Source organism: Pseudomonas sp. AC083, assembly GCF_979253165.1.
Genome location: NZ_CEEDDH010000025.1, coordinates 1 through 98,987 on the forward strand (window position 1 = coordinate 1; position 98,987 = coordinate 98,987).

99 protein-coding genes are annotated in these 98,987 nt (G+C 59.7%); 77 read left to right on the forward strand and 22 right to left on the reverse strand.

What is annotated here, in order from left to right:
* The first annotated feature begins 240 nt into the window (after positions 1-240).
* The gene (locus AC0IXA_RS25625) at positions 241-1,632 is read left to right on the forward strand and encodes a Fic family protein (protein WP_471814730.1); all 1,392 of its coding nucleotides are present in this window, start codon (positions 241-243) and stop codon (positions 1,630-1,632) included.
* On the opposite strand, the gene AC0IXA_RS25630 is transcribed toward AC0IXA_RS25625, so the two are convergent.
* The 3 genes from AC0IXA_RS25630 to plsB form a co-directional block, all read right to left on the reverse strand.
* Positions 1,629-2,318 carry a DUF4197 domain-containing protein gene (locus AC0IXA_RS25630; protein WP_016771492.1) on the reverse strand — a complete coding sequence of 230 codons (690 nt, stop codon included), beginning with the start codon at positions 2,316-2,318 and terminating at the stop codon, positions 1,629-1,631. The two genes, AC0IXA_RS25625 and AC0IXA_RS25630, sit on opposite strands and share 4 nt — an antisense overlap.
* 27 nt (positions 2,319-2,345) lie before the next feature.
* Entirely contained in the window at positions 2,346-2,744 is a 399-nt protein-coding gene (locus AC0IXA_RS25635) for a YbaY family lipoprotein (protein ID WP_471814731.1), read from the reverse strand.
* Positions 2,745-2,863: 119 nt separating this feature from the next.
* Complete coding sequence (gene plsB, locus AC0IXA_RS25640) at positions 2,864-5,365, reverse strand: glycerol-3-phosphate 1-O-acyltransferase PlsB (protein ID WP_471814732.1); 2,502 nt, start codon at positions 5,363-5,365, stop codon at positions 2,864-2,866.
* Between the two features lie 236 nt (positions 5,366-5,601).
* Between plsB and AC0IXA_RS25645 the strand changes: the two genes are divergently transcribed.
* Positions 5,602-5,811, forward strand: a complete 210-nt coding sequence (locus AC0IXA_RS25645) for a cold-shock protein (protein ID WP_016771489.1) — start codon at positions 5,602-5,604, stop codon at positions 5,809-5,811.
* Between the two features lie 69 nt (positions 5,812-5,880).
* Here the strand turns inward: AC0IXA_RS25645 and AC0IXA_RS25650 are convergent, their stop codons facing one another.
* The 4 genes from AC0IXA_RS25650 to AC0IXA_RS25665 all read right to left on the reverse strand — a co-directional run bounded on the left by AC0IXA_RS25650 (position 5,881) and on the right by AC0IXA_RS25665 (position 11,128).
* A complete protein-coding gene (locus AC0IXA_RS25650; protein WP_471814733.1) occupies positions 5,881-6,258 on the reverse strand; it encodes a hypothetical protein in 378 nt (125 codons plus the stop codon).
* A gap of 75 nt (positions 6,259-6,333) precedes the next feature.
* Positions 6,334-7,143 carry a putative RNA methyltransferase gene (locus tag AC0IXA_RS25655; protein WP_471814734.1) on the reverse strand — a complete coding sequence of 270 codons (810 nt, stop codon included), beginning with the start codon at positions 7,141-7,143 and terminating at the stop codon, positions 6,334-6,336.
* Positions 7,143-8,294: a succinyl-diaminopimelate desuccinylase gene (gene dapE, locus AC0IXA_RS25660; RefSeq protein WP_016771486.1), complete on the reverse strand. Its 1,152-nt coding sequence runs from the start codon at positions 8,292-8,294 to the stop codon at positions 7,143-7,145. The genes AC0IXA_RS25655 and dapE overlap by 1 nt, the downstream gene beginning before the upstream one ends.
* Before the next feature lie 242 nt (positions 8,295-8,536).
* On the reverse strand, positions 8,537-11,128 hold the full coding sequence (locus tag AC0IXA_RS25665) for a glycosyltransferase (protein WP_056783195.1): 2,592 nt from the start codon (positions 11,126-11,128) through the stop codon (positions 8,537-8,539).
* 214 nt (positions 11,129-11,342) lie between these two features.
* On the opposite strand from AC0IXA_RS25665, the gene tcdA reads away from it, so the two are divergent.
* The gene (gene tcdA, locus AC0IXA_RS25670; protein ID WP_102900544.1) at positions 11,343-12,161 is read left to right on the forward strand and encodes a tRNA cyclic N6-threonylcarbamoyladenosine(37) synthase TcdA; all 819 of its coding nucleotides are present in this window, start codon (positions 11,343-11,345) and stop codon (positions 12,159-12,161) included.
* Positions 12,162-12,286: 125 nt separating this feature from the next.
* Here tcdA and AC0IXA_RS25675 read toward each other — a convergent pair whose 3' ends face one another.
* The 4 genes from AC0IXA_RS25675 to AC0IXA_RS25690 all read right to left on the reverse strand — a co-directional run bounded on the left by AC0IXA_RS25675 (position 12,287) and on the right by AC0IXA_RS25690 (position 15,448).
* Positions 12,287-12,691 (reverse strand): SufE family protein, encoded by a 405-nt coding sequence (locus AC0IXA_RS25675; protein WP_471814735.1) that lies wholly within the window; start codon positions 12,689-12,691, stop codon positions 12,287-12,289.
* Positions 12,688-13,893, reverse strand: coding sequence for an aminotransferase class V-fold PLP-dependent enzyme (locus AC0IXA_RS25680; protein ID WP_471814736.1), 1,206 nt, complete (start codon positions 13,891-13,893; stop codon positions 12,688-12,690). The genes AC0IXA_RS25675 and AC0IXA_RS25680 overlap by 4 nt, the downstream gene beginning before the upstream one ends.
* A 126-nt stretch (positions 13,894-14,019) precedes the next feature.
* Positions 14,020-15,054: a 2,3,4,5-tetrahydropyridine-2,6-dicarboxylate N-succinyltransferase gene (gene dapD, locus AC0IXA_RS25685; protein WP_073476070.1), complete on the reverse strand. Its 1,035-nt coding sequence runs from the start codon at positions 15,052-15,054 to the stop codon at positions 14,020-14,022.
* A gap of 31 nt (positions 15,055-15,085) precedes the next feature.
* Positions 15,086-15,448: an ArsC family reductase gene (locus AC0IXA_RS25690; RefSeq protein WP_038860603.1), complete on the reverse strand. Its 363-nt coding sequence runs from the start codon at positions 15,446-15,448 to the stop codon at positions 15,086-15,088.
* 278 nt (positions 15,449-15,726) lie between these two features.
* Between AC0IXA_RS25690 and AC0IXA_RS25695 the strand changes: the two genes are divergently transcribed.
* Positions 15,727-17,361, forward strand: coding sequence for a Na+/H+ antiporter (locus AC0IXA_RS25695; protein WP_125925187.1), 1,635 nt, complete (start codon positions 15,727-15,729; stop codon positions 17,359-17,361).
* A gap of 24 nt (positions 17,362-17,385) precedes the next feature.
* Here the strand turns inward: AC0IXA_RS25695 and AC0IXA_RS25700 are convergent, their stop codons facing one another.
* The 4 genes from AC0IXA_RS25700 to map form a co-directional block, all read right to left on the reverse strand.
* Entirely contained in the window at positions 17,386-18,141 is a 756-nt protein-coding gene (locus AC0IXA_RS25700) for a M12 family metallopeptidase (RefSeq protein WP_341638565.1), read from the reverse strand.
* Positions 18,142-18,329: 188 nt separating this feature from the next.
* Positions 18,330-19,529 (reverse strand): succinyldiaminopimelate transaminase, encoded by a 1,200-nt coding sequence (dapC, locus tag AC0IXA_RS25705; RefSeq protein ID WP_125925188.1) that lies wholly within the window; start codon positions 19,527-19,529, stop codon positions 18,330-18,332.
* A gap of 222 nt (positions 19,530-19,751) precedes the next feature.
* A complete protein-coding gene (locus AC0IXA_RS25710; RefSeq protein ID WP_133334981.1) occupies positions 19,752-22,454 on the reverse strand; it encodes a [protein-PII] uridylyltransferase in 2,703 nt (900 codons plus the stop codon).
* A gap of 40 nt (positions 22,455-22,494) precedes the next feature.
* Entirely contained in the window at positions 22,495-23,277 is a 783-nt protein-coding gene (gene map / locus AC0IXA_RS25715) for a type I methionyl aminopeptidase (RefSeq protein ID WP_133334983.1), read from the reverse strand.
* Between the two features lie 373 nt (positions 23,278-23,650).
* Here map and rpsB point away from each other — a divergent pair, with 373 nt between their 5' ends.
* From rpsB to ispD, 23 genes are all read left to right on the forward strand, one after another.
* Positions 23,651-24,388 (forward strand): 30S ribosomal protein S2, encoded by a 738-nt coding sequence (gene rpsB, locus AC0IXA_RS25720; RefSeq protein WP_003222119.1) that lies wholly within the window; start codon positions 23,651-23,653, stop codon positions 24,386-24,388.
* A gap of 191 nt (positions 24,389-24,579) precedes the next feature.
* A complete protein-coding gene (tsf, locus tag AC0IXA_RS25725) occupies positions 24,580-25,443 on the forward strand; it encodes a translation elongation factor Ts (protein ID WP_016771476.1) in 864 nt (287 codons plus the stop codon).
* A 208-nt stretch (positions 25,444-25,651) separates the two neighbouring features.
* A complete protein-coding gene (pyrH, locus tag AC0IXA_RS25730) occupies positions 25,652-26,395 on the forward strand; it encodes a UMP kinase (protein WP_003222124.1) in 744 nt (247 codons plus the stop codon).
* On the forward strand, positions 26,392-26,949 hold the full coding sequence (gene frr / locus AC0IXA_RS25735; protein WP_007954771.1) for a ribosome recycling factor: 558 nt from the start codon (positions 26,392-26,394) through the stop codon (positions 26,947-26,949). The genes pyrH and frr overlap by 4 nt, the downstream gene beginning before the upstream one ends.
* 14 nt (positions 26,950-26,963) lie before the next feature.
* Complete coding sequence (gene uppS / locus AC0IXA_RS25740) at positions 26,964-27,719, forward strand: polyprenyl diphosphate synthase (RefSeq protein WP_016771475.1); 756 nt, start codon at positions 26,964-26,966, stop codon at positions 27,717-27,719.
* Positions 27,719-28,525, forward strand: a complete 807-nt coding sequence (locus AC0IXA_RS25745; RefSeq protein ID WP_341638566.1) for a phosphatidate cytidylyltransferase — start codon at positions 27,719-27,721, stop codon at positions 28,523-28,525. The genes uppS and AC0IXA_RS25745 overlap by 1 nt, the downstream gene beginning before the upstream one ends.
* Positions 28,522-29,712 carry a 1-deoxy-D-xylulose-5-phosphate reductoisomerase gene (gene ispC / locus AC0IXA_RS25750; RefSeq protein WP_341638567.1) on the forward strand — a complete coding sequence of 397 codons (1,191 nt, stop codon included), beginning with the start codon at positions 28,522-28,524 and terminating at the stop codon, positions 29,710-29,712. The genes AC0IXA_RS25745 and ispC overlap by 4 nt, the downstream gene beginning before the upstream one ends.
* Before the next feature lie 54 nt (positions 29,713-29,766).
* Entirely contained in the window at positions 29,767-31,119 is a 1,353-nt protein-coding gene (rseP, locus tag AC0IXA_RS25755) for a sigma E protease regulator RseP (RefSeq protein ID WP_341638568.1), read from the forward strand.
* Positions 31,120-31,193: 74 nt separating this feature from the next.
* A complete protein-coding gene (gene bamA / locus AC0IXA_RS25760) occupies positions 31,194-33,584 on the forward strand; it encodes an outer membrane protein assembly factor BamA (RefSeq protein ID WP_076566125.1) in 2,391 nt (796 codons plus the stop codon).
* Between the two features lie 45 nt (positions 33,585-33,629).
* The gene (locus AC0IXA_RS25765; RefSeq protein ID WP_003222140.1) at positions 33,630-34,133 is read left to right on the forward strand and encodes an OmpH/Skp family outer membrane protein; all 504 of its coding nucleotides are present in this window, start codon (positions 33,630-33,632) and stop codon (positions 34,131-34,133) included.
* 3 nt (positions 34,134-34,136) lie between these two features.
* Positions 34,137-35,192: a UDP-3-O-(3-hydroxymyristoyl)glucosamine N-acyltransferase gene (gene lpxD, locus AC0IXA_RS25770; protein ID WP_223629961.1), complete on the forward strand. Its 1,056-nt coding sequence runs from the start codon at positions 34,137-34,139 to the stop codon at positions 35,190-35,192.
* Between the two features lie 106 nt (positions 35,193-35,298).
* A complete protein-coding gene (gene fabZ / locus AC0IXA_RS25775; protein ID WP_016771469.1) occupies positions 35,299-35,739 on the forward strand; it encodes a 3-hydroxyacyl-ACP dehydratase FabZ in 441 nt (146 codons plus the stop codon).
* Positions 35,736-36,512 carry an acyl-ACP--UDP-N-acetylglucosamine O-acyltransferase gene (gene lpxA, locus AC0IXA_RS25780; RefSeq protein WP_073476048.1) on the forward strand — a complete coding sequence of 259 codons (777 nt, stop codon included), beginning with the start codon at positions 35,736-35,738 and terminating at the stop codon, positions 36,510-36,512. Before fabZ ends, lpxA begins: the two co-directional genes overlap by 4 nt.
* 2 nt (positions 36,513-36,514) lie before the next feature.
* On the forward strand, positions 36,515-37,645 hold the full coding sequence (gene lpxB, locus AC0IXA_RS25785; RefSeq protein WP_471814737.1) for a lipid-A-disaccharide synthase: 1,131 nt from the start codon (positions 36,515-36,517) through the stop codon (positions 37,643-37,645).
* An 11-nt stretch (positions 37,646-37,656) separates the two neighbouring features.
* Positions 37,657-38,283 carry a ribonuclease HII gene (rnhB, locus tag AC0IXA_RS25790; protein WP_471814755.1) on the forward strand — a complete coding sequence of 209 codons (627 nt, stop codon included), beginning with the start codon at positions 37,657-37,659 and terminating at the stop codon, positions 38,281-38,283.
* 76 nt (positions 38,284-38,359) lie between these two features.
* The gene (dnaE, locus tag AC0IXA_RS25795) at positions 38,360-41,881 is read left to right on the forward strand and encodes a DNA polymerase III subunit alpha (RefSeq protein ID WP_076566131.1); all 3,522 of its coding nucleotides are present in this window, start codon (positions 38,360-38,362) and stop codon (positions 41,879-41,881) included.
* 139 nt (positions 41,882-42,020) lie between these two features.
* Complete coding sequence (locus tag AC0IXA_RS25800) at positions 42,021-42,968, forward strand: acetyl-CoA carboxylase carboxyltransferase subunit alpha (RefSeq protein WP_130912752.1); 948 nt, start codon at positions 42,021-42,023, stop codon at positions 42,966-42,968.
* Between the two features lie 132 nt (positions 42,969-43,100).
* Entirely contained in the window at positions 43,101-44,429 is a 1,329-nt protein-coding gene (gene tilS, locus AC0IXA_RS25805; RefSeq protein ID WP_341638571.1) for a tRNA lysidine(34) synthetase TilS, read from the forward strand.
* 274 nt (positions 44,430-44,703) lie between these two features.
* The gene (locus AC0IXA_RS25810) at positions 44,704-46,335 is read left to right on the forward strand and encodes a CTP synthase (protein WP_016771462.1); all 1,632 of its coding nucleotides are present in this window, start codon (positions 44,704-44,706) and stop codon (positions 46,333-46,335) included.
* A gap of 4 nt (positions 46,336-46,339) precedes the next feature.
* Positions 46,340-47,185 carry a 3-deoxy-8-phosphooctulonate synthase gene (kdsA, locus tag AC0IXA_RS25815; RefSeq protein WP_016985082.1) on the forward strand — a complete coding sequence of 282 codons (846 nt, stop codon included), beginning with the start codon at positions 46,340-46,342 and terminating at the stop codon, positions 47,183-47,185.
* Between the two features lie 155 nt (positions 47,186-47,340).
* On the forward strand, positions 47,341-48,630 hold the full coding sequence (eno, locus tag AC0IXA_RS25820) for a phosphopyruvate hydratase (protein WP_016771461.1): 1,290 nt from the start codon (positions 47,341-47,343) through the stop codon (positions 48,628-48,630).
* Positions 48,631-48,799: 169 nt separating this feature from the next.
* Positions 48,800-49,078 carry a cell division protein FtsB gene (ftsB, locus tag AC0IXA_RS25825; RefSeq protein ID WP_016771460.1) on the forward strand — a complete coding sequence of 93 codons (279 nt, stop codon included), beginning with the start codon at positions 48,800-48,802 and terminating at the stop codon, positions 49,076-49,078.
* Positions 49,075-49,782: a 2-C-methyl-D-erythritol 4-phosphate cytidylyltransferase gene (gene ispD / locus AC0IXA_RS25830; protein WP_341638573.1), complete on the forward strand. Its 708-nt coding sequence runs from the start codon at positions 49,075-49,077 to the stop codon at positions 49,780-49,782. Before ftsB ends, ispD begins: the two co-directional genes overlap by 4 nt.
* A 132-nt stretch (positions 49,783-49,914) precedes the next feature.
* On the opposite strand, the gene AC0IXA_RS25835 is transcribed toward ispD, so the two are convergent.
* Positions 49,915-50,811, reverse strand: a complete 897-nt coding sequence (locus tag AC0IXA_RS25835; RefSeq protein WP_310214472.1) for a LysR substrate-binding domain-containing protein — start codon at positions 50,809-50,811, stop codon at positions 49,915-49,917.
* Between the two features lie 116 nt (positions 50,812-50,927).
* Here AC0IXA_RS25835 and AC0IXA_RS25840 point away from each other — a divergent pair, with 116 nt between their 5' ends.
* The 8 genes from AC0IXA_RS25840 to rpoS all read left to right on the forward strand — a co-directional run bounded on the left by AC0IXA_RS25840 (position 50,928) and on the right by rpoS (position 58,153).
* Positions 50,928-52,040, forward strand: a complete 1,113-nt coding sequence (locus AC0IXA_RS25840) for an S-(hydroxymethyl)glutathione dehydrogenase/class III alcohol dehydrogenase (protein WP_110600129.1) — start codon at positions 50,928-50,930, stop codon at positions 52,038-52,040.
* A gap of 88 nt (positions 52,041-52,128) precedes the next feature.
* On the forward strand, positions 52,129-52,974 hold the full coding sequence (fghA, locus tag AC0IXA_RS25845; RefSeq protein WP_341638574.1) for an S-formylglutathione hydrolase: 846 nt from the start codon (positions 52,129-52,131) through the stop codon (positions 52,972-52,974).
* Between the two features lie 43 nt (positions 52,975-53,017).
* Entirely contained in the window at positions 53,018-53,491 is a 474-nt protein-coding gene (ispF, locus tag AC0IXA_RS25850) for a 2-C-methyl-D-erythritol 2,4-cyclodiphosphate synthase (protein ID WP_341638575.1), read from the forward strand.
* A complete protein-coding gene (truD, locus tag AC0IXA_RS25855; protein ID WP_471814738.1) occupies positions 53,488-54,546 on the forward strand; it encodes a tRNA pseudouridine(13) synthase TruD in 1,059 nt (352 codons plus the stop codon). Before ispF ends, truD begins: the two co-directional genes overlap by 4 nt.
* A complete protein-coding gene (surE, locus tag AC0IXA_RS25860; RefSeq protein WP_024011837.1) occupies positions 54,534-55,283 on the forward strand; it encodes a 5'/3'-nucleotidase SurE in 750 nt (249 codons plus the stop codon). Before truD ends, surE begins: the two co-directional genes overlap by 13 nt.
* A 38-nt stretch (positions 55,284-55,321) precedes the next feature.
* Positions 55,322-55,957 (forward strand): protein-L-isoaspartate(D-aspartate) O-methyltransferase, encoded by a 636-nt coding sequence (locus AC0IXA_RS25865; protein WP_160768345.1) that lies wholly within the window; start codon positions 55,322-55,324, stop codon positions 55,955-55,957.
* 212 nt (positions 55,958-56,169) lie between these two features.
* The gene (locus AC0IXA_RS25870; RefSeq protein WP_471814739.1) at positions 56,170-57,039 is read left to right on the forward strand and encodes a peptidoglycan DD-metalloendopeptidase family protein; all 870 of its coding nucleotides are present in this window, start codon (positions 56,170-56,172) and stop codon (positions 57,037-57,039) included.
* A gap of 106 nt (positions 57,040-57,145) precedes the next feature.
* Positions 57,146-58,153 (forward strand): RNA polymerase sigma factor RpoS, encoded by a 1,008-nt coding sequence (gene rpoS, locus AC0IXA_RS25875; RefSeq protein ID WP_016771451.1) that lies wholly within the window; start codon positions 57,146-57,148, stop codon positions 58,151-58,153.
* Between the two features lie 531 nt (positions 58,154-58,684).
* Here rpoS and fdxA read toward each other — a convergent pair.
* Together fdxA and mutS are read right to left on the reverse strand one after the other, a co-directional pair.
* Positions 58,685-59,008, reverse strand: coding sequence for a ferredoxin FdxA (fdxA, locus tag AC0IXA_RS25880; RefSeq protein WP_016771449.1), 324 nt, complete (start codon positions 59,006-59,008; stop codon positions 58,685-58,687).
* Between the two features lie 163 nt (positions 59,009-59,171).
* The gene (gene mutS / locus AC0IXA_RS25885) at positions 59,172-61,754 is read right to left on the reverse strand and encodes a DNA mismatch repair protein MutS (protein WP_341638577.1); all 2,583 of its coding nucleotides are present in this window, start codon (positions 61,752-61,754) and stop codon (positions 59,172-59,174) included.
* Between the two features lie 202 nt (positions 61,755-61,956).
* On the opposite strand from mutS, the gene AC0IXA_RS25890 reads away from it, so the two are divergent.
* From AC0IXA_RS25890 to recX, 37 genes are all read left to right on the forward strand, one after another.
* Positions 61,957-62,700, forward strand: a complete 744-nt coding sequence (locus AC0IXA_RS25890; protein WP_073476015.1) for a LexA family transcriptional regulator — start codon at positions 61,957-61,959, stop codon at positions 62,698-62,700.
* Between the two features lie 513 nt (positions 62,701-63,213).
* Positions 63,214-63,630, forward strand: a complete 417-nt coding sequence (locus AC0IXA_RS25895; RefSeq protein WP_341638578.1) for a tail fiber assembly protein — start codon at positions 63,214-63,216, stop codon at positions 63,628-63,630.
* A 132-nt stretch (positions 63,631-63,762) separates the two neighbouring features.
* The gene (locus tag AC0IXA_RS25900; protein WP_341638579.1) at positions 63,763-64,167 is read left to right on the forward strand and encodes a tail fiber assembly protein; all 405 of its coding nucleotides are present in this window, start codon (positions 63,763-63,765) and stop codon (positions 64,165-64,167) included.
* 139 nt (positions 64,168-64,306) lie between these two features.
* Positions 64,307-64,645 carry a phage holin family protein gene (locus tag AC0IXA_RS25905; RefSeq protein ID WP_056783240.1) on the forward strand — a complete coding sequence of 113 codons (339 nt, stop codon included), beginning with the start codon at positions 64,307-64,309 and terminating at the stop codon, positions 64,643-64,645.
* Positions 64,646-64,716: 71 nt separating this feature from the next.
* Positions 64,717-65,238 (forward strand): hypothetical protein, encoded by a 522-nt coding sequence (locus AC0IXA_RS25910; RefSeq protein WP_341638580.1) that lies wholly within the window; start codon positions 64,717-64,719, stop codon positions 65,236-65,238.
* A gap of 3 nt (positions 65,239-65,241) precedes the next feature.
* Positions 65,242-65,850 carry a phage baseplate assembly protein V gene (locus AC0IXA_RS25915; RefSeq protein ID WP_341638581.1) on the forward strand — a complete coding sequence of 203 codons (609 nt, stop codon included), beginning with the start codon at positions 65,242-65,244 and terminating at the stop codon, positions 65,848-65,850.
* A 14-nt stretch (positions 65,851-65,864) separates the two neighbouring features.
* A complete protein-coding gene (locus AC0IXA_RS25920; RefSeq protein WP_016771443.1) occupies positions 65,865-66,197 on the forward strand; it encodes a phage baseplate protein in 333 nt (110 codons plus the stop codon).
* Positions 66,194-67,189 carry a baseplate J/gp47 family protein gene (locus AC0IXA_RS25925; RefSeq protein ID WP_341638582.1) on the forward strand — a complete coding sequence of 332 codons (996 nt, stop codon included), beginning with the start codon at positions 66,194-66,196 and terminating at the stop codon, positions 67,187-67,189. Before AC0IXA_RS25920 ends, AC0IXA_RS25925 begins: the two co-directional genes overlap by 4 nt.
* A complete protein-coding gene (locus tag AC0IXA_RS25930) occupies positions 67,186-67,821 on the forward strand; it encodes a phage tail protein I (protein WP_341638583.1) in 636 nt (211 codons plus the stop codon). Before AC0IXA_RS25925 ends, AC0IXA_RS25930 begins: the two co-directional genes overlap by 4 nt.
* The gene (locus AC0IXA_RS25935) at positions 67,822-70,245 is read left to right on the forward strand and encodes a phage tail-collar fiber domain-containing protein (protein WP_341638584.1); all 2,424 of its coding nucleotides are present in this window, start codon (positions 67,822-67,824) and stop codon (positions 70,243-70,245) included.
* 9 nt (positions 70,246-70,254) lie between these two features.
* Positions 70,255-70,800 (forward strand): DUF4376 domain-containing protein, encoded by a 546-nt coding sequence (locus tag AC0IXA_RS25940; protein ID WP_341638585.1) that lies wholly within the window; start codon positions 70,255-70,257, stop codon positions 70,798-70,800.
* A gap of 101 nt (positions 70,801-70,901) precedes the next feature.
* Positions 70,902-71,087, forward strand: coding sequence for a hypothetical protein (locus AC0IXA_RS25945; RefSeq protein WP_471814740.1), 186 nt, complete (start codon positions 70,902-70,904; stop codon positions 71,085-71,087).
* A 2-nt stretch (positions 71,088-71,089) separates the two neighbouring features.
* On the forward strand, positions 71,090-72,256 hold the full coding sequence (locus AC0IXA_RS25950; protein ID WP_471814741.1) for a phage tail sheath protein: 1,167 nt from the start codon (positions 71,090-71,092) through the stop codon (positions 72,254-72,256).
* Complete coding sequence (locus AC0IXA_RS25955; protein WP_471814742.1) at positions 72,256-72,762, forward strand: phage major tail tube protein; 507 nt, start codon at positions 72,256-72,258, stop codon at positions 72,760-72,762. Before AC0IXA_RS25950 ends, AC0IXA_RS25955 begins: the two co-directional genes overlap by 1 nt.
* A 158-nt stretch (positions 72,763-72,920) precedes the next feature.
* Positions 72,921-73,502, forward strand: coding sequence for a phage tail assembly protein (locus AC0IXA_RS25960; RefSeq protein WP_471814743.1), 582 nt, complete (start codon positions 72,921-72,923; stop codon positions 73,500-73,502).
* A 128-nt stretch (positions 73,503-73,630) separates the two neighbouring features.
* Positions 73,631-75,892, forward strand: coding sequence for a phage tail tape measure protein (locus AC0IXA_RS25965; protein WP_471814744.1), 2,262 nt, complete (start codon positions 73,631-73,633; stop codon positions 75,890-75,892).
* Positions 75,892-76,275: a phage tail protein gene (locus tag AC0IXA_RS25970; protein WP_341638590.1), complete on the forward strand. Its 384-nt coding sequence runs from the start codon at positions 75,892-75,894 to the stop codon at positions 76,273-76,275. Before AC0IXA_RS25965 ends, AC0IXA_RS25970 begins: the two co-directional genes overlap by 1 nt.
* Positions 76,268-76,480, forward strand: a complete 213-nt coding sequence (locus AC0IXA_RS25975) for a tail protein X (protein ID WP_471814745.1) — start codon at positions 76,268-76,270, stop codon at positions 76,478-76,480. Before AC0IXA_RS25970 ends, AC0IXA_RS25975 begins: the two co-directional genes overlap by 8 nt.
* Before the next feature lie 9 nt (positions 76,481-76,489).
* Positions 76,490-77,512, forward strand: a complete 1,023-nt coding sequence (locus tag AC0IXA_RS25980) for a phage late control D family protein (protein ID WP_471814746.1) — start codon at positions 76,490-76,492, stop codon at positions 77,510-77,512.
* A 157-nt stretch (positions 77,513-77,669) separates the two neighbouring features.
* A complete protein-coding gene (locus AC0IXA_RS25985) occupies positions 77,670-78,254 on the forward strand; it encodes a phage tail terminator protein (protein WP_341638593.1) in 585 nt (194 codons plus the stop codon).
* Positions 78,251-78,433 (forward strand): DUF2635 domain-containing protein, encoded by a 183-nt coding sequence (locus AC0IXA_RS25990; protein WP_016771429.1) that lies wholly within the window; start codon positions 78,251-78,253, stop codon positions 78,431-78,433. Before AC0IXA_RS25985 ends, AC0IXA_RS25990 begins: the two co-directional genes overlap by 4 nt.
* Positions 78,433-79,929: a phage tail sheath subtilisin-like domain-containing protein gene (locus AC0IXA_RS25995; RefSeq protein ID WP_341638594.1), complete on the forward strand. Its 1,497-nt coding sequence runs from the start codon at positions 78,433-78,435 to the stop codon at positions 79,927-79,929. Before AC0IXA_RS25990 ends, AC0IXA_RS25995 begins: the two co-directional genes overlap by 1 nt.
* Before the next feature lie 67 nt (positions 79,930-79,996).
* Positions 79,997-80,344, forward strand: a complete 348-nt coding sequence (locus AC0IXA_RS26000) for a phage tail tube protein (protein WP_007908779.1) — start codon at positions 79,997-79,999, stop codon at positions 80,342-80,344.
* Entirely contained in the window at positions 80,341-80,637 is a 297-nt protein-coding gene (locus AC0IXA_RS26005) for a phage tail assembly protein (protein ID WP_471814747.1), read from the forward strand. The genes AC0IXA_RS26000 and AC0IXA_RS26005 overlap by 4 nt, the downstream gene beginning before the upstream one ends.
* Before the next feature lie 130 nt (positions 80,638-80,767).
* Positions 80,768-82,318 (forward strand): phage tail protein, encoded by a 1,551-nt coding sequence (locus AC0IXA_RS26010; protein ID WP_471814748.1) that lies wholly within the window; start codon positions 80,768-80,770, stop codon positions 82,316-82,318.
* Positions 82,305-83,543, forward strand: coding sequence for a DNA circularization protein (locus tag AC0IXA_RS26015; protein WP_341638597.1), 1,239 nt, complete (start codon positions 82,305-82,307; stop codon positions 83,541-83,543). Before AC0IXA_RS26010 ends, AC0IXA_RS26015 begins: the two co-directional genes overlap by 14 nt.
* 3 nt (positions 83,544-83,546) lie before the next feature.
* The gene (locus AC0IXA_RS26020; RefSeq protein ID WP_471814749.1) at positions 83,547-84,590 is read left to right on the forward strand and encodes a phage baseplate assembly protein; all 1,044 of its coding nucleotides are present in this window, start codon (positions 83,547-83,549) and stop codon (positions 84,588-84,590) included.
* Positions 84,591-84,732: 142 nt separating this feature from the next.
* Positions 84,733-85,242: a phage baseplate assembly protein V gene (locus tag AC0IXA_RS26025; protein ID WP_341638599.1), complete on the forward strand. Its 510-nt coding sequence runs from the start codon at positions 84,733-84,735 to the stop codon at positions 85,240-85,242.
* Positions 85,242-85,640, forward strand: coding sequence for a phage GP46 family protein (locus AC0IXA_RS26030; RefSeq protein WP_016771422.1), 399 nt, complete (start codon positions 85,242-85,244; stop codon positions 85,638-85,640). Before AC0IXA_RS26025 ends, AC0IXA_RS26030 begins: the two co-directional genes overlap by 1 nt.
* Positions 85,630-86,673, forward strand: a complete 1,044-nt coding sequence (locus AC0IXA_RS26035; RefSeq protein ID WP_471814750.1) for a baseplate J/gp47 family protein — start codon at positions 85,630-85,632, stop codon at positions 86,671-86,673. Before AC0IXA_RS26030 ends, AC0IXA_RS26035 begins: the two co-directional genes overlap by 11 nt.
* Positions 86,661-87,260, forward strand: a complete 600-nt coding sequence (locus AC0IXA_RS26040) for a YmfQ family protein (protein WP_341638602.1) — start codon at positions 86,661-86,663, stop codon at positions 87,258-87,260. Before AC0IXA_RS26035 ends, AC0IXA_RS26040 begins: the two co-directional genes overlap by 13 nt.
* Positions 87,261-87,270: 10 nt before the next feature.
* Positions 87,271-88,419, forward strand: coding sequence for a phage tail protein (locus AC0IXA_RS26045; protein ID WP_471814751.1), 1,149 nt, complete (start codon positions 87,271-87,273; stop codon positions 88,417-88,419).
* Between the two features lie 69 nt (positions 88,420-88,488).
* Positions 88,489-89,055, forward strand: coding sequence for a glycoside hydrolase family 19 protein (locus AC0IXA_RS26050; protein ID WP_341638604.1), 567 nt, complete (start codon positions 88,489-88,491; stop codon positions 89,053-89,055).
* Positions 89,034-89,552 carry a lysis system i-spanin subunit Rz gene (locus AC0IXA_RS26055; protein WP_471814752.1) on the forward strand — a complete coding sequence of 173 codons (519 nt, stop codon included), beginning with the start codon at positions 89,034-89,036 and terminating at the stop codon, positions 89,550-89,552. Before AC0IXA_RS26050 ends, AC0IXA_RS26055 begins: the two co-directional genes overlap by 22 nt.
* A gap of 67 nt (positions 89,553-89,619) precedes the next feature.
* The gene (locus tag AC0IXA_RS26060; RefSeq protein WP_038861108.1) at positions 89,620-90,120 is read left to right on the forward strand and encodes a CinA family protein; all 501 of its coding nucleotides are present in this window, start codon (positions 89,620-89,622) and stop codon (positions 90,118-90,120) included.
* An 83-nt stretch (positions 90,121-90,203) separates the two neighbouring features.
* Entirely contained in the window at positions 90,204-91,262 is a 1,059-nt protein-coding gene (recA, locus tag AC0IXA_RS26065; RefSeq protein WP_024011876.1) for a recombinase RecA, read from the forward strand.
* Positions 91,263-91,270: 8 nt separating this feature from the next.
* Positions 91,271-91,741, forward strand: coding sequence for a recombination regulator RecX (gene recX / locus AC0IXA_RS26070; protein WP_471814753.1), 471 nt, complete (start codon positions 91,271-91,273; stop codon positions 91,739-91,741).
* 59 nt (positions 91,742-91,800) lie between these two features.
* Here the strand turns inward: recX and AC0IXA_RS26075 are convergent, their stop codons facing one another.
* Complete coding sequence (locus tag AC0IXA_RS26075) at positions 91,801-92,916, reverse strand: LOG family protein (RefSeq protein WP_341638607.1); 1,116 nt, start codon at positions 92,914-92,916, stop codon at positions 91,801-91,803.
* Positions 92,917-93,256: 340 nt separating this feature from the next.
* Between AC0IXA_RS26075 and AC0IXA_RS26080 the strand changes: the two genes are divergently transcribed.
* On the forward strand, positions 93,257-93,454 hold the full coding sequence (locus tag AC0IXA_RS26080; RefSeq protein ID WP_016770569.1) for a hypothetical protein: 198 nt from the start codon (positions 93,257-93,259) through the stop codon (positions 93,452-93,454).
* Here AC0IXA_RS26080 and AC0IXA_RS26085 read toward each other — a convergent pair whose 3' ends face one another.
* On the reverse strand, positions 93,455-93,880 hold the full coding sequence (locus AC0IXA_RS26085) for a PA3611 family quorum-sensing-regulated virulence factor (RefSeq protein ID WP_007908738.1): 426 nt from the start codon (positions 93,878-93,880) through the stop codon (positions 93,455-93,457).
* Between the two features lie 189 nt (positions 93,881-94,069).
* On the opposite strand from AC0IXA_RS26085, the gene AC0IXA_RS26090 reads away from it, so the two are divergent.
* From AC0IXA_RS26090 to AC0IXA_RS26100, 3 genes are all read left to right on the forward strand, one after another.
* Entirely contained in the window at positions 94,070-94,816 is a 747-nt protein-coding gene (locus tag AC0IXA_RS26090) for a tRNA-uridine aminocarboxypropyltransferase (protein WP_341638608.1), read from the forward strand.
* Between the two features lie 223 nt (positions 94,817-95,039).
* Positions 95,040-95,690 (forward strand): response regulator transcription factor ErdR, encoded by a 651-nt coding sequence (erdR, locus tag AC0IXA_RS26095; protein WP_016771412.1) that lies wholly within the window; start codon positions 95,040-95,042, stop codon positions 95,688-95,690.
* A gap of 74 nt (positions 95,691-95,764) precedes the next feature.
* Positions 95,765-96,127, forward strand: a complete 363-nt coding sequence (locus AC0IXA_RS26100; RefSeq protein ID WP_341638609.1) for a diacylglycerol kinase — start codon at positions 95,765-95,767, stop codon at positions 96,125-96,127.
* Here the strand turns inward: AC0IXA_RS26100 and AC0IXA_RS26105 are convergent.
* A complete protein-coding gene (locus tag AC0IXA_RS26105) occupies positions 96,124-97,050 on the reverse strand; it encodes a LysR family transcriptional regulator (RefSeq protein WP_024011881.1) in 927 nt (308 codons plus the stop codon). The genes AC0IXA_RS26100 and AC0IXA_RS26105 overlap by 4 nt on opposite strands.
* 132 nt (positions 97,051-97,182) lie before the next feature.
* Here AC0IXA_RS26105 and fpr point away from each other — a divergent pair, with 132 nt between their 5' ends.
* Positions 97,183-97,962, forward strand: a complete 780-nt coding sequence (gene fpr / locus AC0IXA_RS26110; RefSeq protein WP_007908723.1) for a ferredoxin-NADP reductase — start codon at positions 97,183-97,185, stop codon at positions 97,960-97,962.
* A 173-nt stretch (positions 97,963-98,135) separates the two neighbouring features.
* Here the strand turns inward: fpr and tsaA are convergent, their stop codons facing one another.
* Positions 98,136-98,834 carry a tRNA (N6-threonylcarbamoyladenosine(37)-N6)-methyltransferase TrmO gene (gene tsaA / locus AC0IXA_RS26115; protein ID WP_471814754.1) on the reverse strand — a complete coding sequence of 233 codons (699 nt, stop codon included), beginning with the start codon at positions 98,832-98,834 and terminating at the stop codon, positions 98,136-98,138.
* Positions 98,835-98,987 lie beyond the last annotated feature (153 nt).

Genomic DNA, 98,987 nt, shown 5'->3' on the forward strand with positions numbered 1-98,987 from the left:
GATCAAGAGCACTCGAGCTTGCGCTCATTGTTGAGTGGGGCGGCTTCGCCGCGGGCAGCTGCGCTGCTTTGCTTTTGTGGGAGCGAGCTTGCTCGCGAAGGCGGTCTGACAGCCAATTCATTTCGAATCGCCAATTCACGCTGCCTTCCTACAGCTTTTTCAGAATCCTCCGATCTTGAGGCGCTGGCCGTCGAATGCTGTACTCCGGGTTCTGCTTTTCCGAGTCCTTGAGTCTGTCTGATGAAGAAACCACCGACATTAGCCGGCAGAACGGATCCTGTTTTCGACCTGTTGGCCCGCTCGCCACACAAGCAACGACTTGCGGATTATCTGGCGCTGCTCAAGCCGCTCGATGATCAGGGGCGCTATCTGCCATTCGAGGCGTTGCGCTTTCGCTGGGCGGTAGGGTTGGACGCGAACCTTTGTTGGGCGTTGGTGAAGAAGGCGCGGGCGGCCCAGTACATTCATTTGTTGCCGTTGGGCGAGCCGGTGCAGTGGGGCAAATTCGTGCCAACGCCGTTGGCGCAGAAAACCTTGGCTGTGGTGGATCGTTACGCCAGTACGGCCGCGCTGGATTACATGACCAGTCAGATCGACGAGCGGGCGCATTTCTCCTGTCTGCTCAATGACCTGATCGAAGACGAAGCCATCGCCAGTAGCCAGTTGGAGGGCGCGGCGACTACCACGCGCGTAGCCAAGGACATGCTCAAGCATCAGCGCCAGCCGCGGACGCCAGATGAGCGCATGGTCATGGGTAATTATCGAATGATGAATTTCGCTTGGGAAAAGCGTTATGAACCTCTGAGCATTGAACTGATTGCAGAGATCCATCGAGTGGGTGTGGAGGGGATCGATGACGAGCAGTATTCCCCCGGGTTGTTCCGGACCAATGATGAGGTGGTTGTTCAGGATGGTTCGGGCAACACCGTGCACCGACCACCTCCTGCTGCAGGATTGGTTGCGCGGTTGGCGAGGTTGTCCGCCTGGATCAACCGGCCCGCTGCCTCGATTCTGGACAAAAATTATCTGCATCCACTGATCAAGGCCGTGACGCTGCATTTCGCCATGGGTTATGAACATCCATTTCGCGACGGTAACGGGCGGGTCGCGAGAGCCTTGTTTTACTGGTTCATGTTCAAACGTGAGTTCGCGGCGTTTCGCTACATTGCGATCAGTCTGCTGCTGCGCAATGCACCGGTGAAATACGGACGCTCCTACCTGCACACCGAGGCAGATGAGCTGGATCTGACTTATTTCATCGAGTTTCAATGCGCGGTGATTTTGCGAGCCGTGGTCGGTTTTATAACTGTGTACCGCAAGAGTCTGGCAGACATTCAGGACTTTGAGCGCTGGCTGACGAGCTCTGGCGTAATTGCTCAACTGACGGAACGGCAGCGCGCGGTTTATCAAGTGGCTAAAAGCGGGGAGGCGAAGGAGTTTACGGCGAGCAATGTCGCGGAAAATTTTTCCTGCTCGGGTAGCGAGGCGGCGTCGATTCTGGAAGAGCTGGACCAATTGCAGCTTTTTGAGAGAAGGAAGATGGGGCGGGAGTGGGTGTTTTTTTTACGTAGTTCTTTACGTGGAGGCAAGCATGGGAGCAAATTGAATCGCCCCCATGTTGTAACGACTTAAAGCGTACCAAACACCTTCTTCGCCAGACTCGTCGCCGCAGCGGCCGGGTTCTGGCGGATGGTTTCTTCCTGCTTGCCGATCATCTCGAACAAACCATTGAGTGCCTGTTCGGTGACGTAGCTTTCAACGTTGGCGCTCTTCGCGTCCACCACGCCAAACGCAGCGGCCTGGCCCGCGAAGGCGTTGTACTTCTGCGCGACGCCGACCTTGTCGGTGGCTTGCTTGACGATTGGCAGGAATTTCGCGCGGATCTGTTCGCGGCTGGATTTGTTCAGGTATTGGGTTGCCGAATCGTTGCCGCCGCTGAGGATGCCTTTGGCGTCGGCCACGCTCATTTTCTTCACTGCATCGACGAGGATTGGCTGGGCCTGGGTCACGGCGGATTCGGCGGCTTTGTTCATCGCGGTTTCCAGTTCTTCGACCTGGGCGCCCATGCCGAAGGCTTTCATCTTGCTCGCGGCTTTGCCGAGTTTGCCTGGCAGTTCGATTTTCACTTCGGGATTGTTGCTGAAGCCACCCGGGGTGCCGAGTTGTTTCACGGCGATCTGTGCGCCTTGGGTCAGGGCGTCCTTGAGGCCGCCGGTGGCGTCTTGTTGCGACAGGTCGTTGAGCGACAGGGCCAGGGCATTGGCGGAGATCAGCAGGCCGGCGCAGGCGGCGGCGAAGCGAAGGGTAGGGCGGCGCATGGCGGCTTCCTTGTGGCTAAAAGTGGATTAACGAACGGCGTCGACGCGGATTTTCAGCGGCTGCGGGTCGTTGCCGTCGAGTTGCACGGCGTGGTTTTCGGTGGTGATGAACATCAGCTCGCCGTTGACTTCAATGCGCGCGCTGACCGAGTAACGGTGGCCGGATTTGACCTGCGCCGGATCGTAGCTCAAATGGAATGGCAGCGGCACCTGGCCTTTGATCGAGCCTTTCTGTTCGGCGAGGACGACGGCCGGCGCATCGGCCAGCGACACGTCCTGCAGGCTGACGCTCAGGGTCGCGCTCGGGGGCAGGGCGATGCGTTGCAGGTAGAAGACTTCGCCGTCGAGGCTGGCCTTGCCGGCGGGTGTGGTTGATTGGCAGGCGCTAAGCAGGGTGGCGGCGGCGAGGGTTAGCAGTTTTTTCATGGGTGAATCTCCTTTCAATGTGGGAGCGAGCCTGCTCGCGAAAGCGCTGGATCAGTCAAAATAAATGGCGACTGACATTCCGTCTTCGCGAGCAGGCTCGCTCCCACAGGTCTAAGGCTTTAAGCCTCAGGCTGTGGCGTGATCTGATCCGCAGCATCTTCACTGCGGTGCAGCGCGACCTGGCGGATCGACAGGCGAATCTCCGCAGGCAGCACGCGCTTGGCCGCGCCTTCGGCCAGCTCGCCGAGCAGTTCGTGGTAGCTGAGCTTGCCGGCTTCGTCGCGGCGCAGGACGTCGAGGTCGAGCAGGGTCTGGATGAAGTGGCGGAACAAACTCTTGTCGAAGAATTCCGGCGCGTTCAGGCCATGGAGGATCGACAGACGCTGGGCCATCACTGTGCAGAGGTCTTCCAGCTCTTCGGCGCTGATGCTGTTCTGGCCGCTGTTGAGCAGCAGGGACACGGTCATGTAGAAGCGCTGCAGGGTCTGCGCGATGCTTTTCGACAGCAGCGTCAGCAGCACGAAATGCCGCGAACTCGGCGCCGGGCGCAGGTACAGGTCTTTCTCGAAACGTAGCAGGCCCTGCTCGACGAAGGCTTCCAGCCACTGGTCGATCACCGCATCAAGTTCGTCCAGGCTCCAGCGGATGAACAGCTCCGATTGCAGGTACGGATACAGCGCGCGGGTGTAGCGCAGGATCTGCTCGCGGCTCATGCGCGAGGTGCTCTGGAAGAAACTCGCCAGCAACGACGGCAGAGCGAAAATGTGCAGGACGTTGTTGCGGTAGTAAGTCATCAGGACCGCGTTCTGCTCGTCCAGATACAGAATCTTGCCCAGCGCATCGTTCTGCTCGGCGAGCAGATCCATGTCTTTCACATGCTCGATCAGCGCCCGGCCATCGCCTTCCGGCAAGGTGGTGTGTGGCGAATACGGGACCTTGCGCAGCAGCGCCAGATACAGATCCAGCACCCGCGCCATGGCCCGATCGTCCAGCGCCAGGCGCGTGGTCGACAGCAGGGCCAGCGCTACCAGATTCACCGGATTGATCGCCGCCGCTTCGTTGAGGTGGCGGGCGACTTTCTCGCCGAGGCGGTTGGTGGTTTCGTTGAGCCACGCCGGTTTGAACTGCGGGCCGAGCTCCTGCTGGCGCCAGTCCGGTTGCTCGGCGTCGAGAAATTCGGCCAGTTTGATCGGCTCACCGAAGTTGACCGCGACCTGACCGAAGCGCTGCTTGAGCGCGCCGATCACTTTGAAAATATCGAAGATCGATTCTTTTTTCTTGCTCGCCCCGCGCAGTTCGCCGAGGTAGGTGCGGCCTTCGAGCACGCGCTCGTATCCGATGTACACCGGCACGAACACGATCGGCATCCGCGACGAACGCAGGAAACTGCGCAGGGTGATCGCGAGCATGCCGGTTTTCGGTTGCAGCATGCGCCCGGTGCGCGAGCGCCCGCCCTCGACGAAATACTCGACCGGGAAACCTTTGGTGAACAGCGTGTGCAGGTATTCGTTGAACACCGAGGTATACAGCGGATTGCCCTTGAAGGTGCGGCGCATGAAGAACGCACCGCCGCGACGCAGCAGGCTGCCGATCACCGGCATGTTCAGGTTGATCCCGGCAGCGATGTGCGGTGGGGTCAGGCCGTTGCGGAACAGCAGATAGGAAAGCAGCAGGTAATCGATGTGGCTGCGATGGCACGGCACGTAGATCACTTCGTGACCCTGCGCGACGTTCTGCACGCCCTCGATGTGGTTGACCTTGATGCCGTCGTAGATCTTGTTCCAGAACCAGCTCAGCACCACTTCGAGAAAACGGATCGCGGTGTAGGTGTAGTCCGAGGCGATCTCGTTGCCGTAGCGCAGGGCCTGGGCCTTGGCTTTTTCCGGCGAGATTTTTTCGCGCTCGGCTTCGTCGAGGATCGCCTGTTTGACCAACGGCTGATTGAGCAGGCCTTTGACCAGATTGCGCCGGTGAGAAATGTCCGGGCCGATTACCGCAGCTTTGAGGTTGCGGAAGTGCACGCGCAGGATGCGCTGGGCCATGCGCACGGTGCGCTCGTGGCCCTTGTTGTGATCGATCAGTTCGCGCAGGTGGATCGGCGCGGAGAACTGCACGCGGGTTTTACGCCCGAGGACGATGATGCTCAGCAGCCGGCGCAGACGGCCGGTGACTGCCCAGCTGTCGGCGAACAACAGTTTCCACGGACTGTTTTCGCTGTCCGGCGACTGGCCCCAGAACACGCTGACCGGAATGATCTGCGCGTCTTCGGCAGCGTTCTGTGTCAGTGCGCTGACCAGACGGGTGAGAGTCGGCGGCGCGCCGCGTTTGTCCTGGCGACCGAGCCAGTCCGGGTCCGGCGTCAAATAGAAAAACGCCGCCGGCTCGATCAGCGCACCCACCGACACCGCCAGCACCGGGCGTGGCAGACCAGCCTTGGTGCACTCGGTGTCAACCACCGCCAGATCGGTCAGCGAGGGGTTTTGCAGGACGTAAAACACCGGACGACTGCGGTCGAGGTTGAGGGTGAACGACGACTGATTGATGGTCTCGGAGCGAACCCAGAGATACAACAGGCGGCGCAGGGTGCCAAACACAAGACGGCGGAACGGGGAACGGGTCATACGGCTTCTGCGTGAGTGAATAAAACCGAGCAGCCGCTCGGGGCGGACAGTTTGCCGTATTAGGCGAAAATCGGCAAAAAAGCGCCGAAGTAATCTCCTGTTGAGAGTTTCCGCACCTGTCATATACTCGGCGCTCTGTTGCCGGTGCCCTGTCATGGACGTCGGACGCAGGCTGACGTTCCTCGAAGGCTTTCCTGCGAAAAGCCTGTTCAATAATAAAAAAGGAGTATGAACAGATGGCAACACGCGAAACCGGCAACGTGAAGTGGTTCAACGACGCCAAAGGCTATGGCTTTATCCAGCGCGACGACGGCGTGGACGTGTTCGTGCACTACCGCGCGATACGCGGCGAAGGGCACCGCTCGCTGACCGAAGGTCAGCAGGTTGAGTACGCGGTGATCACCGGCGAGAAGGGATTGCAGGCTGAGGATGTTGTAGGTCTGTAAAAGCAGCTGCAAGCCTCAAGCCTCAAGCTGCAAGCAGTTCAGCTTGAAGCTTGAAGCTTGTAGCTGCCGCTAAGCGGTCTTCCAGGTGATCTCTTCTTCTCCGTCTTCGCTGATGCGAATCCAGCGATCGGCGGTTTCTTCACCTTCTTCTTCGACCCACGTCCCCGGTGCGCAGCGCACCTCGACGTTCAGTGCCGCGAAGGCTGCGCGGGCGCAGGCGATGTCGTCGTCCCAGGGGGTCTGGTCGCTTTCCAGGAACAGGCTGTTCCACTTGCCCACGGCTTTCGGCAGCCAGGTCACCGGTACGTTGCCGGCCTTGCACTTGTACGTCTGGCCTTTCTGCACCCAGTCGCTGCACGGGCCCAGCGCTGCGCCGAGCCAGGCGGAAATGGCCTTGTGGTCGACGTCGGCGTCTTTCAGGTAAATCTCGATGTCCGGTTGGCGCATGGATGTCCTCACTGCGGGTCTGAAAAATCCATTCGCGGATTTAGCCGGCCCCGGGCCTTTGCCCGAGACCAAAAGTTATTGAAGAACGAAATAATCGTAGCGCATCGACACGGTGGTCTCGAACGGCTCGGCCTGTTCGATCACTGCCGCACGACGCTCGGCACTGGCACGCCAGCCGTGAGGCGTCATCGCCAACAGGTTGGCGCGGTCCTCGGGCTTGTCCAGGGTCAGCTTGAATTCCAGGGTTTCGCTGTGCGCCAGCGCCATGCCTTCCGGCACCAGGGCCAGGTGCTTGTCGTCGGTGTACTCGCGCACTTCGTCGTACAGGCGTTCGCGCAATTCCATCAGATGGCCACGGGTCGGGCCGACTTTCATCAGCCCGCCGCCGACGCTGAGCAGACGCTTGGCTTCCTCCCAATCCAGCGGACTGAAGACGCTGGCGAGAAACTGGCAACTGCCTGAAGCCAATGGCACGCGGGCCATGCTGGCGATCAACCAAGTGATCGCCGGGTTGCGTTTGCAGGCGCGTTTGACCGCTTCGCGGGAGATGTCCAGCGCGTAGCCATCAGCGTTCGGCAAAGCTTCGGCGATTTGCGCGGTGTAGTAACCCTCGCCACAACCGATGTCGACCCAGCGCTCCGGCGCGTAACTCGCCGCCAATTCAGCCAGACGCTTGGCCACCGGCGCGTAATGCCCGGCGTTGAGGAAATCACGCCGCGCCTCGACCATCGCTTGATTGTCGCCCGGGTCGCGGCTGTTCTTGTGCTGCACCGGCAACAGGTTCAGATAACCCTGACGCGCACGGTCAAACCGATGCCCGGCGGGGCAGACCACGCCGTTCTCTACCGCATTGAGCGGCTCACTGCAGATCGGGCACGCGAGCATCAGGCGAGCAACTTGATCAGGGTCTGGTAATAGATTTCGGTCAGCACATCGAGATCCGCCGCCAGCACGCGCTCGTTGACCTGGTGGATGGTCGCGTTGACCGGGCCCAGTTCAACCACTTGCGTGCCCATGGTCGCGATGAAGCGGCCATCGGAGGTGCCGCCGCTGGTCGACGCCTTGGTCTCGCGACCGGTGATGTCCTTGATGCTCGACGACACCGCATCAAGCAGCGCGCCCGGTTCGGTGAGGAATGGCAGGCCGGACAGCGCCCAGTCGATGTGCCAGTCCAGACCATGCTTGTCGAGGATGTCGGCAACGCGTTTCTGCAGGCCTTCGACGGTCGATTCGGTGGAGAAACGGAAGTTGAACACCGCCACCAGATCACCGGGAATCACGTTGGTCGCGCCAGTGCCGGAATTGAGGTTGGAAATCTGGAAACTGGTCGGCGGGAAGAAATCGTTGCCGTGGTCCCAGTGCTCGGCGGCCAGCTCTGCCAGCGCCGGAGCGGCGAGGTGGATCGGGTTCTTCGCCAGATGCGGGTAGGCCACGTGACCCTGCACGCCTTTGACCGTGAGCTTGGCGCCGAGGGAGCCGCGACGGCCGTTTTTCACCACATCGCCGACCAGCGTGGTGCTCGACGGTTCGCCAACGATGCACCAGTCCAGGCGCTCGTTGCGCGCGACCAGACGTTCGACCACAGCCTTGGTACCGTGATGCGCCGGGCCTTCTTCATCGCTGGTGATCAGGAACGCGACCTTGCCTTTGTGGTTCGGGTAATCGGCGACAAAGCGTTCAGCGGCGACGGTCATCGACGCCAGGCTGCCTTTCATGTCTGCCGCGCCACGGCCGCAGAGCATGCCATGTTCGTCGATCACGGCATTGAACGGATCGATCTGCCATGCGGTAACCGGACCGGTCGGCACCACGTCGGTGTGACCGGCGAAGCACAGCACCGGGCCGTCGTTGTTGCCGTGAGTGGCCCAGAAGTTATCCACATCTTCGATGCGCATCGGCTCCAGGGTGAAACCGGCATCGCCCAGGCGCTGCATCATCTGCTTCTGGCAGTCGGCATCGACCGGGGTTACGGAGGGACGGCGGATCAGGTCGATGGCCAGTTGAAGGGTCGGCGATAGGTCGGCGTGGGCCGTCATGGAAAACTCCGGGATCATGGGGTGTGAGCTTGGGCTTCTAATGTGGGAGCGAGCCTGCTCGCGAAAGCGGTCTACCAGGCACCTTAAAGGTTGAATGTTACAACGCCTTCGCGAGCAGGCTCGCTCCCACAAGGGATAGGGGTGGTCAGTCAGACCGGTTATCACGCCAAGCCCCGCAAAATGGCGGTTATCTTAAAGCAAAACGGCGACCATTGGCCGCCGTTTAGTGCTGCGTTGCGGATTTAGACGACCGGTGCCGGCTCAGCCTTGGCCACAGGTTTGGGCAGCGACGACAGGAACGCCATGATCAGCGCCGCCAGATACGGCAGCGACTGCACCAGCAGCATGGTTACCCAGAAGCGCATGTCATTGCTCGGAATGCCCTGCACGAGGAAGATCCCCAGCGCCGCGCCCCACAGCAACAGCATGATGAACAGCTCCTCGCGAGCCTCGCTGATCGCCACCCAGAAACCGTGGTTGTCAGCGTTTTTCGGTGTGCGGAAGAACGGAATGCTGCTGGTGAAGAAACCGTACAGCACCGCTTTGGCGATGGTGTGCGACAACGCCAGCCCGGCCAGCGCCGCGCAGAACGCATCTTTCAGATTCACACCGACGGCGCGGCGATAAAGGAAGATGATCTTGCCGACCTTGAACACGAACAGCGCCAGTGGCGGGATTGCGAAAATCAGCAGCGGCGGATCGACCCGTTGCGGCACGATGATCATCGCCGCCGACCACAACAGCGCGCCAACGGTGAAGAAGATGTTCATGCCATCGGCGACCCACGGCAGCCAACCGGCGAGGAAGTGATAACGCTGACCGCGAGTCAGTTCGGTGTCCTTGCCGCGCAGCAGGCTGCGGGTGTGGCGCTTGATGATCTGGATCGCGCCATAGGCCCAGCGGAAACGCTGTTTCTTGAAGTCGATGAAGGTATCCGGCATCAGGCCCTTGCCGTAGCTGTCGTGGTAATACGCCGCCGACAGGCCCTTCTCGAACACGCGCAGGCCGAGTTCGGCGTCTTCACAGATGCACCAGTCAGCCCAGCCCAATTCTTCCAGCACGGAACGGCGGGTCATGGTCATGGTGCCGTGCTGAATGATCGCGTCACGGTCGTTGCGAGTGACCATGCCGATATGGAAGAAGCCCTTGTATTCGGCGTAGCAGAGCTTCTTGAAGGTGCTTTCGTTCTGGTCGCGATAATCCTGCGGCGACTGCACTACGGCGATTTTTGGGTCGGCGAAGTGCGGCACCATGTGCTTGAGCCAGTTCGGGTGCACGCAGTAATCGGAGTCGATCACCGCAATGACCTCGGCATCCTTGGCGGTGTGCGGAATCAGGTAATTCAGCGCGCCGCCCTTGAAACCGGCCAGCGGCGAAACGTGGAAGAACTTGAAGCGCGGGCCGAGGGTTGCGCAGTAATCGCGCACCGGTTCCCACACCGCCGGGTCCTTGGTGTTGTTGTCGATGATCAGGACTTCGAAGTCGGGATAATCGAGTGCGGCCAGTGCGTCGAGGGTCTGTTTGACCATCTCTGGCGGCTCGTTGTAGCACGGCACATGGATCGACACTTTCGGCCGGTAATCAGAATCGCCCAGCACCGGCAGGAATTCCCGACGCCGCTTGTGAATCCACACCGCTTCGGCCAGTTCATGGGCCTCGGTGAGCAGGACGATGAATACCCCGAGCGCACCGAGCGCCAAGAGGAATCCGACCGTGAGGCTGAACCACGTGCTGTATTGCTGGCTGTAGTCGTAACCGATGTACACCAGCACCGAACCGCAGAGGAACGCGATAAACGTCAGGAACGTGCGACCGCGCTGGCGCAGGGCTGAGCCGTCGATCATCAGCAGGGTCAGCGACAGGAGCGCTAGCACCACCGAGCCGATGGCCAGCACGCGCCATTGCGGAATCGCCACCACCGGGCCTTCGAAATTGAATTTCTGCTGGCGCGCGGCGTTGAACACGCCCCAGTAGGCGCCGACCGAACCTTCATCGCTGGCCTTCCACGGCTGATCGAACGCTTCGATCACGAAGTAGTTGAAGCCTTGGCGATTGAGCTTGTTGACCAGTGTGCGCAGATAAATTGCCTGATCTGCCGGCGAGGCATCGGCGCCACCGCGCATGCGACCGTTGCTCGGCCAGCCGACCTCGGAGAGCAGCAGCGGTTTTTTCGGAAACAGTTTTTTCAGATCGCGGGCGCGGTCGAAGACGAACTGGCCGGCCTTGTCCACCGGAATGAATTCCCAGTAGGGCAGGACGTGGGCGGCGATCAGGTCAACGTGCTTGGCCAGTTGCGGGTATTTCTCCCAGATGTGCCATTGCTCGGAGGTGGTCACCGGTACTTTGACCGCAGCGCGCACCCGATCCAGCAGAACGATCAGCGCTTCCGGGGTGATTTCCTCGCGAAACAGCGCCTCGTTGCCGACCACCACGCGCACGACGCTGCGCGAGGTGTTGGCCAGTTCGATGGCTTTGGTAATTTCCCGTTCGTTGCGTTCCTGGTCCGGGCTGATCCAGATGCCGAGGGTGACGCGCAGGCCGAATTCTTCAGCCAGTTTCGGGATGTCTCCCAGCGAGCCGTCGACCGAATAGATACGAATGTTGTCGGTCAGCTTGCTCATGATTTCCAGGTCACGGCGCATTTCGTCGTCAGACGGATACTGATCCTTCTGTGGGAATTGCCCCTGCTGGAATGGCGAATACGAGAAGCCGGAGATTTGCTGCGGCCAGTTCGGCGCCGTGACCGGGCGATTGACCAGCGCCCAGAAACCGGTGAACAAGGCAGCGATGGCCAGCACCACCACCAGGTTGAGTCCAAATTTACGCGATGACATATCTGTTTCGGGTTCCAAAGGCTGTGGAACGAAGGATCGGTCGGATAGACGCCCGAGGGGCGCGCATCCTACACCGGCGGTTAACCAGCCGTACAACTGACGGGAAAATGCCTGACATTGGGCAGCCGCCTCTGACTTAAGTTCTTACACTTGTCGCTTGCAGCTTAAAACTTGTCGCTGCGTAGCCCTATAATGCGCGCCGGTTTTTGGGGTAATGGTCATGAGTACAGAAGATCCGCGGTTTGCAGGCATCGCCCGTTTGTATGGCATCGAAGGCCTGGAACGCTTGCGCGCCGCCCATGTGGCGATCGTCGGCGTCGGTGGCGTCGGCTCCTGGGCGGCGGAAGCCATGGCCCGGTGCGGGGTCGGCGAGATCTCGCTGTTCGACCTCGACGACGTCTGCGTCAGCAATGCCAACCGCCAGCTGCATGCGCTGGACAGCACTGTCGGCAAACCCAAGGTCGAGGTGATGGCCGAGCGTCTGCGCGGGATCAATCCCGATTGCACGGTGCACGCCGTGGCCGATTTCGTTACCCGCGACACCATGGCCGAGTACATCACGCCGAACATCGACTGCGTGATCGACTGCATCGATGCGGTCAATGCCAAAGCGGCGCTGATCGCTTGGTGCAAACGTCGCAAGATCCAGATCATTACCACCGGCGGCGCGGGCGGTCAGATTGACCCGACGCTGATTCAGGTTTGCGACTTGAACCGCACCTTCAACGATCCGCTTGCCTCGAAAGTCCGTTCGACCTTGCGTCGTGACTACGGCTTCTCCCGCACCGTGACCCGCCACTACAGCGTGCCGTGCGTATTTTCCACCGAACAGCTGCGCTACCCGAAACCGGATGGCAGCATTTGTCTGCAGAAAAGTTTTGTCGGCGACGGCGTGAAGCTCGACTGCGCTGGCGGGTTTGGCGCGGTGATGATGGTTACCGCGACATTTGGCATGGTCGCGGCGACCAAGGCTGTGGACAAGATTGTCGCTGGTGTACGGCGCCCGGCAGACCGGGTCAAACCTCAGATTTGATGCTGCGGCTTTGATCGTTCCCACGCTCCGCGTGGTAATGCAGCCCGGGACGCTCCGCGTCCCATCCAGAGCCGAACGCGGAGCGTCCGTTGAGGCATTCCCACGCAGAGCGTGGGAACGATCAGTCAGCGAGCTAACTCATTCATCCGCTGGAGCACGGCATTCAAACCATTACTGCGCGAAGGCGACAACTGCCGCGACAACCCCAGCTGATTGAACCACTCCGGCAGATCCACCTGCTGCAACTCCACCGCCGACAAGCCGTTGACCCGCAACAGCAGCAACGCCACCAACCCGCGAATCATCCGCGCATCGCTGCTTGCCTTGAACTGCCAGTGCCCGTCGCGCAAATCTCCGACCAGCCACACCTGACTCTCACAGCCATGCACCCGGTTGGCCTCGCACTTTTGCGCGTCATCCAGCGCCGGCAGACGATCACCAAACTGCATCAGTAACCGCGCCCGCTGTTCCCAGCCCGCCGCAGTCTGAAACGTCTTCAGCGCTTCGGCCGCTTCCACCGGCAGGCTCATCGCAACATCTCCAGAGCCTGATCCAAAGCCTCGAAAAAGCGCTCCAGATCTTCCGAGTCGTTATACAGCGCCAGCGACACGCGAATCGCGCCGGCCAGTTCGAAGCTCTTCATCAATGGCATGGCGCAGTGATGTCCGGCGCGCACGGCAATGCCTTGTTCGGTCAGCAAGTGCGCAAGATCGGCGTTGTGCACGCCTTCGACGACAAAACTGGCCAGCGCCAATTGCGGCTTGCCGAGCAGGCGAATGCCATTGCGGGCGGCGAGGCCGCGCAGCAGATAGTCGTGCAGTGCCGCTTCATGGGCAGATACGGCGTCCTGATCCAAACCGGCCAAGTAGTCGAGGGTCGCTCCGAGGCCGATGACACTCGCGATCGGCGGTGTGCCTGCCTCGAACCCCAACGGCGCCGGGTGGAAGCGCGAATCCTGATAGTTGGCGTCGAGCACCATCTCGCCGCCGAACTGCCAATGCTGCAATTGCTCCATCGCAGCGTTGCGCCCGAACAGCACGCCGAGGCCATCGGGGCCGTAGAGTTTGTGGCTGGAAAATACATAGAAGTCGCAACCCAGCGCCTGTACATCATGCCGACCGTGCACCACACCTTGCGCACCATCGACCACGGTCAGCGCGTTCTGCGCCTTGGCCATGCCCAGCAAAGCGGTCAGTGGCTGCCAGGCGCCGAGCACATTGGACAACTGGCTGACCGCCAACAAACGCGTGCGCGGGCCGATCAGGTGTACGGCAGCGCCGAGGTCGATCAGGCCGTCGGCATCCAGCGGCAGGATCACCAGTTTCAGATTGCGACGTTGCGCCAGTTGCTGCCACGGCAGCAGGTTGGCGTGATGCTCCAGAGCGCTGATGACAATCTCATCGCCCGGCTGAAACAGAGGCTCCAGACCATAAGCCAGCAGATTCAGCGCGCTGGTGGCGCCGTGGGTGAAGATGATTTGCCCGCTGTCACCGGCATTCAGCCATTGGCCAACCTTGCGCCGACTGTCTTCGAACGCTTGCGTCGCGTGGGCACCGGGCAGGTGTTGCGCACGATGCACATTGGCCGCGCCGTTGGCGTAGTAATGCGTCAGTGCGCCGAGCAGGGCTTGTGGTTTTTGCGTGGTGGCGGCGCTGTCCAGATAGGTCTGGTCTTGCCGTTGCAGCGCGGCGATAGCCGGGAAATCGGCACGCCAGGGGGAGGGGATCATCATGAGTTCAGCCCTGTGAAATTGGGCGGGGTGTACGCCAAACCTTGTGGGATCGAGCCTGCACGCGAAAGCGTCCTTGAGGACGCCAAAAGCTTCGCGAGCAGACTCGCTCCCACAGGCCTACAGCGCTTAGTTGTGAGCGTGCAGCGCTTCGTTCAGTTCGATCGCCGATTTGTGGGTCTTGCATTCCACAGCACCGGTTTCCGAATTGCGACGGAACAGCAGATCAGTCTGACCAGCCAGCTCACGCGCCTTCACAACCTTGACCAGATTGTTGTGCTCGTCCAGCAGCGCAACCTTGGTACCGGCGGTCACGTACAGGCCCGATTCCACAGTGTTGCGGTCGCCCAGCGGAATACCGATACCGGCGTTGGCGCCGATCAGGCAGCCTTCGCCGACCTTGATCACGATGTTGCCGCCGCCCGACAGCGTGCCCATGGTCGAGCAACCGCCGCCCAGGTCCGAACCCTTGCCGACGAAGACGCCAGCGGAAACGCGGCCTTCGATCATGCCCGGGCCTTCGGTGCCGGCGTTGAAGTTGATGAAACCTTCATGCATGACAGTGGTGCCTTCGCCGACATAGGCGCCCAGACGCAGACGTGCAGCATCAGCGATACGCACGCCGGCCGGTACCACGTAGTCGGTCATCTTCGGGAACTTGTCCACGGAGAACACTTCCAGCAGTTCGCCGCGCAGACGCGCTTCGAGTTGCATTTCCGCCAGTTCGCTCAAATCGATCGCGCCCTGGCTGGTCCACGCCACGTTCGGCAGCAGCGGGAAGATACCGGCCAGGCTCACGCCGTGCGGCTTGACCAGACGGTGCGAGAGCAGATGCAGTTTGAGGTAGGCCTCAGGCGTGGAGGTCAGTTGCGCGTCTTCAGCCAGCAGCGTGGCGACCAGCGGCTTGTGGCTTTCGGCCAGGCGGGTCAGCAGCTTGCCTTGCACGGCGTCGATGCCTTTCACGGCTTCAGCCAGTTGCGCGGCCTGGGCGGTGGTAAAGGTGATGGCCTGGTTGCCTTCGCTGTAACCGAGGATCGGCGCAACAGCCGCGACCAGTTCGGCCGAAGGATTGAGCAGTGGCTGTGCGTAGAACACTTCCAGCCATGCGCCTTGACGGTTCTGGGTGCCGACACCAAAGGCAATGCTGAACAGGGAATTGGACATGTGAATACCTCTACAAAGAGTGACGGGCTGCTTACTTCAGAGCGGCCGCGTAGATATCTGGCTTGAAGCCAATCAGGGTTCGGTCACCGAGATCGAGCACCGGGCGCTTGATCATCGAGGGTTGTGCGAGCATCAGTTCGATGGCTTTCGCTTGGTCGAGATCGGCTTTGCGTTCGTCGTCGAGTTTGCGAAAGGTCGTGCCGGCGCGGTTCAACACGGTTTGCCAGCCGTGCTCGTCGCACCATTGGGTCAGGTGCTCACGGTCAATGCCGGCGGTCTTGTAATCGTGAAAGTCGTAGCTGACAGCGTGTTCATCGAGCCAGGTGCGCGCCTTTTTCATGGTGTCGCAGGCTTTGATGCCGAAAAGGTGCAACGTTTTACTTGAAACGGCCAAGGAATCGCCCCCTTTACAGGTGCTGGAAAAAAATGGTGACGGATTATGCCATGACCGGACGGTTTCGCGGTGCCTCAGGTCGATTTGGCAATGCAAAACCCCTGTAGGAGCTGACGAGTGAAACGAGGCTGCGATCTTTTGATCTTGAAGATCGAAAGATCGCGGCGTGCCGCAGCTCCTACAAAAGCGAGGGCTGCGACATAGGTGCAACGGTCAGCCACAGCCTAAGGCGCTAATATGGCAGTTCAACGCTGTCGATCGCCTGAGATTCTGGTTTTATGCAAACTGCTTACACCGTCCTCATCCTGCTGATGCTGGTCAGCGTCTCGCGCCTGGTCGGGCGGGTCATCCCGCTGCCGTTGCCGCTGGTGCAAATTGCTGCCGGTGCCTTGCTCGCCTGGCCGACCCTGGGGCTACACGTCGCCCTCGATCCCGAACTATTCCTGTTTCTGTTCCTGCCGCCGCTGCTGTTTTCCGATGGCTGGCGCATGCCCAAACGCGCCTTCTGGCAATTGCGCGGACCGATCCTGACCCTGGCCGTCGGCCTTGTTCTGTTCACCGTAGTTGGTGCCGGTTATTTCATTCATTGGCTGTTGCCGACGATTCCGCTGCCGGTAGCCTTCGCCCTTGCAGCGGTTTTGTCACCGACCGACGCCGTCGCAGTCTCAGCGATTTCGCAGAACCGACTCCCGACGCCGCTGATGCACATCCTCCAGGGCGAGGCGCTGATGAATGACGCCTCAGGCCTGGTGACCTTCAAATTCGCCCTCGCTGCAGCGGTCACGGGGGTGTTTTCGCTGACCAATGCCAGTCTGACCTTCGTCGCCGTGGCGCTCGGTGGCCTGGCGGTCGGAGTGGCGTTGAGCTGGTTGGTCGGACGCCTGCGCGCGTGGATGATCGCCCGGGGCTGGGACGATCCGGCCACTCACGTGGTGTTCATGTTGCTGCTGCCGTTCGCTGCTTATGTACTGGCCGAACGTTTGGGCGCTTCAGGGATTCTCTCGGCGGTGGCAGCGGGGATGATGCAGAGCTGGCTCGACCTGTTGCCACGCCAGACCAGCACGCGATTGCTTAACCGCAGCGTTTGGGCGCTACTCGAATTTGCGTTCAATGGCTTGATCTTCCTGCTGCTTGGCCTGCAATTGCCAGACATCATCAAGGCGGTGGTCAGCCATGAGCCGACGCTGTGGCCGACGCTGTTCTATCGCTGCCTCGATGTGTTGGCGATCTTCGTCGCGCTGGTGCTGCTGCGGTTCATCTGGGTGCAGAGCATCTGGCGCTTGTCGGTGTTGCTGCGCCGACTGCGCGGCAAGGGTGAGCTGACGCAAGTGCCAACGGCGCGTTCATGCTGGTTGCTGACGGTGGGCGGTGTGCGCGGGGCGGTGACGCTGGCGGGCGTGATGTCGGTGCCGATGCTGATCGGCGCCGAGGCTTTTCCTGAACGCGACTTGCTGATCTTCATTGCTGCCGGGGTGATTCTGCTGTCGCTGGTCTCGGCCTGTATCGCGCTGCCGTTGCTGCTGCGCGGCATCGACAAAAGTCCCGACGACAAGCGTCGTCAGGAAGTGCGCGACGCCTGGCGCAAGACAGCCGAAGCAGCGATTCACTCGCTGGAAAGCGAAGAAGTGGTCCCACAGGATGCCGCTCAAGCAGCGCTGGCGGCTGAGCTCAAGGCGCGGATCATGTCCGAATATCGCCATCAACTTGATGTGTTCAATGATTCCGCCGAAGCCCAAGCGCTGGCATTCCAGATGGATCTGCTTGAACGGCGTTTGCGCTTGAAAGCACTGCGCGCGCAACGTCTGGAACTCTACAGCCTCAGTCGTCAGCACCAGATCGGTGATGACGTGTTGCGAGAAGTGCTCGGGGAACTGGATTTGAGCGAGGCCAATCTGGGCCAGGTCAAGTCGTAGCACGAGATGATTCCTGATGGCGATTCAAGGGGATTCGCAAGAGCCGCCGTCAGGAATTTCGATCGGATAAAAATGTGCGCAGATGCGTTTGTCCTGCCAACTTATTTTCGTGTTCATCGGTATCTCAAACTTCCCATCGGTTAGTTCCTTCTCGACAGGATAATGCATGATTGAAGTCGGATCGTATGGGGTGACGGTGATCGCCTCGTCTATCGGTGTAAAAATGTTCAGGTCCACGCTTTGCTTATCCATTCCCCATTTTTCCGCATATTCCTGATAGACCTTCGGTCTATTCCAGGGAATGTTAGCATCAGGGTGCAGATGCTCATGATGAAAACCGAGCGCATGACCGAACTCGTGTATTACTACCGTGCGAAAATCCGCATCTCCCGGTCGCGCGTATATGAACATCGTGGGTTTTCCTGCCGCGACTGTTAGTGCGTCGGTGCCAATTTGCGAAGCGTTTTGAGTAGTGTCGGTTGTAATTCGGATTACGCCGTCTTTACTATCGATGAAGCTAAAGGTGAGGCTGACATAGTCCGCCCATTCCCATATATGGCTCTTTATCGCTTCTTTCAGCGAGGCGGGTGGGTTGTCCATAAACGAAATGGTCAGATGGCGGCTCGGGTGCCAACACTTTGCATTGAGTGCCATGGTCCGGGAGGTCAGGCCTGAGTTGTTGGTGTACGAAATATTTTTCGAGTTTTCATTGATGGCCGCTCGAAAGCTGGCAACTGGATCTTCTATTTCAAGATTCAGACAGGGTCTGGTTTTGTACATGGTCAATTCCTTTGAGGTTTTTATCCAGGGTTGACTGCAAGTTAGTGGTTAAAAACTTGTAGTTTGTAAGTTGGTTATTGCGGGAGGTAGGTTATTAGTTAGTGTATTGAGGAGTAAAGGAGGGGGTTGTAAGGTAGCGTTTCTTTTTTTTAGTCCGCATCAGGTGGCCTGATGCGGACTCTTGAAAGTTACTGTTGGCGAGTTACGAATGCGCGTATTCTTTCGGCGGCCTCGACACATTCAGCCAACGGCGCAACCAGCGCCATGCGCACGCGGCCCGCCCCCGGATTGACGCCATCGACATCGCGAGACAGGTACGAGCCCGGCACCACGGTCACATGCTCCTGCTCGAACAGATCACGGCAGAACGCCGCATCATCGCCCTGCACGTTCGGCCACAGATAGAAGCTGCCGTCCGGGCGCTGTACGTCCATGACCGGGCTGAGAATGTTCAGCACCGCATCGAACTTCTCGCGATACAGCGCACGGTTGGCGCGCACATGCACTTCGTCATTCCACGCGGCAACGCTGGCCAGTTGAGTCTGTACCGGCATCGCGCAGCCGTGGTAAGTGCGATAGAGCAGGAAACCCTTGAGGATGTCGGCATCGCCGGCAACGAAGCCTGAACGCAGGCCCGGCAGGTTGGAGCGCTTGGACAGACTGTGGAAGACCACGCAGCGCTTGAAGTCATTGCGGCCCAGTTCGACGCAGGCGCTGAGCAGGCCCGGCGGCGGAGTCTGTTCGTCGAAGTACAGTTCGCTGTAGCACTCGTCGGCGGCAATCACGAAGTCGTACTGATCAGCCAGGGCGATCAGCTTCTTCAGGGTCTCGACCGGAATCAGCGCGCCGGTCGGGTTGCCCGGCGAGCACAGGAACAGAATCTGGCAGCGCTGCCAGATCTCGGGCGCTACTGCGTCGAAGTCCGGGTTGAAGCCGTTTTCATCCAGGCATGGCAGGTAATGCGGCTTGGCCCCGGCGAGAAACGCCGCGCCTTCGTAGATCTGATAGAACGGGTTCGGGCTGACCACCAGCGCATCGTCGCCACGGTTGACCACGGTCTGGGTGAAGGCGAACAGCGCTTCACGGGTGCCGTTGACCGGTAGCACATTGCGCGCCGGATCGATCCAGCCGTTCGGCACGCCAAAACGACGCTCGCACCAGCCGGCGATGGCTTCGCGCAGGGCCGGGATACCGAGGGTGGTCGGGTACACCGCCATCTGATCCAGACTGTTCGCCAGCGCTTCGGCGACAAAGCTCGGCGAACGGTGTTTCGGCTCGCCGATCGACAGGGCGATCGGGCGTTTGTCCGGGTTCGGCGTGACGCTGCCGAGCAGGGCGCGGAGCTTTTCGAACGGGTACGGCTGGAGCTGGTTCAGAGCGTTGTTCATGGGGGCCTCTTTTAAATGCTCAAGAGCTTTCTGTGGCGAGGGGATTTATCCCCGTTGGGCTGCGCAGCGGCCGCAAAACCATTCACTGCGGTTCAACTGAATGTCCGCATACACAGGTTTTACGACTGCTTCGCAGCCGAACGGGGATAAATCCCCTCGCCACAGGGGATTGTATGTACCGGAGGAAAGCATGGGCTGCATTCACAGGGATAAACGGGTGATTCAGATACTGATCCGCGAAAGTTTGATATCCGGTTCCTGATTGACGCTCAGCTGTTCGACGATCGCATCCTGCAGACGGCTGCACAGCAGCGGATCAGACAGCGGCTGGTTGTGCGCGTCGGTGATGAAGAACACGTCTTCCACGCGCTCGCCCAGGGTCGCAATCTTGGCGTTCTGCAGCGACAGATCGAACTCGAGGAAAATCCCCCCGACCCGCGCCAGCAGGCCCGGCCGGTCGGGCGCGGTCAGCTCAAGCACGGTCACTGGACGCTGGGCGTCGTTGTGGATCGTTACTTGCGGGGCGAAGGCGAAGTGTTTGAGCTGGCGCGGCACACGGCGCTGGATGATCGTTGGGTAGTCGTCCGGGTTGCGCAGCGCTTCGGTCAGGCCTTCGCGGATCTGCTTGATCCGCGCCGGGTTGTCGCCGATCGATTCGCCTTCGTTGTCGAGCACGATGTAGGTGTCGAGGGTGAACTGGCTGCTCGAGGTGATGACCCGGGCGTCGTGAATGTTCAGGTTGAGCTGGTCCATCGCTGCCACGGTCACGGCGAAGAAGTCGTGCTGGTCCGGTGCATAAATGAAGATCTGCGTGCCGCCTTCAAACTCGCGCTGGGTGGTTTCCTTGATCAGCACCAGCGGCCCGCCATCCACCGGTTGCTGCAGGATCGCATCGCTGTGCCAGGCCACGTCGCCGGCGGTGTGGCGCAGGAAATAGTCATCGCCCAATTGCGCCCACAGCTGCTCGACGTCGTCCGGATCGGTGCCGCCGCGCACCAGAATGTCCAGCGCGGCGCTTTGCGTCTGACGGATCTGTTCTTCGCGATCCACCGGGTTTTCCAGACCCCGGCGCAGGGCGCGCTTGGTCTCGGTATAGAGCTGGCGCAGCAGGCTGGCGCGCCATGAGTTCCACAGCGTCGGGTTGGTCGCATTGATGTCGGCCACGGTCAGCACGTAGAGGTAGTCGAGGCGGGTTTCGTCGCCGACCGCCTGGGCGAAATCGTGGATCACCTGCGGGTCCGACAGATCCTTGCGCTGCGCAGTGGTGGACATCACCAAATGGTTCTGCACCAGCCAGACGATCAGGCGGCTGTCCCACACCGGCAACTGGTGGCGCTGGCAGAACGCTTCGGCATCGACCGCGCCGATCTCCGAGTGATCGCCATGCCGGCCCTTGCCGATATCGTGATACAGACCGGCCATGTAGATCAGCTCAGGTTTGGGCAGCTTGGCCATGAGCTTGGCGGCCAGCGGAAATTTCTCCGAAACCTGGGTGTACTGCAGTTTGCGCAGGTGTTTGATCAGATTCAGCGTGTGCGCATCGACCGTATAGATGTGGAACAGGTCGTGCTGCATCTGCCCGACGATAAAACCGAACTCCGGCAGATAGCGCCCGAGAATGCCGTAACGGTTCATCCGCCGCAGATTGCGATGGATACCGATCTTGCACTTGAACAGCTCGATGAACAGGCTGGTGTTGCGGATGTCGTTGCGGAAGTTGTCATCGATCAGATGACGATGTTCGCGCAGCAGGCGAATGGTGTCGGCGCGCACGCCTTTGATTTCCGGCTGTTGGGCCATCAGCACGAAAATTTCCAGCATGGCGAACGGCGTGCGGCGGAACACGTTGTCATTGCGCGCTTCGATGTAGCCGTCATGCAGCTGGAAGCGGGCGTTGATCGGCTGCGGGGGCGATTCGTCTTCCGGGGCGAGGATGACTTCTTCGAAGTGCTGAATGATCAAATCGCTGAGCTGGGCAATGCTCATCACCGTGCGGAAGTATTGCTGCATGAAAGCTTCGACCGCCTGTTTGGCATCATCACCTTCAAAACCGAGCAGGCCGGCGATGGTGCGCTGGTGATCGAACAGTAAGCGGTCTTCGGAGCGGCCGGCTAGCATGTGCAGGGCGTAGCGAACTTTCCAGAGAAATTCCTGGGAGGAGGCGAGCAGGGCGTTTTCGCTTTCTACCAGAAACCCTTCGCCGGCGAGGGCGCGCAGGTTCAGGGTGCCGTACTGACGCCGCGCCACCCAAAGGATGGTTTGAATATCGCGCAGGCCGCCGGGCGAACCTTTGACGTTCGGTTCGAGGTTGTACTCGGTGTCGTTGTATTTGTGGTGACGTGCTTTCTGTTCCGCACGCTTGGCCAGGAAGAACTCCTTGGCCGGCCACATGTGCGCGGTGCTGGTCACTTCGAGCATGCGCTGACGCAGACGCTCGGGGCCGCAGATGGTGCGGCTTTCCATCAGGTTGGTGACCACAGTCAGGTCGGCGCGGGCCTCTTCTGCGCATTCGTCGACCGAGCGCACGCTCTGGCCGACTTCCAGGCCTATGTCCCACAACAACGTCAGAAAACGCTCGATGGAGTCGCGGAAAACTTCGTGGTCGGCACTGTCGAGCAGGATCAGCAGATCGATATCGGAGTATGGATGCAGTTCGCCGCGACCGTAGCCGCCCACCGCCACCAGAGCGATGTCGGCGTCTTCGCTCCAGTTGAACTGCTCCCAGGCCTTTTGCAGGATGTTGTCGACAAACCAGGCGCGGTCCTCGATCAGCCGGCGGATGTCGCGGCCATTGCGAAAACGCGTGTCGAGGACCTCGCGAGCCTGGCGGATCGCCTTCTTGAACGCCGCGATGGGACTCGCTTTGAGGGCCAGTTCAGCCTGGAACTGGCCGCGGTCGAAGAGTTCGGGATCCACCTGCGGCATCGATTGGCTTTCCTTCTATAGGCTGGGAGCGTTCTGGGTGTCAGGCCGAGATGCGCGGGATGGTGTCATCGCTGCGCAAAGTGAAAATCTCGTAGCCGGTCTCGGTGACCAGCAGGGTGTGTTCCCACTGTGCCGAGAGCTTGCGGTCCTTGGTGATCGCGGTCCAGCCGTCGCCGAGAACCTTGGTGTCGGCCTTGCCCTGGTTGATCATCGGCTCGATGGTGAAGGTCATGCCGGCCTTCAGTTCCATACCGGTACCGGCGCGACCGTAGTGCAGGATCTGCGGTTCTTCGTGGAAGACCTTGCCGATGCCGTGACCGCAGAACTCGCGCACCACCGAGAAACCGTTCTTTTCCGCGTGCTTCTGGATTACTTCGCCGATGTCGCCGAGGCGGCAGCCGGGTTTGACGATCTCGATCGCCTTGTACATGCATTCCTGGGTGACCTGCGACAGGCGCTCGGCCCAGACCGGCACTTCGCCGACGTGGAACATGCGGCTGGTGTCGCCGTGGTAACCGTCCTTGATCACCGTGACGTCGATGTTCAGGGTATCGCCGTTTTTCAGCGGTTTGTCGTTCGGGATGCCGTGGCAGACCACATGGTTGATCGAGGTGCAGATCGACTTCGGGTAGCCCTTGTAGTTGAGCGGGGCAGGGATCGCTTGCTGCACATCGACGATGTAGTCGTGGCAGATCTGATTGAGCTGATCAGTGGTCACGCCCGGTTTGACATGTTCGGCAATCATTTCCAGCACATCGGCGGCCAGTTTGCCGGCGACACGCATGCCAGCGATGTCCTCGGGGGTTTTGAGGTTGACGGTCATACAGGCTCTCTCTGCGCTCGGCGGCGCTTACGGATACGAATTGGGTGGCAAGCGTACATTTTGCGACCCTGAAAAACGCGATTCTACCAGACGGGAGGCGCAAATCCGCGCCTGCATGTCCAGCTTCTATCTATACAATGGTGCCCATCGAGCCGATTCCAAGGGGGCTGCGCCCGAGTCCCTGGTGCGAATACAGATTCCGGGTTCCGTTTCTGCGCGCCCTGTGGTATAAAATGCGCCGCTTTCCGGGGATGCCCCGAAAAGCTTAAATCCACACACGTGTCGACACGATGACCTGGGTGCCTTGGGCTTTATGCCTCTGGTTGGTCATTGGGATACGTGGAGGCCAAACCCGACTTATCAAGGAACTATCATGTCCCAAGTCAACATGCGCGATATGCTGAAGGCCGGTGTGCACTTCGGTCACCAAACCCGTTACTGGAATCCGAAAATGGGCAAGTACATTTTCGGCGCGCGTAACAAGATTCACATCATCAACCTTGAAAAAACCCTGCCAATGTTCAACGAAGCTCTGACTTTCGTAGAGCGTCTGGCCCAGGGCAAAAACAAGATTCTGTTCGTCGGCACCAAGCGTTCCGCTGGCAAGATCGTTGCTGAAGAAGCAGCACGTTGCGGTTCGCCGTACGTCGATCACCGCTGGTTGGGCGGCATGCTGACCAACTTCAAGACCATTCGTGCTTCCATCAAGCGTCTGCGTGACCTTGAAGTTCAAGCCGAAGACGGTACTTTCGCCAAGCTGACCAAGAAAGAAGCGCTGATGCGCTCCCGTGACCTTGAGAAGCTGGATCGTTCGCTGGGCGGCATCAAGGACATGGGCGGTCTGCCAGACGCACTGTTCGTGATCGACGTTGACCACGAGCGCATCGCGATCACCGAAGCCAACAAGCTGGGCATCCCGGTCATCGGCGTTGTCGATACCAACAGCAGCCCGGAAGGCGTTGACTACATCATCCCAGGCAACGATGACGCCATCCGCGCTATCCAGCTGTACATGGGTTCGATGGCTGACGCAGTAATCCGTGGTCGCAACAATGTTGCTGGCGGTACTGTTGAATTCGCAGCTGAAGAAACTCAGGCTGCAGCTGAGTAATCGACGCCCCTGGCGTTGACTCAGTAAGCAAAAAGGGGGCTTGGCCCCCTTTTTGCCACCTCGAAAACCATTTGTCGGCGCCCACGTCTGTATTTGTCATGTGCGGCAGCCAACATGGGTGGTTCGGGAAGAATTGAACGCCCGTTCGATCGGGTGGAATGGTTGAAAACCTATCCAAGAGGAATTTGAAAATGGCAGCAATTACTGCAGCGTTGGTCAAAGAACTGCGCGAGCGTACCGGCGAAGGCATGATGGATTGCAAGAAAGCCCTGGAAAAGGCTGACGGCGACATCGAAAAAGCCATTGATGACATGCGTGCTTCGGGCGCCATCAAGGCTGCGAAAAAAGCTGGCAACGTTGCCGCTGAAGGCGCAATCGCCATCAAATCGAATGACAAGGCAGCCGTGCTGCTGGAAGTCAACTCGCAGACCGACTTCCTGGCCCTGCAAGACGACTTCAAGAACTTCGTTGCTGCCAGCGTAGAAAAAGCTTTCGACGAAAAACTGACCGACGCAGCTCCGCTGATCGCCGCTCAGGAATCGGCTCGTGAAGCGCTGGTTGCCAAAGTTGGCGAGAACGTCAACATTCGTCGTCTGGTTCGCGTAGAGGGTGACGTAGTCGGCACCTACCTGCACGGTAACAAGATCGGTGTTGCTGTTGTCCTGAAAGGCGGTGACGTCGAGCTGGCCAAAGACATCGCTATGCACGTTGCTGCAAGCAACCCTGAGTTCCTGCTGCCTTCGCAAGTCTCCGACGAAGCGATCGAGCGTGAGAAAGCTGTGTTCCTGCAGCTGAACGAAGAAAAGATCAAAGGCAAGCCAGAAAACATTGTTGAAAACATGGTCAAGGGCCGTATCAGCAAGTTCCTGGCAGAAGCGAGCCTGGTCGAGCAGGCGTTCGTCAAGAACCCTGAAGTCAAGGTTGGCGAGCTGGCCAAGAAAGCCGGTGCTGAAATCGTTTCTTTCACTTACTTCAAAGTAGGCGAAGGCATCGAGAAGCCGGTCGACAACTTCGCTGAAGAAGTTGCTGCCCAGCTGGCCGCCGCCAAGCAATAAGACGGTTTTTCAACTGTCGCCCGAAAGAGGCTGCCCGCTTACGCGCGCAGCCTCTTTTCAGATGGGGTACCAATTTTTATTTGGTTTCCACCCGGAACTGACTTACAAAGCCATGTTCCGATGGCGCTGCAGCAGCGCCAAGCTAGAGTGAACGCCAGCTGTAAACAGCTCGCAAAGAATTTTAAATACGCCGCAGGAGAGATTCGCAATGGCTCAGCAGGGCAGTGGTTATCAGGCTCGCTATAAACGCATTCTACTCAAGCTTAGCGGCGAGGCCCTGATGGGCTCGGAAGAGTTCGGGATCGATCCGAAGGTTCTGGATCGCATGGCGCTGGAAGTCGGCCAGCTGGTCGGCATCGGCGTGCAGGTCGGTCTGGTCATCGGCGGTGGCAACCTGTTCCGTGGCGAAGCCCTGAGCAAAGCCGGTATGGATCGGGTCACGGGCGACCACATGGGCATGCTGGCCACTGTGATGAACGCCCTGGCCATGCGCGATGCGCTGGAACGTGCCAATATCTCGGCCATCGTCATGTCGGCCATTTCCATGGTCGGTGTGACCGATCACTACGATCGCCGCAAAGCCATGCGCCACCTGAACTCCAAAGACGTCGTGATCTTCGCGGCCGGTACCGGCAATCCGTTCTTCACCACGGATTCGGCAGCCTGCCTGCGTGCAATCGAAATCGACGCCGACGTTGTGCTCAAGGCCACCAAGGTTGATGGCGTGTACACCGCAGACCCGTTCAAAGACCCGCATGCCGAGAAGTTCGATCATCTGACTTATGATGAAGTACTGGATCGCAAGCTGGGTGTAATGGATCTGACTGCCATCTGCCTGTGCCGCGATCACAAGATGCCGCTGCGCGTATTCAACATGAACAAGCCCGGCGCCCTGCTGAACATCGTGCACGGCGGCGCTGAAGGGACTTTGATCGAGGAAGGCCAACAATGATCAACGAAATCAAGAAAGACGCCCAAGCGCGTATGCAGAAATCCCTGGAATCTCTGAACCACGCGTTCGGCCAGATTCGTACCGGCAAGGCTCACCCGAGCATCCTCGGCAGCGTCATGGTGCCTTACTACGGCACTGACACTCCGCTGAGCGGCGTTGCCAACGTCACCGTGAAAGATTCGCGCACCCTGCAGGTCGTGGCCTTCGAGCGCAACATGCTCGCTGCCGTCGACAAGGCAATCCAGAGCGCCGGTCTGAACCTCAACCCGACCAACCTGGGCGAGTTGCTGTTGATCCCGATGCCTGCCCTTACCGAAGAAACGCGCAAAGGCTTCACCAAGCAGGCCCGCAGTGCAGCCGAAGACGCGCGCGTAGCTGTGCGCAACATCCGTCGCGATGCCTTGGGCGAGCTGAAAAAACTGGTCAAGGACAAGGAAATCAGCGAAGACGAAGAGCGTCGTGCCATCGCCGATATCGACAAGCTGACCAAAGAATCCGAGGCCCAGATCACCAAGGCCACGGACGAGAAAGAAAAAGACCTGATGGCCGTATAAGGGTCGAGCTTTAAATGGACAAGACCAAGCAGACTGCGCCGTCCGCGGTGCCGCGCCATGTCGCGATCATCATGGATGGCAATAATCGCTGGGCGAAAAAACGCTTTATGCCGGGTGTCGCCGGGCATAAAGCGGGCGTGGATGCTGTGCGGGCGGTGATCGAGGTGTGCGCTGAGGCCAAGGTCGAAGTCCTGACCCTGTTCGCTTTCTCCAGTGAAAACTGGCAGCGCCCGGCCGATGAAGTCAGCGCCTTGATGGATCTGTTCTTCAAGGCCTTGCGTCGTGAGGCCAAGCGTCTCAACGACAACAACATCAGCCTGCGCATCATTGGCGATCGCTCGCGCTTCCACCCTGAGCTTCAGGCGGCGATGCGCGAGGCCGAGGCCATGACGGTCGGTGCCAACCGCTTTGTCCTGCAGATCGCCGCCAACTATGGCGGCCAGTGGGATATCGCTCAGGCCGCGCAGCGTCTGGCGCGTGAAGTCCAGGCCGGGCACTTGCGCCCGGAGGACATCACCCCGGATCTGCTGCAGACCTGTCTGGCCACCGGTGATCTGCCGTTGCCTGACCTGTGCATCCGCACCGGTGGCGAGCATCGCATCAGCAACTTCCTGCTGTGGCAGCTGGCCTACGCCGAGCTGTACTTCTCCGACCTGTTCTGGCCGGACTTCAAACACGACGCCATGCGCACCGCGCTGGCCGATTTCGCTTCACGCCAGCGTCGCTTCGGTAAAACGAGCGAACAGGTCGAAGCTGGAGCCCGGGTTTAATGCTTAAACAACGAATCATCACTGCACTGATCCTGCTGCCGATTGCCTTGTGCGGGTTTTTCCTGCTCAAAGGTGCCGGCTTCGCGCTGTTCATCGGCCTGGTGGTGAGCCTCGGTGCCTGGGAATGGGCGCGTCTGGCCGGCTTCACCGCACAATCGTTCCGCGTCGGCTTTGCCGCCGTGGTCGCCTTGATGCTGTTTGTCATGTATGTGCTGCCGGGCCTTGCGCCTTGGGTGCTCGGTGCATCGGTGATCTGGTGGGCAATTGCGACTTATCTGGTGCTGACGTATCCACGCTCCAGCGCGCACTGGTCCACAGCGGCGACCAAGCTGCTGATTGGCCTGCTGATCCTGCTGCCTGCGTGGCAGGGGTTGGTGCAGATCAAGCAGTACCCGCTGGGTAACTGGTTGATCATGGCGGTGATGGTGCTGGTCTGGGGCGCGGACATCGGCGCTTACTTTTCCGGACGCCAGTTCGGCAAGCGCAAGCTGGCGCCGCAGGTCAGCCCGGGCAAGAGCTGGGAAGGCGTCTACGGTGGTCTGGCGCTGAGTCTGGTGATTACCGCGATTGTCGGGCTGGTGCGCGACTGGACCGTGGCCGAGCTGCTCAAAGGCCTGATCGGCGCGGCAGTGATCGTCTTCATTTCCGTTGTCGGCGATCTCACCGAGAGCATGTTCAAGCGCCAATCCGGCATCAAGGACAGCAGTAATCTGCTGCCCGGCCATGGTGGCGTGCTGGATCGCATCGACAGCCTGACCGCAGCCATTCCGGTGTTCGCCGTATTGCTCTGGATGGCCGCACCGTGAGTCGTCCCCAGCAGATTACCGTGTTGGGTGCGACCGGTTCGATCGGTCTGAGCACCCTGGATGTGATTGCCCGTCATCCTGAGCGTTATCAGATTTTTGCATTGAGTGGTTTTACCCGTCTTAGCGAATTGCTCGCGCTGTGCATTCGTCATGTACCGCAATTTGCCGTAGTGCCTGAAGGTGCTGCGGCGCGCGGCTTGCAGGATGACTTGCGTGCAGCCGGTTTGCCGACTCGTGTGCTGGTAGGTGAGGAGGGCCTGTGTCAGGTTGCCTCCGCGCCTGAAGTCGACGCGGTCATGGCGGCCATTGTCGGTGCGGCGGGTTTGCGTCCGACACTGGCGGCGGTCGAGGCGGGCAAGAAGATTCTGCTGGCCAACAAGGAAGCGCTGGTGATGTCCGGCGCGCTGTTCATGCAGGCCGTGCGCAAAAGTGGCTCGGTGCTGCTGCCGATCGACAGTGAGCACAACGCGATTTTTCAGTGCATGCCCGCGGATTTCGCGCGCGGCTTGAGCTCGGTGGGTGTGCGGCGGATCTTGCTGACCGCCTCTGGCGGTCCTTTCCGGCAGACGCCGATGTCCGAGCTGGCGCATGTTTCGCCGGAACAGGCTTGCGCGCATCCGAACTGGTCCATGGGGCGCAAGATCTCCGTGGATTCGGCAAGCATGATGAACAAGGGTCTGGAACTGATCGAAGCCTGCTGGTTGTTCGATGCCAAACCGACTCAGGTCGAAGTGGTGATTCATCCGCAAAGCGTGATCCATTCTCTGGTCGACTATGTGGATGGCTCGGTGCTGGCGCAATTGGGCAACCCCGACATGCGCACGCCGATCGCCAACGCCCTGGCCTGGCCTGAGCGTATCGATTCCGGCGTACCGCCACTGGATCTGTTCGCCATTGCGCGACTGGATTTTGAGGCGCCTGATGAAAGCCGTTTCCCCTGTCTGCGTTTGGCCTGTCAGGCGGCCGAAGCTGGCGACAGCGCGCCGGCGATGCTCAACGCGGCCAATGAAGTGGCCGTGGCAGCGTTTCTCGACGGACGGGTTCGCTACCTGGAAATCGCGAGTATCATCGAGGAAGTCTTGAATCTGGAGCCGGTGGTGGCGCTGCACGACCTCGACGCCGTGTTTACGGCGGACGCGAAAGCGCGAGTGCTGGCGGAGCAATGGTTGAGTCGGCACGGCCGATAGTTTTTGCACCAAAATGGCGACACGCGACACTGAACAGGATTGCGGAGAAAGTAGATGAGCGCGCTCTATATGATTGCCGGCACCCTGATCGCCCTGGGTGTGCTGGTCACCTTCCACGAATTCGGCCACTTCTGGGTCGCGCGTCGCTGTGGCGTCAAGGTTCTGCGGTTTTCCGTGGGCTTTGGCATGCCGTTGCTGCGCTGGCATGACAAGCAAGGCACTGAATTCGTGGTCGCCGCGATTCCCTTGGGCGGCTACGTCAAGATGCTCGACGAGCGCGAAGGCGAAGTGCCGGTCGATCAACTCGATCAGTCGTTCAATCGCAAATCGGTACGTCAGCGTATCGCCATTGTTGCCGCTGGCCCGATTGCCAACTTCCTTTTGGCGCTGGTGTTTTTCTGGGTGCTGGCGATGCTCGGCAGCGAGCAGGTGCGTCCGGTCATCGGCGCGGTCGAGTCTGGCAGCATTGCCGCCAGGGCTGGTCTGAACGCTGGTCAGGAGATTGTTTCGATCGATGGCGAGCCAACGTCGGGTTGGGCGGCAGTCAATCTGCAACTGGTGCGCCGTCTCGGTGAGAGCGGCGCCATTCAATTGCTGGTGCGCGAGCAGGGTTCGACGGCAGAATCGCCGCGCACGCTGGCACTGGATAACTGGCTAAAAGGCGCCGACGAGCCGGATCCGATCCGTTCGCTGGGCATTCGTCCATGGCGTCCGGCGTTGCCGCCGGTGCTTGCCGAACTGGACCCGAAAGGTCCGGCTCATGCAGCGGGGCTGAAAACCGGCGATCGTTTGCTGTCGCTTGATGGCCAGCCGCTCGATGACTGGCAGCAAGTGGTCGATACCGTTCGTACGCGTCCTGATACCAAAATCATGCTGCGCATCGAGCGCGACGGTGCTCAAATCGACGTCCCTGTGACCTTGGCGGCGCGCGGTGAAAGCAAAGCGCCAAGCGGTTATCTGGGCGCTGGCGTCAAAGCCATCGACTGGCCGCCGGAAATGATCCGCGAAGTCAGCTATGGCCCGCTGGCCGCGATTGGCGAGGGTGCCCGTCGCACTTGGACCATGAGCATTCTGACGCTGGATTCACTGAAGAAAATGCTGTTCGGCGAGCTCTCGGTAAAAAACTTGAGTGGACCGATAACCATTGCTAAAGTGGCGGGCGCTTCTGCCCAGTCGGGCGTCGCTGATTTCCTGAATTTCCTTGCTTATCTGAGTATTAGCCTGGGGGTTCTGAATTTGCTGCCCATTCCTGTACTGGATGGGGGGCATTTGTTGTTTTATCTGATCGAGTGGGTGCGTGGTCGCCCCTTGTCGGATCGGGTGCAAGGTTGGGGGATACAGATCGGTATCAGTTTGGTGGTCGGGGTGATGTTGCTTGCTCTGGTCAACGATCTGGGTCGACTGTAACGCTTCGCTGAATTGCGAATCTGCCGCATTTTGCGGCAGTTTGTTTATTGCCAGTTGGAATAAGAAAGGACTTCATGAAACGTCTGCTGCTAACTGCGGTTCTCACCGTATTGATGATCGCCGAAGTTCACGCCGAGTCCTTCACTATCTCTGATATTCGCGTCAATGGCCTCCAGCGGGTCTCCGCGGGTAGCGTCTTTGGTGCCTTGCCGTTGAACGTCGGCGAGCAGGCGGATGATCGTCGCCTGGTGGAATCCACTCGTGCGTTGTTCAAAACCGGTTTCTTTCAAGATATCCAGCTGGGCCGCGAAGGCAACGTTCTGGTCATCACCGTGGTCGAGCGTCCCTCGGTCGCCAGTATCGAAATCGAAGGCAACAAGGCGATTTCCACTGAAGACCTGATGAAAGGCCTCAAGCAATCCGGTCTGGCTGAAGGCGAGATCTTCCAGCGCGCCACCCTCGAGGGTGTGCGTAACGAACTGCAACGTCAGTACGTTGCCCAGGGTCGTTACTCCGCTACCGTCGACACCGAAGTGGTTTCGCAGCCGCGTAACCGCGTGGGTCTGAAGGTGAAGATCAACGAAGGTACCGTTGCCGCCATCCAGCACATCAACGTGGTAGGCAATACGGTTTTCCCCGAGGAAGACCTGACCGACCTGTTCGAACTGAAAACCACCAACTGGCTGTCGTTCTTCAAGAACGATGACAAATATGCCCGCGAAAAACTCTCCGGTGACCTGGAGCGTCTGCGTTCCTACTATCTGGATCGCGGCTATATCAACATGGACATCGCTTCGACCCAGGTATCGATTACCCCGGACAAGAAGCACGTCTACATCACCGTCAACGTCACCGAAGGCGAGAAGTACACCGTTCGTGACGTCAAGCTCAGTGGCGACCTGAAAGTCCCTGAAGACCAGGTAAAGTCGCTGTTGCTGGTGCAGAAGGGCCAGGTGTTCTCGCGCAAGCTGATGACCACCACCTCCGAGCTGATCACCCGTCGTCTGGGTAACGAGGGCTACACCTTCGCCAACGTCAACGGTATTCCTCAGCCGCATGATGACGACCACACCGTGGACGTCCTCTTCGCTGTCGATCCGGGCAAGCGCGCCTACGTCAATCGCATCAACTTCCGTGGCAACACCAAGTCCGAAGACGAAGTGCTGCGTCGTGAAATGCGTCAGATGGAAGGCGGCTGGGCTTCGACCTACCTGATCGACCAGTCCAAGACCCGTCTGGAACGTCTGGGCTTCTTCAAGGAAGTCAACGTTGAAACCCCGGCCGTGCCCGGTGTCGACGACCAGGTTGATGTGAACTACGCCGTCGAAGAACAGGCTTCCGGTTCGATCACCGCCAGCGTCGGTTTCGCCCAGAGCGCCGGTCTGATCCTCGGTGGCTCGATCACCCAGAACAACTTCCTCGGTACCGGTAATCGCGTCAGCATCGGTCTGACCCGCAGCGAATACCAGAGCCGCTACAACTTCGGCTACGTTGACCCGTACTGGACCGCCGATGGCGTGAGCCTGGGCTACAACGCGTTCTATCGCACTACTGACTACGACGAGCTCGACACCGACCTTTCGAGCTACGCGGTAGACAGCCTGGGCGCTGGTGTGAACATCGGCTACCCGATCAGCGAGACTTCGCGTCTGACCTTCGGTGCTTCCGTTCAGCAGGACGAAATCAGTACCGGTAGCTACACCGTCGACGAGATTTTCGACTTCGTTAACAAGGAAGGCGACAAATACCTGAACTTCAAGGCGTCTGCCGGCTGGTCCGAATCCACCTTGAACAAAGGCGTACTGCCTACCCGTGGCCGGTCCCAGAGCCTGACTCTGGAAACCACCATCCCGGGTAGCGACCTGTCCTTCTTCAAGCTTGATTACCGTGGTCAGCTGTTCCAGCCGATCACTGAAAACTACACCATGCGCCTGCACACCGAACTGGGTTATGGCGACGGTTACGGTTCGACCGACGGCTTGCCGTTCTATGAAAACTACTATGCGGGTGGCTTCAACTCCGTACGTGGCTTCAAGGACAGCACGCTGGGTCCACGCAGTACACCGAGCCGCGGTGCAGCTGTAACGGGTAACTCGGGTACGCTTGCCGATCCGGATCAGGATCCGCTGCCATTCGGTGGTAACGTGTTGATTCAAGGTGGCGTTGAAGTCTTGTTCCCGCTGCCTTTCGTGAAAGATCAGCGCTCTCTGCGGACCTCGGTGTTCTGGGACGTGGGTAACGTATTCGATTCCAAGTGCGACAAGACCACCAACGCTAGCGCGGGTTCGACGTCCAGCACTCAGTGCAACGACATCAGCCTGAGCAACATGGCCAGTTCCGTCGGTGTCGGCGTGACCTGGGTCACCGCACTGGGTCCTTTGAGCTTTGCGCTGGCGATGCCGGTCAAAAAACCGGATGACGCTGAAACTCAAGTGTTCCAATTCTCCCTCGGCCAGACGTTCTAAGCGTCTGACCCAAGATAACGACAATGGATTTTGTAGGAGTGCATCGTGCGTAAGTTGACTCAATTGGTTCTCCTGGCCTCCGTACTGGTGGCAGGCCCGGCGTTCGCCGACATGAAAATTGCCGTGCTGAACTATCAGATGGCACTGCTGGAATCCGACGCGGCGAAGAAGTACGCCGTGGATGCCGAGAAGAAGTTCGGTCCGCAACTGACCAAGCTGAAAACCCTGGAAAGCAGCGCCAAAGGCATTCAGGACCGTCTGATGGCCGGTGGCGACAAGATGCAGCAGGGCGAGCGTGAGCGTCTGGAGCTGGAATTCAAGCAAAAGGCCCGTGACTTCCAGTTCCAGTCCAAGGAACTGAACGAAGCCAAAGCCGTTGCCGACCGTGAAATGCTCAAGCAACTGAAGCCGAAACTGGACAGCGCTGTGGAAGAAGTCATCAAGAAGGGTGGTTTTGACCTGGTGTTCGAGCGTGGCGCCGTCATCGATGTCAAACCTCAGTACGACATCACGCGCCAGGTTATCGAGCGCATGAATCAGCTGAAGTAACCCATGACCGTGACTATCAGGCTCGGCCAGTTGGCCGAGCACCTCGGCGCCACCCTGCGTGGCGACCCCGAGAGGCAAATTACTGGGCTAGCCACTTTGCAAGAGGCTGGCCCAGCTCAGTTGAGCTTTCTGGCAAATCCCCAATACCGCAAATACCTGGCCGGTTCTCGAGCAGCTGCACTGCTGCTCAAGGAAGCCGACGCCGAAGGTTTCGCAGGTAATGCCTTGGTGGTGCCGGACCCTTACCTGGCCTATGCACGCATCTCGCATCTGTTCGATCCAAAGCCAAAAGCGGCTGGCGGGGTTCATCCGACAGCGGTGATCGCGGCGGACGCAGTGGTTGATCCAAGTGCCAGCATCGGTCCGTTCGTGGTGATCGAAGCCGGTGCACGCATCGCTGCACAGGTCACGTTGGGTGCGCATTGCGTAGTCGGCGCGCGCAGCGAAATCGGTGAAGGCGGCTGGCTCGCTCCGCGCGTTACGCTGTATCACGATGTGCGCATCGGCAAGCGTGTGGTTATTCAGTCCGGCGCAGTGATCGGCGGTGAGGGCTTCGGCTTCGCCAACGAAAAAGGCGTCTGGCAGAAAATCGCCCAGATCGGTGGCGTGACCATCGGCGACGATGTCGAGATCGGTGTGAACACTGCCATCGACCGCGGCGCTCTGGCCGATACCGTGATTGGCAATGGCGTGAAGCTCGACAACCAGATTCAGATCGCGCACAACGTCCAGGTCGGTGATCACACCGCCATGGCCGCGTGCGTCGGCATTTCCGGCAGCACCAAAATCGGCAAGCACTGCATGCTCGCCGGTGGTGTTGGTCTGGTCGGCCACATTGATATCTGCGACAACGTTTTCCTGACCGGGATGACCATGGTGACCCACTCGATTACCGAGCCGGGCGCCTATTCTTCCGGCACAGCCATGCAACCGGCGGCCGAATGGCGCAAAAGCGCGGCCCGCATCCGTCAGCTCGATGACATCGCACGACGGTTGAAACAGCTGGAAAAGCGCGTAGGGGAAGTGACCCCTGACGGCAATGCTTCATCTGATGGCTGATACCATTTCCATATCAAGTGTGCACAGCCTCTGGACTGCCTCCTTGATTTGCTAGAGGAGTGCGCGTCAGTCGCGCTCCCAATCTTTACATAGGCTTTCCCCTGAAATGATGGACATCAACGAGATTCGCGAATACCTGCCTCACCGTTACCCGTTCCTGCTGGTGGACCGGGTGGTGGAACTGGACACTGAAGGCAAGCGAATTCGCGCCTACAAGAATGTCAGCATCAATGAGCCGTTCTTCAATGGTCACTTCCCTGCGCATCCAATCATGCCGGGCGTTCTGATCATCGAAGCGATGGCTCAGGCTGCCGGGATCCTCGGTTTCAAGATGCTCGACGTCAAACCGGCCGACGGCACCCTGTATTACTTCGTCGGTTCCGACAAGCTGCGCTTCCGCCAGCCAGTCAAGCCGGGCGATCAGTTGATCCTTGAAGCGACTTTCATCAGCTGCAAGCGCAAGATCTGGAAGTTCGAATGCCAGGCTTCGGTGGACGGCAAGCCGGTCTGCTCGGCAGAAATCATCTGCGCGGAACAGAAAGTATGAGTTTGATTGACCCTCGCGCAATCATCGATCCGTCCGCCGTTCTGGCTGACGGCGTCGAGGTCGGCCCGTGGTCGATCATCGGCGCAGGTGTGGAAATCGGCGAGGGTACCGTGATCGGGCCGCACGTGATCCTCAAGGGGCCGACCCGCATTGGTAAGCACAATCGCATCTACCAGTTTTCTTCGGTAGGCGAAGACACCCCGGATCTGAAGTACAAAGGCGAGGAAACCCGCCTGGTGATCGGCGACCACAACGTCATTCGTGAAGGCGTGACCATTCACCGTGGCACCGTGCAGGACCGTTCGGAAACCACCCTGGGTGATCACAACCTGATCATGGCCTATGCCCACATCGGCCATGACAGCGTCATCGGCAACCACTGCATTCTGGTCAACAACACTGCGTTGGCCGGGCATGTACACGTTGACGACTGGGCGATCCTCTCCGGTTTCACCCTGGTGCATCAGTACTGCCACATCGGCGCCCACAGCTTTTCCGGCATGGGCACGGCGATCGGCAAGGATGTTCCGGCGTTCGTCACCGTATTCGGCAACCCTGCCGAAGCGCGCAGCATGAACTTCGAAGGCATGCGCCGTCGCGGTTTCAGCGAAGACGCAATTCATGCGCTGCGCCGCGCGTACAAGACTGTCTACCGCCAGGGCCTGACGGTCGAGCAGGCGTTGGCCGAACTGGCCGAGTCGTCTGCGCAGTTCCCTGAAGTCGCCGTGTTCCGCGATTCGATCCAGGCGTCGACTCGCGGCATCACCCGCTGATCATGGCCAGTCTGCGTATTGCGCTGGTGGCGGGTGAGGCTTCCGGTGACATTCTCGGCGCCGGCCTCATGCGTGCGCTCAAGGCTCAGCACCCGGCAGTCGAGTTCATCGGTGTCGGCGGTCCGCTGATGCAGGCCGAAGGCCTGACCTCGTACTTCCCCATGGAGCGCCTGTCGGTCATGGGCCTGGTCGAAGTCCTCGGTCGGCTGCGTGAATTGCTCAAGCGCCGCAAAGAGCTGATTGCCACACTGATTGCCGCAAAGCCAGACGTGTTCATCGGCATCGATGCGCCGGATTTCAACCTCAATATCGAACTCAAGCTGCGTCAGGCCGGGATCAAGACCGTGCATTACGTCAGCCCGTCGGTGTGGGCATGGCGGCAGAAACGGGTGCTGAAGATCCGCGAAGGCTGCGATCTGATGCTCACCCTGTTGCCGTTCGAAGCGAAATTCTACGAAGAGAAAGGCGTGCCGGTGCGTTTCGTCGGTCACACCTTGGCCGATACCATTCCGCTGCAAGCCGACCGCGCCGCTGCACGCGCCGAGCTGGGTTTGCCCGACGGTCCGCTGGTAGCGTTGATGCCGGGCAGCCGTGGCGGTGAAGTCAGTCGCCTCGGTGCGCTGTTCCTCGACACCGCCGAACGTCTGCGCGCCATGCGTCCGGGCGTGCGCTTTGTCATGCCTTGTGCAAACCCGGACCGCCGGGTGCAACTCGAGGCCTTGCTTGCTGGCCGGGATTTGCCGGTAACCTTGCTCGACGGTAAATCCCACTTGGCCCTCGCCGCGTGCAACGCCGTGTTGATCGCCTCCGGCACTGCTACCCTTGAAGCGCTGCTGTACAAGCGGCCGATGGTGGTGGCGTATCGGTTGGCGTCGCTGACGTTCTGGATTCTCAAGCGCATGGTCAAGAGCCCGTACGTGTCGCTGCCCAACTTGCTCGCCCAGCGCTTGCTGGTGCCGGAGTTGTTGCAGGATGATGCGACTGTCGAGGCCTTGGCGCAGACGCTGTCGCCATTGATCGATGGCGGTGATGAACAGACCCGCGGCTTCGACGAGATCCACCGCACGCTGCGGCGCGATGCTTCCAATCAGGCGGCGCAAGCCGTCCTTGACCTGATCGGCAAACCACAATGAGCAAGACAAGCATGCAATTGGGCCTGGATTTCACTCTGGTAGCCGAAGTCGAAGAACTGGTTGCCGGTGTTGATGAAGTCGGTCGTGGTCCGTTGTGCGGTGCGGTGGTAACGGCAGCAGTGATTCTCGATCCGAACCGGCCGATCCTCGGTCTCGACGATTCGAAAAAGCTCACCGAAGCCAAGCGCGAAAAGCTCTACGACGAGATCTGTGAAAAGGCCCTGAGCTGGTGCATCGCCCGTGCCGAAGTTGAAGAAATCGACGATCTGAATATCCTCCACGCGACCATGCTGGCCATGCAGCGCGCGGTTGCCGGTCTGCACATTCAGCCAAAGCTGGCGATGATCGACGGTAACCGCTGCCCGCATTTGCCGATGCGCGCCGAGGCGGTGATTCAGGGCGACGGCAAGGTGCCGGCGATCGCTGCGGCGTCGATTCTGGCCAAGGTCAGCCGTGATCGCGAAATGGCGGCGTTCGAATTGATCTACCCGGGCTACGGCATCGGCGGCCACAAAGGCTATCCGACGCCCGTTCATCTGGAAGCGCTGGCGCGGCTCGGCCCGACGCCGATTCACCGCCGCTCGTTCGCCCCGGTACGCCTGGCTTACGAGGCGCGGGAAAGCCTGACGCAGGTTTAGGCGCAAGGCTGATGTTTTATTCGAGGCCCGGTACAATCCGGGCCTCGTTGTCTCTATGTAACTGGACAGGATCACTATGCCGGCTTCATTCGTTCATCTACGCCTGCACACTGAATACTCCCTGGTCGACGGGCTGGTGCGGATCAAGCCGCTGGTCAAGGCGCTGACCGCCATGAACATGCCGGCGGTCGCGGTCACCGATCAGAACAATATGTGTTCCCTGGTCAAATTCTATAAAAACGCCATGGGCGCCGGCATCAAGCCGATCTGCGGCGCCGACCTGTGGCTGGCGAACAAGGACCCGGATGCACCGCTGAGCCGCCTCAGCCTGCTGGTGATGAACGCTCAGGGTTATCGCAATCTCACCGAATTGATCTCGCGCGGCTTTATCGAAGGCCAGCGCAACGGCATGGTCATCGTCGAGCGCGAGTGGGTGGCTGAGGCCAGCGAAGGCCTGATCATGCTGTCCGCCGCCAAAGAAGGCGAGATCGGCATGGCCATGATCGGCGGCAACCCGGCGGAAGCCGAGGCCTTGGCGCGCGAGTGGATGGCAGTGTTCCCGGATCGTTTCTATCTGGAAATCCAGCGCACCAACCGCCCCAACGATGAAGAACAGCTGCACGGCGCCGTGGCGCTGGCCGACAAGCTTGGCGCGCCGCTGGTGGCGACCAACGATGTGCGCTTCATCAAGCAGGAAGACTTCGCCGCCCACGAAACCCGTGTGTGCATCGGTGAAGGCCGCGCCCTCGATGACCCGCGTCGTTCGAAGAATTACAGCGATCAGCAATACCTGAAAAGCGCCGAGGAAATGCTCGAGCTGTTCAGCGATATCCCCGACGCCATCGAAAACACCGTCGAGATCGCCAAGCGCTGCAACATCGAAGTGAAGCTGGGCACGCACTTCCTGCCCAACTTCCCGATCCCCGATGGCATGACCATCGACGAATATTTCCGCAAGGTCTCCTTCGAAGGGCTCGAAGAACGCCTGGCGGTGTTGCTGCCCAAGGACACCACCGAAGACTACGAAGCCAAGCGCCAGGTCTACGTCGACCGCTTGAATTTCGAGCTGGATATCATCATCCAGATGGGCTTCCCCGGTTACTTCCTGATCGTGATGGACTTTATCCAGTGGGCCAAGAACAACGGCGTACCGGTAGGTCCGGGCCGTGGGTCGGGTGCCGGTTCGCTGGTGGCTTACGTACAGAAGATCACCGATCTCGACCCGTTGGAATATGACCTGCTGTTCGAACGTTTCCTCAACCCGGAACGGGTTTCCATGCCCGACTTCGACGTCGACTTCTGCATGGACGGTCGTGACCGGGTGATCGATTACGTGGCCGAGAAGTACGGCCGCAACGCGGTAAGCCAGATCATCACATTCGGTTCCATGGCCGCCAAGGCTGTGGTCCGTGACGTGGCGCGGGTGCAGGGCAAGTCCTATGGCCTGGCGGATCGTCTGTCGAAGATGATTCCGTTCGAAGTCGGCATGACCCTGGAAAAAGCCTACGAGCAGGAAGAGATCCTGCGCGACTTCATCAAGGTCGATGAAGAAGCGGCGGAAATCTGGGAGATGGCGCGCAAACTCGAGGGTGTGGTGCGTAACGTCGGCAAACACGCCGGTGGTGTGGTAATCGCGCCGACCAAGCTGACCGACTTCTCGCCGATCTATTGCGACGAGGCCGGCGACGGTCTGGTGACCCAGTTCGACAAGGACGACGTCGAGGCCGCCGGTCTGGTGAAGTTCGACTTCCTCGGCCTGCGGACCCTGACGATCATCGACTGGGCGCTGAAAACCATCAACCGCGACCGCGCCAAGGTCAACGAGCCGCCGCTGGATATCGCTTTTATCCCTCTGGACGACAAACCGACCTACCAGTTGCTGCAAAAAGCCGAAACCACGGCGGTGTTCCAGCTTGAATCGCGAGGCATGAAAGAGCTGATCAAAAAGCTCAAGCCCGACTGCCTGGAAGACTTGATCGCACTGGTGGCACTGTTCCGTCCGGGCCCGCTGCAATCGGGCATGGTGGACGACTTCATCAACCGTAAGCACGGTCGCGCCGAACTGGCGTATCCGCACTCGGACTACCAGTACGACGGGCTCAAGCCGGTATTGGCGCCGACTTACGGCATCATCCTGTATCAGGAACAGGTGATGCAGATTGCTCAGGTCATGGCCGGTTACACCCTCGGCGGTGCAGACATGCTGCGTCGGGCGATGGGTAAGAAAAAGCCTGAAGAAATGGCCAAGCAGCGCGGCGGTTTCATTGAGGGTTGCGCGACCAACGGCATCGACGCGGATCTTGCCGGTAACATTTTCGACCTGGTGGAAAAATTCGCCGGTTACGGCTTCAACAAGTCCCACTCCGCCGCTTACGGCCTGGTGTCGTACCAGACTGCCTGGCTGAAAGCCCATTACCCGGCGCCATTCATGGCCGCGGTACTCTCGGCGGATATGCACAACACCGACAAGGTCGTGACCTTGATCGAGGAAGTGCGGACGATGAAGCTGCGCCTCGACGCGCCGGACGTGAACACTTCGGAGTTCAAGTTCACGGTGAACGACGACGGCCGCATCGTTTACGGCCTCGGCGCGATCAAAGGCGTCGGTGAAGGTCCGGTGGAAGCGATCACCGAAGCGCGTCAGGCCGGTCCGTTCAAGGATCTGTTCGATTTCTGCGCGCGGGTCGACCTCAAGCGCATCAACAAACGAACTCTTGATGGCTTGATTCGCAGCGGCGCGCTGGATCGCCTCGGCCCGTACTTCCACGACGAACAAAAGGCCTATCAAGCCAACATCGACCGTAACCGCGCGGTACTGCTGGCGGCGATGGAAGAGGCGATCAAGGCGGCCGAGCAGACTGCGCGGACCCACGACTCTGGCCACGCCGACCTGTTTGGCGGCTTGTTCGTCGAAGAAGATGCCGACGTCTACGCGTCCCATCGCAAGGCCAAGGAGCTGACCCTCAAGGAACGCCTCAAGGGTGAAAAAGACACTCTGGGTCTGTACCTGACCGGTCACCCGATCGACGAATACGAAGGCGAGATCCGCCGTTTCGCCCGCCAGCGCATCATCGACCTGAAACCGGCGCGCGATACGCAAACCGTAGCGGGGATGATCATTGCCCTGCGGGTGATGAAGAACAAGAAGGGCGACAAGATGGGCTTCATCACCCTCGACGACCGCTCCGGGCGGATCGAGGCGTCGTTGTTTGCCGATGCGTTCCACTCCGCGCAGTCGTTGTTGCAGACCGACGCGATGGTGGTGGTTGAAGGCGAGGTCAGCAATGACGACTTCTCCGGCGGCCTGCGCCTGCGGGTCAAGCGGGTGATGAGCATGGAGGATGCGCGGACCAATCTGGCCGAAAGCCTGCGCTTGAAGCTGCACACCCAGGATCTCAAAGGCGATCAGCTACGCTGGTTGGGCGAACTGCTCAAGCGTCATCGCGGCGCGTGCCCGGTGACCATGGAGTACACCAGCCCGGATGCGAAGACCTTGCTGCAGTTCGGCGAGACCTGGCGGATCGACCCGGCGGATACCTTGATTCAAGCCCTGCGTGACCAGTTCGGGCGAGACAACGTCTTCCTCCAATACCGTTGACCGGCAAGTGCCATCATTGCGCTTGCCCGCAACCTGAATTTTTAATCTCGACCTCAGCGCGCCTCTCCCTTAAGGTAGGGCGCGAATAGACAACCGGCCGGCCCAAGCTCACTTGGGACACGACCCAAGACGGACGCCTATGAACCCGAATTTTCTAGATTTCGAACAGCCGATCGCCGACCTGCAAGCCAAGATCGAAGAGTTGCGCTTGGTCGGTAATGACAATTCGCTGAATATCGGCGATGAGATCTCCCGCCTGCAGGACAAGAGCAAGACGCTGACCGAAGACATCTTCGGCAAGCTGACCAGCTGGCAGATCGCACGCCTGGCGCGTCACCCGAAACGCCCGTATACCCTCGATTACATCGAGCACATTTTCACCGAGTTCGACGAACTGCACGGCGACCGTCATTTCTCCGACGACGCTGCCATTGTTGGCGGTATCGCCCGTCTGGAAGACCAGCCGGTGATGATCATCGGTCACCAGAAGGGCCGTGAAGTGCGTGAGAAAGTTCGCCGCAACTTCGGCATGCCGCGTCCGGAAGGCTACCGCAAGGCCTGCCGTCTGATGGAGATGGCCGAGCGCTTCAAGATGCCGATCCTGACGTTCATCGACACCCCGGGTGCCTACCCTGGCATCGACGCTGAAGAGCGCAACCAGAGCGAAGCGATTGCCTGGAACCTGCGTGTGATGGCGCGGTTGAAGACCCCGATCATCGCCACCGTAATTGGTGAGGGTGGTTCCGGCGGCGCACTGGCCATCGGCGTTTGCGATCAGTTGAACATGCTGCAATATTCGACCTACGCGGTGATCTCGCCGGAAGGTTGCGCGTCGATCCTGTGGAAAACCGCCGAGAAAGCACCGGATGCCGCTGAAGCAATGGGCATCACCGCAGAGCGTCTGAAAGGCCTGGGTATCGTCGACAAGGTGATCGGCGAGCCACTGGGCGGCGCCCATCGTGACCCGGCTGCGGCCGCCGCTTCGATCCGCGCCGAGCTGAGCTCGCAACTGGCGATGCTCAAGCAGTTCGATAACGAAGCGCTGCTCAAGCGCCGTTACGATCGCCTGATGAGCTACGGTCTCTAAAGCGAAGCGCGATACCCATGTGGGAGCGAGCCTGCTCGCGAAAGCGGTATAACACTCGACGAATGTGTTGAATGTTAAACCGTCTCCGCGAGCAGGCTCGCTCCCACATTTGTTTGGGGCAAAGAGAAAGCTATGAGTCAGTCCCCGATTGATTTGCCATCCCGTCTTCTGCTGAACCTTGAGCCCTGGCGCCACGCCGCCCACTGGCGTATCGCCTTCTCCGGTGGCCTCGATTCCACCGTCCTCCTGCATCTGCTCGCCACCCTGGCGAACACCGAATCCCTTCCTGCGTTAAGCGCCATCCACATCCACCACGGCCTCCAGGCTGCGGCCGATGCGTGGCCGCAACACTGCCGGGCCGTTTGCGATGCGCTGGACATTCCTTTACAAGTAGAGCGGGTCACCGTGAAGGGCGGGGCGAGCCTGGAGCGGGCGGCGCGGGATGCGCGTTATGCGGTGTTCAGTTCGCTGACGCAGAGCAATGACGTGCTGTTGACTGGCCAGCACCGCGACGACCAAGCGGAAACGCTGCTGTTTCGGCTGTTGCGCGGTGCCGGTGTCCGCGGGCTCGGCGCGATGCCGCTGCAGCGCCCAGTGGGGCAGGGCACGCTGGTTCGACCGTTGCTGGATGTCAGCCGCGCCGAGCTGGAAAGTTATGCACAGGCGCATCGGTTGCGCTGGATCGAAGACCCGTCGAATCAGGATCGGCAGTTTTCGCGCAACTACCTGCGGCATCGAGTCATGCCGGTACTGACCGAGCGTTGGCCGCAAGCGCAGGCGAGCATGGCGCGCACCGCTGCGCATCTGCGTGAGGCGCAGGGCTTGCTCGATGAGCTGGCGCAGATTGATCTCGCACAAGCCGAAACGCCCCATGAATTCGCCTGGCTGGGTGTGCCATCGCTGGAGCTGACACCATTGACGGCGTTGTCTGACGCGCGCCAGCGAAATGCCCTCAGCCACTGGCTCGAACCGTTGACCCGGCTGCCAGACGCTGACCATTGGTCGGGTTGGACAACGCTGTGCAATGCCGGCGCCGACGCTTCTCCGATCTGGCGTCTGGCCGACGGAGAGCTGCACCGCAGCGCCGGTCGCGTCTGGTGGCTGAGCGGCAATTGGTTGGGTACGCCAGTGATCGGTGCCGACTGGCAGACCCCGACTTCAGCGCTACGCTTGCCGGATAACGGACGCGTCATGCTCCACGGGCAAGCTCCATCCGGGCCTTTGCGTATTGCCTATCGGCAGGGCGGTGAGGTCATGCGAATGGCCGAGCGCGGCAGTCGTGATCTCAAGCGTCTGCTCAACGAGCGCGCGGTCCCGGCCTTCGTGCGTGGCAGATTGCCGCTGCTGTTTCGTGGCGAAGAATTGCTCGCCGTGGCGAACCTGCCGGGTCTTGCTGGTCAGATGGACGAAGGCTGGACATTGCACTGGCAGCCAACAGACGAAGATCAAGGTTTGAGCTGAAAGGAGCATTCCGGTAGACTACGCTCCCTTCTTGATACAACTTCTGTGGATTCGCCTGAATTGCAGGAGTTGCCGATTACCAAGCAGTCTTTGCTGGGCGATTCCAAAAAATGTGTAGCGAGCAACGTACCGGTGTTTCATCTGCCGGTCTGTCACAACGCGGCGGTTTTTTCGAAAGGTGCACTGTGATTAATGCAGGTGATCGGGGGCTTCGGCCTTCCTTCGCTTTCCCCGGCGGCTCGTTCCGCTTTAACGCAGACTTCTAGGGTTTTTCATGACGCGCTACATATTCGTCACGGGCGGTGTTGTTTCTTCATTGGGGAAAGGCATTGCCTCGGCTTCATTGGCGGCTATCCTGGAGGCGCGGGGGCTTAAGGTCACCATGCTGAAGCTGGATCCGTACATCAACGTCGATCCAGGCACCATGAGTCCGTTCCAGCACGGTGAAGTGTTCGTCACCCACGACGGCGCCGAGACCGACCTGGATCTGGGGCACTACGAGCGGTTCATCCGCACGACCATGACCCAGAACAATAACTTCACCACCGGCCGTGTCTACGAGCACGTGCTGCGCAAAGAGCGCCGTGGCGACTACCTGGGTGCAACCATCCAGGTAATCCCGCACATCACCGACGAAATCAAGCGCCGCATCATCAAGGGTGCCGGTGACGCAGACGTGGCGATGGTCGAGATTGGTGGCACCGTCGGTGACATCGAGTCGCAACCGTTCCTCGAAGCCATCCGCCAGTTGCGTTTCGAAGTCGGCGCCAAGCGCGCGATGCTGATGCATCTGACGCTGGTGCCGTACATCGCCACCGCTGGCGAAACCAAGACCAAACCGACCCAGCACTCCGTCAAGGAACTGCGTTCGATCGGTCTGCAGCCAGACGTGCTGGTGTGCCGCTCCGATCACCCGATCGACGTGTCCTCGCGTCGCAAGATCGCCCAGTTCACCAACGTTGAAGAACGTGCGGTCATTGCTCTGGAAGACGCCGATACCATCTACAAGATCCCGGGCATCCTGCATTCGCAGGGTCTGGACGATTTCGTCGTTGAGCGTTTCGGCTTGCAGTGCGGCAGCGCCGACCTGTCCGAGTGGGACGCAGTGGTCGATGCCAAGCTGAACCCGGAACACGAAGTGACCATCGCCATGGTCGGCAAGTACATGGAACTGCTCGACGCCTACAAGTCGCTGATCGAAGCGATGAGTCATGCCGGCATCAGCAACCGCACCAAGGTCAATCTGCGCTACATCGATTCCGAAGACATCGAGAACCAGGGCACTGCGCTGCTCGAAGGTGTCGACGCGATTCTGGTGCCGGGCGGCTTCGGTCTGCGTGGCGTGGAAGGCAAGATCACCGCTGTTCAGTACGCTCGCGAAAACAAGGTTCCGTACCTCGGTATCTGCCTGGGCATGCAGGTAGCGGTCATCGAATTCGCCCGTAACGTACTGGGCTGGAAAGACGCCAACTCCACCGAATTCGATCGTGCCAGCGGCCATCCGGTTGTCGGTCTGATCACCGAGTGGGAAGACGCCACCGGCGCTGTTGAAGTCCGTACCGAAGCGTCCGATCTGGGCGGCACCATGCGCCTCGGCGCGCAGGATTGCCTGCTCGAGCCGGGCTCGAAAGTGCACGACTGCTACGGCAAGGATGTGATCGTCGAGCGTCACCGTCACCGTTACGAAGTGAACAACAATCTGCTGCCGCAGATCATCGAAGCCGGCCTGAAGATTTCCGGTCGTTCCGCCGATGCTGCGCTGGTCGAAGTGGTTGAAGCGCCGGATCACCCATGGTTCGTCGCCTGCCAGTTCCACCCTGAGTTCACCTCGACCCCACGCGACGGCCACCCGCTGTTCAGCGGTTTCGTCAAAGCCGCGTTGGCTCAACACCAGAAGAAGGCGTAACCCGATGGCACAGAAGATTATCCGCGTCGGCGACATCGAGATTGCCAACGACAAACCCATGGTGCTGTTCGGCGGCATGAACGTGCTGGAAAGCCGTGACATGGCCATGCAGGTTTGCGAAGAGTACGTGAAGGTCACCGAGAAACTCGGTATCCCTTACGTATTCAAGGCCAGCTTCGACAAGGCCAACCGTTCTTCTGTGACCTCGTATCGCGGTCCTGGCCTGGAAGAGGGCATGCGCATCTTCCAGGACATCAAACAAGCCTTCGGCGTGCCGATCATCACCGACGTCCACGAGCCGGATCAGGCCGCGGTCGTCGCTGAGGTCTGCGACATCATCCAGTTGCCGGCCTTCCTGTCGCGCCAGACCGATCTGGTCGTGGCAATGGCCAAGACCAATGCCGTGATCAACATCAAGAAAGCCCAGTTCCTCGCGCCTCAGGAAATGAAACACATCCTGAACAAGTGCGTGGAAGCGGGTAACGATCAGTTGATCCTCTGCGAGCGCGGTTCGAGCTTCGGCTACAACAACCTCGTGGTCGACATGCTCGGCTTCGGCATCATGAAGCAGTTCGAGTATCCGGTATTCTTCGACGTGACCCACGCGCTGCAAATGCCTGGCGGTCGTGCCGACTCCGCCGGCGGTCGCCGTGCCCAGGTTCTGGATCTGGCCAAGGCCGGCATGAGCCAGTCGCTGGCGGGTCTGTTCCTCGAAGCGCATCCGGATCCGGACAACGCCAAATGCGACGGCCCTTGCGCCTTGCGTCTGGACAAACTGGAGCCATTCCTGGCCCAGCTCAAAGCTCTGGACGAACTGGTGAAGAGTTTTCCGACGGTAGAAACCGCGTAACGCTCGATTCTCCGGTAAAGTACCGCACGATTTGTCGCTCATGCCCTCGGGCGTGAGCGTTGTCGTCTGCAAGTCTGCCCGCTGTACTTCGCTTGCCGACGATAAAGATTTCCTCTAGCTGCGTCGTTTTCGTCAACTTTGGAGTGTTTACAACAATGGCAAAAATCGTCGACATCAAAGGTCGTGAAGTTCTCGACTCCCGTGGCAATCCCACCGTGGAAGCGGACGTGCTTCTCGACAACGGCATCATCGGCAGCGCCTGCGCGCCGTCCGGTGCATCCACTGGCTCGCGTGAAGCGCTCGAGCTGCGTGATGGCGACAAGAGCCGTTACCTGGGCAAGGGCGTGCTCAAGGCGGTAGCCAACATCAACGGTCCGATCCGCGATCTGCTGCTGGGCACCGACCCGAGCGACCAGAAAGCCCTCGACCACGCGATGATCAAGCTCGACGGTACCGAAAACAAGGCAACCCTGGGCGCCAACGCCATCCTCGCCGTGTCCCTGGCTGCGGCCAAGGCGGCTGCGCAGGATCAGGATCTGCCGCTGTACGCACACATCGCCAACCTCAACGGCACCCCGGGTGTGTACTCGATGCCGGTGCCGATGATGAACATCATCAACGGTGGCGAGCACGCCGATAACAACGTCGACATCCAGGAATTCATGGTGCAGCCGGTAGGCGCCAAGTCGTTCTCGGAAGGTCTGCGCATGGGCACCGAGATTTTCCATCACCTGAAAGCTGTGCTGAAGGCTCGTGGTCTGAGCACTGCCGTTGGCGACGAAGGCGGTTTCGCGCCGAATCTGGCGTCCAACGAAGATGCGTTGAAAGTGATCTCCGAAGCCGTGGCCAACGCCGGTTACAAGCTGGGCACCGACGTGACCCTGGCGCTGGACTGCGCCGCGAGCGAGTTCTACGAAGACGGCAAGTACAACCTGTCCGGTGAAGGCCAAGTGTTCACTGCTGAAGGTTTCGCCGACTACCTCAAAGGCCTGACCGAGCGTTACCCGATCATCTCCATCGAAGACGGTCTGGACGAGTCCGACTGGGCTGGCTGGAAAATCCTCACCGACAAGATCGGCGAGAAGACTCAGCTGGTGGGCGACGACCTGTTCGTGACCAACACCAAGATCCTCAAAGAAGGCATCGATAAAAAGATCGCCAACTCGATCCTGATCAAGTTCAACCAGATCGGCACCCTGACCGAAACCCTGGAAGCCATCCAGATGGCCAAGGCTGCCGGCTATACCGCAGTGATCTCGCACCGTTCCGGCGAAACCGAAGATTCGACCATTGCCGACCTGGCTGTGGGCACCTCGGCTGGCCAGATCAAGACCGGTTCGCTGTGCCGCTCCGACCGCGTTTCCAAGTACAACCAACTGCTGCGTATCGAAGAGCAGTTGAACGGCAAGGCCAAGTACAACGGCCGTGCCGAGTTCCGCGGTTAAGCGCAACCTGATCAAAGGACACCGGATTGTGTCGGAAAAGTCGTGACAGCGATGGATTTGCCACTAATCTGATGCCTTAAGCACAAGCCTGGATCTTTCCAGGCTTCGTGCTATCAGATGCTGCAACATTATGCGTGGCTGTCTTTTTTCACTGGATACCTGATATTCGATGCGCAGTCCTTACTGGTTGTTTCTTGTTTTGCTCTTGCTGCTGGCCGGTCTGCAGTACCGCCTGTGGGTGGGCAATGGCAGTCTGGCGCAGGTCGCCGAGCTGAAACAGCAGATCGCCGAGCAACATGCCGAGAACGAAGGCCTGCTGGAGCGCAACCGGGTGATGGACGCTGAAGTCAGCGAGCTGAAGAAAGGCATGGAGACCGTTGAAGAGCGGGCTCGTCACGAACTGGGCATGGTCAAGGATGGCGAAACCCTTTACCAGTTGGCCCAATGATCGATTCCCTGCCGGCCTTCTGGGCCGTGATTCCTGCCGCGGGCGTCGGTGCCCGAATGGCCGCGGACCGTCCCAAGCAATATCTGCAACTGGGCGGGCGCACAATTCTCGAACACAGCCTCGGCTGTTTCCTCGATCACCCGAGCCTCAAGGGCCTGGTGGTCAGTCTTGCTGTAGACGATCCTTACTGGCCGAATCTGGCATGCGTCAACGATCCGCGCATTCAGCGGGTTGAAGGCGGGGCGGAGCGTTCCGCGTCGGTGCTCAATGCCTTGCTGCATCTGCATGCGCAAGGTGCCGACGATGACGACTGGGTGCTGGTGCACGATGCGGCCCGGCCGAATCTGAGTCGCGATGATCTCGACAAGTTGCTTGCCGAACTCGCGGATGACCCGGTCGGCGGTCTGTTGGCGGTTCCTGCTCGCGACACGCTCAAACGCGTTGATAACAACGGACGTGTGGTTGAAACCGTGGATCGCAGCGTGATCTGGCAGGCGTATACACCGCAGATGTTCCGCCTCGGGGCGTTGCATCGGGCGTTGGCCGACAGCCTGGTTGCGGATGCCGTGATTACCGATGAAGCTTCTGCTATGGAATGGGCCGGTCTGGCACCACGTCTGATCGAAGGGCGGGCGGATAACCTCAAGGTGACCCGGCCGGAAGATCTGGAGTGGTTGCGCCAGCGGTGGGCGAATCGCCGCTGAGGTTTGGGGTCGCTGTGGCATTGCCTTCGCGAGCAGGCTAGCTCCCACAGAGGGAATGCATTCAGCTGTCGAACTCGGTCAATTGTGGGAGCGAGCCTGCTCGCGAAAGCGGTCGCACGGGCAATCAATAACTCAAAGTTTGTACTCCGGCCTTTCAGCCAGTCCCACCTTCAAATAATCCACCAACTTGCGCACCTTCGGCGACAGATGCCGCTGCTGCGGATACAGCGCCCACACCGCCGTATTCGGCGGCTGATGCGCCTCGAGTAAGGAAATCAGCGCGCCGCTGTGCAGGTGCTCGAGCACGTAATAGTCCGGCAACTGACACAACCCGACACCCTGAAGCGCCGCATCCAGCACCGCCTGCCCACTGTTGCAACGCCAGTTGCCCTGCACCCGCTGGGAAAATTCCCGCCCGTTCTGTTCCAGTTGCCAGATATCCGAACTGCCGATCAGGCAATTGTGTCGACTCAATTCCGACAAACTGTGTGGGCGCCCATACCGTTCCAGGTAGGAAGGCGACGCGCACAGGTACATTCTCCGTGGCGCCAGGCGTGTCGCGACCAAGCGCGAATCCTGTAGCCGACCCAGACGAATTGCCAGATCCAGCCCTTCATGCACCAGATCCAGCTGGCGATTGCTCAGCTCGATATCGATACGCAGCTGCGGGTAAAGCCCCATGAAGCGAGTCACCAGCGGCACGATAAAGCGTTCGCCATAGGCCACCGCGCAGGTCATGCGCAGCATGCCTTTCGGTTCGCTGGTCAGATCGCCTACCGCGCGCAAGGCTTCTTCGCGACCGTCCTGCAGGCGCTGACAATGTTGCAGGAAAGTCTGCCCGGCTTCGGTCAACGTAACTCGCCGGGTGCTGCGGTAGAGCAGGCGCGTCTGCAAACGCTCTTCGAGCCGTACGATTTGTCGACTGACGTGCGAGGAGGAAACCCCAAGACGCTCGGCAGCGGCGGTGAATTGATTGCATTCGGCGACGGCAACGAACTCATCGATGCCTTCCCAGCGGTTTTCCGACACTTGGATTATCCCTGTACAGCAATAATGTTTTGCTTTCGTCCGGATTATTCCTCAGGACGCGCTGAACTACACTGTCTGTCTGCTTTTTTATTTATTGGGTTCACTGGAGAGTCAGCATGATCAAGTCGCGCGCCGCCGTTGCCTTCGAGGCCAAGAAGCCGCTGGAAATCGTAGAAGTCGATGTCGCCATGCCGAAGGCTGGTGAAGTGTTGCTGCGCGTTGTCGCTTCCGGGGTGTGCCACACCGATGCCTACACCTTGTCCGGCGCAGACCCGGAAGGCATCTTCCCGTCGATCCTCGGCCACGAAGGTGGCGCCATCGTTGAAGCGATCGGCGAGGGCGTGACCTCGGTTGCCGTCGGCGACCACGTCATTCCGCTGTACACCCCGGAATGCGGCCAGTGCAAATTCTGCAAGTCGGGCAAGACCAACCTTTGTCAGGCGATTCGCGCCACCCAAGGCAAGGGCCTGATGCCGGACGGCACTTCGCGCTTTTCCTACAAGGGCGAAACGATTTTCCACTACATGGGCACATCGACGTTTTCGGAGTACACCGTACTGCCGGAAATTTCCGTAGCGAAGATCTCCAAAGACGCGCCGCTGGAAAAGGTTTGCCTGCTCGGTTGCGGCGTAACCACCGGTATCGGCGCCGTGCTCAACACCGCCAAGGTCAAACCGGGTGACACCGTGGCCATCTTCGGTCTCGGTGGTATTGGCTTGTCGGCCGTGATCGGCGCGGTGAAAGCCAAGGCTGCGCGCATCATCGCCATCGACATCAATCCGGCCAAGTTCGAAATCGCCAAACAACTCGGTGCCACCGACTGCGTGAACCCGAAAGATTACGATCGTCCGATCCAGGAAGTGATCGTCGACATGACCGATGGCGGCGTCGACTTCTCCTTCGAGTGCATCGGCAATGTGCAACTGATGCGCGCCGCGCTTGAGTGCTGCCACAAAGGCTGGGGCGAGTCGGTCATCATCGGTGTCGCCGGTGCCGGCCAGGAAATCGCTACCCGGCCGTTCCAGTTGGTCACCGGTCGCGTCTGGCGCGGTTCGGCGTTCGGCGGCGTGCGTGGCCGTACTGAATTGCCGAGCTACGTCGACATGGCCCAGAGCGGCGAGATCCCGCTGGATACCTTCATCACCCACACCATGGGCCTGGAAGATATCAACAAGGCGTTCGACCTGATGCACGAAGGCAAGAGCATCCGCACCGTCATTCATTTCTAAGGAGCAGCGGCAAGCTACAAGCCACAAGCTGCAAGCAGGCGCAACGCCCTCTTGCAGCTTCAAGCTTGCAGCTTGCGGCTGAAGTGCTATGAATCTGGAAAACATTTCCTGTCAGAAGAGTTTCGGTGGCTGGCACAAGCGCTATCGCCATCGCTCCGAAGTGCTTGATTGCGACATGGTCTTCGCCGTGTACCTGCCGCCGCAAGCGGAGCAGGGCGGCAAGCTGCCGGTGCTGTACTGGTTGTCCGGGCTGACCTGCACCGATGAGAATTTCATGCAGAAGGCCGGTGCGATGCGCATGGCCGCCGAGCTTGGTCTGATCATCGTTGCCCCGGATACCAGCCCACGTGGCGCGGATGTCCCGGACGATGCAGACAAGGCTTGGGATTTCGGTCTCGGCGCCGGGTTTTATCTGAACGCCACGCAGGAGCCATGGGCGCATCATTATCAGATGCATGACTATGTCGTGAAGGAATTGCCTGCACTGGTTGAAGCGCATTTCCCCGCTTCCGACAAGCGCAGCATCAGCGGCCACTCGATGGGCGGCCACGGTGCTTTGGTCTGTGCCTTGCGCAATCCTGGGCGGTATAAATCGGTTTCGGCCTTTTCGCCGATCACCCATCCGATCGATTGCCCGTGGGGTCAGAAGGCCTTTTCCAACTATTTGGGCGAAGACCGTTCGAAGTGGAAGGAGTGGGACGCCTGTGTGCTGATCGCGGAGGCGACGGAGAAGTTGCCGTTGTTGGTCGATCAAGGGGATCGTGACGATTTCCTCGCCACGCAATTGAAACCCGAGGCCTTGCAACACGCAGCAAAACAAGCGGCGCATCCGCTGGAGCTGCGCCTGCAACCGGGCTACGACCACAGCTATTTCTTCATCTCAAGCTTCATTGACGACCACTTGCAGCATCACGCACGCGCTCTGCGCGGTTAATGCAGGTAGAATCACGCCCTGACAAAAATCGGGGCGTTTTTTTATGCGTATTGGCCACGGCTACGATGTGCACCGTTTCGCTGAAGGCGATTTCATTACTCTGGGCGGCGTGCAGATTGCACACAGCTTCGGGCTGCTCGCTCATTCCGACGGTGACGTCCTGCTGCACGCCTTGAGCGATGCCTTGCTCGGCGCGGCGGCGCTGGGTGATATCGGCAAACACTTCCCGGACACCGATCCGCAATTCAAGGACGCCGACAGCCGTGTGCTGTTGCGTCATGTGGTCAGTCTGATCCACGCCAAGGGCTGGAAAGTCGGCAACGTCGACAACACCATCGTTGCCCAGGCGCCAAAAATGGCGCCGCATATCGAATCGATGCGCGCGCTGATCGCGGCGGATCTTCAAGTTGAGTTGGATCAAGTGAACGTCAAAGCTACCACCACCGAAAAGCTTGGCTTTGTCGGTCGCGAAGAAGGCATCGCCGTACACTCCGTTGCCTTGTTGCTGCGCGCATGAATGAACTGCAATTGCTCGGCCCGCGGGCCTACGGTGAGCCCCTCGGCACAGCGGTACTGAAAGCCATTGCCGAAGATTTTCAGGTCGATGAAGTACTGGATATCCCGTTCAGCGGCGACGGCGAACACCTGTGGATCTGGGTGGAAAAGCGCGGCCTCAATACCGAAGAAGCGGCGCGGCGTATCGCCAAGGCAGCCGGCGTGCCGTTGCGCACCGTCAGCTATGCCGGCCTCAAGGACCGTCAGGCCCTGACCCGACAGTGGTTCAGCGTGCAGTTGCCGGGCAAGGCCGATCCGGATCTGTCGGCCGCTGAAAACGACACGCTGAAGATCCTCAATACCACGCGTCATAAACGCAAACTGCAACGCGGTGCGCATTCGGCCAACGGTTTCACGTTGCGCCTGACGCAATTCAATGGCGACAAAGAGGCGCTTGAACAGCGCCTGCAACTGATCGCCAAACAAGGCATTCCCAATTATTTCGGCGCCCAGCGCTTCGGCCATGACGGCGGCAACGTTGTCGATGCCCGGGCGTGGGCGGCGCGCAAGGCTTTGCCGGAACAGCGCAATGTGCGTTCGCGGTTGCTGTCGACGGCGCGCAGCTTTCTGTTCAACCAGGTGCTGGCGGCGCGCGTCGCCGATGGCACCTGGAACACCGCGCGGGTTGGCGATCTGCTGGCCTTCACCGACAGCCGCAGTTTTTTCCCGGCCGGTGAAGCCGAATGCAGCGACCCGCGTCTGGCAATTCTCGACCTGCACCCGACCGGTCCGCAGTGGGGCGAAGGTGACTCGCCGGCTGCTGGTGCTGTCCATGAACTGGAGCAGGAGATCGCCGCCCGCGAAGCGGATCTGCGCGACTGGTTGATCCACGCCGGCATGAGCCATGAACGTCGCATCCTGCGGCTGCCCATTGGCGGGTTGACGTGGCATTATCCCCAACCTGACATTCTGCAACTGGAATTCGTCCTCCCGGCCGGATGCTTTGCCACCGTATTGGTGCGCGAGCTCGTTGATCTGGTGCCGGTGGGGCAGACGGACAGCCCATGCGTATTCTGATTTCTAACGACGATGGGGTAACCGCGCCCGGTCTCGCCGCGCTTTATGCTGCGCTGGCGGATTACACCGAATGCGTGGTTATCGCCCCGGAACAGGACAAAAGCGGCGCCAGCAGTTCGCTGACGCTCGACCGTCCGCTGCACCCGCAATACCTGGCCAACGGCTTTATCAGCCTCAACGGCACACCGACCGATTGCATTCACCTGGGCCTCAACGGCTTGCTTGAGCGCGAGGCGGACATGGTGGTTTCCGGCATCAACCTGGGCGCCAACCTCGGTGACGACGTGCTGTATTCCGGAACCGTGGCGGCAGCCCTTGAAGGACGATTTCTCGAGCGCCCATCGTTTGCCTTTTCACTGGTCTCGCGCCAAGTGGATAACCTGCCCACTGCGGCCTACTTTGCGCGCAAACTGGTCGAGGCCCACGCCGGGCTCGATCTGCCACCGCGCACGGTACTCAACGTGAACATTCCCAATCTGCCTATCGATCACATCCGTGGCATTCAGTTGACCCGTCTCGGCCATCGCGCCCGCGCGGCGGCGCCGATGAAAGTGGTCGATCCGCGCGGCAAGGCCGGTTACTGGATCGCCGCTGCCGGCGACGCTGAAGATGGCGGCCCGGGCACCGATTTTCATGCCGTGATGCAGGGTTATGTGTCCATCACACCGTTGCAGCTCGATCGCACTTTCAATGATGCCTTCAGAAGTCTTGATGGCTGGCTGGGGGGGCTGAGCTGATGCGTGAACACGACGACCGCCTGCGCAGCGGCATAGGCATGACCTCCCAACGTACCCGTGAGCGACTGATCCAGCGGCTGTATGAAGAAGGCGTGTCGAACGCCAAAGTGCTGGAAGTGATCCGCCGCACGCCGCGTCATCTGTTTGTCGACGAGGCGCTGGCGCATCGCGCTTATGAAGACACCGCGCTGCCGATCGGCAACAACCAGACCATCTCCCAGCCTTATATGGTGGCGCGCATGAGCGAGCTGCTGCTGGAGGCCGGTCCGCTGGATAAAGTGCTGGAAATCGGCACCGGTTCCGGCTACCAGACGGCAGTGTTGTCGCAACTGGTTGAGCGGGTGTTTTCCGTCGAGCGCATCAAGGTGTTGCAGGATCGTGCCAAGGAGCGTCTGGTCGAGCTGAACCTGCGCAACGTGGTATTTCGCTGGGGCGATGGCTGGGAAGGCTGGCCGGCGCTGGCGCCATACAACGGCATCATCGTCACCGCCGTCGCCACCGATGTACCGCAGGCTTTACTGGATCAACTGGCCCCTGGTGGGCGCATGGTGATTCCGGTCGGCTCCGGTGAAGTGCAACAACTGATGCTGATCGTGCGCGAAGAACATGGCTTTTCCCGACACGTTTTGGGCGCTGTGCGTTTCGTACCTTTGCTCAACGGTCCACTGGCCTGAGCATTTGCAAGCAGGCGCTGAATTCCTTTCAACGGCGCCGGTCTTACACCGGCAGCCAGAGTTTAAACGCCGCGTACTTGCCCCTGGCAAACGTGTGCGTCCGGTGATTTCGCTTCATTAAAGGTAAAGCCGGTTCGGCCCGTTATACTTGCGACACCTCATGCCGCAATGCGGCATTCAGAATTTTTCAGCCACCACAAAGGGAGCGGCGGGTGAGTCTCACAGTCATTGCGCACCGTATGGGTAACACGAGCTTTCAGCGCCTGGTGACTGGCCTTGTCTTGAGCACCTTGCTGGTCGGTTGCTCCAGCACCAAATCGAGCAACGTACGGGTTGTCGATCGCAATAATTCGGTCGCGCAACGTCCAACCGTTACTACCGGGCAATATGTAGTCCGCCCCGGCGATACCTTGTTTTCGATCGCCTTTCGTTACGGCTGGGACTACAAAACCCTCGCGGCCCGGAACAATATTCCTACGCCGTATACGATCCATCCGGGTCAGACAATTCGCTTCGACGGGCGCAGCGGTTCAACGCCGACAGCGGTGGTGAGCAACTCCAGTTCCTCGCCTTCTTCGTCGAGTAAAACCACAGTAATCCGGCGCCAGGCGAATGGCACCACAACCACTACAACCACCGGTTCCAAAGGGGTTGTACCGTCCGTCGCGAGCAAACCGGCACCCGCTCCACTGCCTCCGGCAGGCCCGGCCCCGACCGGCTGGGGATGGCCATCTAATGGCGTTCTGATTGGAAAATTCTCTTCAAACGGTAGTTTGAATAAAGGAATTGATATCGCCGGAGATTTGGGACAGCCTGTTTTAGCTGCGTCTGATGGGACGGTCGTATACGCCGGGAGTGGCTTAAGGGGCTACGGCGAATTGGTCATCATCAAACACAGCGAAACCTACGTCAGTGCTTACGGACATAACCGCAGGCTGTTGGTTCGGGAGGGGCAGCAGGTCAAGGTCGGACAGACAATTGCCGAAATGGGGTCAACGGGTACAGACCGGGTGAAACTGCATTTTGAGATTCGCCGCCAAGGTAAACCAGTGGATCCGCTGCAGTTCCTGCCAAGACGTTGATTTGTAGGCCAGCCTGTTCCGTCGCGTAGAGGGGACAGGCTCCAGCGTTGCCAAGGATAAAGGCGTCGCTTGAGCTTGGGGTCGAACTCACCAAAGGACTATAACAATGGCTCTCAGTAAAGAAGTGCCGGAGTTTGACATCGACGATGAGGTTCTCCTTATGGAGACCGGCATCGATTCGGATTCGATGTTGAATGATGAAGGGGCTGCTCCACCTTCCGTTCGTTCCAAATCCAGACACTCCGCCACACTCAAACAACATAAATACATCGACTACACTCGGGCACTTGATGCCACGCAGCTGTATCTCAACGAAATCGGCTTTTCCCCTCTGCTCTCCCCGGAAGAAGAAGTTCATTTTGCGCGCTTGTCGCAAAGTGGCGATCCGGCCGGGCGCAAGCGCATGATCGAAAGTAACCTGCGGCTGGTCGTCAAGATCGCCCGGCGTTACGTCAATCGGGGGCTGTCGCTGCTGGATCTGATTGAAGAGGGCAACCTCGGCCTGATCCGCGCGGTGGAAAAGTTCGATCCCGAGCGCGGCTTCCGCTTCTCGACCTACGCCACGTGGTGGATCCGTCAGACCATCGAACGCGCGATCATGAATCAGACCCGGACCATCCGGTTGCCGATTCATGTGGTCAAGGAGCTCAACGTGTACCTGCGGGCCGCACGGGAGCTGACGCAAAAACTCGACCACGAACCTTCACCCGAAGAAATCGCCAACCTGCTGGAGAAACCGGTGGGCGAGGTCAAGCGCATGCTGGGCCTGAACGAACGGGTTTCTTCGGTCGACGTCTCGCTGGGTCCGGATTCGGATAAAACCCTGCTGGACACCCTCACTGACGATCGTCCCACCGATCCGTGCGAACTGCTGCAGGACGATGACCTGTCGCAGAGCATCGATCAATGGTTGTCGGAGCTGACCGACAAGCAGCGCGAGGTGGTGATTCGCCGCTTCGGCCTGCGCGGGCACGAAAGCAGCACGCTGGAAGATGTCGGCCTGGAGATCGGTCTGACCCGCGAGAGGGTACGGCAGATCCAGGTGGAAGGGCTCAAGCGCCTTCGCGAGATCCTGGAGAAGAACGGCCTGTCGAGCGAGTCGCTGTTCCAATAAGCGCCTGATCGTCCGCCCGCAAAAAGCCCCGGCTGATTCAATCAGTCGGGGCTTTTTGTTTATGCCTGTATCGTGCATCGCGTTTGTCGGGCGAGGTGCCAGACGAGCGGTCAGCATTTTCTGAGTTTGTAGTCTCGCGCTGTAAGCCTTTGCTTACTGTGTCGTAAGTGTTCGTTATTTTTACACTTCGGCAGAAGGCGATTGCGATCACTGCTAAATGTTAACCTACTGATTTATATAAATATTTTCAATTGTTATGTCTTTATGTCAGCGCAGACCTGCGCGTGAGCCTGATTGCTCCGCTGCGGAAACTCTCTAATATCAGGGCTGTGTCGACGGATAGACACGCCCTTCACGGAAGAGGGGAACGGACATCGCAGGAGGCGATTCATCAGGACGATGAAAAGGGAATACAGGGAATAGGGAAAAAATGTGGGCGGGTCATACCGCCCCTTTTTTCGTCTGCAGAAAAGTAAAACCTGCAAAAGCAAAAAGGCCCACAAGGGGCCTTTCAGTCGAGCGCGGGGTAGATCAGCGTTCGAGTTGTTCGATCTTGTTCGGCTTGCCATCCCAATCAGCGGAATCCGGGAGAGGATCCTTGCGCTCGGTGATGTTCGGCCAGATATCCGCCAGCTCGGCATTGAGCTCGATGAAGTTTTCCATGCCGCTTGGGATCTCGTCTTCCGAGAAGATCGCCACAGCCGGGCATTCTGGTTCACACAGCGCGCAGTCGATGCACTCGTCCGGGTGAATCACCAGGAAGTTCGGGCCTTCGTAAAAGCAGTCCACCGGACAGACTTCTACGCAGTCGGTGTACTTGCACTTGATGCAGTTGTCGGTGACGACGAAGGTCATTTCTAATTTTCTCCTCAGGCGGCGGCAGCGTTGCCCCTTCACGGTTGGGGTCGCCAGGTTCGGGAGCGATACCTGCTGACCAGGCTATGAGCCAGCAGCATCCCGAACCGCGCGAGATTCTAACAGCTTGAAGCGAATTGCGTTATATCCGCTTCTTCAGTGCTTATATCCGGTTCTTCAGTGCATAGAGCATTTCGAGCGCACGCCGTGGCGTCATGTCATCCAGATCGACCTTGGCCAATTCATCGAGCACCGGATGTGGCAGCGAGGCGAACATATCGCTTTGCTGCGGTGTCGACGGCTTGCCCTTGGCCGCCGGTTTCGGCGCCTCGTGGGGCAGGGCAGTGTCTTCCAGGCGACTCAGATGCTCGCGCGCGCGCAAGATCACTTCGCTCGGCACACCCGCCAGTTGTGCGACTGCCAAGCCATAGCTCTGACTGGCAGGCCCAGGCAGAACATGGTGCAGGAACACGATCCGTTCGTTGTGCTCGGTGGCATTGAGATGCACGTTAGCTACCAGAGGTTCGGCTTCCGGCAGCACGGTCAGTTCAAAATAGTGCGTAGCAAACAGGGTGTAGGCGCGCAGATGGGCCAAGCGCTCGGCCGCCGCCCACGCCAGCGACAGACCGTCGAAGGTGCTGGTACCGCGCCCGACTTCGTCCATCAGCACCAGACTGCGCTCGGTCGCGTTATGCAGGATGTTGGCGGTTTCGCTCATCTCGACCATGAAGGTCGAGCGACCGCCGGCCAGATCATCGCTTGAGCCGATACGGGTGAAGATGCGGTCGACCAGCGACAACTCGCAACTGGCGGCCGGTACGAAACTGCCGATATGCGCCAGCAACACAATCAAAGCGGTCTGCCGCATGTAAGTGGATTTACCGCCCATGTTCGGGCCGGTGATGACCAGCATGCGCGTGTTGTCATCCAGGCTCAGATCGTTGGCCACGAACGGCGTGGTCAGCACTTGCTCGACCACCGGGTGACGACCCTGGGTAATGCGCATGCACGGCTCGCTGACGAAACGCGGGCAGTTCAGGTCAAGATTCAGCGCACGCTCGGCAAGGTTGCTCAGCACATCCAGCTCGGCCAATGCGCCGGCGGTGTCCTGCAACGGCGGCAACCGGCTGATCAAGTCTTCGAGCAGCGCTTCATAAAGCATCTTTTCCCGGGCCAGCGCGCGACTCTTGGCCGACAGCGCCTTGTCTTCGAACTCTTTCAGCTCGGGCGTGATGAAACGCTCGGCGCCTTTGAGCGTCTGCCGGCGGATGTAGTCGGCCGGCGCCGATTCAGCCTGCTTGCTCGGCAGTTCGATGAAGTAGCCGTGGATACGGTTGTAGCCGACTTTGAGGTTGGCCAGACCAGTACGGGCTTTCTCCCGGGCTTCGAGATCGATGAGGAACTGGCCGGCGTTTTCGCTCAGCGATTGCAGTTCGTCGAGTTCGCTGTCGTAACCGGTTTTCAGCACGCCGCCGTCACGGATCACCGCAGGCGGGTTATCGATGATGGCTTTGGCCAGCAGCGCCGCCAGTTCTGGATAGGTGCTGGTGGTGGCCGCCAGATGCTGCAGGTGCGGCGCTTCCAGATCGGTCATCGCCACTTGCAGTTCGGGCAGTGCGCCGAGAGCGTCACGCAGACGCGCAAGGTCACGCGGCCGCGCATTGCGCAGGCCGATCCGCGCCAGAATCCGCTCTATGTCGCCGATCTCCTTGAGCTGCGGTTGCAGCTTTTCAAAACGGTAGCCGTCGAGCAGGCAGCGAATCGACGTCTGACGGGCGAGCAGCACGGTGAGGTCGCGCAACGGCCGGTTCAGCCAACGAGTCAGCAAACGGCTGCCCATGGCGGTCTGGCAGCGATCGACCACCGATTGCAGGGTGTTGTCGCGGCCACCGGCCAGATTGGTGTCGAGTTCGAGATTGCGCCGGCTGGCGCCGTCGAGCACCACGGTGTCATCGAGACGTTCGTGACGCAGGCTGCGCAAGTGGGGCAGGGCCGTGCGCTGGGTCTCCTTGGCGTAGGCCAGCAGGCAGCCGGCAGCGCCGATGGCCAGGGTCAGGTTTTCGCAGCCGAAGCCTTTCAGGTCTTGGGTGGAAAACTGCTGGCAGAGACTTTTCAACGCCGAGTCACGCTCAAAGTCCCACGGCGCACGACGACGTACGCCACGGCGTTTCTCCGCCGGCAGGTCTTTTGGCCAGTCATCTGGAATCAACAGTTCCACCGGGTTGACCCGCTCCAGTTCCGCCAGCAGGTTTTCCCAGCCTTTGATCTCAAGCACGGTGAAGTTGCCGCTGGTGATATCCAGCACCGCCAGACCGAACAGACGCTCGTCGCCCAATACCGCTGCAATCAGGTTATCGCGGCGTTCATCCAGCAGCGCCTCGTCGCTGACTGTCCCCGGCGTGATGATCCGTACGACCTGGCGCTCCACCGGGCCTTTGCTGGTGGCCGGGTCGCCGACCTGCTCGCAAATCACCACCGACTCGCCGAGCTTGACCAGTTTCGCCAGGTAACCTTCCGCCGCGTGGTAAGGAATCCCACACATCGGAATCGCCTGACCCGCCGACTGCCCGCGCGCGGTCAGGGTGATGTCCAGCAACTTGGCGGCTTTCTTCGCATCTTCGTAGAAGATTTCGTAGAAATCGCCCATGCGATAGAACATCAGCTGGTCCGGGTGCTGATTCTTCAGGCGCCAGTATTGCTGCATCATCGGAGTGTGGGAGGACAGGTCGGAGACGGCTTTATTCATCGGATTGTCGGGCAACTCGTTAAAAGATGTAGGGCAAAGCGCGGGCAGTGGCCGGGCTTTTCCGCGATGGGCGCAAGGTTACCATGGGCGGTCTGCCCGACGCAGGCGCTGCGGTCGGGTGAACGTTTACTTGCGGAAAAAAGTTGACCTATGCACGATTTATGCAAATCAGCATTTGTCTTCGGGAAAAACTTCAAGCACTATGCGCGTTATGCAAAAACGCAACGTTTCCTCCGTCTTAAGAGCACTGCTCGATCAGCACGGGATCTCCCCCACGGAGCTCCACCGTCGCACCGGCGTGCCTCAATCAACGCTCTCGCGGATTCTCAGCGGGAAGATTGTCGATCCTTCGGATAAACACATCTCGAAGATCGCTGAATATTTCAACGTCAGCACCGATCAGCTGCGCGGGCGTGCGGATGTCACGCCAACGACCGGCGGCACTCGCGCTGACGTGCATGCGGAACTCAAGGACATAAGCCTGTGGGACGACGACACGCCCGTCGATGACGACGAGGTGTCGGTGCCCTTTCTACGTGAGGTTGAATTGGCTGCTGGATCAGGAAGATTCGTCATCGAAGAGAGCGAGCGCTCCAGCCTGCGCTTCGGCAAGCGCAGCCTGCGCCATAACGGTGTGCAGTTCGACCAGGCCAAATGCGTGACGGTGCGCGGCAACAGCATGTTGCCGGTCCTGCGTGATGGCGCCACCGTCGGCGTCAACGCCGGCAAGTGCGGCATCGGCGACATCATTGATGGCGATCTGTATGCGATCAATCACAACGGCCAATTGCGCGTGAAGCAACTCTATCGCCTGCCCACCGGCATCCGTCTGCGCAGCTTCAATCGCGACGAGCATCCGGATGAGGACTACAGCTTCCAGGAAATCCAGGAAGAGCAGATCGTCATCCTCGGTCACGTCTTCTGGTGGGGCATGTACGCCCGCTAGTCCCTTTCGATTGATTTGAAACCTGCCCCTCGGCAGGTTTTTTTTTCGCCTGCATAAATCTCCCCACCCCTTGGCCCGCTTGGGTTTCATGCATACGCGCAAATTTAATGCATAAATAAATGCATTTACGCATTGACTGTATATGCATCCATGCATATTCTTGCCACCAAGCCGCTCGACAAAGCGGCTGGCAAGACAGGCTCTTTAGTTCCACAAGAACAGGCAGCGATGAACCGGCCTCAACGGTTCAGAGGGTTGGCAACTGACCCGGGTGTGCAGCGTAAAGCACCAGAAGCAGTTATCCGGCGGGCAGGGACCGCGGTCGGAAAAACAATCTGAATGGACTCGTACCGCGCCAGTAGCGCCGAAAAGTCAGCTTCCTTCTCGAACACAGGATTGGAAGGAAGGCGAAGGAGCGCATTACTGAAAAGCCCGGCGTGCAAGCGCCGGGCTTTTGCCTACCGGGCAGGAACTGAAACGCCGGGATGCCGGCACTCAATAAGGATGATGAGCATGAAGAAATACGCACGTGTCGTCGCTGGCAAAGTCGACAACATTTTTGAAACCGCGAACCCGATCACCGATGAGTTTCCGGCGGACCAAGTCTGGGTGGATGTCAGCGCATTGCCCAAGATCGATTATTCCTGGAACGCGGTGAACACCGACGGCGTCTGGACATTTACTGATAGCGATATGTGGGGGCAACCGTCCATGTTGGCTATTCAAATGCGTAACGAAAGAGTGACTCGTTTCGATAAAGTCAACTTCACCCTGGCATCGTCCGCGCTGGTACAAAAAGTCGAGCTGGGGCTGGCAACACCTGCTGAAGAGGCCGCACTGCTGGCCTACAAGCAGTTCTTCATCGCGATGAGCCAAGTCAACAAACAGCCGGGCTATCCACTGAGCGTCATTTGGCCTGAAGTGCCATAAGCGACATTTGACGCATCCGCAATATTGAAATGCGCAGTGCATTACTGAAGAGCCCGGCCTTGTTGCCGGGCTTTTAAATACCTGCCAGTTGCACGGCGACATTCCTGCCAAAGAGTAAATGAGGAAGACCCAATGAGTCTTTATGCACTGGTTGAATACAACCGAGTTGTCCAGTTGAAAGAAAGTGAAGTGAGTCTTGAACCACCCGCTTCGCCAACCTCGGTTTGGGTTGATGTAACCGGCAGTACGGATATTCGGGTGGGTTGGAGCGCAACCTTCAATGGGGTCTGGACCTTCTCTGCACCGACCGAAGAAGAGCTGCGAAACGAAGCCGAACAGCAGAAGTGGCAATTGCTGAATGGGGCCGCCAACTGGTTACTGATGAACTCGCTGCAGTTCAAAGTCGACGTCGGCGTCGCCACCAGCGAAGACCAGGCTCGGCTGTTGGCCCAAAAGCAATACTGCATCGCCCTCAGCGACATCGATCAGCAGTCGGGTTATCCGGCGAACATCGCGTGGCCAGTCGCACCTTACTGATTCCAACTCGAGTAATCGATCGGCGGGACCGCATTGCTGAAAAGCCTGGCGCAAGGCCGGGCTTTTTGGAATGCCTGCCTGAAGAGACATTATTTGAACTCGATTCCCATCTATCACCCACTGCCCACGGAGGCGTGACATGACAAACGAGCAACAAGCGTTGGCGGACATGCCGATCTGGCTGGTCATCCTCCTCGCCGTCGTCGGAGGGGTGTCCGGCGAAATGTGGCGTGCCGACAAGGAGGGCGCCCGCGGCTGGTCACTGGTACGGCGGCTGGCGCTACGCTCTGGTGCCTGCATGATCTGCGGCGTGTCGGCAATCATGCTGCTGTATGCCGCCGGCATGTCGATCTGGGCCGCTGGCGCGTTTGGCTGCCTGACCGCGATGGCCGGCGCTGATGTCGCCATCGGCCTTTACGAACGCTGGGCGGCCAAGCGCATCGGCGTCTGCGAAGTGCCGCCGCGCGACCACCCTTAACCCTGAATATTTCTCCGTGCCGCCATGTTGGCGGCAGGGCTGCGCGTGGACGATTGAAAAGGAGGTCATCTATGCCCACACCGATCCAGCAGCCGTCGCAACTGTTCACAGCCATCGCGACGACACTGCGCAACACCGCCGGTCTCAACCTCAATGTCGGTAGTCACGCTGATTTCACAGTGGCGGGCGCTCAAGCCTGGGTACTGATCGACTTTGCCCGAAATGCGTCCGGCGTGCGCGGCGCTGATGGGCGTATCGCTCATGTCATGACGTTGTCACTGCAAGTCATCCCGGCGCTTTCTGCGACCGCTTTTGCAGCGTGCGATCTGATCGCCTTGCTGAAAAACCTGATCACCGACAACCGCTGGGGATTGCCCGGCGATCAATGCGATCTGCCCCTGAATATCGATGGCTTGCCGTCGTTGCTTATCAGTGCGGATCAACAATACAAAGCCTGGACCCTGACCTTCGAGCAGACGCTCTACCTCGGCTCGACCCTGCTCGACGATCCGCTGGGCATGCCGAAATTCGCTCGCACCTGGGAAGTCAGCAACATCGACGATCCAGACCAGTACACCGCGCTGGAGGGCTGACCGATGTTCGATGCATTACTGCGTATGCAGCTTGGCCCGATCATTGAGCGTCTGGCGGAAATGGAAGCGGAAATTGAAGACTTGCACCGCCGCGCCGAGAGTTTCTGTCGCATTGGCATCTGTCAGTCAGTTGATGCGGCGAGTAACACTTGCCAAGTCAGCCATGGTGGATTGTTCACCCCGGCGATCAAATTCTTCAACCCTAGCGCCGGTGCGCAAAGCGAATCGCGCATCCCCACGGTGGGAGAGCAGTGCCTGCTGTTCAACTACGGCAGCGGTGAAAGCGGTGCGCAGAGTGTCGCGTTGTTCGGCTTGAACAGTGACCGTTTCCCCCCGACCTCGACTGTGCCGACGCTGACCCGTCGGGTGCATCGGGACGGCAGCGAAAGCGGTTACGACGACGCCAGCCACGCCTTGCACTGGCTGAACGGACCCGCGCAATTCAACGGGTCTCGCGAGTCGCTCGAACTGAGCATCGGCCCTGCACGTCTGGCCATGTCGCCACAGCTGATCACCCTGCAACTGGGCGCCGTCGGCCTGAGCATCGACGCCTCGGGCGTGCACTTCAGTGGCCCCTTGGTCGATCACCAGGGCCGCGTCATCAGCCCCTGATTCAAGAGCCTCCCATGATCGGAATCGATAGAGACAGCGGGGCCACGGTCGACGACTGGCTGCAATTTGTGCAGCGCGCGACCCGAGCCCTGACCACACCGCTGGGCACCCGGCAGAAACGACCTTTGTACGGTTCGCTGATTCCCACGCTGCTCGGGCAGAACCTCGGTGACGACATTCTGCTTCTGGCACAGAGCCACGCCGCGCAAGCGTTCTACAACTCGCAAAACGGCATCGACGATTTTCAGCCGCAAGTGATTGTCGCCAGCCGTCACGGCGACGGCCTGCTGCTGCGCTTCGCCGGCACCTGGAAAAACCGCCAACAAACCTTCGAGGTGCTGACATGAGCATGCTGATACCTGGCCAGAATCAGTTGGCCGAACCCGCGCTGATCACGGTTGAAGCGTTCGAAGACTTGCTCGCCGAGTTCAAGAGTTTCGTCATCGAATACGTGGGGGCTCGCTCTCCGGCCAGCGCCGTGAATCTCAAGGCGAGTCTGGAAAACGAAAGCGAATTGCTGACCCTGGCGCTGGAAGCGTTCTGCGTGCGTCTGCAAACCCATGAGCGCAAATACAACGCACGCATCAAGCAGATGCTGGCGTGGTGGGCGACCGGCAGCAATCTGGATGCGCGGCTGGCGGACATGGGCCTTGAGCGGCAATTGCTCGATCCCGGCGACCCGGCGGCATTCCCGCCGGTGCCGGCGATTTATGAAAGTGATGACGACGCTCGGCTGCGTTATTACCTCGCGCCCCATGCACCGGCGGCGGGTTCGCGGATGCAGTATCGCCGTGAGGTATTCACCCTCGGCGAGCGGCCCACGGTGCAGGTCGAGTCCACTGATTCCGGCGTGGTAAACGTCACCTACACCTTCGATCCCGACGGCCTCGCCGCGCAGGTCAAGGATGGCAACGGGCGGCGCACTGCGCCGGGCGAAGTGCAGGTCACCGTGCTTTCGCGAGAAGGCGATGGCACACCTTCCGAGACATTGCTCGACGGCGTTCGTCAGCACTTTGCCCGCCCTGATGTGCGCCCGGAAACCGACCTCGTCACCGTCAAGGCTGCCGAGATCCAGCGCTACAAAATCCGCGTCATTGCCAAGATCAATTCCGGCCCTGATTCGGGCCTGACCAGGGTCGCCGCGCAAGCACAATTGCAGGCGTATGCCGACAGTTGCCATCGCCTCGAAGGTCGGGTCGATCCGAGCTGGATCGACTACACGTTGCACAGCGCCGGCGCCGTACAACTGCAGATTCTCGAACCGCTGGCGCCGATCGTCACCACCGCTTTTCAGGCGCCTTATTGCACCGCGGTCGAAGTCGAGGTGCTGACGCTATGAGTGAAAAAACTCAGCGCCCGACCTTACTGCCAGCCAACAGCTCGGCACTTGAGCGCGGACTGGATCTGGGCTTCGGCGCCTTGCTCGATCGCATCGCACCGCCGTTCCCGGAATTGATGAACCCCAGCGAAACGCCAGTGGCTTTCCTGCCTTATCTGGCTGCCGATCGTGGCGTCGCCGAATGGAGCACTGATGCGCCGGTGGCGGAGAAGCGCCTCACCGTCGAACTGGCCTGGCCCACCGCGCGCCAGGCCGGCACTCGCAAGGCGCTGGAAAACGCCGCCAAGGGTTTGCAATTAAGACCCGAGATCCGCGCCTGGTACGAACAGACACCGCCCGGCGCGCCGTACAGCTTTTCCGTGCGTGCCTTCAGCGAACAACCCTACAGCGAAGAAATTGATGCACGTCTCGACCGCCGTCTGGCCGATGCGAAAAGCGAGAGGGACGTTCTTTCGGTGTCGGTGGGCTTGAGCGCATTCGGCAATCACGTCATCGGTGCCGCTACGTTCTGCGGTGAGCTGACCACGGTTTATCCAGTGTTCATCGAAGGCCTTGAAACCTCTGGCGAGGCGTTCCTGGCCGCTGCGTTGTACACCGTCGAAACATCCACTATTTATCCTCAGGGGGCCTGAATGGCTGACTATTACACCCTGCTCACCAACGCAGGGATTGCCTACGAAACGGCGTGCAAGGCCGCCGGTACGCCGATCAAGCTGACGCAGATTTCCGTCGGCGACGGCGGCGGCGCGGTCTACAACCCGGCCGCCACCGCAACCGCACTGAAACGCGAAGTCTGGCGCGGACCGCTCAATGCGCTGTTTCAGGATGAGAAAAATCCGAGCTGGCTGCTCGCCGAAGTCACCATCCCGCCGGATGTCGGCGGCTGGTACGTGCGAGAGGCCGGGCTGTGGACCGACACTGGAATTCTCTACGCCATCGTCAAATATCCGGAGTCGTTCAAACCGGTGCTCGCCACCTCGGGCTCGGGCAAAGAGTTTTACATTCGCTCGATTTTCGAGACCAGCAATGCCTCGCTGGTGACCTTGTTGATCGATGACACGGTGGTCAAGGCCACCCGTGCCTGGGTCATGAGTTATCTGGCCGAAGAACTCGGCAAGCTCGATGGCAAGCAGTCGGTACGCGTCGCTGCCACCGGCAATATCGTACTCAACGGCGCCCAGCAGATCGATGGTGTTGCCGTGGTGGCCGGCGATCGCGTGCTGTTGCCGAGCCAGACCCTGGCCAAGGACAACGGCCTGTGGATCGTCGCCAATGGCGACTGGCAGCGGGCGACCGATGCCAGCACCAGCGCCAAGGTCACCCCGGGCCTGACGGTGATGGTGGAGGAGGGCACGGCGAACGGAGATTCGCTGTGGCACCTGACTACCAACGCGCCGATCAACCTCGGCACGACTGCACTGACGTTCAAGATGCTCGCAGGCCGCACCGGGATTGCGGCCGGGACTTATAAAAGTCTGACCGTTGACGAATATGGCCGCGCTACGGCTGGGGCCAATCCGGAAACGCTGGCTGGGTTTGGCATCAAGGATTCGTACACCAAGGCTGAAGTTGAGGCGTTGATTGCCAAGGCTTCTGCGTTGCCAGTGGGATCGATTGTGGCGTTTCCGGTTGATGCGCCACCGCCGGGTTTTCTGGAGCTGGATAACAGCGTCAAGAGCAGTGCGACTTATCCGGACTTGAGTGCTTATCTGGGTGGCAAGTTCAACAAGGGGGATGAGGGGGTTGGTAACTTCCGGCTGCCGGAGGCGCGTGGGGAGTTTTTGCGCGGTTGGGATCATGGGCGGGGAGTGGATGCCGGACGTGGGCTTGGCAGCTGGCAGGCCGACGACAACAAATCGCACGCTCATACGGTCACCCGCATGCAGGCGTTCGCTAATGCTTCCGGCAGCAATCCAAGTGCCGTAGTGGTAGACAACGGCAATACGGCCGTAATGAACAATTTCGCGGCAGGTTTCAATAGTTCTGGTGGCGCAGAGGCACGCCCCCGCAACATCGCCGTCATGTGGTGCATCAAAGCTTGGAACGCCCCGGTCAATCAGGGAACGATTGATGTCTCCGCGCTGGCGAAGGAGGTCGAACGGCTGAAATCCGCCGTTCCGGTGGGGGCTGTTCTGGCGTTCCCGACCGGCATCGTCGCTCCCGGTTATCTGGAGCTGGATGGCAGTGTGCAGAGTATTGCGGCTTATCCTGATCTAGCGGCTCTTCTCGGTACCACCTACAACAAGGGTAACGAGGGGGCGGGGAACTTCCGTTTGCCGGAGTCGCGTGGCGAGTTTCTGCGTGGCTGGGATCATGGCCGCGGAGTGGATGCTGGTCGAGCTTTGGGAAGTATCCAGGCAGAATCCTTTAAGGCGCACAATCACCGTTATTTTGACGAAACCGGCGCTACATTGGATCCGGCAGGCGAATGGCAGGGTGGTAAGGTCAATGGTGCTGTTGCAGCGATATCTACAGGTGCTTTTCTTTCCGCTGTAGATGCCGGAACTACCATGCAGACGGTGACTGTTGTCACGACAGTGAACGCAGGTGGAACGGAAACCCGTCCCCGCAACCTTGCCGTCATGTGGTGCATCAAAGCCTGGAACGCGCCGATCAATCAGGGAAGTATTGATATCGCCGGTTTAGCCGCTTTGGCTCAACAAGCGACTGAAATCAAGCGTGGCACCGCTCAAATTGCCACTCAAGAACTGACGGATACCGGAGCTAACGACACAACAACCGTCACGCCCAAAAAACTTCGCTGGGGCTTTCAAATCCTCAAAGCCATTAATGGCTACATCATCTTCCCCTCATGGCTGGGAGGTCTGATCATCCAGTGGGGAAGAGTTTCAGGAAATGGCGGTACGGATATCGCAACGGCCTTTCCTATCGCTTTCCCAAATGCCATGTACAGCCTGAACGCTACTTTGAACTACACGCCGGGTTCTGCGGTGAACGGGTATGTGGACGTGGGTGTTTCAAATCTGAATGCATTTTATGGAAAACATACATTTCCCGGGGTCACTGTATTCCATTGGATCGCGGTGGGTAGTTAAGGAGAGATCATGAAATACGCACTGTTTGACGAAAAAGCGAAGTTACAGACCTGTCTGATCGAGGGAGTTCATAAGATCCCCACGTCAGCAGTAAAAATTGACCAGGATTTGTTTATCAGGTTGACGCAAGAAACCGATGGTATCTGGCGTAAAGTGGGCGAACAAATAGTGAAAGAGGCGTTCCCGGAAGCGGCTGCGGACTATGCGAAGTCTGTCGCCGCCGAGCGCTACGAGCGAGAAAACTCCGTCGTGTCAGTGGAGGGGCTTTGCGTCTCGACCTCCCGCGAAAGCGCGGCTCTGATCTATGGCGCGGCTCTCTCGGCGATCCTTGATCCTGATTATCGTTGCAACTTCAAATCGCTCGATGGATTCGTGGAAATTGATGCCCTAAAGATTCTAGCGATCGCCAAAGCCGTCAGGGCTCACGTCCAAGCTTGTTTCGACCGAGAACTCGAACTGCTTAAATTCATTGAAGCTGGTACTTACTTGGAAGATATGCTCAAGAAAGGTTGGCCGTATTTTAAGTCGCAGACATCAAGTTCTCTTACTTACTAACCGCTCCGATCCTGGGGCGTTTTGTTATCCCCGTCAAAACACCCAACACCCGCCAAAGCCCCTCCCCATGAGGGGCTTTCCCGTTTATGGAGAAACGAAAAATGGCAACCCGCCAAACCTACACCGTGCTCGTCCCATTCCCCACCGGAGGTGGGCATTGGTCGAGCGTTGGTCAAGAACTCGATCTGCTCGATGTCGAGGCCCGTGCCTTGCACTTTGCCGGTCGACTGGAACTGAAAACCCCTATCACCCAGGCCAAAAAGGCCGCTGCCAAGAAGGCTGACTGAACATGGCTGAGGTTCTGAACTTCGAGCACAACGGCATTACCGTCAATGCCACCGAATCCCCCGAGGCCATGGGTGGCCTGGGTGACAACGTCATCGGGCTGGTCGGCACTGCGCCGAAAGCCGATCCGCTGATTCCGCGAAACGCGCCGTTTCGCATCAACAGCTTCACCACCCATGCGCTGCTCGATCCGACTGGGTCGGAAGAGGGCACGCTGTACCACGCGGTTTACCAGATCCTCAAAGTGGTGAAAGTGCCGGTGTACGTAGTCATCGTCGAGGCCGGCGCGACGCCGGCCGACACGGTCAACAATGTGATCGGCGGTGTCGAGCCGGCCACTGGCCGCAAGCTGGGTCTGGCGGCGCTGGGCAGTGTCTCGGAAGACCTGACCATCATCGGTGCGCCGGGCTTCACCGGCACTAAAGCGGTGGCCGGTGAGTTCGCCGCGTTCGGCAAGCGCATCAAGGCCCGCGTCGTGCTGGACGGCAAGGATGTGTCGGTGGCCGATCAGGTGTTGTACAGCCAGGAACTCGGCGGCGCCGAACTCGGTTTCGACCGTTGCCTGGTGGTGCACAACATGCCCGCCGTGTATTCGAAAGCAGCGAAGAAAAACGTCTTCCTGTCGCCGTCCAGTCTGGCGATTGCCGCGCTGGCCAAGGTCAAGCAATGGGAGAGCCCGGGCAACCAGGTGACTTTCGCCGAAGACGTTTCGCGCGTCGTCGAGTACAACATCCTCGACACTTCCACCGAAGGCGATCTGCTCAACCGTTACGGCGTCAGCTACTACGCCCGCACCGTGCTCGGCGGTTTCTCGCTGCTGGGTAACCGCTCGATCACCGGCAAGTTCATCAGCTACGTCGGCCTCGAAGATGCGATCAGCCGCAAGCTGGTCAAGGCCGGCCAGAAAGCCATGGCCAAGAACCTCACCAAATCCTTCATGGATCAGGAGGTCAAGCGCATCAACGACTGGCTGCAAACCCTGGTCGCCGACGAAACCATTCCCGGCGGCAGCGTGTATCTGCACCCGGAACTCAACAGCGTCGAGAAGTACAAGAACGGCACCTGGTACGTGGTCATCGACTACGGCCGCTACGCGCCGAACGAACACATGGTTTATCAACTCAACGCCCGCGATGAAATCATCGAGCAGTTCCTGGAGGACGTTCTCTAATGTTTACCAACCGCGTAAGACAGGCCATCGCGGCCACCCTGCAAGGCCTGCCATTGTCGGCGACCGTTGAGGAATTCACCCCGCCGAAAATCGAATTCGACATGGAAGAGATGCGCGGCGGGCGCTTCATCGTCGAAGAAATGGCCAAGGGCGGCAAAGCGCTCGGCGCCAAGCTGACCCTGCAAGGCCTCGGCGCCGAAGTGCTGCTGGCGCTGGGCGTGAAGCTGGGCGACGACATCCTGCTCAACGTGCGTGAAGCCGGTCAGGATCAGGACGGCAATACCTGGTTCACCTACCACACCGTCGGCGGCCAGTTGAAATCCCTTGAGGAAACCGCAGTGAAAATGGGCGAGAAGCCCAAGACCAATCTGGAACTGTCCTGCCGCACCTACAACCGCCTTGAAAACGGCGTGCCGGTGATCGACGTCGACGTGCGCACGCAGAAGTTCGTGCTCAACGGCGTCGACATCCTCGGTGATGCACGGCGTGCGGTGTTGATGCCGTAAACCGGCAGCACACAACACACAAAACCTGTGGGAGCGGGCTTGCCCGCGATAGCGGTGGGTCAATCAACTCAGTGTTGGAAGTACCGACCTCATCGCGGGCAAGCCCGCTCCCACAAGGGATTTCAATAATTCCCAAAGAATCACCAAGGAATTCATACATGCCGTGGATGCCCCCCCAACACGAACTGCTGTCACCGATCACCGGCGACGATGGCTCGCAGATCGAATCGATCCGGCTCAAACCGCTGTTCTACGCCGCACAAAAAGATGCGCTGGAACGCGCCGGCGATGACGAAGACGATCAGTTCTTCGAGCTGGCGCTGCTCGCCACCGGCCTGTCGGTCAAGGAACTCGATCAGCTCAAGCGCCCGGACTACGTGAGCATCGCCCAGTACGTCCATGAGATGTCGACCCGGCCGAGTGCGTACTTTCTCGACCAGATCGAGGACGCGGAGAAATCCGACGATCCCGATCAAGTGCAATTGCTGCAACCGCTCGCCGTGACCGGCCGCACCGTGACTTCGCTGAGCCTGGAAATGCCCGTGCTGCGCGCCACCAAAGTGATGAAGAAACTGAAAACGGCCAAGGAACGCGCCGAATTCATCACTGCCCACTGCACCGGCCTGATGATCCCTGATCTGGCCCAGCTCACCGTCCCGGACTGGACGCAATTGCAGGTGCGCATCGACGATTTTTTAAACCAGCCGGCGGCCTACTTTCGGAACGCGACATCGAAGTAATCCTCGATATCGTCCCGCTCATTTACCCGGTAAGTGAAGCGGAGATTCTGGAATGGGACGCCGAAAAGGCGTTGCGCCGCTACGACATAGCGATCACTCGCCTTGGCGTGAAACAGGAGTAGAGCGGCATGGCAGAGAGCAAATATGCGCTCACGTACGCCGGCGAGAGCGGCAATGCAACGGACGGATTTTCGTTGCCCGACAACCTCGGCAAACCGCTGCAGGATTTGAATGTGACGCTCGCGTTGGCAAGCGTGGATATTCGTTTGCTGACCCAGGAACAGATCAAGCTTCGCGAGTTGTTGGCAAGCCAGCAATCGCTATTCAAGGCTGGCGCTGCACCGGTCGCGACGAGCGAACCAAAGTCAAAACTCAACGCCGGGATCGAGCAGCGTCCGCCGCCGAAGCTGATGCAGCCGGCGATGGCCAACGAGACTGCGCTGGTTGAACTCGATCAGTTGCTCAAGATGAGCAACGACCAGCTGCAAACGCATTCACAAAGCACTCTGGAACTCGCCAGCGAGAAACAGGTGGCGGCCAGTGGTGCCACCAACGCTGACCTGTTGCAAGTTCAAGTCGCCGCAGCACGATCCGGTATTGCCGATGGCGCCAAGGGTGAGCAACGGGCGAACGAGCTGAAGTGGTTCTCCCGTGATGCCGCGATCAACGCAGCGGCGTTCAGTATGGACGTCAAAACGGCTGGCGAGATGTTGGCGGCCTGGCGGTCATCGCTGAAGCTGGATCGCTATCAGAGCCAGGATCTGGCCGATGCAACGAGCTATCTCGGCAACAGTGGCCTGGATGCCAAGGCCGCCGACATCGGTTCGGTCGTGCAACGTTCCGGCGAGGCTGCAATTACTGCCGGTATGACTCCGGAACAAGCGGCCGCGTTTGCGGCGGCACTGCTCAACAGTGGCGCAGACAAGGAGGGCGCCAGCGCCGCGTTGAAGGGTATTACATCGCTGCTGGCGAAGGGCGCAGATGTATCGACGGAGCAACGTACGGCTCTGAGCCAGTTAGGGTTGAATCCCGAATCGTTGGCAGGAGAGATGCGCAAGGACGCTCCCGCTGCCATCAACTCGGCGCTTGCTGCACTCAATAAACAACCGCTGCAAGAACGGGCAACACTGACGAAGACGCTGTTTGGCGAAAACGACGTCAGAGTTCTTGAACTGCTGAAGAAACCAGAGGATGTAAAAAACGCGTTCTCCCAAGTGGCCGACAAGCGCCAATACGCGACATCGGAACTGGGCGCCGATTCGGGGGCAGCCGCGAAATCCGCCGAAGTATTTGGCAATACGTCGCAAGGGCGCTGGAATGCGCTCGATGCGAGTCTGACCCGGATGACCACCGCATTCGGCACGGCATTGGCGCCGTTGGCCGATGGTGCCGCAGTGGTGCTCACCGCGCTGGCCAATGGCGTGAGTACTGCGGCGCAGGCTTTCCCGGCCCTTACTGCAGGATTGGTTCTGCTTGGTGCCGCTGCTCTTCCTTTTGTTGGCGGGGCGCTGAAAACCGGCGTTGCGTCAGTCATCGACACCGTTTCCGCGAAGCTGTTACGTCTGGCGACGACGCGATTGCCCCCGGATATTGCTGATGCCATCGTCGATGACGATGTCTCTGATGGCGGGCGGGAAAACAAACGAGCGGGTCGTCGACCGGGTCGACGCACGCCGGCCAGAACATCGGCGCGCACGACAGTTCCACGCGCCAGTGGGAGCACTCGTTTGGGTGGGCTCACGGCCAAGGTCGCGCCTCTGTTTGATGACATCAAAATGGGCTTCAAACTGTTCACCGATGGCTTGGGCAACAGCGAGATGGTATCGCGACTCAAAGGGCCCGTTGCCAAGCTTATGCCCTTGGTCGAAAGCGTTGGCGCCAAGGTCATGCCAAAAATCGCCCAAGCGCTGCCGGCGGTAAAACTGGGAGCGCCGGTGGCCATTGCGCACGCGGCCTATACCGGACTGAAAGGTTGGCGCGAAGGCGATGACCAAGCGGTCAAAGGTGCCGCCGGCGAGCTGGCCGGCACTGCCATTGGCGCCACGATCGGCACTTTCATTGCGCCCGGTATTGGGACATTCCTCGGTGGGACTCTGGGCGGAATGCTCGGTTCTTACGTCGGTGAACAATGGGGCAAACCTGCCGAGGACAAACTCGCGGCTCCCGCGCAAGTGGCCAAGGACCTGAGCAACGCTCAGACGCAAAACCAGCAGATCACCTATGCGCCGTCGATTCAGATCAGCGGCAGCGAAATCGCCAGCTCGGAAAAAGTCGGCGCGGTGATCTCGCAAGTGATGCAAAACCATTTCAGCACTCAGTTCATGTCGACAATGAGTACCAACCCCCTCGCCACCCGCCGCGACGCAGCCCTGACCGATGGAGTCGCCTGATGAAACAACAAATGGCACTGGGCAATTTCATCTTCGGCCTGTCGCGCAACTTTGCGTACCACCAGTTGCTGCGCAAGTCTGACGGCGGCTGGACCGAGATACAGATCCTCACCAGCAAACCCAAGTCCAGCCAGACCGGACAGAAACCGGAAACCCTGACCATTACCGGCAAGTCGATGTACGCCGTGGCCATGGATCGGCTCGATGAATTGCGTGCTTTGCAGGCGCTGCGCAGCCCGCTGCCGTTGATCGACGGGATTGGTCGAAACTGGGGCCTGTGGCGGATCAGTAGCGTTCAGGAAACCCAGACCCAGATCATCGATGACGGCACGGCGATGGTGGTCGATTGGGTCATCGAACTAGCGGAGTTCAACAATGCGTAACGCACGAAGTGTGGCCGGTGATTCGGTGAATCTGCTGCTCTACCGCGAAACCGGGCGCAGTGATGACGGCGCCGAAGAAGCGCTGTGGAGACTCAACCCGACCCTGGCCGAACACGGGCCGATTCTGCCCGCTGGCGTCTGGATCGTGCTGCCGGAACTGGATGTGAAACCCGCCGTGGTCAAAGCAGTAACGGCCTGGGATTAAGGAGGTGACATGGCACTGGGATTTACGCCCGCGGTAAATATCTACGGGGCCAACGCGGCCTTGCTCAATCAACGCCTGATCAGTTGGGAGCACATCGATGCCGCCGGTTTCGAGTCCGATCAGCTGACGCTGACCATCGATCTGGAGGGCCTTGAAGGGCTGCCAAGTCTGGGCGGCAAAATTGGGCTGGAAGTCGGTTATCGAGAAACCGCAATGGTCGATAAAGGCCTGTTCAAAGTGACGCGTCTGACGCCGACACTTTTTCCGTTTCGCCTGACCGTAGTGGCCACCGCGGCACCGTTCAGCAAGGATGATGAAACCGGCTTCAAGCAGCGCCGCACCGCCAGTCATGGGCCAACGACGCTGGGTGGATTATTTCGCAAGCTGGTGGAGCTGCACGGCTTTTCGCCACGGGTCGCGCCGGAGATTTCGTTGATCCGCATCGAGCACATCGACCAGTCCAACGAAACTGATATGGGTTTCGTCACGCGGCTGGCGAAAAAATACAACGTCGTCGCCAAGCCGTATGGCGATCTCTATGTGCTGGCGCGGCCCGGGCAGACCAAGTCGTTGTCGGGGCAGATTCTGCCGGACGTGACGCTCTCGGTTACCCACAACAATCGTCCCGGTGATCACGCATTCATCAGCGCCACGCTGGAAGAATCGGCCCGCGAGCAGGCCAAGGGCTGCAAGACCTGTTTCTGGGATGCGGCGGCCGGGGTGTTGCGTTGGGTCGAGACGGGCGTAGCGCCGTTCAAGACGCTGCGCCAGAAGCAGCCCAGCGAAGCGGATGCCATCGCAGTAGCCGAGGGCGAAGTACGCAAGATGTTGCGCCAGAGGTACAAAGTGAAAATCACCTGCCCGGGCGATCCACGCCTGGCGGCCGAAGGTCTGCTGTTGCTTGATGAGAGCTGGCCGGACTTCATGCGCGGACGCTGGTCGATCGACAAGGTCACCGCCAGCGGCAGTCGCGAGAACAGCTATCGCTGCCTGATTGATGCGTCGTGCCTGGATCCGAAGGCGGAACAGTAATCCTGAACCGAGTGCTTATTCCTGTGGGAGCGAGCCTGCTCGCGAAAGGAACGTCAGCTTCAGCATCGATGTGACTGATCGACCGCTTTCGCGAGCAGGCTCGCTCCCACAGGGACTGCGGCGTTCACTGTAATTTCTCTTAATTCGGAACACCCCCATGAAGATCACCCCGATCCTCACGCAACTGCGTGGGCAATGCCCTGGGCTTGCTAATCATATTTCGGTGGGTGTCGACCTGGCGTTGCTGCAAGGCAACCCGGATCTGCCAACACCTTCGGCCCACGTGCTGCCAATCGCCGATCTGGCCAGCAACAGCACCACCCAAAACCTCACCACCCAACCAATCCGCGACCGCTTTGAACTCGTCCTCGTACTTGACGCTACCGACGCGACAAAAGCGCTGGATGGGTTGCACGACCTGCGCGCCGAACTGTGGCGCGCGCTGGTGGGGTTCAAGCCCGATGCCGACTACAGCGCCATCGTTTACGACGGCGGCGAGCTGGTCTCGATCAACAGCAGCCGCCTGTTCTATCGGCTGCGTTTTTATGCCGAGTTCCAGCTCGGCCGCAATCTGCCAAGTCAGCCTGCGGAGAGTTGGCACGAGCGCGAACTGGACGCTTTGTCGTCCTTTACCGGGATGACGGTGCGGGTCGATGCGATCGATCCGGCTGACCCCAACCTGCACCGCCCGGGCCCGGATGGCCGGGTGGAAATGACTTTCTCTGGAGACGTAACCCCATGAGCAACCGCATCACCGTAGTGCCGGCCGCCGGCCGTGTCGTACCTGACCCGGAGGCCGGCGACCTGTTGCCGGCTGCCGGCCGTGACGTGCTGGACAGCGCCTGGTGGCGCCGGCGTCTGGCCGACGGCGATATCACACTCAAAACCGCAAAAGCGGCTAAACCACAGGGAGCCAAATAATGGCGATCGGATTCAGCAACATCCCGGCGGACATTCGTGTGCCGCTGTTCTATGCCGAAATGGACAATTCGGCCGCCAACAGCGCGACCTCGGCCATGCGCCGTCTGATCGTCGCGCAGGTCAACGACAATATTGCCCCGGCCGATGCCGGCAAACTGGTGCTGGTGTCGAGTGTGGCGCTGGCCAAGAGCATCGGCGGGCAGGGCTCGATGCTCGCCTCGATGTACGAAACCTTCCGCAAAGCCGACCCGGTCGGTGAGATCTGGTGCCTGCCATTGCACAACGCTGAAGGCAGCATTGCCAAAGGCGTCCTGACCCTGACCGGCACCGCCACTCAGGCTGGCGTACTTAATCTGTATGTCGGTGGTGTGCGGGTGCAAGCCACCGTCGTCACCGGTGCGACCGCTTCTCAGGCGGCCACTGCGCTGGCGCTGAAAGTCAACGCGACTGCCGATCTGCCCGTCACCGCGATTGCTGCCGAAGGCGTGGTTACCCTGAGCACCAAATGGACCGGCGATAGTGGTAACGACATCAGCCTTCAATTCAATCGGCTGGGCAAAAGCAACGGTGAGGAGACCCCGGCCGGGCTGGTCACCGCGATTACGCCGATGATCGGCGGTGTCGGTGTCCCGGATCAGGTCGCGGCGATCGCGGCACTGGGTGATGAGCCGTTCGAATTCATCTGCCTGCCATGGTCCGATGTGGCCACCCTCAACACTTGGCAAGCGGTGATGGACGACAGCACCGGTCGCTGGTCGTGGGCCAAGCAACTGTTCGGTCACGTGTACAGCGCCAAGCGCGGCACCGTCGGCACTTTGGTCGCTGCAGGCCAGGCGCGCAACGATCAGCACATGACCATTCAGGCGCTGGAACCGGGCGTCCCGCAACCGGTCTGGGTACAAGCCGCCGCGCTGGCTGCACGCACCTCGGTATTCATCTCCGCCGACGCCAGCCGTCCGACGCAAAGCGGCAGCCTGCCGGGCGTTGACCCGGCGCCGGCGAGCGAGCGTTTCACCCTGACCGAGCGTCAATCGCTGCTCAACTATGGCATCGCCACCGCGTACTACGAAGGCGGTTATGTGCGCATCCAGCGTTCGATCACCACCTACCAGAAGAACGCCTACGGCCAGGCCGACAATTCCTATCTGGACAGCGAAACCATGCACCAGTCGGCGTTCATCGTGCGTCGTCTGCAAAGCGTGATCACCAGCAAATACGGCCGCCACAAACTGGCCTCCGACGGCACCCGTTTCGGCGCCGGCCAGCCGATCGTCACGCCTGCGACCATTCGCGGCGAGCTGATCGCGCAGTACGCCAAGCTGGAGCTGGAAGGTCATGTGGAGAACGCCGAGCTGTTCGCCGAGCACCTGATCGTCGAGCGCGACGTGCAGGACCCGAGCCGCGTGAACGTGCTGTTCCCGCCGGACTACATCAACGGCCTGCGCGTGTTCGCACTGCTCAACCAGTTCCGTCTGCAGTACGACGACGCGGCCTGATCCGCGCAGTCGGCGCTAAGCATTCAGCCCACCTCGCGTGGGCTTTTTATTTGAAGGGAGAAATACCATGGGTCAACTGATTGCAGGCACCTGCTACGTCAAGGTCGACGGCGCACAACTGACCATCAATGGCGGCTGCGAAGCGCCGCTGATGGCCGTCAAACGTGAAACCGTCGTGCCCGGTTTCTACAAGGAAACCGACATCGCACCGTCGTTCAAAGTGACCGCGCTGCACACCGCCGACTTCCCGCTGAAGAAGCTGATCGAAGGCACCGATATCACCGTCACCTGCGAATTCAGCAACGGCAAAGTTTACGTGCTGGCCGGCGCCTATCTGGTCGAGGAGCCAGTCTCCAAGGGCGACGACGCCACCATCGAACTGAAATTCGAAGGCATCAAGGGGACCTGGCAATGAGCGGCGCCGTGAAGCTTCAAGTAGCAATCGAAGCCCACGGCGAGCCACTGACCGAACTCGTTCTGCGCCGTCCGACGGTGCAGGAAGTGCGAACGATCAAGGCGCTGCCGTACAGGATCGACAAGAGTGAAGAAGTCAGCCTCGACATGGACGTGGCGGCCAAATACATCGCCGTGTGCGCCGGCATTCCGCCGTCGTCGGTCAACCAGTTGGATCTGGCTGACCTCAACGCGCTGAGCTGGGCCGTTGCGAGTTTTTTCATGAGTGCGGCGTCGGCGCCATCACCGACCTGATCGCCGTCGCCTATGACCTGGCCTGGTTCTGGAAGGTTGACCCCGAACAGATGATGGCCAGGCCACTGGATGTGCTTCGCGAATCGCTGGAGCACGCGCAACGGATCAATGCGATGCAGCAGGTGCAGTGATGGCCAATACACAGATAAACGCGCTCCAGCAAAACATGCAGACCACGGTGAACATGCTCGTCGTGATGCAGGGCCTGCAGAAAATGGACACCGAGATGAAGGGCGTCCGGGGCAAGGTGGCGGCGTTCAGGAAAAGCCTGGAAAGCAGTTCGATCAAGCCCTTTGATTTATCCGGTTTCATTTCCGGTGGTGGCTTGCTCAAGCCTTTCCAGGAAGGCTTGAAGAGGGCGATCAAGGCCGAAGACGAGCTGGCGACCAAGAGCAAAAAACTCAACGTGCCGACGCTGGGCAAGGACGCGGTAATCCCTGCTTCGTTGAACAAGCCCGCGACGGCGCAGCTGCCGGCAGTAGTGAAGGGTGAAACCTCGACCAATCTAGCGAAGTTCAACGTCTCGCTCGACAACATTTCGTTGAAGATCGGTCAGGCGTTGTTACCCGCCGTCAACAGCCTTGTAACGGCGCTGGTGCCGGTGGTGACTTCGGTCGGTGAGTTTGTCGCCGATCATCCGCAACTCGTGGAAGGGCTAGCGGCGGCAGCGCTGGCGTTTACGCTCGTGACAACAGCAGCTGCCGGCTTCAGCGCGGTGCTGACTCTGCTCGCTTCGCCTGTCGGAATATTTGCCGCCGCAGCAGCGCTGGCGGCCGGTCTGATCGTCGCCAACTGGAAACCGGTCTCGGCTTTTTTTACGCGACTGTGGCAAGAAATTGCGCCGGTCGTGATGCCGATGGCCAGTTTCTTTCGGACAATGTTCGGGTTCACCCCGATGGGCTTGCTGATCAGCAACTGGGGACCGGTCAGCGCGTTCTTCGCAGCGCTGTGGGATGTGCTCAAAGCGCTGGCAGCACCGGTGATCGACTTCTACTCCACATTGTTCGCGTATTCCCCGCAGGCGCTGATTTTGAAGAATTGGGCACCTTTGGTCGGACTTTTTGCATCGATATGGGATTTGCTCAGGGCGGTGTCGGTGCCGGTAGGGGCTTTTTTCCAGGACCTTGTCGAGTCTATCAAACTGCCCGTGCTCGCCTTGTATGCGGTGATCCGCGAGCAGTTGGGCTGGTCGCCTCTGGAACTGATCATTCAGGCCTGGGGCTCGGTCACGGTATGGATTGAAAAGTGGAGCGAGAAGTTTTACCAGGCGCTTGCACCGGTCAGGGCATTTTTCAATGGGGGCCTGGGGGAACTCGCGGCCGAGGCGTCGGCCAAGGTCGATGTCTTTACCCATGCGCAGGAAAGAACCAATGCCCAAGGCAAAGGCGAATGGGCGCCGGAGTTTTTTGGCTCCAGTGCGGACTTCACTTCCGCAAGCCCATTGCCGATGGGGGCGCTGACACAGTCTTCGACTTCACTGTCGCAAACCTCCAACAGCCTGATCCAGCAAAGCGCAATCAACAACCGCACGCAACTCGAAGGCGACCTGACCGTGCGCTTCGAAAACGCGCCGGCCGGGTTGCGCACCGACCAACCACAAACCAATCAACCGGGGCTGGCGTTGTCTTCGCGCATCGGCTATCGCTCGCTGTCGGCAGGGGGTTCCAATGAACTGGCGTGACCGTTTATTGCCGGCATCCTTTCGCGGTGTCGGCTTCTGGATCGACCAGGCGAAAACCCCGGTCGGTCGCAAAGGACAACTGCATGAATACCCGCAACGCGACCTGCCGTTTTTCGAGGACCTCGGCCAGCAGGCCAAGACCCACGATCTGACGGCGTTCATCATCGGCCCTGATTGCCTGGAGCAGCGCGACAAGCTGCTCAAGGCGCTGGAGCAGGGCCGTGGCGAACTGGTGCATCCGTGGCTCGGACGCCTGCAGGTCAAGGTCGGCGAATGCGACATGACCCACAGCCGCCAGGACGGCGGGATGGTGACGTTCGCGTTGAAGTTCTATCCCGATCAGCCTTTGCCGTTTCCGACAGCTACGGTCAGCACGCAGAAAGTCCTGCTGGCCAAAGCCGACGGTCTGCTGGGTTCAGCGGTGGCTCGTTTCGAACAGGCGATGACATTGATCAAAGCCGCACGGATCGGCATCGCCAATCTGCGCAACAGCCTTACTGGCGTGTACGAGGTGATAAAGGAACAACTCAAACCATTGATCGAGCAGTACAAGGAAATCACCGAACTGGTCAAAGCGGTCAAGGAGTTGCCCAAGGAAGTGGCAGCGGAGTTCAAGGGCTTGCTCGGCGATATCAGGGAACTGAAAGCATTCGCCAAGGAAGGCTACCGTGGCGTGATTGCCGACGTGTCGCAGCAACTCGAAGCGATTCGCAAGGCTGACGCGCCCAGGCTCACCACCGGCAAGGACACCACGGCGGCGGCGCAAGCCGTGGCGGATCTGGTGCAGGACACGATGCTGATCAAAGTGGCGCAATGGGTCGCCTCGATGCCAGTGGCGACGACGCCAGTGAAGCTGTCGTCGATGCCGTCGCTGGAGCAACAGGCCAGGCAGCCGATCAGCCGTCAGGAAGTGCCTGTTACCGATGACATGAAAGCGCTGCAAAAGGCCTTGGTGGAAGCGACAAATCCAATGCTGGATAAAGCCGGCCCCGCGCATTACCAGGCAATTGACGACGTCAAACAGGCATTGATCGCACACGTCAAAGCCGTGGCGTCGTCGGGTGTGCGGCTGGTCAGCAAGTCTTTCCAGGACAGTCTACCGGCGCTGGTGGTGGCCTATCAGCAATTTGCCGATGCCACGCGGGTTGCGGAAGTCACGCAGCGCAACGGTGTCGCTCATCCCGGGTTTCTGCCGCCCAACGATGTCAAAGTCTCCGGGGAGTGAGCCATGAATGACATGGACAATCGCGTCACGCTCGCCGTCGGTGACATGGAATATGGCGGCTGGAAAAGCGTCGAAATCAGCGCTGATCTGGAGCGCCAGTTTCGCACCTTCAAACTCGATATCACCTGGCAATGGCCTGGGCAGACAGTCGATCAACGGATCGCCGCCGGTGACGCCTGCGAGGTGCGGATCGGCAAGGACCTGGTGCTGACCGGGTATGTGTTCAAGGCGCCGATTCGCTATGACGGGCGGCAGATCAGCCTGAGCATTGAAGGCAGCTCCTGTACGCAGGATCTGGTGGACTGCGCCGCGATCAATCGCCCTAACCAATGGAAGGATCAGCCGATGCTGAGCATCGTCGAAGCGCTGGCGTCCTCCTACAAGGTAAAGGTGGTCAGCGAGATTGCCGAAACAGCCCGACTGGGCAGTTACACCATCGTGCCGGGGGAGACGGTATTTCAATCCATCGACCGGTTGCTCTCGTTGTTTCGGGTGTTTTCCACCGATGACGCACAAGGCCGGCTGTTGCTGGCCAAGCCAGGCAGCAGTGGTCGGGCCAGTGATGTGCTGGAGCTTGGCAAGAATATTCTTTCGGCCAGCGCGCCGATGGATTACAGCCAGGTGTTTTCCGAATACCGGGTGATCGGCCAGCAAAAGGGCAACGATCAAAAGAGCGGGGCGTCCGTCAGCGAGATTGAGTCGGTTGCCACCGATCTGAGTTACAAGCGCCGCCGCGTCAGGGTCATCAACGAAGGCCTGCAGATCAGTCCCGACCTGTCGTTGCAACGCGCAATGTGGGAAAGCTCGACGCGCGTCGGACGGGCACAGACCACGACTTATCAGGTGCAGGGCTGGCGTCAGTCCAATGGTGATCTGTGGCGTCACAACACGCTGGTCCGGGTCAAGGACCCGGTGCTTGGGTTTGATGACGACATGCTGATTTCCAAAGTGACTTATTCACTGTCGGCGCAAGGTTCGGTAACCACCTTGCAAGTGGCCCCGCCGCATACCTTTGATCCTGATCCGACTCCCTCGAAAGAAACCTGAGCCTGACCCCGAACCCTGTGGGAGCGAGCCTGCTCGCGAAAGCGTCGCCAGCCTCAACATCACAGCGCCTGACCCGCCGCGTTCGCGAGCAGGCTCGCTCCCACACTTATCCCATTCGGGCGACTCTTTTCAAGGACACCCCATGAGCCTACTGACACGCCTGCTGGCGCGCGGCACTGTCGTGCTCGCCAATTCGGCTTCGAAACTGCAATCGCTGCAAATGCGCCTCACCGCCGGTGAAATCAACGACGATCTCGAACACTTCGAACCCTACGGTTTCACCAGCCATCCGCTGGCTGGCGCCGAAGGGGTCGTCACCTTCATCGGCGGCGATCGTTCCCATGCCATCGCCCTGGTCATCGCCGACCGTCGCTATCGCCTGCAAGCGCTCGCTGCCGGTGAAGTGGCGATCTACACCGACGAGGGCGACAAAATTCATTTCAAGCGCGGACGGATCATCGACATCGAAACCGCCACGCTGAACATCCGCGCCAGTACTGCGGTGAATTTCGACACGCCGGTCATAAACCAGACCGGCCAGATCGTTTCCACAGGCGATCAACTGGCCGGCGGCATCAGCCAGATCAAACACGTGCATGTTGGCGTGCAGGCCGGTAACGGTCAGACCGGCGCGCCGGCAGGAGGCCAGTGATGTTCATAAGCCAGAACCTCCACGCCGCACTGACCCGCGCCGTCCTGATCAGCCTGTTCACCTGGCGTCGCGCCGCCGATGACGATGCCCTCGATGACGAAGAACGCTTCGGCTGGTGGGGCGACAGTTTTCCCACGGTTGCCGACGATCGCATCGGCTCGCGGCTGTGGCTGTTGCGTCGGGTCAAGCTGACCCGGCAGACGCAGATGGATGCCGAGTTCTATGCCCGTGAAGCCCTGCAATGGCTGCTCGACGACGGCCACTGCAGCGCCATCGACATCATCAGCGAACGCCTCGACGCCCAGCGCTTGAACCTGCGCACGGTCCTGACCCTGGCCGACGGTGAGCGTCTGGACATCAACCCCGATAACAGTTGGCAGGTGATCTATGCCGTTTGAAACCCCTTCGCTGCCGGTGCTGATCAAGCGCACCCAAAGCGACCTGGCCGGCGATTCGCTGCGCCAGTCCGATGCGCAAGTGCTCGCCCGAACTCTCGGCGGCGCCGCTTATGGTCTGTACGGTTATCTGGGCTGGATTGCCGAACAGATCCTGCCCGACAAGGCGGATGAGTCAACCCTGGAACGCATCGCTACGTTGCGCCTGAACCAGCCGCGCAAACCCGCGCAAGCGGCCACCGGCAATGTCGGATTCAGTGCGTCCGCCGGCGCCGTGCTGGATGTCGACACGTTGCTGCAATCGAACGATGGGCGCACTTACAAAGTCGCCGTCGCGCGCACCACCGTCAATGGCATGAACAGCACCACGATTGCCGCGCTCGATGCCGGCACTCAGGGCAATGCCGACGCCGGTCTGGTGCTGACGCCGGTGCAGCCGATTCTCGGAATCACCAGCAGCAGCTTTGTCGTCCTGGAACCCGGACTGACCGGAGGCGTTGCCCGCGAGAGCCTTGAGTCGTTGCGTTCACGGGTCATTCGTTCCTATCGCCTGATTCCTCATGGCGGTTGCGCGCAAGACTATGAAACATGGGCACTGGAATGCCCCGGCGTCAGTCGCGCCTGGTGTCGAGGCAACTTTCTCGGGCCGGGCACCGTTGGCGTTTTCATCATGCGTGACGACGACCCGCAACCCATTCCCAATGAGGAGCAACTGGCCGAGGTTCAGGCCTACATCGAGCCCTTGCGTCCGGTGACGGCGGATGTCCGGGTGTTGGCCCCGATGCAGGTGTTGGTCAGTTACCGGTTGCGTATCACCCCTGACACCAGCGCGGTGCGTGCGGCCATCGAAAATCAGTTACGAGATTTGCACAACCGCGAGGCTGGGCTGGGTGAGACCTTATTGCTGAGCCACATCGCTGAAGCCATCAGCAGCGCGACCGGTGAAACGGATCACACGCTGGTGGCGCCGACGAGCAATGTGACGGCCGAGAACAATCAATTGCTGACCTTTGGAGGTTGCGAATGGCTGTCTTGAGAGGTGTCGCGCAGTACCGCAATCAGCTACGCAGTCTGCTGCCCAGCGGTCCGGCCTGGGAGCTGGAGCGCCTGCCGGAACTTGATCAGGTCTTGCAAGGCGTCGCCGCGGAACTGGCGCGCCTGGATGCGCGCTCGGTCGATCTGCTCAACGAAATGGACCCGGCCGGCGTCAGCGAGTTGGTGCCTGACTGGGAGCGGGTGATGAACCTGCCCGATCCGTGCCTGGGCGCCACGCCCCTCTACGACGATCGACGTCTGGCCGTGCGCCGACGCTTGTTGGCCGTGGGCGATCAGTCGACGGCGTACTTCATCGAGATTGCGCGCAGTCAGGGCTATCCCGACGCCACTGTCACCGAACTGCGTGTCCCGCGGATGGGGCGCTCACGCTTCGGCAAGGCGCACTTCGGAACCTGGAAGGCGCAATTCATGTGGATTCTCAACACTGGTGGACGCCTTTCGCTGGGCCGCCGGTTTGGCGCCAGTTACTGGGGCGAGCGTTTTGGCATGAACCCGGGGTCCGCCCTGGAGTGCCTGATTCACCGTAGCGCACCGGCTCATACCCAGGTGTACATCAATTATGACTAAGGAATGAATAATGGATTATCCAAAGAGTGTGCCCAGCGTCGGGCTGGTCAACGGCAAGTTCGTGGATGAAAACCCGGTAGCCGGAACGCCGGGCTCGCTGATTCCTGCAGCCTGGGGCAACTCGGTTACCGAAGAACTGTTGGGGGTGATCAAGGGCGCAGGCCTGACGCCCGATGAAGTCGAACTTGGCCAGTTGTTCCTGGCTGTGCGCAAGATCAGTCAGACGGGGTTGGTGGACTACGCCGTAGATACCGGCACGGCGAACAATTATCGCGCCACTTACGCACCAGTCGTGCCGAATCTTGTGGACGGGCTGGTCTTGCGGTTCAAGGCGCTGAACGCCAATACCGGCGCCAGTACGTTTTCGGCAAACGGTCTGGCGGCCAAACCCATTGTCGGCGTGGACCATAACGCGGTGCAGGAAGGTGAAATCACCGCCGCCGGTGATGTCTGGGTACAGTGGAACAGCTCGATTGCCGGTGGCGTCTGGGTGATGATCGCCAGTACTGGGATGATCAGACAGACTGGCAGTGACATCGGCGACATCAAGACCGTGGCCACTGCGGATGCACCCAAGGGCTGGTTGAAGTGCAACGGTGCTACCGTTTCTCGCACGCAGTATGCGGCGCTGTTTGCCGCGATCGGCACGCGTTTCGGTGTAGGCGATGGAAGCACGACGTTTGCGCTTCCGGACCTGCGCGGTGAATTTGTTCGTGGCTGGGACGATGGTCGCAAGATCGACAACGGCCGTGCGCTGGGCAGCAGCCAGGCCGGGCAGAACGCTTCTCATACCCACGCGGCTTCAGCAGCCGCGGCTGGCAGCCATGCTCATGGTGCCTCCGCGGCCGTTGCCGGTAACCATGGTCATGGCGGTTTCACCAACGAATCCGGTGACCATCAGCACGGCGTGCTTGCATCCGGTAACAATACGTCTTACGGCCGCCAAGGCACCGGTAGCGGCCCTGGCGACTATGCAGCGGTTACGGCACTGGGCGGCAATCATGCGCATGGTCTCTATATCACGGCGGCCGGCGATCACTCTCATACCATCACCGTGAACGCGGTAGGTGACCACACCCACGCCATTACAGTGGCCGCGGACGGTGGCCCTGAGGCTCGGCCTCGGAACGTCGCTTTGTTGTACGTCATCAAATACTGAAGCCCTGCCTCGCAGATTGTCCATGCCTGCGGGGCGCTGGTTTTTCTTTTCCTCATTCGGGAGCGAGTGATGGTTTTGACCATTCAACAACTGCTCGAGATCTTTCCCAACGCCCGCTCCCAAGCGGGCGTTTTTGTTTCTGCACTCAACACTGCGATGGCCAGGCATCGCATCGATACGCCAAAACGTATCGCGGCGTTCCTTGCACAGGTCGGTCACGAGTCTGGCCAATTGCGTTACGTGCGCGAACTGGGCAACAACCAGTACCTGAGCAAATACGACACTGGCACGCTGGCGCTGCGTCTGGGCAACACGCCCGAGGCCGATGGCGACGGGCAAAAGTACCGGGGGCGTGGGCTCATCCAAATCACCGGTCGCGCCAACTATCGACAATGCAGCCTCGGCTTGTTCGGCGATGAGCGCCTGTTGGCATTGCCCGAACTGCTCGAGCAACCGCAATGGGCGGCCGAATCGGCGGCGTGGTTCTGGGCGCAGAAGGGCTTGAATGAACTGGCCGACGCGGACCAGTTCAACACCATCACCCGCCGGATCAACGGCGGGTTGAATGGCTTGCAGGATCGACTCGAGATCTGGGCACGGGCGAGGGCGGTGCTATGTCCGGCTCCTGGCGCGTGATGGGTCTGATGCTGCTGGTGGCCGGGGCGTTTGCAGCGGCATGGCAGTTTCAGGACTGGCGCTACGGGCGGGAATTGGCCGAGCAGGCGCGGTTAAACGCCGAATCCCTCAATCAACTGACGCAGACCGCCGCGACCGTGCAACAGGCCGAGCAGGATAAACGCCTGGCGCTGGAGCAACGGCTCGCGGCCAGTGAACAAACCCATTACCGAGCGCTGAGCGATGCCCAACGTGATCAGGATCGCCTGCGCGATCGTCTTGCTACTGCCGATGTGCGGCTGTCAGTCCTTCTCGACGTCGGCGACGTTGCCCACGGCGGTGCGATGCCAGCCGCCGCCGGTACCGGCGGCGTGGATTCTGCAACCGTACGCGCCCGACTTGACCCGGCGCATGCTCAACGAATTATCGCCATCACCGACACCGGCGACCGTGGATTGATTGCGTTGCAGGCCTGTCAGGCCTATGTCAGAGCGCTGGCGCCCGAACATCTTGAATGATTCTGTGTATTGAAAGCATGGCCGGCTCGTGTACGGTGAAGGCATTCCACACGATCCGGAGCTCGCCGTGAAAGAGACCACCCAACTGGCCGCAGAACTGGGCCGACGTCTGCAAGTGCTCAATGCCCATGTGACCACCGCCGAGTCCTGTACCGGTGGCGGTATCGCCGAAGCGATTACGCGGATTCCGGGCAGTTCAGCCTGGTTTGAAGCGGGGTACGTGACGTATTCCAATCGGCAGAAGACGCGGCAGCTGGATGTGCCGGGCGACTTGTTCGAAACGGTAGGGGCGGTCAGTCGCGAAGTGGTCGAGGCCATGGTGCGCGGTGCGCAGCAGCACAGCCTGGCGCATTTTGCCGTGGCGGTCAGCGGTGTCGCCGGCCCCGACGGTGGCACACCGAACAAGCCAGTCGGCACGGTATGGCTGGCCTGGGGTGTTGGCGATGAGGTCTACAGTGAGGTTCAGCACTTCCCCGGCAACCGTGATGAAGTCCGCCGACAAACGGTGAAGGCCGCGCTAGAGGGGCTTGTGCGACTAGCGGCACGAGAAATCGAAAATCAGGGGTAGGCGATCTTCCAACGCTGTGGAATAATACTGGCTACTTATACAGGTGTTGGCCGTCAGGCCTTATTGATTACGTGAGGACTTTAATGGACGACAACAAGAAGAAAGCCTTGGCTGCGGCCCTGGGTCAGATCGAACGTCAATTCGGCAAGGGTGCCGTAATGCGTATGGGCGATCAGGACCGTCAGGCGATCCCGGCCATCTCTACTGGCTCTCTGGGTCTGGACATTGCACTCGGCATCGGCGGCCTGCCAAAAGGCCGTATCGTTGAAATCTACGGTCCTGAATCTTCCGGTAAAACCACGCTGACGTTGTCCGTGATCGCCCAGGCGCAAAAAGCCGGCGCGACCTGCGCATTCGTCGACGCCGAGCACGCGCTCGATCCAGAGTACGCCGGCAAGCTCGGCGTCAATGTCGACGACCTGCTGGTTTCCCAGCCGGACACTGGCGAACAGGCTTTGGAAATCACCGACATGCTGGTGCGCTCCAACGCCGTTGACGTGATCATCGTCGACTCCGTGGCGGCACTGGTACCGAAGGCTGAAATCGAAGGTGAAATGGGCGACATGCACGTCGGCCTGCAAGCACGTCTGATGTCTCAGGCGCTGCGTAAAATCACCGGTAACATCAAGAACGCCAACTGCCTGGTCATCTTCATCAACCAGATCCGTATGAAGATCGGCGTGATGTTCGGCAGCCCGGAAACCACCACCGGTGGTAACGCACTGAAGTTCTACGCCTCGGTTCGTCTCGACATCCGCCGTACCGGCGCGGTGAAGGAAGGCGACGAAGTGGTCGGCAGCGAAACCCGCGTCAAGGTTGTGAAGAACAAGGTGGCTTCGCCGTTCCGTCAGGCCGAGTTCCAGATTCTTTACGGCAAAGGCATCTACCTCAACGGCGAGATGATCGACCTGGGTGTGCTGCACGGTTTTGTCGAGAAGTCCGGCGCTTGGTACGCCTACGAAGGCACCAAGATCGGTCAGGGCAAGGCCAACTCGGCCAAGTTCCTGGCGGACAACCCGGAAATTGCCGCGAAGCTCGAGAAGCAGCTGCGTGACAAGCTGCTGTCGCCAGCGGTGATCGCGGACTCCAAGGCCTCGGCGGTCAAAGAGACCGAAGACGACCTGGCCGACGCTGACCTCTGATACCAGCGATGACCACCGCCGTACTGGATACCCTCGTCGCGGTGCGGCGAACCGCCATGGACCTGCTCGCACGTCGTGAGCATGGTCGAGTCGAGTTGACGCGTAAGCTGCGTCAGCGCGGCGCCGAGGCGGAGCTGATCGAAACAGCCCTCGACCGTTTGACGGAAGAGGGGCTGCTTTGCGAAGCCCGTTACCTTGAAAGTTTTGTTTCCTACCGCGCCCGTTCCGGCTATGGCCCTCTGCGAATTCGTGAGGAGCTCAGCCAGCGGGGCTTGCAACGTACCGATATCGAAATCGCCCTGCGCGAAAGCGGTATCAACTGGCAAGCGCAGCTTCAGGATACGTGGCAACGCAAGTTCTCCGGGCATTTACCGATTGATGCGAAAGAACGGGCCAAGCAAGGCCGGTTTCTTGCGTATCGGGGGTTCTCGATGGAGATGATCAACCGCTTGTTCAGCGGTCGAGGGATGGACGATTAGACCGATTCAACAAAAAAGGCCCGCTATTTTTTAGAAAATAGCGGGCCTTTTTTTTGCCTTCAAATTACGTTGAAAGGCTCGCGTGAGCGTTGTGCAGTGGGCGGTTTCGAATCGGTCCAGTTTTCCGGCAGATTGATAAAGTCCACCAACTCCCTCAGACGACCATGGGTACGGCCATTGAAGGCAAACGCCAGCCGTGCCAGATGGCTGAACTGTGCATCGTCGTGTTCTTCACCGCTGTAGGCGTGTTGATGAAACTCGTCGCTCAGGCACAGGTCGGCGAACTCTTCCTGCATTCGCGTCAGTGCCTGGTCGCTGAGCTTGTGGTTCATGCGGATCACAAATTGCCGCTTGAGCCAGCGGCTGGAGTGGAAGTTGCTATAGAACTGATTGATCTCGTCTACCGCTTCTTCAACGCTGTAAACCAGGCGCATCAACTTCATATCGGTCGGCAGGATATAGCGGTTTTCTTCCAGCTGATTGCGGATGAAGTCCAGCGCTCCCTGCCAGAAGGTACCGCCCGGAACATCCAGCAACACCACTGGCACCAATGGGCTTTTGCCGGTCTGAATCAGCGTCAGCACTTCCAGCGCTTCATCAAGGGTGCCGAAACCGCCCGGGCACAGTACCAGCGCGTCTGCCTCTTTGACGAAGAACAGTTTTCGGGTGAAGAAAAAGTGGAATGGCAACAGATTATCGGTGCCGTCGACGGTGGGGTTGGCATGTTGTTCGAAGGGCAGGGTGATGTTGAACCCCAAACTGTGGTCACGCCCGGCTCCTTCGTGGGCGGCGGCCATGATGCCGCCGCCGGCGCCGGTGATGACCATCATGTCCGCACGTGTCAGCGCTGCGCCGAGTTCGCGGGCCATCGCGTATAGCGGATGTTCCACTGGCGTACGTGCCGAGCCGAACACGGTGACTTTGCGCCGGCCCTTGAATTGTTCGAGCACGCGGAACGCCTGCTCCAGTTCACGCAGGGCTTGCAGGGTGATCTTGGCGTTCCAGCGGTTGTGGTCTTCCTGAGCCATGCGCAGCACGGTCAGGATCATGTCGCGGTAGATGGGGATGTTCGGGCTGTTGGTGGAAATACGGTTGAGTTGGGCTTCGACCTGGCTGATGAGGTCGCCGCTTTCCTGAAAATGACGGCTCAAGAGGTCATTCGGTTGATAAGGCATTCAACGTCTCCTTCTGTACAGAGCGGTTAGCCTGACAACCAGCGTCCGGGCCGCACTGCAAAAACACACAGGGCCGGCAGTTCCATTTCTGCCGTTAACGAATGATCGGGAATACTCTCAATCTAGACCCTCGCACGCATTCGCGCTGACTTGAACAGTGAGCTGTAACGTTTTGCCTGGCAACCGCTTACTGATTTGCACCAAAGCCCCGCCGCTCGTCTGAACGTGTCGCAAAGGGCCATCACTCTGATTTACTCAAATACAGACGTCGCAAGACATCCCTGCGCTTGCGCAAGGCCAGGCAATTCATGGATTCGTGGGTGGCAAGGAGGCGGGATGCATGGTCAGAGTGGTTCTGGAGATCGATACTCAGCTGTATCGAATGTTGCAGGAGTCGGCCGAGACGCATCAATTGAGTCTCGAAGAAGAGTGCTGCCGACGATTGGCCGGCGGCGAACGTCGCTCGCGCTATCTGCAGGCGCTAGTGGCGGAACTGCGCGCCGAGGATGAACAGCGGCGCGCCAAGGCTTCGCGCTGATTACTTCTTCTTCGCTGGCGCGGCTTTCGGGCAATCGGATTCCTGATAGCTGGCCGAGCCGATCGCTTTGTTGGTTTTCACTTCGGTGAAGTCGTAACGCATGATCGCGCCCTTGGCCATCAGCTTGCGGTACGACGGGTTATTGCAGACCGAAGCGCCCAACTGGAAATACACAGCCTTGGGATCGGCGCGCATCTTGTCGGCGTGGCTCTTCTGCACGCTCAGATGGTTGATCAGCTGCGTGCCCTCGACGGTGTAGCCTTGATCAAGAATGTCTTCATTGATCGCCCGTGGCGTGCCGACGCTGCTTTGGGCGGCGACGTTGCGCAGCTCTCGGTTCAGATTCTGCTCACTCAGGGACGCAGCCTGAGCGGTAAAGGACGACGCCAGCAGAATGGCAGCGGTGGGAACGATAAGGCGCAGCATGAAACTCTCCTGATTCGGTGACTGGTGGTTCGACCCGTCACGGGGCGGTGCGTTCAGTGGCGGCGAATTATAGGGGAGCCGGTCTGGACGGTACAGGCTTGTGGCCGTCGCTCTGGTAAACTGCCGGCCTTTATTGCCCTGCCGAGTGTCGTTCGTGTCGAGTTTCCCTGTCTGCAGGTGTTGCCTGCGATGATCCATGCCCCCAACGCCGTGGCCCGCCTGCGCGATCAGCGTGAGGACGAAGGTATCAAGCCGATTCAGGCGCGCGGCTTTCGCTCCGAACGTTGCCGCGATTGCCGGGTCATCATCAGTCATTGCCTGTGCGCGTGGCGGCCAAGCGTCGACACCCGTTCCGGCGTGTGCCTGATCATGACCGGCAAGGAAGTGTTCAAGCCAAGCAACACCGGTTGGCTGATTGCCGACGTGGTGCGCGACAACCATGCGTTCATCTGGTCACGCACCGAGCCCGACCCGCAGATGCTTGCACTGCTCAACGATCCGCAGTGGCAGCCGTACCTGGTGTTTCCGGGCGAGTATGTCGAACCGTCGCGGGTGACCAACACGGTGGCAGTCGATAGCAGCAAGCGCCCGCTGTTCATTCTGCTCGATGCGACCTGGACCGAGGCGCGCAAGATCTTTCGCAAAAGTCCGTATTTCGACTGCTTGCCGATCCTCAGCCTGCTGCCCGACAAACTCTCGCGCTATCGCTTGCGCCGTTCGACCCGCAGCGAGCACCTGTGCACTGCCGAAGTCGCGGCGTTGTGCCTGGAGCTGGCCGGTGACAGCGCTGCCGCTTCGGCGCTGGACGCCTATTTCGATGTGTTCAGCCAGCATTACCTCGGTGCCAAGCAGCAACTGGACATGAATGAATCAACGCCCGCTCACGCCGAGCTGTTGCCCTATATACGAAAGCCGCAGCCGGAGTTGGCCCGATAGTGGCCCATACTGTCGACAGCGCTGGCCATCTTGCTTGACCACCCCGGCTGCGCTGGGCATGCTTGGCGCCGATTAGGGTGCGGCCAAGGTTTGAGACGCCGTGTTTGCTGTTGATTGGCGTCGAACGTGCCCCTGTGGATATCGCTTGAAAGCGCTGTATCGAGTTGCTTTGGCCAGACCGGAATCTACCGCGTCTGCCATCAAAAACAGGATCATTTGAAAAATGGCCACATACGACATCCTGATTGCCGATGATCATCCCCTGTTTCGCAGCGCCCTGCACCAAGCGGTGACGCTGGGCCTTGGCCCGGACGTGCGACTGGTGGAAGTGGCGAGCATCGCCGAACTGGAAGCGCGCCTGACCGAAAAGGCTGACTGGGATCTGGTCCTGCTGGATCTGAACATGCCCGGCGCCTACGGTTTTTCCGGGCTGGTGCTGCTGCGCGGGCAGTATCCGCAGATTCCGGTGGTGATGGTCTCGGCCCAGGAAGAAGCTTCGGTGATGGTCAAGTCCCGCGAGTTCGGCGCCAGTGGCTTCATTCCCAAGTCCAGCGATCTGAGCGTGATTCAGGAAGCGGTGCGCAAGGTGCTCGATGGCGACGTGTTCTGGCCGCCGCAAGCGTTCGAAGCAGTCAGCGTGTCGGATGAGGCGAAAGCTGCCAGCGATGGCCTTGCCAGCCTGACGCCGCAACAGTTCCGCGTGCTGACCATGGTCTGCGAAGGTCTGCTGAACAAGCAGATCGCTTATGAGCTGAGCGTGTCGGAAGCGACCATCAAGGCCCACGTCACCGCGATCTTTCGCAAATTGAATGTGCGCACTCGCACGCAAGCGGCTTTACTGCTGCAACAACTTGAGTCAATTCCCAGCCAGTGATGGCTGGCAGTTTCACGCTTTTTTGACTTTCGTTGATCTAGCTTCCCCACTCCTTTTTGGTTGGTTTCTTCCTTATGTCACCTTTCAAGGGCCAGACCGGCCTGAAACGCATCCTTAACGCGTCTGGCTATTCGCTCGACGGCCTGCGCGCCGCCTTCACCGGCGAAGCGGCGTTCCGTCAATTGGTGCTGCTCAACGTGGTGCTGATTCCGCTGACATTCTTCCTCAATCTCAGCCGGGTCGAGCAGGCATTGTTGATCGCGGTGTGTTTGCTGGCGCTGATTGTCGAGTTGCTCAATTCGGCGGTGGAAGCGGCCATTGACCGCATCTCGCTGGAATTGCACCCGCTGTCGAAGAACGCCAAGGACATGGGCAGCGCCGCGCAGTTCGTGGCCCTGAGCATGATCGGACTGGTGTGGGCGGTGATTCTGCTTTAAGCGATGGTCGGCAAGACGATCTCGTCGCTGCGCTGCACCCCGGCGGTGAAAGCGCGGCACAGCTCGAGAAACTCGCGCATGGCCGAGGTCTGGTATTTCTGTTTGTGCCAGATGAAATAGAACTGCCGGGCCAGATCCAGATCCGGCGTCTCCACCGGCACCAGACTGCCGCGCCGGAACGCATCGCGCAGCGCCAGCCGCGAAATGCAGCCAATCCCCAGGCCTGATTCCACCGCACGTTTGATCGCCTCGGTGTGTTCCAGCTCCAGCCGGATGTTCAGCGCGCTGCGATGGTGACGCATGGCCTGGTCGAAGGTCAGCCGCGTGCCGGAGCCCTGCTCCCGCAGAATCCATGCCTCATGGGTCAGCTCTTCCATCGTCGCACTGCCGCGTTTGGCCAACGGATGCTGCGGCGCACAAAACACCACCAGCTCATCCTCGACCCAACTCTGCACTTCGATGTCGGGGTGGCTGCAATCGCCTTCGATTAGACCCAGATCAATTTCGTAGTGGGCGACCTGTTGCACGATATTGGCAGTGTTCTGCACGTGCAGCTTGACCTGACTTTCGGGGTGGCGCTGCATGAAGCTGCCGATCAGCAGGGTGGCCAGATAGTTGCCAATGGTCAGCGTCGCCCCTACTGATAAAGAGCCGAAACCGGATTTGCCGTTGAGCAGGTCTTCGATTTCCTTGGCCTGGTCGAGCAGGGCCACCGCTTGCGGCAACAGTTGTTTGCCGAGGGCGTTGAGGCTCAGGCGTTTGCCGGCGCGGTCGAACAGCTGGCAGCTGGACTGGCGCTCGAGCTCGGTGATCGAAGTGCTGGCCGCCGATTGCGAGAGGTTGAGCAGACCCGCAGCACGGGATACGCTTTCCTGCTGGGCGACGGCGACGAAGACTTGCAGTTGACGGAGAGTAAATCGCATATCGATATAACCGATAACCCTTATCTTAATAATTCAGTTAACAGATATTGTCGTCGCTATTAGAATGCGATGCAATTGCGCACATTGAGCCTCATTGAGCCGCGCAGACCAATCTCCAGGAGTCAAACGTACATGAGCAACATGAACCACGAGCGTGTCCTCAGTGTTCATCACTGGAACGACACTCTGTTCAGCTTCAAGTGCACCCGCGATCCGGGCCTGCGCTTCGAGAACGGTCAGTTCGTGATGATCGGCCTGCAACAGCCCAACGGCCGCCCGCTTATGCGCGCTTACTCGATCGCCAGCCCGAACTGGGAAGAGCATCTCGAGTTCTTCAGCATCAAAGTGCAGGACGGTCCGCTGACCTCCCAGCTGCAGCACTTGAAGGAAGGCGACGAGATCATCATCTCGAAGAAGCCTACCGGCACGCTGGTTCTTGATGACCTGAACCCGGGCAAGCACCTGTACCTGCTCAGCACCGGCACTGGTCTGGCGCCGTTCATGAGCGTCATTCAGGACCCGGAAACCTACGAGCGCTTTGAGAAAGTGATCCTGGTTCACGGTGTGCGTTACGTCAACGAAGTCGCTTACCGCGAATTCATTACCGAGCACCTGCCGCAGAACGAGTTCTTCGGCGAAGCGCTGCGTGACAAGCTGATCTACTACCCGACCGTGACCCGCGAGCCGTTCGAGAATCAGGGCCGCTTGACTGACCTGATGCGCAGCGGCAAGCTGTTCAGCGACATCGGCCTGCCACCGATCAACCCGCAGGACGACCGCGCGATGATCTGCGGCAGCCCGAGCATGCTCGACGAGACCAGCGAAGTGCTCGACAGCTTTGGCCTGAAGATCTCGGCGCGGATGCGCGAGCCGGGTGATTATCTGATCGAGCGTGCGTTCGTCGAAAAATAACCTGCGTTACCTGTGGGAGCGAGCCCGCTCGCGAAAGCAGTCTGTCATTAAGATTGATGTTGGCTGACACGACGCCTTCGCGAGCAGGCTCGCTCCCACAGTTGGTTTTTCGGTGTGACAGTAAAAGCCCGCGTTGCCTGAGAAGGCAGCGCGGGCTTTTTCGTTTGCGGGCTTTATGCCTCGGCCGGGATGACTTCCAGCACGCGGATCTGTTCGGGCGTCGGGTAATGCCAGCGCACGTCCAGATCCCAGAACTGCGCACCATATTCACGTTCCGGCGCCGGCGTCTGATACGCGGGGCGCGGATCCTGCGCCAGGCACTGCTCGATCAGCTCAACCAACGGCTCATCGAGGCGCTGAGCTTGGGCGTGCGCCTGTTTCAAAGCCGAATCCGCCCACTGCACGTCGATCAGCTGCGGCGCGGCGCTGGCGATGTCATTGGTCGCCCCAAGGATGATGTCGGCATACGGCACATAGGGTTTGATATCCAGCACCGGTGTGCCGTCGAGCAGATCGATCCCGGAGATAAACAGCCGATTACCTTCGACGCTGTCCAGCTTCACCACCGACTGGCCAATGCCGTTCGGCCGGTGCGTGGCGCGGGTGGCGAATACGCCCATCGACTTGTTACCACCCAGGCGAGGCGGGCGCACCTTCAGGCGTGGCTTGTCTTCGAGGGCCTGATGGAACAGAAACAACAGCCAAACATGACTGACCTGCTCCAGCCCCTGCACGGCGTCACCCTGATCGAACGGCGCGACCAGTTCCAACACGCCACGAGCGGCTGGGGCCAGTTGTGGCTGGCGGGGGATGGCGAACTTCTCCTTGAAGCAGGAGCGCACGAAGCCGATGGGGGAGACGCTGTAAGTCATGGTCTGGGATCGAAGCGGGTAGGGCGGGCATGATAACCCGGCTCGCTTCAAGTCTGGTGGTGACAGGGCTGGCCTCTTCGCGAGCAGGCTGAACTGGTCAAGTAATATTGGACACCAGTTAGGGTTTTTCAGGCCGCCATTTTCTCCATGGCG

Excerpts from the sequence above, each read along its gene's own strand:
- AC0IXA_RS25990 (WP_016771429.1), top strand. The coding sequence starts at position 78,251 with ATGAGCAACCGCATCACCGTAGTGCCGGCCGCCGGCCGTGTCGTACCT.
- AC0IXA_RS26090 (WP_341638608.1), top strand. The coding sequence starts at position 94,070 with ATGATCCATGCCCCCAACGCCGTGGCCCGCCTGCGCGATCAGCGTGAG.
- AC0IXA_RS26015 (WP_341638597.1), top strand. The coding sequence starts at position 82,305 with ATGAACTGGCGTGACCGTTTATTGCCGGCATCCTTTCGCGGTGTCGGC.
- rpoS (WP_016771451.1), top strand. The coding sequence starts at position 57,146 with ATGGCTCTCAGTAAAGAAGTGCCGGAGTTTGACATCGACGATGAGGTT.
- eno (WP_016771461.1), top strand. The coding sequence starts at position 47,341 with ATGGCAAAAATCGTCGACATCAAAGGTCGTGAAGTTCTCGACTCCCGT.
- AC0IXA_RS25930 (WP_341638583.1), top strand. The coding sequence starts at position 67,186 with ATGAGTGAAAAAACTCAGCGCCCGACCTTACTGCCAGCCAACAGCTCG.
- AC0IXA_RS25945 (WP_471814740.1), top strand. The coding sequence starts at position 70,902 with ATGGCAACCCGCCAAACCTACACCGTGCTCGTCCCATTCCCCACCGGA.
- ispF (WP_341638575.1), top strand. The coding sequence starts at position 53,018 with ATGCGTATTGGCCACGGCTACGATGTGCACCGTTTCGCTGAAGGCGAT.
- AC0IXA_RS25915 (WP_341638581.1), top strand. The coding sequence starts at position 65,242 with ATGTTCGATGCATTACTGCGTATGCAGCTTGGCCCGATCATTGAGCGT.
- map (WP_133334983.1), bottom strand. The coding sequence starts at position 23,277 with ATGACCGTCAACCTCAAAACCCCCGAGGACATCGCTGGCATGCGTGTC.
- lpxA (WP_073476048.1), top strand. The coding sequence starts at position 35,736 with ATGAGTTTGATTGACCCTCGCGCAATCATCGATCCGTCCGCCGTTCTG.
- AC0IXA_RS26030 (WP_016771422.1), top strand. The coding sequence starts at position 85,242 with ATGTTCATAAGCCAGAACCTCCACGCCGCACTGACCCGCGCCGTCCTG.
- AC0IXA_RS25925 (WP_341638582.1), top strand. The coding sequence starts at position 66,194 with ATGAGCATGCTGATACCTGGCCAGAATCAGTTGGCCGAACCCGCGCTG.
- tcdA (WP_102900544.1), top strand. The coding sequence starts at position 11,343 with ATGGTCATGAGTACAGAAGATCCGCGGTTTGCAGGCATCGCCCGTTTG.
- AC0IXA_RS25665 (WP_056783195.1), bottom strand. The coding sequence starts at position 11,128 with ATGTCATCGCGTAAATTTGGACTCAACCTGGTGGTGGTGCTGGCCATC.
- fabZ (WP_016771469.1), top strand. The coding sequence starts at position 35,299 with ATGATGGACATCAACGAGATTCGCGAATACCTGCCTCACCGTTACCCG.
- dapC (WP_125925188.1), bottom strand. The coding sequence starts at position 19,529 with ATGAACAACGCTCTGAACCAGCTCCAGCCGTACCCGTTCGAAAAGCTC.
- AC0IXA_RS26045 (WP_471814751.1), top strand. The coding sequence starts at position 87,271 with ATGGATTATCCAAAGAGTGTGCCCAGCGTCGGGCTGGTCAACGGCAAG.
- rseP (WP_341638568.1), top strand. The coding sequence starts at position 29,767 with ATGAGCGCGCTCTATATGATTGCCGGCACCCTGATCGCCCTGGGTGTG.
- fghA (WP_341638574.1), top strand. The coding sequence starts at position 52,129 with ATGAATCTGGAAAACATTTCCTGTCAGAAGAGTTTCGGTGGCTGGCAC.
- ispD (WP_341638573.1), top strand. The coding sequence starts at position 49,075 with ATGATCGATTCCCTGCCGGCCTTCTGGGCCGTGATTCCTGCCGCGGGC.
- AC0IXA_RS25995 (WP_341638594.1), top strand. The coding sequence starts at position 78,433 with ATGGCGATCGGATTCAGCAACATCCCGGCGGACATTCGTGTGCCGCTG.
- AC0IXA_RS26005 (WP_471814747.1), top strand. The coding sequence starts at position 80,341 with ATGAGCGGCGCCGTGAAGCTTCAAGTAGCAATCGAAGCCCACGGCGAG.
- AC0IXA_RS25630 (WP_016771492.1), bottom strand. The coding sequence starts at position 2,318 with ATGCGCCGCCCTACCCTTCGCTTCGCCGCCGCCTGCGCCGGCCTGCTG.
- AC0IXA_RS26000 (WP_007908779.1), top strand. The coding sequence starts at position 79,997 with ATGGGTCAACTGATTGCAGGCACCTGCTACGTCAAGGTCGACGGCGCA.
- AC0IXA_RS26035 (WP_471814750.1), top strand. The coding sequence starts at position 85,630 with ATGCCGTTTGAAACCCCTTCGCTGCCGGTGCTGATCAAGCGCACCCAA.
- kdsA (WP_016985082.1), top strand. The coding sequence starts at position 46,340 with ATGGCACAGAAGATTATCCGCGTCGGCGACATCGAGATTGCCAACGAC.
- AC0IXA_RS25905 (WP_056783240.1), top strand. The coding sequence starts at position 64,307 with ATGACAAACGAGCAACAAGCGTTGGCGGACATGCCGATCTGGCTGGTC.
- AC0IXA_RS26040 (WP_341638602.1), top strand. The coding sequence starts at position 86,661 with ATGGCTGTCTTGAGAGGTGTCGCGCAGTACCGCAATCAGCTACGCAGT.
- rnhB (WP_471814755.1), top strand. The coding sequence starts at position 37,657 with ATGCAATTGGGCCTGGATTTCACTCTGGTAGCCGAAGTCGAAGAACTG.
- AC0IXA_RS25865 (WP_160768345.1), top strand. The coding sequence starts at position 55,322 with ATGACCTCCCAACGTACCCGTGAGCGACTGATCCAGCGGCTGTATGAA.
- AC0IXA_RS26105 (WP_024011881.1), bottom strand. The coding sequence starts at position 97,050 with ATGCGATTTACTCTCCGTCAACTGCAAGTCTTCGTCGCCGTCGCCCAG.
- pyrH (WP_003222124.1), top strand. The coding sequence starts at position 25,652 with ATGGCTCAGCAGGGCAGTGGTTATCAGGCTCGCTATAAACGCATTCTA.
- AC0IXA_RS25890 (WP_073476015.1), top strand. The coding sequence starts at position 61,957 with ATGCGCGTTATGCAAAAACGCAACGTTTCCTCCGTCTTAAGAGCACTG.
- AC0IXA_RS25900 (WP_341638579.1), top strand. The coding sequence starts at position 63,763 with ATGAGTCTTTATGCACTGGTTGAATACAACCGAGTTGTCCAGTTGAAA.
- frr (WP_007954771.1), top strand. The coding sequence starts at position 26,392 with ATGATCAACGAAATCAAGAAAGACGCCCAAGCGCGTATGCAGAAATCC.
- AC0IXA_RS25645 (WP_016771489.1), top strand. The coding sequence starts at position 5,602 with ATGGCAACACGCGAAACCGGCAACGTGAAGTGGTTCAACGACGCCAAA.
- recX (WP_471814753.1), top strand. The coding sequence starts at position 91,271 with ATGACCACCGCCGTACTGGATACCCTCGTCGCGGTGCGGCGAACCGCC.
- AC0IXA_RS25975 (WP_471814745.1), top strand. The coding sequence starts at position 76,268 with ATGCGTAACGCACGAAGTGTGGCCGGTGATTCGGTGAATCTGCTGCTC.
- lpxB (WP_471814737.1), top strand. The coding sequence starts at position 36,515 with ATGGCCAGTCTGCGTATTGCGCTGGTGGCGGGTGAGGCTTCCGGTGAC.
- AC0IXA_RS25710 (WP_133334981.1), bottom strand. The coding sequence starts at position 22,454 with ATGCCGCAGGTGGATCCCGAACTCTTCGACCGCGGCCAGTTCCAGGCT.
- dapD (WP_073476070.1), bottom strand. The coding sequence starts at position 15,054 with ATGTCCAATTCCCTGTTCAGCATTGCCTTTGGTGTCGGCACCCAGAAC.
- AC0IXA_RS25965 (WP_471814744.1), top strand. The coding sequence starts at position 73,631 with ATGGCAGAGAGCAAATATGCGCTCACGTACGCCGGCGAGAGCGGCAAT.
- mutS (WP_341638577.1), bottom strand. The coding sequence starts at position 61,754 with ATGAATAAAGCCGTCTCCGACCTGTCCTCCCACACTCCGATGATGCAG.
- AC0IXA_RS25655 (WP_471814734.1), bottom strand. The coding sequence starts at position 7,143 with ATGCTCGCGTGCCCGATCTGCAGTGAGCCGCTCAATGCGGTAGAGAAC.
- AC0IXA_RS25980 (WP_471814746.1), top strand. The coding sequence starts at position 76,490 with ATGGCACTGGGATTTACGCCCGCGGTAAATATCTACGGGGCCAACGCG.
- AC0IXA_RS25840 (WP_110600129.1), top strand. The coding sequence starts at position 50,928 with ATGATCAAGTCGCGCGCCGCCGTTGCCTTCGAGGCCAAGAAGCCGCTG.
- tilS (WP_341638571.1), top strand. The coding sequence starts at position 43,101 with ATGAGTCAGTCCCCGATTGATTTGCCATCCCGTCTTCTGCTGAACCTT.
- erdR (WP_016771412.1), top strand. The coding sequence starts at position 95,040 with ATGGCCACATACGACATCCTGATTGCCGATGATCATCCCCTGTTTCGC.
- uppS (WP_016771475.1), top strand. The coding sequence starts at position 26,964 with ATGGACAAGACCAAGCAGACTGCGCCGTCCGCGGTGCCGCGCCATGTC.
- tsaA (WP_471814754.1), bottom strand. The coding sequence starts at position 98,834 with ATGACTTACAGCGTCTCCCCCATCGGCTTCGTGCGCTCCTGCTTCAAG.
- AC0IXA_RS26020 (WP_471814749.1), top strand. The coding sequence starts at position 83,547 with ATGAATGACATGGACAATCGCGTCACGCTCGCCGTCGGTGACATGGAA.
- AC0IXA_RS25700 (WP_341638565.1), bottom strand. The coding sequence starts at position 18,141 with ATGTACAAAACCAGACCCTGTCTGAATCTTGAAATAGAAGATCCAGTT.
- AC0IXA_RS25935 (WP_341638584.1), top strand. The coding sequence starts at position 67,822 with ATGGCTGACTATTACACCCTGCTCACCAACGCAGGGATTGCCTACGAA.
- dapE (WP_016771486.1), bottom strand. The coding sequence starts at position 8,294 with ATGACGGCCCACGCCGACCTATCGCCGACCCTTCAACTGGCCATCGAC.
- bamA (WP_076566125.1), top strand. The coding sequence starts at position 31,194 with ATGAAACGTCTGCTGCTAACTGCGGTTCTCACCGTATTGATGATCGCC.
- AC0IXA_RS25800 (WP_130912752.1), top strand. The coding sequence starts at position 42,021 with ATGAACCCGAATTTTCTAGATTTCGAACAGCCGATCGCCGACCTGCAA.
- AC0IXA_RS26080 (WP_016770569.1), top strand. The coding sequence starts at position 93,257 with ATGGTCAGAGTGGTTCTGGAGATCGATACTCAGCTGTATCGAATGTTG.
- lpxD (WP_223629961.1), top strand. The coding sequence starts at position 34,137 with ATGACCGTGACTATCAGGCTCGGCCAGTTGGCCGAGCACCTCGGCGCC.
- AC0IXA_RS26050 (WP_341638604.1), top strand. The coding sequence starts at position 88,489 with ATGGTTTTGACCATTCAACAACTGCTCGAGATCTTTCCCAACGCCCGC.
- AC0IXA_RS25745 (WP_341638566.1), top strand. The coding sequence starts at position 27,719 with ATGCTTAAACAACGAATCATCACTGCACTGATCCTGCTGCCGATTGCC.
- AC0IXA_RS25970 (WP_341638590.1), top strand. The coding sequence starts at position 75,892 with ATGAAACAACAAATGGCACTGGGCAATTTCATCTTCGGCCTGTCGCGC.
- AC0IXA_RS25950 (WP_471814741.1), top strand. The coding sequence starts at position 71,090 with ATGGCTGAGGTTCTGAACTTCGAGCACAACGGCATTACCGTCAATGCC.
- AC0IXA_RS25680 (WP_471814736.1), bottom strand. The coding sequence starts at position 13,893 with ATGATGATCCCCTCCCCCTGGCGTGCCGATTTCCCGGCTATCGCCGCG.
- recA (WP_024011876.1), top strand. The coding sequence starts at position 90,204 with ATGGACGACAACAAGAAGAAAGCCTTGGCTGCGGCCCTGGGTCAGATC.
- AC0IXA_RS26025 (WP_341638599.1), top strand. The coding sequence starts at position 84,733 with ATGAGCCTACTGACACGCCTGCTGGCGCGCGGCACTGTCGTGCTCGCC.
- truD (WP_471814738.1), top strand. The coding sequence starts at position 53,488 with ATGAATGAACTGCAATTGCTCGGCCCGCGGGCCTACGGTGAGCCCCTC.
- AC0IXA_RS26100 (WP_341638609.1), top strand. The coding sequence starts at position 95,765 with ATGTCACCTTTCAAGGGCCAGACCGGCCTGAAACGCATCCTTAACGCG.
- AC0IXA_RS25675 (WP_471814735.1), bottom strand. The coding sequence starts at position 12,691 with ATGAGCCTGCCGGTGGAAGCGGCCGAAGCGCTGAAGACGTTTCAGACT.
- AC0IXA_RS25910 (WP_341638580.1), top strand. The coding sequence starts at position 64,717 with ATGCCCACACCGATCCAGCAGCCGTCGCAACTGTTCACAGCCATCGCG.
- plsB (WP_471814732.1), bottom strand. The coding sequence starts at position 5,365 with ATGACCCGTTCCCCGTTCCGCCGTCTTGTGTTTGGCACCCTGCGCCGC.
- AC0IXA_RS26085 (WP_007908738.1), bottom strand. The coding sequence starts at position 93,880 with ATGCTGCGCCTTATCGTTCCCACCGCTGCCATTCTGCTGGCGTCGTCC.
- AC0IXA_RS25695 (WP_125925187.1), top strand. The coding sequence starts at position 15,727 with ATGCAAACTGCTTACACCGTCCTCATCCTGCTGATGCTGGTCAGCGTC.
- AC0IXA_RS25920 (WP_016771443.1), top strand. The coding sequence starts at position 65,865 with ATGATCGGAATCGATAGAGACAGCGGGGCCACGGTCGACGACTGGCTG.
- AC0IXA_RS26055 (WP_471814752.1), top strand. The coding sequence starts at position 89,034 with ATGTCCGGCTCCTGGCGCGTGATGGGTCTGATGCTGCTGGTGGCCGGG.
- ftsB (WP_016771460.1), top strand. The coding sequence starts at position 48,800 with ATGCGCAGTCCTTACTGGTTGTTTCTTGTTTTGCTCTTGCTGCTGGCC.
- rpsB (WP_003222119.1), top strand. The coding sequence starts at position 23,651 with ATGTCCCAAGTCAACATGCGCGATATGCTGAAGGCCGGTGTGCACTTC.
- AC0IXA_RS25955 (WP_471814742.1), top strand. The coding sequence starts at position 72,256 with ATGTTTACCAACCGCGTAAGACAGGCCATCGCGGCCACCCTGCAAGGC.
- surE (WP_024011837.1), top strand. The coding sequence starts at position 54,534 with ATGCGTATTCTGATTTCTAACGACGATGGGGTAACCGCGCCCGGTCTC.
- AC0IXA_RS25635 (WP_471814731.1), bottom strand. The coding sequence starts at position 2,744 with ATGAAAAAACTGCTAACCCTCGCCGCCGCCACCCTGCTTAGCGCCTGC.
- AC0IXA_RS26010 (WP_471814748.1), top strand. The coding sequence starts at position 80,768 with ATGGCCAATACACAGATAAACGCGCTCCAGCAAAACATGCAGACCACG.
- dnaE (WP_076566131.1), top strand. The coding sequence starts at position 38,360 with ATGCCGGCTTCATTCGTTCATCTACGCCTGCACACTGAATACTCCCTG.
- fdxA (WP_016771449.1), bottom strand. The coding sequence starts at position 59,008 with ATGACCTTCGTCGTCACCGACAACTGCATCAAGTGCAAGTACACCGAC.
- AC0IXA_RS26075 (WP_341638607.1), bottom strand. The coding sequence starts at position 92,916 with ATGCCTTATCAACCGAATGACCTCTTGAGCCGTCATTTTCAGGAAAGC.
- AC0IXA_RS25625 (WP_471814730.1), top strand. The coding sequence starts at position 241 with ATGAAGAAACCACCGACATTAGCCGGCAGAACGGATCCTGTTTTCGAC.
- AC0IXA_RS25940 (WP_341638585.1), top strand. The coding sequence starts at position 70,255 with ATGAAATACGCACTGTTTGACGAAAAAGCGAAGTTACAGACCTGTCTG.
- AC0IXA_RS25960 (WP_471814743.1), top strand. The coding sequence starts at position 72,921 with ATGCCGTGGATGCCCCCCCAACACGAACTGCTGTCACCGATCACCGGC.
- AC0IXA_RS25895 (WP_341638578.1), top strand. The coding sequence starts at position 63,214 with ATGAAGAAATACGCACGTGTCGTCGCTGGCAAAGTCGACAACATTTTT.
- AC0IXA_RS25650 (WP_471814733.1), bottom strand. The coding sequence starts at position 6,258 with ATGCGCCAACCGGACATCGAGATTTACCTGAAAGACGCCGACGTCGAC.
- fpr (WP_007908723.1), top strand. The coding sequence starts at position 97,183 with ATGAGCAACATGAACCACGAGCGTGTCCTCAGTGTTCATCACTGGAAC.
- tsf (WP_016771476.1), top strand. The coding sequence starts at position 24,580 with ATGGCAGCAATTACTGCAGCGTTGGTCAAAGAACTGCGCGAGCGTACC.
- AC0IXA_RS25810 (WP_016771462.1), top strand. The coding sequence starts at position 44,704 with ATGACGCGCTACATATTCGTCACGGGCGGTGTTGTTTCTTCATTGGGG.
- AC0IXA_RS25985 (WP_341638593.1), top strand. The coding sequence starts at position 77,670 with ATGAAGATCACCCCGATCCTCACGCAACTGCGTGGGCAATGCCCTGGG.